The sequence below is a fragment of the Microbacterium sp. W1-4-2 genome (assembly GCF_058349885.2).
Window position 1 is genome coordinate 771853 of sequence record NZ_JBYRJC020000002.1, and the last position, 115343, is coordinate 887195.

Annotated in this window: 83 protein-coding genes, 3 tRNA genes and 1 pseudogene (2 of these 87 only partly in view); 58 read left to right on the forward strand and 29 right to left on the reverse strand. The window is 71.1% G+C overall.

Annotated features, from left to right (window positions below; translation table 11 throughout):
• Positions 1-875 carry the 3' portion of an efflux RND transporter permease subunit gene (locus tag AC3RX0_RS11425; RefSeq protein WP_491506103.1) on the forward strand. It extends 2449 nt beyond the left edge of the window, so the window shows 875 of its 3324 coding nt (coding positions 2450-3324); its start codon lies off the left edge, out of view; it ends in the stop codon at positions 873-875.
• A gap of 92 nt (positions 876-967) precedes the next feature.
• Here the strand turns inward: AC3RX0_RS11425 and AC3RX0_RS11430 are convergent.
• Positions 968-1567, reverse strand: a pseudogene (locus AC3RX0_RS11430) (DUF998 domain-containing protein); the annotation flags it as partial.
• Positions 1568-1929: 362 nt separating this feature from the next.
• Between AC3RX0_RS11430 and AC3RX0_RS11435 the strand changes: the two are divergent.
• On the forward strand, positions 1930-3843 hold the full coding sequence (locus tag AC3RX0_RS11435; RefSeq protein ID WP_491506104.1) for a DEAD/DEAH box helicase: 1914 nt from the start codon (positions 1930-1932) through the stop codon (positions 3841-3843).
• Positions 3844-4107: 264 nt separating this feature from the next.
• The gene (locus AC3RX0_RS11440; protein WP_491506105.1) at positions 4108-5916 is read left to right on the forward strand and encodes a glycosyl hydrolase family 18 protein; all 1809 of its coding nucleotides are present in this window, start codon (positions 4108-4110) and stop codon (positions 5914-5916) included.
• Positions 5917-5944: 28 nt separating this feature from the next.
• On the opposite strand, the gene AC3RX0_RS11445 is transcribed toward AC3RX0_RS11440, so the two are convergent.
• Positions 5945-7519 carry an Rv2578c family radical SAM protein gene (locus AC3RX0_RS11445; RefSeq protein ID WP_491506106.1) on the reverse strand — a complete coding sequence of 525 codons (1575 nt, stop codon included), beginning with the start codon at positions 7517-7519 and terminating at the stop codon, positions 5945-5947.
• 131 nt (positions 7520-7650) lie between these two features.
• On the opposite strand from AC3RX0_RS11445, the gene AC3RX0_RS11450 reads away from it, so the two are divergent.
• Together AC3RX0_RS11450 and AC3RX0_RS11455 are read left to right on the forward strand one after the other, a co-directional pair.
• Positions 7651-8925, forward strand: a complete 1275-nt coding sequence (locus AC3RX0_RS11450) for a M15 family metallopeptidase (RefSeq protein ID WP_491506107.1) — start codon at positions 7651-7653, stop codon at positions 8923-8925.
• A gap of 217 nt (positions 8926-9142) precedes the next feature.
• Positions 9143-10306: an acyl-CoA dehydrogenase family protein gene (locus AC3RX0_RS11455; RefSeq protein ID WP_491506108.1), complete on the forward strand. Its 1164-nt coding sequence runs from the start codon at positions 9143-9145 to the stop codon at positions 10304-10306.
• A 402-nt stretch (positions 10307-10708) separates the two neighbouring features.
• Here the strand turns inward: AC3RX0_RS11455 and AC3RX0_RS11460 are convergent, their stop codons facing one another.
• A complete protein-coding gene (locus AC3RX0_RS11460; protein WP_491506109.1) occupies positions 10709-10963 on the reverse strand; it encodes a hypothetical protein in 255 nt (84 codons plus the stop codon).
• Between AC3RX0_RS11460 and AC3RX0_RS11465 the strand changes: the two genes are divergently transcribed.
• From AC3RX0_RS11465 to AC3RX0_RS11480, 4 genes are all read left to right on the forward strand, one after another.
• A complete protein-coding gene (locus AC3RX0_RS11465) occupies positions 10950-12557 on the forward strand; it encodes an ABC transporter substrate-binding protein (RefSeq protein WP_491506110.1) in 1608 nt (535 codons plus the stop codon). The genes AC3RX0_RS11460 and AC3RX0_RS11465 overlap by 14 nt on opposite strands.
• Positions 12558-12626: 69 nt before the next feature.
• Positions 12627-13571, forward strand: a complete 945-nt coding sequence (locus tag AC3RX0_RS11470) for an ABC transporter permease (protein WP_491506111.1) — start codon at positions 12627-12629, stop codon at positions 13569-13571.
• A gap of 10 nt (positions 13572-13581) precedes the next feature.
• Positions 13582-14550 carry an ABC transporter permease gene (locus AC3RX0_RS11475; protein WP_491506112.1) on the forward strand — a complete coding sequence of 323 codons (969 nt, stop codon included), beginning with the start codon at positions 13582-13584 and terminating at the stop codon, positions 14548-14550.
• A gap of 10 nt (positions 14551-14560) precedes the next feature.
• A complete protein-coding gene (locus AC3RX0_RS11480) occupies positions 14561-16903 on the forward strand; it encodes an ABC transporter ATP-binding protein (RefSeq protein ID WP_491506113.1) in 2343 nt (780 codons plus the stop codon).
• 163 nt (positions 16904-17066) lie between these two features.
• Here the strand turns inward: AC3RX0_RS11480 and AC3RX0_RS11485 are convergent, their stop codons facing one another.
• The 4 genes from AC3RX0_RS11485 to AC3RX0_RS11500 form a co-directional block, all read right to left on the reverse strand.
• Entirely contained in the window at positions 17067-17867 is an 801-nt protein-coding gene (locus AC3RX0_RS11485; protein WP_491506114.1) for an energy-coupling factor transporter transmembrane component T family protein, read from the reverse strand.
• Positions 17864-19921 carry an ABC transporter ATP-binding protein gene (locus tag AC3RX0_RS11490; protein WP_491506115.1) on the reverse strand — a complete coding sequence of 686 codons (2058 nt, stop codon included), beginning with the start codon at positions 19919-19921 and terminating at the stop codon, positions 17864-17866. Before AC3RX0_RS11490 ends, AC3RX0_RS11485 begins: the two co-directional genes overlap by 4 nt.
• A complete protein-coding gene (locus tag AC3RX0_RS11495; RefSeq protein ID WP_491506116.1) occupies positions 19918-20463 on the reverse strand; it encodes an ECF transporter S component in 546 nt (181 codons plus the stop codon). Before AC3RX0_RS11495 ends, AC3RX0_RS11490 begins: the two co-directional genes overlap by 4 nt.
• 116 nt (positions 20464-20579) lie before the next feature.
• Positions 20580-21137, reverse strand: a complete 558-nt coding sequence (locus tag AC3RX0_RS11500) for a GNAT family N-acetyltransferase (RefSeq protein ID WP_491506117.1) — start codon at positions 21135-21137, stop codon at positions 20580-20582.
• Here AC3RX0_RS11500 and AC3RX0_RS11505 point away from each other — a divergent pair.
• Positions 21037-23634, forward strand: a complete 2598-nt coding sequence (locus tag AC3RX0_RS11505) for a DEAD/DEAH box helicase (protein WP_491506118.1) — start codon at positions 21037-21039, stop codon at positions 23632-23634. The two genes, AC3RX0_RS11500 and AC3RX0_RS11505, sit on opposite strands and share 101 nt — an antisense overlap.
• A 165-nt stretch (positions 23635-23799) precedes the next feature.
• Here the strand turns inward: AC3RX0_RS11505 and AC3RX0_RS11510 are convergent, their stop codons facing one another.
• Positions 23800-24591, reverse strand: a complete 792-nt coding sequence (locus tag AC3RX0_RS11510) for a class I SAM-dependent methyltransferase (RefSeq protein ID WP_491506119.1) — start codon at positions 24589-24591, stop codon at positions 23800-23802.
• 342 nt (positions 24592-24933) lie between these two features.
• On the opposite strand from AC3RX0_RS11510, the gene recQ reads away from it, so the two are divergent.
• The 3 genes from recQ (at position 24934) to AC3RX0_RS11525 (ending at position 29828) form a co-directional block, all read left to right on the forward strand.
• Complete coding sequence (gene recQ / locus AC3RX0_RS11515) at positions 24934-26898, forward strand: DNA helicase RecQ (protein ID WP_491506343.1); 1965 nt, start codon at positions 24934-24936, stop codon at positions 26896-26898.
• A 133-nt stretch (positions 26899-27031) separates the two neighbouring features.
• Entirely contained in the window at positions 27032-28714 is a 1683-nt protein-coding gene (locus AC3RX0_RS11520) for a formate--tetrahydrofolate ligase (RefSeq protein WP_491506120.1), read from the forward strand.
• A gap of 268 nt (positions 28715-28982) precedes the next feature.
• Positions 28983-29828 carry a serine protein kinase RIO gene (locus AC3RX0_RS11525; RefSeq protein WP_491506121.1) on the forward strand — a complete coding sequence of 282 codons (846 nt, stop codon included), beginning with the start codon at positions 28983-28985 and terminating at the stop codon, positions 29826-29828.
• A gap of 12 nt (positions 29829-29840) precedes the next feature.
• Here the strand turns inward: AC3RX0_RS11525 and AC3RX0_RS11530 are convergent, their stop codons facing one another.
• Positions 29841-30335 (reverse strand): GNAT family N-acetyltransferase, encoded by a 495-nt coding sequence (locus AC3RX0_RS11530; protein ID WP_491506122.1) that lies wholly within the window; start codon positions 30333-30335, stop codon positions 29841-29843.
• Between the two features lie 153 nt (positions 30336-30488).
• Here AC3RX0_RS11530 and AC3RX0_RS11535 point away from each other — a divergent pair, with 153 nt between their 5' ends.
• From AC3RX0_RS11535 to AC3RX0_RS11640, 22 genes are all read left to right on the forward strand, one after another.
• Entirely contained in the window at positions 30489-32606 is a 2118-nt protein-coding gene (locus AC3RX0_RS11535) for an acyl-CoA dehydrogenase family protein (RefSeq protein ID WP_491506123.1), read from the forward strand.
• 390 nt (positions 32607-32996) lie between these two features.
• Positions 32997-34196, forward strand: coding sequence for a Gfo/Idh/MocA family protein (locus AC3RX0_RS11540; RefSeq protein ID WP_491506124.1), 1200 nt, complete (start codon positions 32997-32999; stop codon positions 34194-34196).
• 23 nt (positions 34197-34219) lie between these two features.
• The gene (locus AC3RX0_RS11545; protein WP_491506125.1) at positions 34220-35530 is read left to right on the forward strand and encodes an ABC transporter substrate-binding protein; all 1311 of its coding nucleotides are present in this window, start codon (positions 34220-34222) and stop codon (positions 35528-35530) included.
• Between the two features lie 4 nt (positions 35531-35534).
• Complete coding sequence (locus tag AC3RX0_RS11550; protein WP_491506126.1) at positions 35535-36485, forward strand: carbohydrate ABC transporter permease; 951 nt, start codon at positions 35535-35537, stop codon at positions 36483-36485.
• The gene (locus tag AC3RX0_RS11555) at positions 36482-37390 is read left to right on the forward strand and encodes a carbohydrate ABC transporter permease (protein WP_491506127.1); all 909 of its coding nucleotides are present in this window, start codon (positions 36482-36484) and stop codon (positions 37388-37390) included. Before AC3RX0_RS11550 ends, AC3RX0_RS11555 begins: the two co-directional genes overlap by 4 nt.
• Positions 37391-37493: 103 nt before the next feature.
• The gene (locus AC3RX0_RS11560) at positions 37494-38291 is read left to right on the forward strand and encodes a DeoR/GlpR family DNA-binding transcription regulator (RefSeq protein WP_491506128.1); all 798 of its coding nucleotides are present in this window, start codon (positions 37494-37496) and stop codon (positions 38289-38291) included.
• A 67-nt stretch (positions 38292-38358) separates the two neighbouring features.
• Positions 38359-38898: a DNA-3-methyladenine glycosylase I gene (locus AC3RX0_RS11565; protein ID WP_491506344.1), complete on the forward strand. Its 540-nt coding sequence runs from the start codon at positions 38359-38361 to the stop codon at positions 38896-38898.
• A gap of 29 nt (positions 38899-38927) precedes the next feature.
• Positions 38928-41753: an ABC transporter permease family protein gene (locus tag AC3RX0_RS11570; RefSeq protein WP_491506129.1), complete on the forward strand. Its 2826-nt coding sequence runs from the start codon at positions 38928-38930 to the stop codon at positions 41751-41753.
• Entirely contained in the window at positions 41750-44452 is a 2703-nt protein-coding gene (locus AC3RX0_RS11575) for an FtsX-like permease family protein (protein WP_491506130.1), read from the forward strand. The genes AC3RX0_RS11570 and AC3RX0_RS11575 overlap by 4 nt, the downstream gene beginning before the upstream one ends.
• A gap of 16 nt (positions 44453-44468) precedes the next feature.
• Complete coding sequence (locus AC3RX0_RS11580; RefSeq protein ID WP_491506131.1) at positions 44469-45428, forward strand: ABC transporter ATP-binding protein; 960 nt, start codon at positions 44469-44471, stop codon at positions 45426-45428.
• Positions 45425-46117, forward strand: a complete 693-nt coding sequence (locus tag AC3RX0_RS11585; RefSeq protein WP_491506132.1) for an ABC transporter ATP-binding protein — start codon at positions 45425-45427, stop codon at positions 46115-46117. The genes AC3RX0_RS11580 and AC3RX0_RS11585 overlap by 4 nt, the downstream gene beginning before the upstream one ends.
• Positions 46118-46187: 70 nt before the next feature.
• Positions 46188-47096 carry an alpha/beta fold hydrolase gene (locus AC3RX0_RS11590; protein ID WP_491506133.1) on the forward strand — a complete coding sequence of 303 codons (909 nt, stop codon included), beginning with the start codon at positions 46188-46190 and terminating at the stop codon, positions 47094-47096.
• Positions 47097-47290: 194 nt separating this feature from the next.
• The gene (locus tag AC3RX0_RS11595) at positions 47291-53377 is read left to right on the forward strand and encodes an Ig-like domain-containing protein (protein ID WP_491506134.1); all 6087 of its coding nucleotides are present in this window, start codon (positions 47291-47293) and stop codon (positions 53375-53377) included.
• Between the two features lie 118 nt (positions 53378-53495).
• Entirely contained in the window at positions 53496-59573 is a 6078-nt protein-coding gene (locus tag AC3RX0_RS11600; RefSeq protein ID WP_491506135.1) for an Ig-like domain-containing protein, read from the forward strand.
• A 38-nt stretch (positions 59574-59611) separates the two neighbouring features.
• Positions 59612-60583 carry an AAA family ATPase gene (locus AC3RX0_RS11605; protein WP_491506345.1) on the forward strand — a complete coding sequence of 324 codons (972 nt, stop codon included), beginning with the start codon at positions 59612-59614 and terminating at the stop codon, positions 60581-60583.
• The gene (locus AC3RX0_RS11610) at positions 60583-61836 is read left to right on the forward strand and encodes a DUF58 domain-containing protein (protein WP_491506136.1); all 1254 of its coding nucleotides are present in this window, start codon (positions 60583-60585) and stop codon (positions 61834-61836) included. The genes AC3RX0_RS11605 and AC3RX0_RS11610 overlap by 1 nt, the downstream gene beginning before the upstream one ends.
• A complete protein-coding gene (locus AC3RX0_RS11615) occupies positions 61833-64250 on the forward strand; it encodes a transglutaminase-like domain-containing protein (protein ID WP_491506137.1) in 2418 nt (805 codons plus the stop codon). The genes AC3RX0_RS11610 and AC3RX0_RS11615 overlap by 4 nt, the downstream gene beginning before the upstream one ends.
• Complete coding sequence (locus tag AC3RX0_RS11620; protein WP_491506138.1) at positions 64247-65668, forward strand: RDD family protein; 1422 nt, start codon at positions 64247-64249, stop codon at positions 65666-65668. The genes AC3RX0_RS11615 and AC3RX0_RS11620 overlap by 4 nt, the downstream gene beginning before the upstream one ends.
• Complete coding sequence (locus tag AC3RX0_RS11625) at positions 65665-66531, forward strand: PP2C family protein-serine/threonine phosphatase (protein ID WP_491506139.1); 867 nt, start codon at positions 65665-65667, stop codon at positions 66529-66531. The genes AC3RX0_RS11620 and AC3RX0_RS11625 overlap by 4 nt, the downstream gene beginning before the upstream one ends.
• Complete coding sequence (locus AC3RX0_RS11630) at positions 66531-67838, forward strand: FHA domain-containing protein (RefSeq protein ID WP_491506140.1); 1308 nt, start codon at positions 66531-66533, stop codon at positions 67836-67838. Before AC3RX0_RS11625 ends, AC3RX0_RS11630 begins: the two co-directional genes overlap by 1 nt.
• The gene (locus tag AC3RX0_RS11635) at positions 67835-69517 is read left to right on the forward strand and encodes a serine/threonine-protein kinase (protein WP_491506141.1); all 1683 of its coding nucleotides are present in this window, start codon (positions 67835-67837) and stop codon (positions 69515-69517) included. The genes AC3RX0_RS11630 and AC3RX0_RS11635 overlap by 4 nt, the downstream gene beginning before the upstream one ends.
• Positions 69514-70266, forward strand: coding sequence for a hypothetical protein (locus AC3RX0_RS11640; RefSeq protein WP_491506142.1), 753 nt, complete (start codon positions 69514-69516; stop codon positions 70264-70266). The genes AC3RX0_RS11635 and AC3RX0_RS11640 overlap by 4 nt, the downstream gene beginning before the upstream one ends.
• Positions 70267-70299: 33 nt before the next feature.
• On the opposite strand, the gene AC3RX0_RS11645 is transcribed toward AC3RX0_RS11640, so the two are convergent.
• Together AC3RX0_RS11645 and AC3RX0_RS11650 are read right to left on the reverse strand one after the other, a co-directional pair.
• Positions 70300-70728 carry a recombinase family protein gene (locus AC3RX0_RS11645; protein ID WP_491506143.1) on the reverse strand — a complete coding sequence of 143 codons (429 nt, stop codon included), beginning with the start codon at positions 70726-70728 and terminating at the stop codon, positions 70300-70302.
• A gap of 33 nt (positions 70729-70761) precedes the next feature.
• Complete coding sequence (locus AC3RX0_RS11650) at positions 70762-72594, reverse strand: cation:proton antiporter (protein ID WP_498165966.1); 1833 nt, start codon at positions 72592-72594, stop codon at positions 70762-70764.
• A gap of 87 nt (positions 72595-72681) precedes the next feature.
• Here AC3RX0_RS11650 and AC3RX0_RS11655 point away from each other — a divergent pair, with 87 nt between their 5' ends.
• Both AC3RX0_RS11655 and pip read left to right on the forward strand, forming a co-directional pair.
• Positions 72682-72966 (forward strand): hypothetical protein, encoded by a 285-nt coding sequence (locus AC3RX0_RS11655; protein ID WP_491506145.1) that lies wholly within the window; start codon positions 72682-72684, stop codon positions 72964-72966.
• Entirely contained in the window at positions 72963-73946 is a 984-nt protein-coding gene (gene pip / locus AC3RX0_RS11660; protein ID WP_491506146.1) for a prolyl aminopeptidase, read from the forward strand. The genes AC3RX0_RS11655 and pip overlap by 4 nt, the downstream gene beginning before the upstream one ends.
• A gap of 116 nt (positions 73947-74062) precedes the next feature.
• Here pip and AC3RX0_RS11665 read toward each other — a convergent pair whose 3' ends face one another.
• From AC3RX0_RS11665 to AC3RX0_RS11690, 6 genes are all read right to left on the reverse strand, one after another.
• A complete protein-coding gene (locus AC3RX0_RS11665; RefSeq protein WP_491506147.1) occupies positions 74063-75724 on the reverse strand; it encodes a GMC family oxidoreductase in 1662 nt (553 codons plus the stop codon).
• Positions 75721-77880 (reverse strand): aldehyde dehydrogenase family protein, encoded by a 2160-nt coding sequence (locus AC3RX0_RS11670; RefSeq protein ID WP_491506148.1) that lies wholly within the window; start codon positions 77878-77880, stop codon positions 75721-75723. The genes AC3RX0_RS11665 and AC3RX0_RS11670 overlap by 4 nt, the downstream gene beginning before the upstream one ends.
• A 337-nt stretch (positions 77881-78217) precedes the next feature.
• On the reverse strand, positions 78218-79480 hold the full coding sequence (locus AC3RX0_RS11675) for a kynureninase (RefSeq protein WP_491506149.1): 1263 nt from the start codon (positions 79478-79480) through the stop codon (positions 78218-78220).
• On the reverse strand, positions 79470-80447 hold the full coding sequence (locus AC3RX0_RS11680; protein ID WP_491506150.1) for an amidohydrolase family protein: 978 nt from the start codon (positions 80445-80447) through the stop codon (positions 79470-79472). The genes AC3RX0_RS11675 and AC3RX0_RS11680 overlap by 11 nt, the downstream gene beginning before the upstream one ends.
• Positions 80444-81304: a tryptophan 2,3-dioxygenase gene (gene kynA / locus AC3RX0_RS11685; protein ID WP_491506151.1), complete on the reverse strand. Its 861-nt coding sequence runs from the start codon at positions 81302-81304 to the stop codon at positions 80444-80446. The genes AC3RX0_RS11680 and kynA overlap by 4 nt, the downstream gene beginning before the upstream one ends.
• 69 nt (positions 81305-81373) lie before the next feature.
• Complete coding sequence (locus tag AC3RX0_RS11690; RefSeq protein WP_491506152.1) at positions 81374-81634, reverse strand: glutaredoxin family protein; 261 nt, start codon at positions 81632-81634, stop codon at positions 81374-81376.
• A 168-nt stretch (positions 81635-81802) separates the two neighbouring features.
• On the opposite strand from AC3RX0_RS11690, the gene AC3RX0_RS11695 reads away from it, so the two are divergent.
• From AC3RX0_RS11695 to AC3RX0_RS11705, 3 genes are read left to right on the forward strand one after another with little or no spacing between them, the layout of a single operon-like run.
• Positions 81803-82936 carry a glycosyltransferase gene (locus tag AC3RX0_RS11695; protein ID WP_491506153.1) on the forward strand — a complete coding sequence of 378 codons (1134 nt, stop codon included), beginning with the start codon at positions 81803-81805 and terminating at the stop codon, positions 82934-82936.
• Positions 82933-83343 (forward strand): (deoxy)nucleoside triphosphate pyrophosphohydrolase, encoded by a 411-nt coding sequence (locus AC3RX0_RS11700; protein WP_491506154.1) that lies wholly within the window; start codon positions 82933-82935, stop codon positions 83341-83343. Before AC3RX0_RS11695 ends, AC3RX0_RS11700 begins: the two co-directional genes overlap by 4 nt.
• A gap of 20 nt (positions 83344-83363) precedes the next feature.
• A complete protein-coding gene (locus AC3RX0_RS11705) occupies positions 83364-83636 on the forward strand; it encodes a putative quinol monooxygenase (protein WP_491506155.1) in 273 nt (90 codons plus the stop codon).
• A 148-nt stretch (positions 83637-83784) separates the two neighbouring features.
• Here the strand turns inward: AC3RX0_RS11705 and AC3RX0_RS11710 are convergent, their stop codons facing one another.
• The 8 genes from AC3RX0_RS11710 to AC3RX0_RS11745 form a co-directional block, all read right to left on the reverse strand.
• Positions 83785-84993 carry a Wadjet anti-phage system protein JetD domain-containing protein gene (locus AC3RX0_RS11710; protein WP_491506156.1) on the reverse strand — a complete coding sequence of 403 codons (1209 nt, stop codon included), beginning with the start codon at positions 84991-84993 and terminating at the stop codon, positions 83785-83787.
• 35 nt (positions 84994-85028) lie between these two features.
• A complete protein-coding gene (locus AC3RX0_RS11715; protein WP_491506157.1) occupies positions 85029-88391 on the reverse strand; it encodes an ATP-binding protein in 3363 nt (1120 codons plus the stop codon).
• Positions 88388-89062 carry a DUF4194 domain-containing protein gene (locus AC3RX0_RS11720; RefSeq protein ID WP_491506158.1) on the reverse strand — a complete coding sequence of 225 codons (675 nt, stop codon included), beginning with the start codon at positions 89060-89062 and terminating at the stop codon, positions 88388-88390. Before AC3RX0_RS11720 ends, AC3RX0_RS11715 begins: the two co-directional genes overlap by 4 nt.
• Complete coding sequence (locus AC3RX0_RS11725; RefSeq protein WP_491506159.1) at positions 89059-90510, reverse strand: DUF3375 domain-containing protein; 1452 nt, start codon at positions 90508-90510, stop codon at positions 89059-89061. Before AC3RX0_RS11725 ends, AC3RX0_RS11720 begins: the two co-directional genes overlap by 4 nt.
• Positions 90511-90807: 297 nt before the next feature.
• Positions 90808-91485, reverse strand: a complete 678-nt coding sequence (locus tag AC3RX0_RS11730; protein WP_491506160.1) for a hypothetical protein — start codon at positions 91483-91485, stop codon at positions 90808-90810.
• A 503-nt stretch (positions 91486-91988) separates the two neighbouring features.
• Positions 91989-92061 (reverse strand) — tRNA-Phe (locus tag AC3RX0_RS11735).
• A 72-nt stretch (positions 92062-92133) separates the two neighbouring features.
• Positions 92134-92207, reverse strand: a tRNA-Asp gene (locus tag AC3RX0_RS11740).
• Positions 92208-92233: 26 nt separating this feature from the next.
• Positions 92234-92306, reverse strand: a tRNA-Glu gene (locus tag AC3RX0_RS11745).
• Between the two features lie 287 nt (positions 92307-92593).
• Between AC3RX0_RS11745 and AC3RX0_RS11750 the strand changes: the two genes are divergently transcribed.
• Positions 92594-93979, forward strand: coding sequence for a M23 family metallopeptidase (locus tag AC3RX0_RS11750; protein WP_491506161.1), 1386 nt, complete (start codon positions 92594-92596; stop codon positions 93977-93979).
• 72 nt (positions 93980-94051) lie between these two features.
• Here AC3RX0_RS11750 and AC3RX0_RS11755 read toward each other — a convergent pair whose 3' ends face one another.
• Positions 94052-94537: an inorganic diphosphatase gene (locus AC3RX0_RS11755; protein ID WP_491506162.1), complete on the reverse strand. Its 486-nt coding sequence runs from the start codon at positions 94535-94537 to the stop codon at positions 94052-94054.
• 64 nt (positions 94538-94601) lie between these two features.
• Between AC3RX0_RS11755 and tilS the strand changes: the two genes are divergently transcribed.
• The 11 genes from tilS to AC3RX0_RS11810 all read left to right on the forward strand — a co-directional run bounded on the left by tilS (position 94602) and on the right by AC3RX0_RS11810 (position 103977).
• Positions 94602-95606 carry a tRNA lysidine(34) synthetase TilS gene (tilS, locus tag AC3RX0_RS11760; protein ID WP_491506163.1) on the forward strand — a complete coding sequence of 335 codons (1005 nt, stop codon included), beginning with the start codon at positions 94602-94604 and terminating at the stop codon, positions 95604-95606.
• A 10-nt stretch (positions 95607-95616) separates the two neighbouring features.
• Positions 95617-96168 (forward strand): hypoxanthine phosphoribosyltransferase, encoded by a 552-nt coding sequence (gene hpt, locus AC3RX0_RS11765; RefSeq protein ID WP_491506164.1) that lies wholly within the window; start codon positions 95617-95619, stop codon positions 96166-96168.
• Positions 96169-96292: 124 nt separating this feature from the next.
• Positions 96293-98290 (forward strand): ATP-dependent zinc metalloprotease FtsH, encoded by a 1998-nt coding sequence (ftsH, locus tag AC3RX0_RS11770; protein WP_491506165.1) that lies wholly within the window; start codon positions 96293-96295, stop codon positions 98288-98290.
• A gap of 10 nt (positions 98291-98300) precedes the next feature.
• Positions 98301-98894: a GTP cyclohydrolase I gene (gene folE, locus AC3RX0_RS11775; protein ID WP_491506166.1), complete on the forward strand. Its 594-nt coding sequence runs from the start codon at positions 98301-98303 to the stop codon at positions 98892-98894.
• A complete protein-coding gene (gene folP, locus AC3RX0_RS11780) occupies positions 98891-99694 on the forward strand; it encodes a dihydropteroate synthase (protein WP_491506167.1) in 804 nt (267 codons plus the stop codon). Before folE ends, folP begins: the two co-directional genes overlap by 4 nt.
• Positions 99691-100065 carry a dihydroneopterin aldolase gene (folB, locus tag AC3RX0_RS11785; protein WP_491506168.1) on the forward strand — a complete coding sequence of 125 codons (375 nt, stop codon included), beginning with the start codon at positions 99691-99693 and terminating at the stop codon, positions 100063-100065. The genes folP and folB overlap by 4 nt, the downstream gene beginning before the upstream one ends.
• A complete protein-coding gene (gene folK / locus AC3RX0_RS11790; RefSeq protein WP_491506169.1) occupies positions 100062-100583 on the forward strand; it encodes a 2-amino-4-hydroxy-6-hydroxymethyldihydropteridine diphosphokinase in 522 nt (173 codons plus the stop codon). The genes folB and folK overlap by 4 nt, the downstream gene beginning before the upstream one ends.
• The gene (locus AC3RX0_RS11795) at positions 100580-101095 is read left to right on the forward strand and encodes a DUF3180 domain-containing protein (protein ID WP_491506170.1); all 516 of its coding nucleotides are present in this window, start codon (positions 100580-100582) and stop codon (positions 101093-101095) included. Before folK ends, AC3RX0_RS11795 begins: the two co-directional genes overlap by 4 nt.
• Positions 101096-101189: 94 nt before the next feature.
• Complete coding sequence (locus tag AC3RX0_RS11800; RefSeq protein ID WP_491506346.1) at positions 101190-101690, forward strand: PH domain-containing protein; 501 nt, start codon at positions 101190-101192, stop codon at positions 101688-101690.
• A complete protein-coding gene (locus AC3RX0_RS11805; RefSeq protein ID WP_491506171.1) occupies positions 101687-103276 on the forward strand; it encodes a PH domain-containing protein in 1590 nt (529 codons plus the stop codon). Before AC3RX0_RS11800 ends, AC3RX0_RS11805 begins: the two co-directional genes overlap by 4 nt.
• Entirely contained in the window at positions 103273-103977 is a 705-nt protein-coding gene (locus AC3RX0_RS11810; RefSeq protein ID WP_491506172.1) for a DUF2520 domain-containing protein, read from the forward strand. Before AC3RX0_RS11805 ends, AC3RX0_RS11810 begins: the two co-directional genes overlap by 4 nt.
• Before the next feature lie 20 nt (positions 103978-103997).
• Here AC3RX0_RS11810 and AC3RX0_RS11815 read toward each other — a convergent pair whose 3' ends face one another.
• On the reverse strand, positions 103998-105593 hold the full coding sequence (locus AC3RX0_RS11815) for a phospholipase C (protein WP_491506173.1): 1596 nt from the start codon (positions 105591-105593) through the stop codon (positions 103998-104000).
• 285 nt (positions 105594-105878) lie between these two features.
• Here AC3RX0_RS11815 and lysS point away from each other — a divergent pair, with 285 nt between their 5' ends.
• Positions 105879-107408 carry a lysine--tRNA ligase gene (gene lysS, locus AC3RX0_RS11820; RefSeq protein WP_491506174.1) on the forward strand — a complete coding sequence of 510 codons (1530 nt, stop codon included), beginning with the start codon at positions 105879-105881 and terminating at the stop codon, positions 107406-107408.
• Between the two features lie 51 nt (positions 107409-107459).
• Here the strand turns inward: lysS and AC3RX0_RS11825 are convergent, their stop codons facing one another.
• Complete coding sequence (locus tag AC3RX0_RS11825; protein ID WP_491506175.1) at positions 107460-108533, reverse strand: DUF4192 family protein; 1074 nt, start codon at positions 108531-108533, stop codon at positions 107460-107462.
• Positions 108534-108674: 141 nt separating this feature from the next.
• Here AC3RX0_RS11825 and AC3RX0_RS11830 point away from each other — a divergent pair, with 141 nt between their 5' ends.
• A complete protein-coding gene (locus AC3RX0_RS11830) occupies positions 108675-108872 on the forward strand; it encodes a hypothetical protein (RefSeq protein ID WP_491506176.1) in 198 nt (65 codons plus the stop codon).
• A 153-nt stretch (positions 108873-109025) separates the two neighbouring features.
• Entirely contained in the window at positions 109026-110486 is a 1461-nt protein-coding gene (gene cls, locus AC3RX0_RS11835) for a cardiolipin synthase (protein WP_491506177.1), read from the forward strand.
• On the opposite strand, the gene AC3RX0_RS11840 is transcribed toward cls, so the two are convergent.
• Entirely contained in the window at positions 110487-110990 is a 504-nt protein-coding gene (locus AC3RX0_RS11840; RefSeq protein WP_491506178.1) for a hypothetical protein, read from the reverse strand.
• Between the two features lie 500 nt (positions 110991-111490).
• Here AC3RX0_RS11840 and AC3RX0_RS11845 point away from each other — a divergent pair, with 500 nt between their 5' ends.
• From AC3RX0_RS11845 to AC3RX0_RS11855, 3 genes are all read left to right on the forward strand, one after another.
• The gene (locus AC3RX0_RS11845) at positions 111491-114013 is read left to right on the forward strand and encodes an ATP-dependent Clp protease ATP-binding subunit (RefSeq protein WP_491506180.1); all 2523 of its coding nucleotides are present in this window, start codon (positions 111491-111493) and stop codon (positions 114011-114013) included.
• An 81-nt stretch (positions 114014-114094) separates the two neighbouring features.
• Positions 114095-114595, forward strand: coding sequence for an amino-acid N-acetyltransferase (locus AC3RX0_RS11850; protein WP_491506181.1), 501 nt, complete (start codon positions 114095-114097; stop codon positions 114593-114595).
• A 55-nt stretch (positions 114596-114650) separates the two neighbouring features.
• A protein-coding gene (locus AC3RX0_RS11855; protein ID WP_491506182.1) for a hypothetical protein crosses the window boundary here: on the forward strand, positions 114651-115343 show its 5' portion. 21 nt of this gene lie beyond the right edge of the window; only the first 693 of its 714 coding nucleotides appear in the window; the start codon lies at positions 114651-114653; its stop codon lies off the right edge, out of view.

Consider the following 115343-nt stretch of genomic DNA (forward strand, 5'->3'; position numbering starts at 1 on the left):
CCGACAATCTCACCGCGGCGTCGTCCACGATCACCGAGGCGCTGAAGACCGCGGATCTGCCCGAGTCGGCCAACGCGTCGATCGGCGGCGTTCTCTCGCAACAGGGCACCGCGTTCTCGCAGCTGGGGCTGGCGATGCTCGCGGCGATCCTGATCGTCTACATCGTGATGGTCGCGACCTTCAAGTCGCTGCGCCAGCCGCTGCTGCTGCTGATCTCGGTGCCGTTCGCCGCGACCGGCGCGATCCTGCTGCAGCTGGCGACCGGGGTACCGCTGGGCGTCGCCTCGCTGATCGGCGTGCTCATGCTGATCGGCATCGTCGTGACCAACGCCATCGTGCTCGTCGACCTGGTCAACCAGTACCGCGTGAAGGGGCTGTCGGCCCACGACGCCGTCATGGCCGGCGGCTCGAGGCGGTTGCGCCCGATCCTCATGACGGCGCTGGCGACCATCTTCGCGCTGACGCCGATGGCGCTGGGCATCACCGGGCACGGCGGCTTCATCTCGCAGCCGCTGGCGATCGTGGTCATCGGCGGGCTCGTCTCGTCCACCGTGCTGACGCTGCTCGTGCTGCCCACGCTGTACAACCTGGTCGAGGGGGCGCGGGAGCGCAGGCTCGCGCGCCGGTCGGCCCACGCCGGTGCGACCACGGCGCCGAGCGTGCACGAGAGCGCGGACGAGGCCGCAGCCACCGCCGTGCGCGAGACGGCGGTCGTGCGCGAGACGGCGGTCGTGCGAGAGACGGCGGCTCCGGTCGAGAAGGCCGCGAACAGGTCCGCCTCGGCGGGCGGTGCGTCGTCGTTCCTCGGCGGTGCCGCGTCGGCGGCTCCGGTGCAGCAGGAGAGGCGGCCGCGGCATCCGCACGACGAGGCGTGAGCCTCCAGTCGCTCCACGGCACCGCGCAGTCGGGCCGCGTACACGCTGATCCAGCCGAAGATCAGGATGAAGCCGATCATCTCGAGCGCGGCCAGCGTGATCAGGCCGCACAGGAACGTGACGATGGCCGACACCAGCACGACTGCGACGCCGAGCGTGAGCCCCAGCATCCCGCGCGAATACTGACGCCGGCGCAGCCCGACCGTGAGCAGCATGCCGAGGAACGAGAGCATGATGCCCGATGCGGCGCGGTCGTGCAGGAACCCGTTGACGTTGACCGGGATGATGCCCACCAGGGTCAGGTGCAGACCGGCCGAGGCCACAAGCGTCCAGAACGCACGGGTGCGCTTGAGTCCGCGCAGGTCCTGCATCGAGTGGATGTCGCGCCGAAGGCTTCGCGCGAGCGCCACGATGACGAGCCCGGCGACGATGACGGTCAGGTTGAACGTATCGCCCGAGAAGCCGCGATTCGTGCCGAGCTCGCTGAAGTGCATGCGCCACCAGCCGGTGTCGGGTGTCGTCGCGATCGACAGGCCGGTCCCCGCGGCCAGCATGATGATCGTCAGCGTGGCGAGCACGGGAGCGTTCGGCAGTATGCGCAACCCCGGAAGCGCGCGGATCCCCGGTAGCGCGGGCACCGAAAAGGCGCCGCCCACTCTCCACGTGAGCGGTATCGGTGCGGTCGTTGTCATCGAGATCCCCAGCGTCGTCGAGGCGCCCGACGGCGCTCGGATCCCAGCATCCGGCGCGACGGGACGCCGGATGCGGATTTCCCAGTCCCCAGCGTGACGACATGCGTCGGGATGATCGTATCCGCCTTCGGCCGCTTTTGGGGCTCTGGTGGGGCTAGTTCTCAGCCCGAGCCGATAACCTGGGGCGTCGGCTCTGGACGCCGCCGTTGTTCGGCGGGTGGATTCTGTGACGTCCTGGGGGCCGATGGTGAGCGCCGATCGGCGCGCATGACCATCACATGAATGGCCCCGGCCGACGGTGCTCCGGGATGCTCGAGCCTGCGCTCGAGCGCTGTTCTCGTGCGAGAACCAGAAGGACAATCATGCCCAAGAGCAAGAAGCCGGCCGGCGGCCGGCCGTCGCGCAACTTCGATCCCCGATACGGCAGCAAGCCGAAGCGGCGTCCCGGCGAGTCATCGTCCGGCAAGCCCGGCAGCAAGAGCCCGACGCACCGGGGCTTCCGGACGAGCGAGGCGGATGCCGCGCAGCCCAAGCGCCGCTGGACCGCTCAGGAGAAGGCGGGACGCGACGAGGCGCGCGCGATCCGCGGCGAGCGTCGCGGCCAGGACGACCGCCCGACGTACCGCGGCGACCGACCGGTGCGCCGGGACGACCGCCCGTCGCACCGGGGGGAGCGTCCGTCGTACCGGGACGAGAGTCCGGCTCGCCGGGAGGATCGCCCGTCGTATCGCGATGACCGTCGTCCGTCGTACCGGGACGAGCGTCCGGCTCGCCGGGACGACCGTCCGTCGTATCGCGATGACCGTCCCGCCCGCCGGGACGAGCGTCCGGCTCGCCGGGACGACCGCCGTCCGGCGTATGACGACCGCCGTCCGGCGTACGACGACCGCCGCACACCGCGCTTCCGCGACACGCCGTCGCACACGCACCGCGACCGTGCCTTCGCGCCCGAGCGCGACCGCCGCGGCCCGCGCGACGAGCACCGCACGCATGACCAGCACCGCACGCGCGAGCAGCACCGCACCCACGACGAGCACATCGACGTCGTGCACGAGCGGCTGCAGGCCGAAGCGGTGCAGGCGGATGCCGGGGCCACGGCATCCTTCTCGGACCTCGGTCTCGGGCAGAACATCGTGAAGGCCCTCGCCGACATGGGCGCCGAGCACCCGTTCCCGATCCAGGCGGCGACGATCGCCCCGATCCTGGGCGGCAAGGACGTGCTGGGCCGCGGCCGCACCGGCTCGGGCAAGACCATCGCCTTCGGCGCGCCGCTCGTGGAGTCGCTGCTGCGCGGCAAGGCCGGCACGAAGCGCGAGTTCGGGCGGGCGCCGCAGGCGATCATCCTCGCCCCGACGCGCGAGCTCGCACTGCAGATCGACCGCACTGTGCAGCCGATCGCCCGCAGCGTCGGTCTGTTCACGACCCAGGTCTACGGCGGCGTGCCGCAGGCGCGCCAGGTCGGCGCGCTCAAGAAGGGCGTCGACATCGTGATCGGCACGCCCGGCCGCATCGAGGACCTCATCGACCAGGGCAAGCTCGACCTGTCGGACGTGCGCATCGCCGTGCTCGACGAGGCCGACCACATGTCCGAGCTCGGCTTCCTCGAGCCGATGCAGCGGATCCTGCGCCGCGTGCCCGCGGGCGCCCAGAAGCTGCTGTTCTCGGCCACGCTCGACCGCGAGGTCGCAGCCCTCGTCGACGAGTTCCTCGTCGAGCCGGCCGTGTACGAGGTCGCCGGCGAAGACCAGGACTCCAGCACGATCGATCACCGGGTGCTCGTGATCGACCACCGCGACAAGGCCGAGATCCTCGCGTCGCTCGTCGACCGCGCGGGCAAGACGCTCGTGTTCTCGCGCACCCGGGCCTACGCCGAGATGCTCGCCGAGCAGTTCGACGAGGCCGGCATCCGCGCGGTCGCGCTGCACGGCGACCTCAACCAGGCCAAGCGCAGCCGCAACCTGCAGCGCATGACCGACGGCAAGGTGAACGTGCTCGTCGCGACGGATGTCGCGGCCCGCGGCATCCATGTCGACGACATCGACCTCGTGATCCAGGCCGACGCGCCCGACGAATACAAGACGTACCTGCACCGCGCGGGCCGCACCGGCCGCGCCGGTCGCGAGGGCACGGTCGTGACGCTGATCCCGCGCCAGCGCCGCCGCCGCATGACCGAGCTGCTCGACCGCGCCGAGATCGAGGCGCCGTTCGAGGACGCGCGCCCCGGCGACGACATCCTCGAGGAGCTCGCCGGCCGCCAGGTCGACCCCGTCGCCTGACCCGGCCCGCTCGCTCCCTGAACCGCGAGGGTACAGCTGAGCGGCGAGGGTGCGGCTCGTTCCCGTACCCTCGCCCGCCCGCTGTACCCTTGCCGGTCGCCGCGCTCTCGGGCCGCCATCGTGGCGGCGCACGCCTTCCGTTCGAGGTGCCGATCTGCCAGGATGAGCCGCGTGTGTTCGTGAGGACGCCTTGCACCACAGGCTCAGCGTCCCGTCAGGCCGCGCCGCACCGGGGCACGGCTCACGATCGAAGGAGCTTGTGACATGACCTCCCGCAGGTCCGCGCTGGTCACCGCACTCGTCGGAGCAGCCCTCGTCGGTGTCGTCGTGGCCGCGTCCGTCTCGGCCGCACCCTCACCCGTGCGGGCTGCGGCATCCACCGATGTCGCCGCCCCGACCACGACGCTGAACGGATACCGCAACGTCGGCTACTACGGCGCCTGGCAGGCCTCGGGCGACGCGCACGCGACGCTCAAGCGCCTGTTCGTCGACAAGGGCGCGGCCCGCAACATCACGCAGCTGAACTACGCGTTCGGCAACATCGCGGGCTCGCAGGCCTCGCTCGACGCCGCGCGCAAGAAGGGCGTGCAGGGCCTGGACGGCGTGAAGCCGTACACGTGCTTCATCTCGGATGCCACGGCCTCCGCCGCCGGTCGGACCGACGTCGCCGGGGATGCGGCCGACGACTTCGTGCGCGCCTACAGTGCGGCGGACTCGGTGCTGGGCATCGCCGACCGGAAGGATGCGAGAAGGCAGCCCCTGGCCGGGAACTTCAACCAGCTGCGCGAGCTCAAGCGGCTGTATCCCGACCTGACGATGTCGATCTCGCTCGGCGGATGGTCGTGGTCGAAGTCCTTCTCGACGGCGGTCTCGACCGCCGAGGGCCGTGCGGCGCTGGCCTCCAGCTGCATCGACCTCTACATCAAGGGCAACCTGCCGGTGATCGACGGCCGCGGCGGCAAGGGCGCCGCGGCGGGCATCTTCGACGGCATCGACCTGGACTGGGAGTGGCCCGGGGCTGCGGGCTGGGCGCAAGAGACCGGCAACACCGTCGACCCCGAGAACGACGGCGCGAACTTCCTGGCATTCGTCAGGGAGCTGCGCACGCAGCTCGACGGCCTGACCGCGCGGACCGGCCACGTGTATCGGATCTCGGCGTTCCTGCCCGCGAGCCCGACCGTGATCGATGCGGGCGGCTGGAATGCGCCCGAGCTGTTCCGGTACATCGATTACGGCAACCTGCAGGGCTACGACCTGTGGGGCCCATGGGCATCCGAGACCGGGCACCAGTCGAACATCTACGGCGATCCTTCGCACAACGACGGTCTCGGACTGGACACGATCGTCGCTGCATACCGCGATGCGGGTGTCGACCCGGCGCAGCTGAACATCGGCGTGCCCGCGTACGGGCAGGGGTGGAAGGATGCCGCGGACCGGCCGTGGGCGACGGGCACGGGCCTCGGGCAGCGGACGTGGGATCAGCTGAAGGGCCGCGACCTGAAGATCAGCCACGAGTACACCCCCGCCGGATCCTTCACCGCGACCTGGGGATACGACGAGGCTTCGCGCGAGTTCTGGTCGTTCGACGATCCGTTCGCCGTCGCCGAGAAGACGAAATGGGCGATCGGGCAGGGCGTGGGCGGCGTGGACTATTGGGAGCTCGGCAGCGATGTCGCCGGCAATCTCTCGGCGGCCGGCGCGACCGTGATGCGGGGCGCCGACCGGGGTCCCCTCGCAGGCAACCCGGCGCTGCTGTGCCAGAACACGCCGTCGGTCGCGCCCCGGGCGTGGAACGCGCAGACGACATACCGCAGGGGCGACCTGGTCTACCTCGACGGCACCGTGTTCCGGGCGATCTGGTACGCCCGCGGCGTGCAGCCCGGAACGAACGACAAGGGACCGTGGAGCACCCTGACCGCGTGCGGAGTCGACCCGTCGACCGCGCAGCCGTGGACGGCCGACCGCGTCTACCACACCGGCGACAGGGCGATTCTTCAGGGCCGCACCTACACCGCGAAGTGGTGGACGCGCGGCGACCTGCCCGGAGCCGAGCGCGACAGCCCCTGGCGCTGAGCCGGCCGCCCGGCACGCGCTGCGGCGTTCAGAACAGGCGGTCGGTGGCACCGGATACCGCGGCCGCCCGGGGCACCCGGCCGCGCGAGGTCGTGACCACGCGGCCCGCGAGACCGGGGACGGGGGAGCGGCGCGGGCCGTCGTCCTCGTCACGACCGTCGAGCCGGTGCGCGCGCAGCAGCGGCCGCATCCGCGCGGCCAGCCACGACCGGTACGCCTTCGGCGCATAGACCGACGCCCCCGGATACAGGCCGCGGTAGGCGGGCAGCAGTTCGGGATGCTCGCGCTCGAGCCAGTGCAGGAACCACGGTTTCACGCCCGGTCGCAGATGCAGTGCGCCGAACACCACGCGCCCCGCGCCCGCCGCGCGGATGCGGTCCAGCGCCTCGTGCAGCGCCGGAGCCGAGTCGGTCAGGTGCGGCAGGATCGGCATCAGGAACACCGTCACCCGGAAACCGGCATCGGTCGCCGCGCGCACGGTCGCCAGCCGCGCCGCGGTCGTGGGCGTGCCGGGCTCGATCGACTGCTGCAGCGCGTCGTCGTACACGGCGATCGACATCGCCAGCGACACGCGCACGCGGGACGCGGCATCCACCAGCTGCGGCAGGTCACGTCGCAGCAGCGTGCCCTTCGTGAGGATCGAGAACGACGTGCCCGAGTCGGCGAGGGCGTCGATGATGCCGGGCATGAGCCGGTACCTGCCCTCGGCGCGCTGGTAAGGGTCGGTGTTCGTGCCGAGCATGACCGGCTCGTGCTGCCACGCCGGACGCGCGAGCTCGCGGCGCAGCACGTCGGCGACGTTGACCTTGACGACGATCTGCGAGTCGAAGTCGTGCCCCGCGTCGAGGTCGAGGTATTCGTGGGTGCCCCGGGCGAAGCAGTTGTGGCTGATGACACCGTTGGCGATGAAGTCACCCGTTCCCGTCGTGATATCGATCATGTCGATTTCGGTGCCGAGATCTTCGATGCGCACGACGCGCAGGTCTGCGACGGACTTCACTGCCGTCCCTACGATGTCGAGCTTGCGTGATATCGACGGCTGGGCGAGGGCTCCGGCGGTCATGCCGAAGCCCTGCAGGCGATTCGACAGCGTGAGATACGGCCTCTGGCTCTTGCCGGTCATTGCACCCGTGACGTGCTTCCATCCGCGATCCGTGAGAAACCGGTGATCCCCGCTCGCTACGAGCTCCGTCCCATCTGCGAGAGTCACACGATAGGCGCGCTTGCGTGTCGCCCAGGTGGCTTCGACTCGCGTGCGCACGAATCGTCGGTAAGTGCCGCGCACCCGGGTGCCGATGATCTCATCGCCGACGCGCAGATCCCCGATGGGACGCTGGCGCCCGTCCGCTGTCATCACCGAGGTCTCGGGCGATAGGCAGTAGGCACATGCGTGCGAGCAGCCGCGATAGGGGTTGACGGTCCAGTCGAACGGCATCGCCGAGGCGCCGGGAACATGGTTCAGCGCGCTCTTGCTCATCACCTCGTGGAACGTGATGCCGGCGAACTCGGGCGTCGTCACCGAGCGGACGAGGCCGTCGATGCGTTCGAGACCCGGCAGGGCTGAGGCATCCTCAGTTCCGAGTTCCTGTCCCTGCCATCGCATCCCCTCATGGGAACACAGATTCGATCATTCGTCAAGTGGGGAATCGAAAGTAATTCAGTCGGCGCTCAGGCGTCGGCCGCGCTGCCGATCCGCTCTCGCGCTCGGGGCGGCGGCAGGGCAGAATGGGGCGGGTGACGGTTCCCGACCCGCCCGGTCGCTCTGCCGCGCGCGCACCCCAGAGTCGGCGTGCCCTGCGCGAAGCGCGCGAGCGTGCGCGGAAGGATCCCGAGGCCACAGCGGTCTCTGCGGCCGTGCGCCGCGATCCGGCGCCGACACTGCCGCTTCCGGTGATCCCAGCCGTCGGCGCTCGTCCGGCCGCCGAGGCGCCGCATCCCCCGATCTTCAAGGCTCCGCCCCCGCCCCTGCCGACTCCCGCGCCCCCGCCGCTGGTCCCGCTGCTCACCGACGAGGCGGTGCCGCGACACGTCCGCAGGGCCCACCCGCTCGCGCGCATCGCACTGGCGGCGGCGTCGCTGCTGGTCGTGGTCGGAACGAGCGCGGGCGCCGTGGCGGCGCTGAACCCCGCGTCCGGCGTGCACACCGATCGTCACGCCACCGACTCCGTCGACATCACGGCATCGAAGCTCACCGCGCAGACCTCGGATGCCGCGTCCTCCGCATCGGCGTCCGGCCCGGCCGCCGATGCGCAGGCGCGTTCGGCCGCGCCGGCTCCGGCGTCGCTCGCGCTGTGCGACGAGGTCGCGTTCATCACCGCGCTGAACGCGCACGACGACCCGGCGGCGATCCGCGCCGCGGGCGGCGGCGCCGCGTTCCGTCAGGCCGTCGTCAGCGGTGCCGCGCCCTGCGTTCCGATGGACGACCCGAGCCGCCTGTGGATCGTCGTCGACAAGCAGCGGCCGCTGAACCCGGTCGACTACGCGCCGACCCCCCGCGCCGTGCCCGTCGGCGTGCGCAGCCTCGACGGCGCGGGACTGCGCGCCGATGCCGCCGCAGCCCTGAGCCGCATGGTCGCGGCGGCCGCGAAGGCCGGGGCCGGCGAGATCGCGATGAACAGCGGCTACCGGTCCTACCGCACCCAGCACATCAACTACGGCGACCAGGTGGTGACCCGCGGCGTGAGCGGCGCGGACCTGGTCAGCGCCCGGCCCGGCTTCAGCGAGCACCAGACGGGCCTGGCAACGGACGTCGTCGCGTGCAACCTGGGGTGCGGCACGCTCGACGACCTGGCCGCCACCGCGCAGGACCGCTGGATCGTCGCCCACGCGTGGCAGTACGGGTGGATCGTCCGGTACGAGAAGGGCCACACCCCGGTCACCGGCTACCTGCCCGAGCCGTGGCACCTGCGCTACATCGGCGTCGATCTGGCCAAGGCGTATCACGGCGGCGGCTTCCACACGCTCGAGGAGTTCTTCGGCCTTCCCGCCGCCCCCGGCTACGACCGCTGACGGTCGTTCGCGGGCCGAGCGCGACGAGGGTGGCGATCCGTCGGCGCGCACTCGATTGTGCAGTCCGGCAATACCGGGCCGCGGCATCCATCGTTCCTTGTCGGTGGTACTGAATACCAGAGGCGCTGACACTGGATGCCGCTTAGAATGCCAGATGCCGCGGCGCTGCACCGTGCTGCGGCTCGAAGACTCGCTGAAGAGAGAGGTTCTGCCGGCCATGGAACGGGAGATCTACGACGAGGACCACGAGGCGTTCCGCGACGTCGTCAAGGAGTTCATCAAGCGCTACGGCACGAACGAGAAGCGCGAGCAGTGGGACGCCGACGGCGAGGTCGATCGTGCGACCATGCTGGCGGCGGGCGAAGCCGGCATCATCGGCCTGTCGGTCCCCGAGGAGTTCGGCGGCGCCGGCATGCTGCAGGACTACCGCTTTCGCGCGGTCGTGCTCGAAGAGACGATCAAGGCCGGGCTCGGCTCACTGGCCGGGGCCCTGGGCATCCAGGACGACCTGGCCATCCCCTACATCGTGCACATGGGCACGCCCGAGCAGAAGCAGAAGTGGCTGCCGAAGATGGCCACCGGCGAAGTGCTCGGCGCGCTCGCGATGACCGAGCCGGGCGCCGGCAGCGACCTGCGCGGCATCAAGACCACGGCCAAGAAGGTCGAGGGCGGGTACCTCGTCAACGGCGCGAAGACGTTCATCTCCAGCGGAAAGACCGCCGACATCGTCGTCACGTTCGTCAAGACCGGCGAGGGCAACCGTCCCGACGCGTTCAGCCTTGTGATCCTCGAGAACGGCATGGAGGGCTTCGACCACGGCAAGAAGCTGAACAAGGTCGGGTTCCACGGCTGGGACACCGCCGAGCTCAGCTTCACCGACGTGTTCGTGCCCGAAGAGAACCTCATCGGAGGGGTCGAGGGCAAGGGGTTCATCCAGCTCATGATGAACCTGCCGCTGGAACGGCTGTCGATCGGCGTGGCCGCCGCGGCCGCGGGAGAGGCGGCGCTGAAGTGGACTCTCGACTACACACTCAGCCGTGACGCGTTCGGCAAGCCGGTCGCCGACTTCCAGCACACGCGCTTCGCGCTGGCCGACATGGCCACCACGGTCGACGTGATGTGGGCGTACGTCGACCGGGCGATGATGCTCTACCGGGACAAGAAGCTCACGCCCGAAGAGGCCGCGAAGGTCAAGTTCTGGGCGACCGAGCGGGAGTGGGAGCTGCTCGATCAGGGCGTGCAGCTGCACGGCGGCTACGGCTACATGCTCGAGTACCCGATCGCCCGCGCCTGGACCGACGCCCGCGTGCACCGCATCTACGGCGGCACGAACGAGGTCATGCGCGAGATCGTGGCCCGTGAGGTGACCGGCCGCAAGTAGGGCCCGGCATCCCTCATCCTCGAGGCGGCGGGCCTCGACCATGGCGCCTCACCACCTGATGGCGTATACGCATCAGGTGGTGAGCGCGCGGTTGTGCATCGGGTGGCGATCTTGATCGCCCCGGCCGGAAGAATCCTGGTCGAGATTGCGCAGAATGCACGCCGAGCCTGTGGCGCCTGCACCGTTTGCGCAATCTCGCCGTCACGGTGTGCCCAGGTCGCTGGAAGACGGGCGGCTGCGGCATCCGTCTTGTTCTTGCCTCAGACATAAGAAACACGCAGTTCCGCCACAGTGCTCTCTCCAGGATCGGAGCGCTAACTGAGGGGAAGAAGTCCCGTGCGACGGCGCCCATACCCTGGGCGTGCCCGCGCGAGCTCAAGCCGGGAGGCTCAGCATGAAACTTCACCCCAAGGGCGCGCTGCGCCGGCTGATGATACCGGGGGCGATGATCGCCGCCGCATCGATGCTGCTGATCGGATGCTCCGCATCCAGCCCGGGCGGAAAACCCGCGGCGAACGCGAACGCGCCGGGCAAGGCGTCCGATTCCATCTCGTGGGCGCTGCCGCCCGCCACGGTGCCGAACTGGATCTGGCCGTTCTCGCCGATCTCGGACTTCAGCGTCACGAACTCCGAGATGCAGTTGATGATGTACCGCACGCTGTACTGGTATGGCGACAACGGCAAGACCGGCGTCGACTACTCCCTGAGCCTGGCGAAGCAGCCGGTGTACTCCAACGGCGGCAAGACCATCACGATCACGATGAACCCCTACAAGTGGTCCAACGGTGAGACGGTGACGTCGCAGGACGTGATGTTCTGGATCAACATGTACAGGGCCGAGAAGCCGAACTACGCGGGCTACGTGCCCGGCCAGTTCCCCGACAACATCGTGAAGGCCACCGCGCCCAACGCGACGACGCTCGTGCTCACCACCGACAAGGTGTACAGCCAGCAGTGGTTCCTGTTGAACGAGCTCAGCCAGATCACGCCGATGCCGATGGCCTGGGACATGACCAGCGCGACGGCGAAGGGCGACTGCGCGACCAACGTCAGCGGCTGCAAGGCGGTGTTCACCTACCTGCAGGCGCAGTCGAAGGACCTGCCGAGCTACGCCAGCAGCAAGATCTGGTCGGTGGTCGACGGGCCGTGGAAGCTGTCGAGCTTCAACTCCGACGGCCACGTCACCTTCGTGCCGAACGCCGACTACTCGGGCCCCCAGAAGGCCCAGGTCAAGCAGTTCAAGATGGTGCCGTTCACGACCGACTCCGCGGAGTTCAACGTGGTGCGCGGCGGATCGACCCTGGACGTCGGCTACATCCCGACACAGGACATCGCCAAGCCGAAGCCGGCCTCGACGCCACCGAACGCCGCGGGTCCCAACCCGCTGAGCGCGAACTACCAGTTGCTGCCGTGGTTCCTGTACGGGTTCAACTACTTCCCGATCAACTACAACAACCCCACCGTGGGTCCGATCTTCAAGCAGCTGTATTTCCGTCAGGCCCTGCAGTCGGTCGTCGACCAGAAGGGCATCATCGGCTCGACCGCGAAGAACTACGGCGTCGAGACCACCGGTCCGATTCCGCTGTTCCCCGACAGTCCGCTGGTGTCGCAGACCGAGAAGAACAACCCGTATCCGTTCAGCATCGCGAACGCCACCAAGTACCTGTCCGACAACGGCTGGAAGGTCGTGCCGAAGGGCACCACCACCTGCGTCAAGCCGGGCACGGCCGCCGGTGACTGCGGCGCCGGCATCAAGGCCGGTCAGGCGCTGACGTTCTCGCTGCCGTACGCGAGCGGGTCGGCCACGATCGACACCGCGATGGCGTCGTTCAAGTCGAACGCGGCTCAGGTCGGCATCACGCTGAACCTGAAGTCGGAGCCGTTCAACTCGGTGACCTCCACGGCAGTGCCGTGCAAGGGTTCCACGTGCACGTGGGAGATGGGCAACTGGGGCGGCGGCTGGGTGTACGCACCTGACTACTACCCGACCGGCGAGCTGCTGTTCGCGACGGGCGCCGGATCGAACTCCGGCAGCTACTCGAACGCGACGCTCGACAAGCTCATCGCAGACACCAACACGCAGAGCGGCACCGCGGTGATGCAGGCGTACGAGGACTTCATGGCCAAGAACGTCCCGGTCATCTACCAGCCCAACTACACCTACTCGCTGGTCGAGGTCGCGAACGGCCTGAAGGGCTACACCTACAACAACCCCTACGGCGCGATCAAGCCGGAGGATTGGCACTACTGATCCACGACGACGAAGGGATCTGACGACACAGGAACAACGACGAGCACGGGCCGGTAGGAGGCGAGACCGATGGTCGGATACATCATCCGTCGTCTGCTGCAGTCCGTGCTCGTCGTCATCGTCGTGACGATCATCGTGTTCCTGCTGCTGCACTCGCTGCCCGGGGGGCCCGCACGGGCGATCCTCGGGCCGCGGGCCACGCCGTTGCAGATCACGCAGTTCAACAGCGACAACGGCCTCGACCGGCCGCTGATCGTGCAGTACTTCACCAGCGTCTTCGGCTGGTTCACCGGCAACTTCGGCTTCTCGTACGTGCTCAACCAGTCCGTCGGGTCGCTGCTGGCCGAGCGCCTGCCGAAGACGATCATCCTCGCCGCGCTCTCACTCGTGCTGACCGTGATCGTGGCGATCCCCATCGGCGTCTACCAGGCCGTGCGGCGCAACCGCATGTTCGACTACGTCGCGACCGGGCTGTCGTTCATCTTCTACGCGGCGCCGACGTTCTTCCTCGGCCTGATCCTGATCGAGATCTTCTCGTCGTGGCTCGGCTGGTTCCCGCCCGAGGCGCCGCAGTCCGACGGCGTCGTCCCGATCTTCCAGCAGTTCCCGGGCATGATCCTGCCCATCGTGACTCTGGCGCTGCTGTCGATCGCGGGCTTCTCCCGCTACATGCGCTCGTCAGTGCTCGACAACGTCAGCCAGGACTACGTGCGCACCGCCCAGGCCAAGGGCGCCTCGCCCACCCGGGTGCTCTGGCACCACGTGCTGCGCAACGCGCTGATCCCGATCATCACCCTGCTCGGCCTGTCGCTGCCGGCGCTGTTCGCCGGCGCCCTGATCACCGAGTCGATCTTCAACTTCCCGGGCATGGGGCTGCTGTTCTGGCAGGCGGCGCAGCAGTCGGACTATCCGGTCGAGCTGGGCGTGGTGATCGTCACCGCGTTCGCGACGGTCATCGGCAATCTGCTGGCCGACGTGGGCCTGGCCGCCATCGACCCGCGGGTGACGCTGTGAGGAGCCGGCCATGACCACTCAGCTGGGCGGGCCGCCGCCCGCGGACCCCACCGGGGGGATGGATGCCGCGACCGCGCCGATCGCCGACCTGGGCACCGTCCTGCCCACCGGTGGACAGGTCGCCGGAAAGCCCAAGAGCCTGTTCCGCCTCGGCTTCGAGGTGTTCATCCAGAACCGGCTGGCGATCGTCGGTCTGATCGTGGTGGCCCTGGCGATCCTGTTCTGCTTCGTCGGCCCGTTCATCTACCAGACCGATCAGGTCACCGTCGACCTGACCAGCGCGAACCTGGCGCCCGGGCCGGGGCATCCCCTCGGCACCGACGGATCGGGCTACGACGTGCTGGGCCGGCTCATGGTGGGCGGTCAGACGTCCCTCATCGTCGGGCTCGCGGCGGCGGCCATCGCCACGATCGTGGGCACCGTATGGGGTGCAGTCGCCGGGTTCTTCGGCGGCGCGATCGACGGCATCATGATGCGCATCGTCGACGCGATCCTGGCGATCCCGATCCTGTTCCTACTGCTGTTCCTCGTGACGATCGTGCGACCGTCGCTGCCGGTGATGATCTTCGTGATCGGGCTGACCGCATGGCTCGTGCCCGCCCGGCTCGTGCGCGGCGAGTCGCTGACGCTGCGCGTGCGCGAGTATGTGCAGGCGGTGCGGGTCATGGGCGGCTCGTCGTGGCGGTCGGTGACCCGCCACATCATGCCGAACGTGGTCGGCACGGTGATCGTCAACGCGACGTTCCAGGTGGCCGATGCGATCCTGCTGGTCGCCTATCTCGGCTACCTGGGACTGGGCATCTCGCCCCCCGCCACCGACTGGGGTGCCATGCTGAGCAACGGCACCCAGTACGTGTTCTTGAACTATTGGTGGCTGATCTATCCGGCCGGGTTCGCGATCATCATCGTGGTCGTCGCGGTGAACCTGGTCGGCGACGGCCTGCGCGACTCGGTCGAAGTCCGGCTGCAGCGCCGGTGAGGGGTGGGCGATGGCTCTCTTGGAGGTTGCGGGGCTGACGACCGAGATCCGGCTGAGCAAGTCGGTGGTGCACGCCCTCTCGGACGTGAACTTCACGGTGGATGCCGGTGAGACGGTGGGCCTTGTCGGCGAGTCCGGCTGCGGCAAGACGATGACGGCGATGTCGATCGAGCGCCTGCTGCCACCGGGCGGCCACATCACCGGCGGCCGGGTGCTCTTCGACGGGCGCGACCTCGTGACGCTGCCCGATCGGGGGATGCGCGCGATCCGCGGCGGCGACATCGGCATGATCTTCCAGGATCCGATGACGAGCCTGAACCCGGTGCAGACGATCGGCGAGCAGGTGGCCGAACCGCTGCTGCTGCACCGCGGCATGTCGCGGGCGCAGGCGCGCGAGCCCGTGCTCGAGATGCTGCGGCTGGTCGGCATCCCGCACCCCGAACAGAGGCTGAACAGCTACCCGCACCAGCTGTCGGGCGGCCAGCGCCAGCGCATCATGATCGCGATGGCTCTGATCTGCCACCCGAAGCTGCTGATCGCCGACGAGCCGACCACCGCGCTGGACGTGACGGTGCAGAAGCAGATCCTCGAGCTCATCGACCGGCTGCGTGCCGAGATGGGGATGGCCGTCATCCTCATCACCCACGACCTGGGCGTCATCGCCGGGCGCGCCGACCGCGTGGTCGTCATGTACGCGGGCAAGGTCGCCGAGACGGCCGAGACGCAGATGCTGTTCGCCGAGCCCCGCCATCGCTACACCGAGGCGCTGTTCGAGGCGCTGCCCGAGCGCGCCGCCGGCACCGGCGAGAAGCTGTACTCGATTCCCGGCCTGCCGCCGGACCTGATCGATCCGCCGCGCGCGTGCCCGTTCGCGCCGCGCTGCCGGTTCGCGGTCGATCGGTGCCGCAATGAGATGCCCGAGCTGGAGCTCGCCGGCGACGGGGACGTCACACACCGTTTCGCGTGCTTCGTGCCGCGCACCGAGCCGTTGCCCTCGCCTGAAGAGATCGTGGCCGAACGCGTGCCGGCCGAGGTCGAGGCATCCAGCGACCAGCGCGAATGGGTCGCGCCGACCCGGTACATCCCGGCTGACGGCACCCCGCTGCTCGAACTGGACGGTCTGGTCAAGGACTTTCCGGTCACCCGCGGCGGGCTGCTGCGGCGCCGGGTCGGCGCCGTCAGCGCGGTCGCGGGGGCATCCCTGCGCATCGCGCGCGGGCAGACGGTCGGGCTCGTCGGCGAGTCGGGATGCGGCAAGACGACGCTCGGCCGGCTGGTGGTCGGCCTGGACCTGCCGACCGACGGGCGCATCCTGTTCCGCGGGCGCCCGCTCGCGCATCGGCACCGCCGCGACCTGCGCGAGGACCGGCGCAACGTGCAGTTCATGTTCCAGGACGCGTACGCGTCGCTGGACCCGCGCATGCGGGTGCGGGCGATCCTGCGCGAGCCGCTCGAGATCCAGCATGTGGGCACGTCGCGCGACCGCGACCGCCGGGTCGACGAGCTGCTCGAGGACGTCGGGCTGCCCCGGCGCGCCGCCGAGCGCTACCCGCACGAGTTCTCGGGCGGGCAGCGGCAGCGGATCGGTCTGGCTCGCGCGCTCGCGCTGCAGCCGGCGCTGATCGTGGCCGACGAGCCGGTGTCGGCGCTGGACGTGTCGATCCAGGCGCAGGTGCTGAACCTGATGAAGCAGCTGCAGCGCGAGCGCGAGCTGACGTACCTGTTCATCAGCCACGACCTGTCGGTGGTGCGGTACCTGTCGGACGTGATCGCTGTGATGTACCTCGGCAAGGTCGTCGAGATCGGCCCCGCCGACGAGGTGTACGCGGCGCCGCAGCACCACTACACGCGGGGCCTCATCGATGCGATTCCGGTGGCCGATCCGGCCGCCGAGCGGGCCAAGGCCAAGCTCGGGGTCAGTGGCGAGCTGCCGAGCGCGATGAACCCGCCCAGCGGCTGCCGGTTCCGCACCCGGTGCCCCATGGCGCAGGAGATCTGCGCGCGGCTCGAGCCGATGCTGCGCGTCGGCGGCGGCCCCGAGCAGGACGAGGGCGACCTGCCCACCGACGCAAGCGTGCCGCACCTGGTGGCGTGCCACTTCCCGCTGCTGGAGGGGACCTATGCGGCCGCCGCCCGCGGCGAGGTGTCGGGAAGCGCCGGCGCGGCCGTGCCGGACGGAGGTGGCATCGGCGCGGGAGCGTCGGGGTCTTCGGGCTCGCCGGGCGGCGCGTCCGGGATCCGGGGTGTCGGGGCGGGCGTGGCGTCCGACGTTGCGGCGGCGAGAGGGACGCGGCCATCCGGCATGGGTGCGGTGCACACGACCCGGCTGGGCCGACATCACGGGGCGGCCTGACCGAGGCCGAGCCTCGGTCGGGCGCCGTTCAGTACTCAGCCGATCCGGACGCTGAGTGGAGCGAGCACGGCGTGTCGCGCCCGATTCGTGCGGAACCGGATGAGTTCTGAACACGGTGTCGGCGCCGCCGGGTGACGCGCTCGCGCGGATGCGCGCGTCGGCGTCACAGCCCCCAGGGGAAGAGGATCCAGAACAGGGTGGCCGACGCGGCGAGCATGAGCGCGCTGAACACGACATCGCGGGTGCGGAACGGCACGGCGTGGCGCTCGGTTCGGTCGGGATGGGCGCCGAAGGCGCGGGCGTCCATCGCCAGGGCGACCCGCTCGGCGTGCCGGATCGCACCGGCGAGCAACGGCACGACGTAGCCGAGGCCGAGGAGCGAGCGGTGCCCGCCGCGCACCCGGTGCGCCTGACGGATGATCTCGAGCTCGCGGCGGAATCTCGGCACGAACCGGAACGCTGCGATCGCCGTGTACCCCACGCGGTACGGCACGCGCAGCTGCTGCACGAGCGACCGGGCGAGGTCGGGCCCGGTGGTGGTCAAGCCCGCGATCAGCGCGAGGGCGATGATCGCGGCCAGCCGCAGACCGGTCGCGAACCCGACCTCGAGCGCTCCGGCGTAGAGGGTCCAGTCGCCGAGGTGCGCGATCGGCGCCGTTCGACCGACCTGGGCAGGATCGGTCCACAGCGCGAGCCCCGCGGCGAGCACGACCGCCATCGCCGGGATCACCGCGAACAGCATGACCGCTGTGCGGGCGGTCATGCGCGCGCCCACGAGCACGATCGCATACGCGAGGGCTGCGAACGCGAGCGGGGTCGCGGCATCCCGCACGAACACCAGCAGCACCATCGCCGGAGCCGGCGCGAGCAGCTTGGCGAGCGGGTTCAGGGCGTACAGGAACCGCACCGGCGAGGCGGGCGCGGCGTCGGCGTAGGGGTCGAGGGGGAGGGATGCCGTGGTCACAAGCCTTCCCTCTCTTCGGCCGTCGAGCGGTCGGCGCGGGTTCGGGTCGTCGAGCGAGCGTCGTGGGTTCCGGCCGTTGAGCGAGCGGAGCGAGTCGAAACGCCTAAGGTGCTCGTTTCGTCTGGGTCGCGCTGCTCGCGGCCCCGCTCAGCGAACCGGGGCCCGGTGGGCAGGTCGACGAGGCGCGTGATGTCTGCGAGCTCGGGGTGCGCGCGCAGGCCATTGAACGCCTCGCGCAGCGGGGGCAGGCGCAGTCCGGCGCGCTCGAGCAGGGCGGGGGCGGCGAACACCTCGGCGGTTGCGTCGTCGGCGAGCACCCGCCCGTTGCCGAGCACGACCGTGCGTGTCGCGTACTCGGTGACGACCTGCATGTCGTGCGTGACGACGATCACGGTCGTGCCGCCGGCGTTGAGGTCGGCCAGCAGGGCGAGCAGCTCGTCGGCGCGGGCGCGGTCCTGTCCGAAGGTGGGCTCGTCGAGGGCGAGGATCGGGGCGCCGCCGCCCAGTGCGGCGCCGACCGACAGTCGCCGCTTCTGCCCGCCCGACAGCAGGAACGGGTGCACCTCGGCGCGCGCGGTCAGGCCGAACCGCTCGAGGATCTCGTCGACCCGTGCGTCGGCCTCGGCGGGCGGCAGGTGCCGCAGACCGTGCGCGAGCTCGCCGCGCACCGTGTGCGCGATGAACTGGTGTTCGGGGTTCTGGAACACGAAGCCGATGCGCCGCGACAGCTCGCGCGGCTTCAGGCGGGCGACGTCGTCGCCCTGGATGTGCACGGTGCCCCGGGGCGGGCGTGCCACCCCGGCGAGGGCGTGCAGCAGACTCGTCTTGCCGGCGCCGTTGGCCCCGATCACCGCGACGAACTCGCCGGGGCGGATCGCCAGTTCGACGCCGTGCAGCACCTCGGCGCGCCCACGGCGCACGGTGAGGCCGCGGGCGGTGAGGATCGGGTGCCCGGCGGGCTCGGTCGTTGAGCGAGCGGAGCGAGTCGAAACGGGGTCGGGGGCCGGGAGCGTTTCGTCTCGGGCGCGCTGCGCGCGGCCTCGCTCAACGATCGGGACGTGTGCGGGGGCCGGGAGCGTTTCGTCTCGGGCGCGCTGCGCGCGGCCTCGCTCAACGACCGGGGCGTGTGCGGGGTCGGTCGTTGAGCGAGCGGAGCGAGTCGAAACGTGGTCGGCGGCATCGGCTGTGGTGGGCGTCGGCTGCGCGGCGCCCTCCAGCGCGGCGCGCAGCTCGGCCGGGGTCAGTGGGAGTGGGTCGAGGGGGTACCCGGCCCGGCGCAGGCGCAACGCAGCGAGGGTGGAGGTCGGCAGCCACACGCCCAGCTCGTGCAGCTCGGCGGCGCGTCCCCGCAGGATGTCGTGGGTCGGTCCGTCCGCGACGGTGCGGCCGGTGGCATCCAGCACCACCACGCGGTCGACGAACCCGACCGCATGATCGAGGTTGTGCTCGATCAGCACGATCGCGCGGTCGCCGCCCGCGACGACGTCGGCGAGGGCGCGGTAGACCTCGTCGATGCCCTGCGGGTCGAGGTTCGCGGTCGGCTCGTCGAGCACGAGCAGTTCCGAACCGAGCGCGAGCGCGGCGGCGATCGCCAGCCGCTGGCGCCCGCCGCCCGACAGGGCGTCGGGGTTCTCGCGCCGACGCTCCCACAGGCCCACGCGACGCAGCGCGGCCTCGGACCGGCCGAGCACCTCGGCCACCGGCAGCCGCAGGTTCTCGGGGCCGAACGCGACCTCGTCGAGCACCGTGCCGGTCACGAGTTGTGCGTCGGGATCCTGGAACACCATGCCGACACGTGTCGAGAGCACCGCCACCGACGTGGTCGCGGCATCCATTCCGTCGACCGTCACGGTGCCGGCGACCGTCGCCGGCACGTCGTGCGGGATCAGCCCGTTCAGTGCCAGGGCGAGCGTCGACTTGCCCGACCCGCTCGGACCGAGCAGCAGCACCACCTCACCGCGGCGCACCTCGAACGACGCGCCGCCGGGGGCTGCGGCATCCTCACCCTCGTGCCGGATCGCAAGATCGGCCACGCGCAGCAGCGGCGAGGTCATCGGCGGCCGACGCCGGCGTGGCGCAGCTGCGCGCCGATCGCGAGGGCGATCGCGGTCCACGCGACCGGGCCGAGCACGGCCAGCACGAGGTATGCGAACTGCGCCCACGGCGGCATGCTCGTCAGGTTCACCACGAGCGCCACGACGACGGCGACGAGGACGCCGATGACCACCGCCGAGATGAAGAACCGCCAGGCGCGCCACACCCGGTAGCGGGTGAGGGCGGCGACGGCCTCTTGGATTCCGCCGAACAGCAGCGCCGTGCCGAGGAACCGGCCCGCCCACTGCGGCGCCATGGCGCTGGCGACCAGCGCCGCCAGCACGTGCGCGAGCAGGGCGACCCAGGGCAGGCGCAGGGTCTCTTGCGCGATGATCCCCGGGATCACGTGCGCGCCCAGCACGAAGCCGTACACGATCGGAGCGCCGGCGATCACGACGGGTGTGATCCATCCGGCGATGCCGCCGACCACGCCCGCGGCGACGCCGATGGCCGCGCACACGAGCAGGACGCGCGTGGGCAGTGCGGAGGTGCGTGCGGGCATCGGCTCAGTCTATCGGGCGGGTGAGGGTACCCTAAGCGCCGGGCTCGGGGTACGGGGCGCGCCGCTCGGGCGCGGGGTGCGCGGTCCGGCGCGCGGTGCGTCGGTCCGGTGCGACGCTACTCGGCCGCGCGTGCGGGCCAGTCGACCGTGAGCCCGTCGACCTCGTGCTCACGCAGGTACTTCACCACGACCGGGCACAGCGGTACGACGGTCTCGCCGCGCGAAGCGATGTCTTCGAGGGCCCCGGCGACGAGCTTCGATGCGATCCCCTGTCCGCGGTACGACGGGATGACCACGGTGTGCGGCATGACCAGCCGCCCCTCCCCGTCGGGGTGGATCTCGGTGAAGCCGGCGATCTCGCCGTCCACGTATACGGCGTACCGGCGGTTCTCGTCCTCGCGGGTGATGGTCAGGTCGGCCATGGGGGGCTCCTCTCGTCGCCTGTCTCTAACGTAGGGCCGTGCGGGGATGTTCCGCAGGGGACGACGTGCGGGACGGCACGGCCGCGTGCGGCAGACTCGAGGGGTGGACCCGACGCTTCTCGACCGACTCGCCGGCGCCGACGCCGACGGCATGTACGACGGGTTCGTCTCGTGGGCGGCCGAGCGCGGGCTGACGCTGTACCCCGCGCAGGACGAGGCGGTCATCGAGCTGGTCTCGGGTGCGCACGTCATCCTGTCGACGCCCACCGGCACCGGCAAGTCGCTCGTGGCCGTCGCGGCGCACGCGGTGGCTGCGGCATCCGGCAAGCGCACCTATTACACGGCGCCGATCAAGGCGCTCGTGAGCGAGAAGTTCTTCGCGCTCGCCGAGATCTTCGGCGCGGCGAACGTCGGCATGGTCACCGGCGACTCGTCGGTCAATCCGGATGCGCCGATCGTGTGCTGCACGGCCGAGATCCTGGCGAACATCGCGCTGCGGCAGGGAGCCGACGCCCACGTCGATCAGGTCGTGATGGACGAGTTCCACTTCTACGGCGACCCCGACCGCGGCTGGGCGTGGCAGGTGCCACTGCTGCTTCTGCCGCGCGCGCAGTTCCTGCTGATGTCGGCGACGCTCGGAGACGTCACGGCGATCGCCGACGACCTCGAGCGGCGCACCGGCCGGCCGGTCGCACAGGTGACGGGGGTGGAGCGCCCCGTGCCGCTGCACTTCTCGTACGAGGTGCGGCCCGTGCACGAGGTGCTCGAGCTGTTGATGAAGGATGCCGAGATCCCGGCCTACATCGTGCACTTCTCGCAGGCCGCGGCCGTCGAGCGGGCCCAGGCGCTGTCGAGCATGAAGATCGCCTCGCGCGAGCAGCGCGACCGCATCGCCGAGGCGCTCGGCGACTTCCGCTTCTCGACCGGGTTCGGCAAGACGCTGTCGCGACTCGTGCGCGCGGGGATCGGCATCCATCACGCCGGCATGCTGCCGCGATATCGGCGACTCGTCGAGACGCTGGCCCAGCGGGGGCTGCTGCGCGTGATCTGTGGCACCGACACGCTCGGCGTGGGCATCAACGTGCCGATCCGCACCGTCGTGGTGACTGAGCTCGCGAAGTTCGACGGCACCAAGATGCGGCAGCTGACCGCGCGCGAGTTCCACCAGGTCGCCGGGCGTGCGGGCCGCGCGGGTTTCGACCCGTACGGCAACGTCGTCGTGATGGCGCCGGAGTGGGAGATCGAGAATGCTGCAGCATTGGCGAAGGCCGCCGACAATCCCGCCAAGCGCAAGAAGATCGTGCGCAAGAAGGCCCCGACCGGGGCGGTGAACTGGGGGCGCGGGTCGTTCGAGCGGCTGGTGGATGCCACGCCCGAAGCGCTGACTCCGCAGCTGCAGCTGACCGCGGCCATGCTGATCAACGTGATCGCGCGCGGCGGCGACGTGTTCGCCAACGTGCGCTCGCTCGTGTTCGACAACCACCAGAGCCGGGCGCAGCAGTTCGCCCTGGCGCGGCGGGCGCTGGCGATCTTCCGCACCCTGCGCGACGCCGGGATCGTCGAGGTCGGGCCCCCGGTCGTTGAGCGAGCACAGCCCCCGGTCGTTGAGCGAGCGCAGCCCCCGGTCGTTGAGCGAGCGCAGCGAGTCGAAACGACGTCTCCGGAGCGTTTCGACTCGGTCGCTGCGCGTCCTCGCTCAACGAGCGCGGCGGGTGGAAGCGACATCCATCTCACCGTCGACCTGCAGCCGAACTTCGCACTGAACCAGCCGCTGTCGCCGTTCGCGCTCGCCGCGATCGAGCTGCTCGACCCCGACGATGCGCCGGGCGCGGTCGGCACCGGGCACTACGCACTCGACGTCGTGAGCGTGATCGAGGCGACGCTGGACGACCCCCGGGCGATCCTGTCGCAGCAGGAGTTCCGGGCGCGCGGCGAGGCCGTGTCGGTGATGAAGGCCGAGGGACTCGATTACGACCAGCGCATGGAGGCGCTCGAAGAGATCACGTATCCGAAGCCCCTCGACGAACTGCTGCACCAGTCGTACGAGGTGTTCGCGTCGAGCCAGCCCTGGGTGCGCGACTTCGAGCTGTCGCCCAAGTCGGTGGTGCGCGACATGTTCGAGCGCGCGATGTCGTTCTCGGAGTTCGTGTCGTCGTATCAGCTCGCCCGCAGCGAGGGACTCGTGCTGCGGTACCTGTCGGACGCGTACCGGGCGATCCGCCAGACCGTGCCGCTCGAAGCGCGCACGTCCGACCTGCTCGACGTCATCGAGTGGCTCGGCGAGCTCGTGCGGCAGGTCGACTCGAGCCTGGTCGACGAGTGGGAGCAACTCGTGCATCCGCTGGCCACGCCCGACGAGCCGGTGGTGCCGCCGGCGCCGCCGTCGGTCGTCGCCAATCACCGGGCGTTCACGGTGCTGGTGCGCAACGAGCTGTTCCGGCGCGTGCAGCTGGCGGCGCTGCAACGCGACGACGAGCTCGTCGAGCTGGATCCGGATGCCTCGTGGCCCGACGCTCTGGACGCGTACTTCGCCGAGCACGATTCGATCGGCGTCGACGGGCGGGCGCGCTCGCCGCGGCTGTGCGCGATCGACGAGTCGGCTGCCGCGTCGGGTCAGTGGCACGTCGAGCAGACGATCGACGATCCCGCCGGTGACCACGATTGGCGAATCCGCGCCGTCGTCGACCTCGCCGCATCAGAGGATGCCGGAGCCGCCGTCGTGCGCGTCACCGAGGTCGTGCGCCTGTAGGCCGTGGCCTCGGGGCGAGTTGCCCTCTGATCCGCTGCCTGTTATCGAGCGGCGACGCATCGTCTGATCTGCCGCGCGCGGCGAATTCAGTCGGCGCGATGTGCGGTCGGATCCGGGTTGTGGCTGCAAAACGCACCGACTGAATCTCGCCCGGCTGAGCGCGCGTCAGACGCGGACGAGCAGCTCGCCGTGCAGCACGGAGTACCAGCCGTCGTCTGCGGCGGCCCAGCGGCGCCAGCCGTCGCTGATGTGCTGCAGGTCGTCGCGCGTCGCGTGTTCGCCGTCGACGAGCTGCGGAGCGATCGCCGACTCGAGAATGCGATCGGCCCACATCCCGCCCCACCACGCCCGGTCGTCGGGCGTCGCGTAGCACCACGTGCTCGACGTGGTCGTGATGTCGGTCAGTCCCGCGGCGTGCGCCCACGCGAGCAGCCGCCTGCCGGCGTCGGGCTCGCCGCCGTTCTCGCGCGCGGCGATGCGGTACAGGTCGAGCCATTCATCGAGCTCGGGCAGCTGCGGCCACCACGCGAAGGCGCTGTAGTCGCTGTCGCGCACGGCGACGATCCCGCCCGGCCGCGTCACCCGCGCCATCTCGCGCAGCGCCTGCACCGGATCGGTGACATGCTGCAGCACTTGGTGGGCATGCGTCACGTCGAAGCTGTCGTCAGCGAAGGGCAGCGCGTGCACGTCGGCGACGGCGAACTCGATGTTGTCGACGGCGCGGTCGCGCGCGAACCCACGGGCGAGGCCGAGCGCCGCTTCGTCGACCTCGGTCGCCGTCACGCGGTCGACGATGCCGGCGAAGTCGACCGTGATGGTCCCCGCTCCGGCGCCGACGTCGAGCAGATGGTCGCCGGGGCGCAGGTGCGGCAGCAGGTACGCGGCCGAGTTGTCGACCGTGCGATTGCGGTGCGAACGCAGCACCGATTCGTGATAGCCGTGGGTGTAGGTCGCCATGGTCGCCTTTCGATGGGATGCCTGGTCCTGCCATCTTCCTCTGTCAGCCGTTGCGCCCTCGGCGGCAGTCGGCGATGTTCAGAACTCCGTCGATTCGGCCGGATTCGGCCCGATCTGCGGCCCAGGACGCGTCTTCGACGCCGGAATGGATGAGTTCTGAACACGGATGGGCGGGAACGAGCACGCAGAGTCGAGTCGGCTGGGGATAACCGGCGGCCGGTGTCGGCGACCGCGGCTAACGTGGAGGGGGTGAGCATTCCCGCCGGCGACCCGTACGCAGACATCGTCTGGGACGATGCCGACGCGCCGCCGGACGAGTGGGCTCCGCCCGAAGACGGGTGGATGCCGCCGCCCGACGAATCTCGGATTCCTGACCGAGCGCGGCGAGACGACGAGCGGGCAGGTGATCGGGGCGTTTCGACTCGCTTCGCTCGCGGGGCGACCGGGAGAGGCGGCGTGCCCGATGAGCCGAACCGCCGCGACTTCACGGCGACCGACCCGCTCGCGGTGCTGCACGAGGTGTACGGGTACGACGCGTTCCGCGGCGACCAGGCCGCGATCGTCGAGCAGGTCGTGGCCGGGGGCGACGCCGTCGTGCTCATGCCGACCGGCGGCGGCAAGTCCGTCACCTACCAGGTGCCGGCGCTCGTGCGAGAGGGCACGGGCCTGGTCGTCAGCCCCCTGATCGCGCTCATGCACGACCAGGTCGACGCCCTGCGCGCCAACGGCGTGAACGCCGCATATCTCAACTCGACGCAGACCCCGCCCGAGCGCGCCGAGGTCGAGCGCGCGTACGTGAACGGCGACCTCGATCTGCTGTACGTGGCGCCCGAGCGGCTCAACCTCGCCCAGACCACGGCGCTGCTGCAGCGGGGCCGGCTCAGCGTCATCGCGATCGACGAGGCGCACTGCGTGTCGCAGTGGGGCCACGACTTCCGTCCCGACTACCTCGCGCTGGGCGACCTGGACGAGCGGTTCCCCGGAGTGCCGCGCATGGCGTTGACGGCCACCGCGACCCGGGCGACGCACCGCGAGTTGACCGAGCGGCTGCGCCTTTCCGACGCGAAGCACTTCGTCGCGAGCTTCGACCGCCCGAACATCCAGTACCGCATCGAGCCGAAGGTCGAGCCGCGCAAGCAGCTCGTGCAGTTCATCCGGTCGCAGCACGAGGGCTCGGCCGGCATCGTCTATGCCCTGAGCCGCAAGAGCGTCGAGCAGACCGCGGAGTACCTGCGCGGTCAGGGCATCGACGCGCTGGCGTACCACGCGGGCCTCGACGCGTCCGTGCGCGCGCGGCACCAGTCCCGGTTCCTGCGTGAGGACGGCGTCGTGATGGTCGCCACGATCGCGTTCGGCATGGGCATCGACAAGCCCGATGTTCGCTTCGTCGCCCATGTCGATCTGCCGAAGTCCGTCGAGGGCTACTACCAGGAGACCGGGCGCGCCGGCCGTGACGGCGAGCCCTCCGTGGCGTGGATGGCCTATGGCCTGGGCGATGTCGTGCAGCAGCGGCGCCTGATCGACGCGTCGCCCGGCGACCGCACGTTCAAGATGCGGCTGGGTCAGCACCTCGATGCGATGCTCGCCCTGTGCGAGACGGTGGGATGCCGGCGCCAGAACCTGCTCGGCTACTTCGGCGAGACCTCCGAGCCGTGCGGCAACTGCGACACCTGCCTGCAGGCCCCCGAGACGTGGGACGGGCTCGTTCCGGCGCAGAAGCTGCTGTCGACGATCGTGCGGCTGCAGCGCGAGCGCGGCCAGGCGTATGGCGCCGGACACCTCGTCGACATCCTGCGCGGGGCGAACACCGAGCGCATCGTGCGGTTCGGCCACGAACGGCTGGCCACCTACGGCATCGGCGCAGACCTCTCCGACCAGGACTGGCGCAGCGTCGTACGGCAGCTGCTGGCGCGGGGCATCCTGGTCGCGAAGGGCGAGTACGGCACGCTGGCGCTGGGGGATGCCGCGGCCGGCGTGCTGCGCGGCGAGACCGACGTGCCGCTGCGGCGCGACGCGCTCGGGCGGGGCGGATCCCGGTCGAGTGAGCGCGCACGCAAGGCTGCGGCATCCGAGTCCCTGGACCCGGCCGATCGCGACCTGTTCGAAGCGCTGCGCACCTGGCGCGGCGGCGTCGCCCGCGAACAGGGTGTGCCCGCTTACATCGTGTTCGGTGACGCGACGCTGCGGGCGCTGGCCGAGCACCGGCCGGACACGCTCGACGACTTGGACGGCATCAGCGGCATCGGCGCCAAGAAGCGCGAAGCGTACGGCGAGGCCCTGCTCGCGGTCATCGCCGAGGCCGGCTGACCGGCGAACCGCCGGGCGGCGCATCCGGACCGTTCGATCCACCGCGCCCTCATCGACTCTGCCCCTAGGCTGGCCGAAGCCGTGCATGACGCGGTCGCCACATGACGCCCACGAGGCCTCGGGAGGTTCGAGGATGAGCCTGAGCAACATCGAGATCGCGCAAGCCGCGCACCTGCTGCCGATCGGCGAGATCGCCGACCGGCTCGGCATCCCCTCCGAGGCGGTGATCCCGTACGGCACGACGAAAGCGAAGATCTCGCTGCCGTACGTCACCGGCATCCGATCCCGCCCGCAGGGCCGGCTGATCCTGATGACCGCGATGTCGCCGACCCCGGCCGGCGAGGGCAAGAGCACGACCTCGGTCGGCCTCGGCGATGCCCTGACCCGCATCGGAGAGAAGGCGATGATCTGCCTGCGCGAGCCTGCGCAGGGCCCGGTGTTCGGCATGAAGGGCGGCGCGTGCGGCGGCGGTTACGCCCAGGTCGTGCCGATGGAGGACATCAACCTGCACTTCACCGGCGACTTCGCCGCGATCGCGGCAGCGACCAACCTGCTCGCGGCGCTCATCGACAACCACATCCACCACGGCAACGAGCTCGGCATCGACGTGCGGCGCATCAGCTGGCGGCGCGTGCTCGACATGAACGACCGTGCGCTGCGCGACACGGTCATCGCCCTCGGCGGCCCGGGCAACGGCTATCCGCGCGAGACCGGCTTCGACATCGTCGTGGCCAGCGAGGTGATGGCGATCTTCTGCCTGGCCACGAGCCTGGCTGACCTCAAGCAGCGCCTCGGCGAGATCATCGTCGCCTACACCCGCGACCGGCGCCCGGTGCGCGCTCGCGACCTGAACGCGCACGGCGCGATGACGGCGCTGCTGCGCGACGCGCTCGCCCCGAACCTCGTGCAGACCATGGAGCACACGCCCGCGTTCGTGCACGGCGGGCCGTTCGCGAACATCGCGCACGGCTGCAACTCGTACCTGGCCACGAGCACCGCCCTGCGCCTGGCCGACTACGTCATCACCGAGGCGGGGTTCGGCTCGGATCTGGGCGGCGAGAAGTTCGTCGACATCCTCTGCCGCCGCACCGACCTGCGACCGTCGGTGGCGGTCGTGGTGGCCACGGTCCGTTCGATGAAGTACCAGGGCGGAGTGGATGTCGCAGACCTGGCTCGCGAGGACGTCGCGGCCCTCGAGCGGGGCGTCGTGAACCTGCAGCGGCACCTGTCGAACGTGCGGGACGTGTACGGACTGCCCGCGATCGTCGCGATCAACCACCGCGCCGAGGACTCGGCGGCCGAGACCGACGCGCTGATCGCGGCGTGCGCGCAGGTCGGTGTGACGGCGATCGTCGCGACGCACTTCGCCGACGGCAGCGCGGGCGCCGAGGCGCTCGCGCGCGAGGTCGTGCGGGTGTGCGACGAGAACCCCGAACCGGCCGAGCCGACCTACACGTATCCGCTGGAGGCCCCGCTGTGGGACAAGATGCAGACGATCGCCCAGCGCATCTACGGGGCGGCCGGCATCAGCGCCGACGCCGGTGTGCGCGCGCAGATCCAGCGACTGCAGGACGATGGCTACGGCGACCTGCCGGTGTGCGTCGCCAAGACGCAGTACTCGTTCTCGACCGACCCGTCCGCCCTCGGCGCCCCGACCGGCCACACCGTCAACGTGCGCGAAGTGCGGTTGTCGGCCGGAGCCGGGTTCGTGGTGATGATCTGCGGGGCGGTGATGACGATGCCGGGCCTTCCGGTGCGGCCGGCCGCGGCATCCATCGACGTCGACGACGAGGGCCGCATCACCGGCCTGTTCTGACGCGCGGTCGCTGAGCGAGGATGCGCGACCCGCGATCCGAGCCGAGACGTGGCTGTGTGCGTCGTTTCGACTCGCTGCGCTCGCTCAACGACCGGGGGACTCGCGGAGCGACCGGGGGCGGGGCTAGGCTCGTGCGCACCGGGATGCGCCCGGGATGTGAGGAAGGGAGGCAACGATGCACACCGTCTTCGTCGCGCCCTCCGCCGACATCCATCCCTGAGAGGCCATCGCCGCACGAGTGGCCTCCGTCCTCTGGAGCATCCCACCCGTGACCACTTCTTCCGCGTCGTTCGACGCTTTCGACGGCCTTGAGCTCGCCTTCGCCGACGTCACCCTGCGTGACGGCCAGCGCTGGACCACCTGGCTCGACGCCCTGCCCACCGAGCGCGGCCCCGAGCCGCGACCCGACTGGGTCGTGACCTCCGCCGGCGCCGTCGACACCGAGCTCGGCATCCTCAAGACCGGCAAGGAGGGCGACGTCTTCCTCATCGAGCGCGGTGTGCCCGACGATCCCGCCACGAACGTCGTCCTGGCCGCCAAGCGCTACCGCGGCGAGGAGCACCGCAGCTTCCACCGCTCCGCCGTGTACACCGACGGGCGCGGCACCGACAACTCCCGCGACACCCGGGCGCTCGCCAAGAAGACGGCCTACGGCCGTTCGGTCGCGGCCGCGCAGTGGTCCTACGCCGAGTTCGAGGCGCTGTGCCGACTGTGGACGCTCGGCGTCGCCGTGCCCTACCCCGTCCAGGTGACCGGATCCGAGGTGCTCATGGAGTTCATCGGCACCGGCACCGTCGCCGCCCCGCGCCTGGCCCAATCGAAGGAGCGCGGCGACGCATTGCGGGGCCTGCACGAGCAGACGGTCGAGATCATGCGTGCCCTCGCCCGCGCCGGCTACGCCCACGGCGATCTGTCGCCATACAACCTGCTCCTGCACGAGGGCCGCGTGGTGGTCATCGACCTGCCGCAGATCGTCGACCTCGCCGCCAACCCGCAGGGTTTCGACCTGCTGCACCGGGACTGCGTCAACGTCTGCGACTGGTTCGCCCGCCGCGGTGCGGACTGCGACGTCGAGGAGCTGTTCGCCGAGCTCGTCGCCGAGGCGTTCGGGTGAGGGGCGTGCCGGTCAGGGATGCCGGAGCCCGAGCACCCACACATTGCTGGTGAGCTCGCCCCCGCGCCACGGCTCGGTGCGCGTTCCGGCGTGCGTGAAGCCCGCACCGCGGCACAGTGCGTTCGAGGCGGGGTTGTCGACGCCGGGGTAGGCGACGAGCAGATCGCGGTCGCCGCGTGCGGCGACGCGGGGGATCAGCATCCCGAGCGCTTCGCGAGCGACGCCCCGCCCTTGGAACTCCGGCAGCGTGTTCCACCCGGTCTCGTATGCCGGCGTCCCCTCGTGGTCGATGTTCCAGAACCCGATGCCGCCGGCCGGCTCGCCGTCGACCTCGATCCGGTACATCTCGGCCTCGCCCGAAGCAGACAGCCGCAGGTACCGCCGGTTGCGCTCGACGAGCTGCTCGGCCGTCTCGGGACCCCCGATGAACCGGGTCATCGCCGGCGTATTGGCGCGCTCCAGCAGCGGCAGATCGGCCTCCGACCAGGGTTCGAGTGCGACGTGCATACGTCGATCATGACCCGGCCCTCCGACACGGTGTGCGGATGCCACAATCCGGGCCCGCGACGAGCACCGGCCGGGTTGTGGCATCCCACCACGGAGTTGGGGCGCAGTTGTGTGAGACCTACCGTCAAGGGGTACCCCTGCGAAAGGTTCCCCATGGCCGACGTCGTCCGTTCGAAGAAGCCGTCCACGCACAAGCACACGCCCGAGGGCGGCGCCCCCACCGCCGCGCACTCCGCCGCCGAGGCGAGAGAGGCGCGCATCGACGTTGCACGCGTGACCGAGCTGCTGCTCGGCACGTGGGCGCAGGCGCGGCTCGAGTCGCGCGAGATGATCAAGGATCCCGCGTTCTGGCAGATCCACGGGCAGCCGGTGGCCGAGCACCGCGAGCGCGTGTTCGGGCAGCTGCAGCTGTTCGTGCAGGCCGACGCGAGCGGGCGGGCGTTCCCCCGCGCGCACGGCGGGCAGGAGGACAACGGCGGCAACCTCGCCTCGTTCGAAGAGCTCGTGCTGGCCGATCCCAGCATGCAGATCAAGGCCGGCGTGCAGTGGGGACTGTTCGGCTCGGCCATCCAGCAGCTGGGCACGAAGCCCCACCACGACAAGTGGCTCGCCGACGTGCGCACCCTGGCGCTGCCGGGCGCGTTCGCGATGACCGAGATGGGGCACGGGTCGGATGTCGCGGCCATCGGCACGACGGCGACCTACGACGTCGAGACCGAGGAGTTCGTCATCCACACCCCGTTCCGCGCGGCCACGAAGGAGTTCCTCGGCAATGCCGCCATCCACGGCCGGGCGGCTGCCGTGTTCGCGCAGCTGATCACCGGCGGCGTGAACTATGGGGTGCACTGCTTCTTCGTGCCGATCCGAGACGCGAACGGCGCCACCCTGCCCGGGGTCTCGAGCGAGGACGACGGCGTCAAGGGGGGCCTGAACGGCATCGACAACGGCCGGCTCGCGTTCGACCACGTGCGCATCCCGCGCGAGAACCTGCTCAACCGCTACGGCGACGTGGCCGCCGACGGCACCTACTCCAGCGACATCCCGAGCCCGGGCCGCCGCTTCTTCACGATGCTCGGAGCGCTCGTGCAGGGCCGCGTCTCGCTCGACGGCGCGGCGACGACGGGCGCCGCGCTCGCCGAGCACATCGCGATCACGTACGCCGGGCAGCGCCGCCAGTTCGACTCGGGCGCCGGCACCGACGAGGTCGTGCTGCTGGACTACGGCAAGCACCAGCGCCGGCTGCTGCCGCGCCTCGCGCAGACGTACGCGCAGTTCTTCGCGCACGACCAGCTGCTGCGCACGTTCGACGGCGTGTTCAGCGGCGCGCACGACACGCCGAGCGAGCGCGAGAACCTCGAGACGCTCGCCGCGGCGCTCAAGCCCCTGTCGACCTGGAACGCACTGGATACGATCCAGGAGTGCCGCGAGGCCTGCGGCGGCGCCGGTTTCATGGCCGAGAACCGGCTGGTCGACCTGCACCACGACCTCGACGTGTACGCAACGTTCGAGGGCGACAACAACATTCTGCTGCAGCTGGTCGGCAAGCGCCTGTTGAGCGATTTCGCGAAGCAGTTCAAGGAGAAGGATGCCGCCGCCCTGGCCCGCTTCGCGGTCGGCCAGACCGCGGGCCGGATCTTCCACGGGGCGGGGCTGCGTCAGCTCGGCCAGTCGGTCGCCGACTTCGGGTCGACCGCGCGCTCGGTCGAGCTGGGGCTGCGCGCCGAGCAGCAGCACGAACTGCTGGCCGGACGCGTCGAGCAGATGGTGACGGACGTGGCCACCGCGCTGCGCCCGGCCGCGAAGCTGTCGCAGGCCGAGGCCGCCGCCCTGTTCAACGAGCACCAGTCCGAGCTCATCGAGGCCGCCCGCGCGCACGGCGAGCTGCTGCAGTGGGAAGCGTTCGCCGAAGGCGTCGCCGGGATCGAAGACGACGACACCCGTCAGGTGCTCACCTGGCTGCGCGACCTGTTCGGTCTCTGGCTGATCGAGCGGCACCTGGCCTGGCACCTGGTCAACGGGCGCCTGTCGGCCCAGCGCGCGGCATCCGTCACCCGCTACATCGACCGGCTCTGCGCCCGGCTGCGCCCGCACGCGCAGGACCTCGTCGACGCCTTCGGCTTCGCGCCCGAGCACGTGCGCGCACCCATCGCCCTCGGCGGCGAGCAGGAGCGGCAGGACGAGGCACGCGCGTACTACGCGGCGCTGCGCGCGGCGGGTGAGGCGCCGATCAGCGAGAAGACGCTGCGCAAGCAGGCATCTGCCGGCAAGTGACGCCGCCGGCGACGAATGCCCGAATCATCACGGAACGATAACGATCAGGGATCGACTGTATCGTTTCGGGCTCCTCGGGGCATCTACATAGTGAGGGCAGGCTTCGGCGCCCCATCCATCGGGCCCATCGGGCTGGGGTGAGGCGCATGCCTTCGCGGGGACCGCGGTCGGGAACGCGGTCCCCTTTCTCGTGCCCGGTGGGGGCGGCCTCGCGGGATGGACGGACGCCTCGGCGAGCGGGCAAGGGCAGGGGGAGTGCGCGAATGCGCAGTTTGAGTGATTGTTTGGGCGGAAAGGCGCGCAAACATTGCGGAAGAGTGATCGCTTTGCCACCATGAGGGCCCAGGGCGGCGCGCAGAGGCGCCACGCCGCGCAGAGAGGCGAGGCACGGTGGACGACACGATCACGGGACGACCGCTGCGGGTGGGCGTCGTGGGAGCGGGGCAGCGTGCGGCGATCGCGCAGCACCTGAGCAGCACGGGCGTCCCGGCCGCCGTGACCGCCGTGGCCGAGCCGTCCGATCGCGGCCGGGTCACGGCATCCCGCATGTTCCCCGACGCGACCCTGTTCGACGACCACCGGGCGATGCTCGCGGCGGGGGGCATCGACGCGGCGATCGTGACGACACCCGACTGGACGCACGCCGAGATCGCGATCGACCTGCTGCACGCGGGCATCCCCGTCTATCTCGAGAAGCCGATGGCGCTCACCGTCGACGACTGTGACGCGATCCTCGCCGCCGCGGCCCGGAGCGGGACGTTCCTGTACGTCGGGCACAACTTCCGGCACGCGGGGGTCGTGCGCCTCATGCGCGAGATCGTCGACCGCGGCGAGATCGGCGAGGTCAAGGCGATCTGGTGCCGGCACTTCGTGGGCAACGGCGGCGATTACTACTTCAAGGACTGGCACGCCGACCGGCGCAAAGTGAACTCGCTGCTGCTGCAGAAGGCGTGCCACGACATCGACGTCATCCACGCTCTGGCCGGCGGCTACACGCAGCGCGTCGTCGGCATGGGGACGCTGGCCGTCTACGGCGACATCACCGATCGTCGCGACCGCTCCGGCGAGCGCGTGCAGGAGTGGTTCTCGTTCGAGAACTGGCCCCCGGCCACCCAGACCGGGCTGAACCCGGTGGTCGACGTCGAGGACGTCTCGATGGTGCTCATGAGCATCGCCGGCGGCGTGCAGGCCAGCTACGAGCAGTGCCACTTCACGCCCGACTACTGGCGCAACTACACCGTGATCGGCACCGAAGGGCGCCTCGAGAACCAGGGCGACACCGCCGGTGGGTCCGTCACGGTGTGGAACCGGCGCCGCAACTGGGACCTCGGCGGCGACCGGTCGTACCCGATCGCCGGCGTCGCCGAGGGCCATCAGGACGCGGACGCGATCACGATGACCGAGTTCGTGCGCCACGTCGCGCTCGGCGAGCCGGTGACCCTGTCGCCGATCGCCGCTCGGCAGGCCGTGGCCGTCGGGGCCCTGGCCACCGAATCCCTGCGCGACGGATCGACGCCGCGCGACATCCCCGCCGTGCCGGCAGAGTGGCCGGTCCGATCCACCGATGCCGTCGGCGACCGACATCGCTGACGGCGCCCCGAAAGGAACACAGCATGCCCCCCAACACCTCGCGCCGCGCCCGCCGCGGCACAGTCCTCGCCGTCGTCGTCGGTGCCGCGATGCTGCTGGCCGGCTGCGCCGGATCCAGCGGCGCTCCGCAGGGCGATGCGTCCTACACCCCCGCGCCCAAGGACCTCAAGGCGAAGATCAGCTACGCGCTGTGGGACCAGAACCAGGTCGCCGCCATCAAGGCCAACATCGAGGGGTTCAACAAGGAGTATCCGAACATCGACGTCACCGTCGACGTCACGCCCTGGGCGAGCTACTGGACCAAGCTGCAGACCCAGGCCTCGAGCAACACGCTGCCGGACCTGTTCTGGATGAACGGGCCGAACTTCCAGCTGTACGCGTCCAACGGCAAGCTCGCACCCATCACCGGCCAGGTCGAGGCCGGCGAGATCGATCCGGCGAACTACTCGAAGGCCCTGGACGAGATGTACACGTACGACGGCACGGCCTACGGCGTGCCGAAGGACTTCGACACCATCGCGGTGTGGGCCAACAAGGCTCTGTTCGAGAAGGCGGGCGTGCCGCTGCCGGCCGCCGACTGGACCTGGGACGACTTCCAGAAGACGGCCGCCGAGATCTCGAAGAAGCTCAAGGCCTCCGGCATCTACGGCGCCGCCGCCGGGATGGACGGGCAGACCACCTACTACGACACGATCTTCCAGGCCGGCGGCAGCGTCGTCTCGCCCGACGGCAAGACGTCGGGCTACGACACCCCCGAGGCGGCCGCGGGCATCCAGTTCTGGACCGACCTGATCGCGTCGGGCGCCTCGCCGTCGATCCCGCAGCTGACCGACACGAGCGCCGACCAGTGGTTCACCTCCGGCAAGCTCGCGATGTACCAGGGCGGCAGCTGGTTCCGTCCCGCGCTGATCGGCACGCCGATGGAGAAGGATGTCGTCGTGATCCCGCTGCCCCGCGGCAAGGAGCAGGCCACCGTCATCCACGGCGTATCGAACGTCGTCGCGGCCGCCTCGAAGAACAAGCAGGCGGCCCAGGCGCTGCAGTCCTACCTCGCCGGCAAAGAGGCCCAGCAGCAGCAGGGCGACATGGGCGCCGTGATCCCGGCGTTCATGGGGACGCAGGACGCGTTCACGGCGTCGATGCCGAACGCCGACCTGCAGGTGTTCCTCGACGCGGTGGCCTACGCCAAGCCGCTGCCGATCTCGAAGAACACGGCCGCGTGGAACGCGTTCGAGACGAACCTGCTGCCGTCGGCGTTCGACGGATCCAAGCCCGTGCCCGAGGTGCTCAAGGACCTCGCCGGTCAGATGAATGCGGCCCTCGCGAAGGAGTGACGCCGTGGCCTTCGACACGCAGGCGCCCGCGCGCACCGCGTCGGGCCGTGCGCCCGCCCCCGCCCGCACCCGCGGGCGGGGGCGGGCGCGCACGGACGGGGCGTGGCCGTGGCTGTTCGCCGGCCCCCTCCTGCTCGGGGTCGCGGTGTTCTACCTGTGGCCGATCGTCCAGACGTTCTTCTTCTCGTTCACCGAGTGGGGCGTCTTCGGCGGGGTGAGCTTCGCGGGCCTGGCGAACTACGCCACCATGTTCGCCGACCCGCAGCTGTACCAGTCGCTGGCGAACACACTCGTGTACACGGCGATCGTGCTGCTCGGCATCCCGATCGCCGTGTGGCTTGCGAGCCTGCTGAACACACCGGGACTGCGGTTCGCGCAGTTCTACCGTGTGCTGTTCTTCCTGCCCTACGTCGCGATGCCCGCGGCGATCGCGCTGGTCTGGCGCATCATCTTCAACGGCGACTTCGGCGTGCTGAATCAGACGCTGTCGCTGGTCGGGATCAAGGGCCCGTACTGGATCTCCACACCCGGGTTCGCCCTGGTGGCCGTCTCGATCGTCGGGCTGTGGTCGTCGGTCGGCTTCTCGATGATCATCCTCGGCGCCGGGCTGAAGGACATCCCCGCCGAGCTGTACGAGGCCGCGCGCATGGACGGCGCGAGCCGGTGGCGGCAGTTCCGCTCGGTCACCGTGCCGCTGCTGACCCCGAGTATCTTCTTCGTCCTGATCATCACGACGATCGGCAGCTTCCAGCTGTTCGACCTGCTCTACGCGATCCTCGGCAGCACCAACCCGGTGATGCCCAAGACGATGTCGCTGGTCTTCTACTTCTATTCGACGGGCTTCATCCAGAACGACAAGGGCATGGCCGCGGCGATCGCGATCGTGATCTTCGCGATCATCGGCCTGGTCACGCTCCTGCAGTTCCGCGTGCAGCGACGGTGGGTGAACTCATGACCGACATCCCGGTTGACGAGCTGACCGGCACCCGCGCGATCGTGACCCACGGCGCCACGCCCAAGCGGCGCGGCCGGCCCCCGGTGCAGCGCGAGGGCCGCGTGTGGTGGATCCACGTGGTGCTGGGCGTCGGCGGGTTCATCATGGCGTTCCCGTTCCTGTGGCAGATCGTCATGTCGCTGTCGACCCAGGCCGAGGTGCAGTCGGTGCCGCCGACGTTCTGGCCGCACGAGCTGCAGTGGTCGAACTTCGCCGAGGTGTTCCAGCGCCTGCCGTTCCTGCAGCAGCTGCAGACATCGGTGGCGATGACCGTCATCCAGACCCTCGCGCAGATCGTGCTGTGCACGTTCGCCGGCTATGCGTTCGCCCGCATGCGCTTCCGCGGGCGCGCGCTGCTGCTGGCGCTCGTGCTGTCGATCCTGCTCGTGCCCTCGCAGGTGTACCTGCTCTCGCAGTACCAGATCGTGCAGTCGCTGGGCTGGCTGAACACGCTCCTGGGCATCGTCGCACCGGGCCTGTTCAGCGCGTTCGGCACGTTCCTCATGCGCACCGCATTTCTGAGCCTGCCCGTCGAGCTCGAAGAGGCGGCCCGCATCGACGGCGCCAACCCGTTCCAGGTCTTCACCCGGGTCATGCTGCCGCTCGTGCACCCGAGCATCAGCGTGCTGGCGATCACCACGATCCTGTTCTCGTGGAACCTGCTGCTGTGGCCCCTCGTGGTCGCGACGCAGGCCGAGAGCATGCCGCTGTCGGCGGGACTGGCCACCCTCGCGGGCGACCGGCAGATCGACTACCCGGTGCTGATGGCGGCCAGCCTCATGGCGATGGCGCCCGTGCTCATCATGTTCATCGTGCTGCAGCGCCGCGTCATCGACGGGCTCGCGACGTCGGGGCTGAAAGGATGACGCATGCCGGTCGGGACGGAAGGTGACGCATGGCGGCAGCCCGCGTAACAATGGATGTGGAACTGCACGTCGGGGGGACGGACGTGCGCGATTGGCGGTCATCGTGACAACTCGCACCCTTCCCGAATTCACCGGGTCGGCGAAGCGATCCCGACGGATGGCCGACATCCTCGACGCGATCGCCGAGCGCGGCGACGCCTCGATCGCCGAGCTCACCGACATGTTCGAGGCGTCGGCGGCGACGATGCGACGCGACCTGTCGGCGCTGGCTGAACAAGGGCTGATCGTGCGCACGCACGGCGGCGCCCGGGCCACCGGCACGGTCGCGGAGCTGCCCGTCGCTCTGCGCGACACCCGCTTCCAGGACGCGAAGCGGCGCATCGCGCGGGCCGCCGCCGCCCGCATCCCGCGGGAGCGGCACGCCGTCGCGCTCAGCGGCGGCACCACCACCGCGGGCGTGGCCCGTGAGCTCGCGCACCGCCCCGATCTGACGATCGTCACGAACTCGCTGACGATCGCGATCCAGGTGGCCTCGAACCCGCGGCTGAAGGTCGTGATGACGGGCGGGATGCTGCGGCCGCAGTCGCTGGAGCTGGTCGGCGTGCTCGCCGAGGGCACGTTCACGGCCGTGAACGTGGGCACCGCGATCCTGGGCGCCGACGGGGTCTCGGCCGAGGCCGGGATCACGACGCACGACGAGATCGAGGCCCGCACGAACCACGCGATGGTCGCCAAGGCGCGGCGGACGATGGTGGTCGCCGACGGCTCGAAGATCGGCCGGGCGGCGCTGGCGCGCATGACCGACAGCGACCAGATCGACGTGCTCATCACCGACACGTCGGCCGACGAGCACGAGTTGGACCGGCTGCGCGCGCTGGGGGTCGAGGTGGTCGTCGTCTGACGGGGTCGGGGGTGGCGGATAGTCTGACCCGGTGAGCGACAGCCTGGTGACCGGCCCGGACGGGCGTATGCGCTGCGCGTGGGTGGGCGACGACGCCGAGTACCGCCGCTACCACGACGAGGAGTGGGGCACGCCGCTGCACGGTGACCGGCCGCTCTACGAGAAGATGACGCTCGAGGGCTTCCAAGCGGGGCTGAGCTGGATCACGATCCTGCGCAAGCGGCCGCGGTTCCGTGAGGCGTTCGCCGCGTTCGATCCGGCCGTGGTGGCGCGCTTCGGCGACGCCGACATCGAGCGGCTGATGGCCGATGCCGGCATCGTGCGCAACCGCGCGAAGATCGAGGCCGCGATCGGCAACGCCCGGCTGGTCGACGACATGGCCGACGGCGACCTCGACGCGCTCATGTGGTCGTTCGCGCCCGCGGCGCGCGGCGCGCGGGCGACCGCCTTCGGCGTGCTGCCGGCATCCACCCCCGAATCCACCGCGATGAGCCGAGAGCTGCGGCGCCGCGGGTTCCGGTTCGTCGGACCCACCACGATGTACGCGCTCATGCAGTCGGCGGGAATGGTGGACGACCACCTGGCGGGGTGCTGGCGGGCCAGCTAGCCTATAGGTCGCACCAACGGAGGAGCTGCATGCTGTTCGCCGTACGCCGTGCCGCGCAGCATGCCGGGCACCTGGCGGTGCTCGGCGTGGTCGCCGCCGCGTTGGGCGGGACCCTCGCCGGCGCCGGCGCGGTCATCGACCACGCCGTCGACGGCGGTGTCGCGCAGGTGGTGGCCGACGCCGACCCGATGGACCGCTCGGTCGTGATCGACGCGCCGCGGGACGGCACGGACCCCAAGGCGGTGGATGCCGCGATCCGGGCGGCGTTCGGAACGGCGGCGCACGCCGACCGCACCGCGTGGGCCGAGGCGCCGCTGGACGACACCGGTGCCGACGGCGCCCGGCCGGTCACGTCCGTCGTGCTCGTCGCCGACGCCGGCATCTCACGCCAGGCGACCCTGACGCAGGGGTCGTGGCCGTCCGGCGGCGAGGGGGCGATCGCCGAGGCGGCCGCGCAGCGGCTGGGCGTGGGCCCCGGCGACACGATCGTCAGCGGCGGCGCGCGAATCCGGCTGGTCGGGCAGTGGCGGCCCGCCGATGCGGCAGCGTCGGTCTGGGCCGGTCAGCCCTCGGTCGCCTCGGGCCTGGACGGGGCGGCGGCGGGGCCGGTGCTGGTCGACGAGGACGTGATCGACGCCGTCGGCCAGGGCGTGCGCGAGAGGTGGACCGTGTCGGCAGCGCACCCGGTGACCGACGCCGCGATCGCCCCGCTGCGCGCCGGGATCGCGCGGATGTCGACGGCGGTCGACGAGATGAACCAGAACGGGGTGGGAGTGCGCATCTCGGGCGGCTGGGACGCGACGCTGGCCCGTGCGGCCGGCGCCTCGGCGGCGAGCCGCAGCATCCTGGCCATCCCGGTCGTGCTGCTGGTCGTCGTGGGCGCCCTCGTGCTCGGCGTGCTCGCCCGCGGGATCGGCCGGCGCCTGGCCGACGAGATCGACCTGCTGCGGCGACGGGGCGCCTCGCGCGCCGCCGTGCTGGCCGAGGTCGCGGGTGCGGCGGGGCTCATCGGCGTCGTCGCGCTCGCCGTCGGCACGGCCGCGGGCGTGCTGGCCGGATCGTCGCCCGCGGCGGCTCTGGGGCCGGCCGCAGTCAGCGCGGCCGGCGCGTTCGTGCTGATCACCGCCGTGTTCACCGGGGCGGCCCTCACGGGGCTCGGCGCGCGCGGCGACGTCACCCGGCAGACGGTCGCCGGCATCGCCGGGGCCGCCGTGTTCGCAGCCGTCCTGGCCGGGCTCGCCGCCGCGCAGCTGCTGACCGCCGGGCTCGCCCCCGACGGGTCGGCCGACATCGCGGCCGCCGCCGCTCCCGCCCTGGCCATCATCGCCGCCGGGCTCGTCGGGGCGCTGGTCGCGGGGCCCGTGGCATCGGGGGCCGCGCGGGCTGCACGCGGCACGCGCGGCCTGGGCGGTGTGCTCGCCCTGCGTCGCCTGGCCCGCCGTGCGCCGATCGTGCTGGCGGGCGTGCTGAGCCTGTCACTGGCGGCCGGGGCGATCCTGTTCGCGGCGGTCGCCGTCGCGGGCGCCGGCGACGCCGCGCGCAATGGCACCGACGCCGTCGTCGGCGCGGACGTGCGGGCGGTGTACGACACGTCGCCGATCGTGGACGGCACGTCCCCGACGCTCGACGCGCGCAGCATCGACGCCCCGCACGCGCGCGTGCACACCGCGTTCGTCTCACCCATCACGTCGGGCCAGGTCGGCGGGCAGCTCGTGGCGCTGCCCGCGGCCGTGCTGGCGCGCGAAGCGCAGGTCCCGGCATCCACCCTCGATCCGGGGGTCGCAGCGGCCCTCAGCGACACGCTCGCCGTGGACGTGACCGCCTCGCCCCCCGAGGGCCTGACGCCGACGCCCGGCCTGAAGGTCACGATCCGCGCCTGGCTGACCGACCCGTCGGGCGCGGCGCGCGTGATCACGCTCGGCACCGTCGCGCCGGACCGGACGAGGCATCGGCTCACCGCGGCCGTGCTCTCGGGCGACCGGCTCGCCGCCGTCGAGGCATCCGCCCCCGGTCCGCAGCAGAACGGAGAGGCGACCGCATCGTACGAGGTCCCGCTGGGCAGCGATGGTTCGGGGATCTTCGAGAGCGGCGGCAAGGCCGCCCCCGACACGTCGAGCGACGTCGGGGTGCAGGCCACCGCGCACGGCGCCGACCGCGAGGCCTCGTTCGCCATCACGCTCGACAGCCACAGCCGACACGGCCGGGGGCTGGCGATCGGCGACACGGACGCGCGCGCTGCCATCGTGGTCACCCGGTCGTTCGCCGACGCCCTCGCCCTGCACGACGGCGACACCGTGGCCATCGGCCTCGGGACCCTTGCCCGGCCGATCGACGCCGTCGTGGTCGCCGTGCGGGATCGGCTGCCGGGGATCGGTGGCGCACCCGGCGTCGCGATGGACCTGACCGCGCTCACCGGCCGGGCTCTGCAGCTGGGCGGCTCGGTGCCGGCGGCCAACGAGCTGTGGGCCCAGGCCGCCGACATCGCAGGCACGTCGACGGCCCTGCGCGCGGCGTCGCGCACACCGGTGCGGATCGTGACCGCCGCCTCGATCGGCAGCGCCCCGCTGGTCGATCCGATGTTGGCGATGGTCGCCACCGGCGTCGCGATCGTCGCCCTGCTGGCCGTCGTCGGGTTCGCCGCAGTGGCGATCGCCGGCATCCGCGACCGGCGCGACGAGGCCGTGCCGCTGCGCGCGTTCGGATTCACGTCGGCGCATCAGAAGCGTTCGACCGCGATCGAGCTGACGGTCTCGGCCGGGATCGCGGTGATCGTGGGCGCGGGAGCCGGGGTCGCGATCGCGGTCTGGCTGGGACCTGCCCTGGTCGGCGCCCTGACGATCGGGGGCGCGGCATGACCGCCCGCCGCCGCATTCCCGGCATCCTGCTCGCGCTGCGGGCGGTGACCACCGCCCCGATCGCGTCGCTGGTCGTCGTGCTCGTGGTCGCGGTGATCGCCCTGGCAGGCGCCGTCGTGCCCGCCGTGATCGAGAAGGCCCAGACCGACACGGTGCGCGCGCAGCTCGCGACGCTGCGCAGCGAGACCATCGACCCGGTGGCCAACCTGCGCGGACCGGCCGTGCCCGGCCAGGCGGCCTCGACCCGCACGCACCTGGGCGCCGATGCGCAGTGGTGGGGGCAGCCGTTCGCGGGCGCCGAGCGCATCCTGCCGCAACTGCCGCACCCGCTGCGCGACGTGTTCGGCCTGCCCCGCGTGTTCGTCACGGTCGACAGCCGGCCGGCGATCCCCGCGAAGGGCGCGGCGCCCGCGAACAAGGTGCAGATCGTGCTCGACCCGCTGTTCGCCCGTCGGGTGCGCTTCGTGGCCGGCACGATGCCCGACGTCAGCGCCGACGGCGACCCGGTCGTGCAGATCGCGCTGTCGCGCGAAGCCGCCACCACCCTGCAGTGGCACGTGGGCGACAAGCGCGGCATGAGGGGCTCCGCCGCGCCGGCGACCGTCGAGCTCACCGGCGTGTACGAGGTGAAGGACCCCGCCGACCCCGACTGGACGCATCAGCGCACCGGGCTGAAGACCGGGCTGGAGGTCTCGCCGATGGGCGACAAGATCCTGCTCGCGACCGCGTACGCCGCGCCCGGGATGCTCCGCGAACTCGGGCCGCTGGGCGGGACGACCTCGACCACGGTGTGGTTCCCGCTGCTGGTCGACCGCATCGACGGCCCCTCGGCCGCCACGATCGCGACGGAGCTGCGCGGCTTCGTCGGCGAGAACTTCGACTACAACGTCAACAGCGAGCTGTGGTTCCAGACCGGCCTCGCGTTCAGCACCGCGGCGCCCAATGCCCTCGACGCGGGCGCCGCCAGCGGCGACGCGATGGTCGCCGTCGTCACGCTCACAGCCATCGGACCGCTGCTGGTCGCGATCGTCGCCGCGGCGATGACGGGACGGATGCTGGGGATCCGGCGCTCGACGTCGGTGCGGCTTGCTCGCGCCCGAGGCGGATCCGTCGCCCTGCTTTCGACACTGCTGGCCGCCGAGGGTCTTGTGCTCGGCGCGATCGGGGCGATCGCCGGCGGTGTGATCGCAGCCCTCACGGCCGGCTGGGTCAGCGCGATCGCCGCGTTCGTCCCCGTCGTCGTGGCGCTGACGCCCGCCGTCACGGTCCCGGTGACCGCGTTCGCCGCCGCGCACCGGTCCGCGCGATCCGACCTGGGCGTCGCCTCCAAGCCCCTGCGCCGTCGGCGGCTGCTGGTCGAAGCCGCCGTGGTGGTCGCGGCCGCCGCCGTCGTCGCCGCGGCGATGGCGGGCGGGGGAGCGGGCGCCGTCGACCCGATCCGCGCCGCCGTGCCGGCAGCCTTGGCGGCGATCGGCTGCGTGGCCGTGCTGCGACTGGTGCCCTGGGTGCTCACCGCCGTCGAGGCGGCGCTGCGCGCAGGACGCGGCGTCATGTCCGTGCTCGGTCCCGCGCGCGCCCGCCGGGGGCGCACGCTGCCCGTCGCACCGGCGCTCGCGGCCATCGTGTGCGTGGCCGGTGCGATGTTCGCGGTGATCTTCGGCGCGACCGTCTCTGCCGGGCTCGCGGCATCCGCCCGCGCGACCGTCGGCGCAGACGTGCAGGTCACCGCCACCGCGCTGGACGCGCAGGCGCTGCGCGCCGTGCCGGGAGTAGAGGCCGTCGCCGGCGTGTACGCGGACGCACAGCTGCCCGCCAATGGCGCGAAGCAGTGGGTCACGCTCACGGTGTATGCGATCGACGCGGCCGAGTTCGCCCGCGTGCAGGCCGGGGTCCCCGATGCGCTGCCGCTGCCGGCCGGGATGGCCGATGCAGGAGCCGGCGCCGTGACCGCCGTGGCGTCGCAGGCGGCGGTGGATGCGCTCGGCGGAGCGGACCTCATGATCCACGGCGTCGACCTGCACATCGCGGCCACCGCCGACGGCGCGGCGTTCGCGCCCGTCGCGCGGTGGATCGTGATCGACCGCGCGAACGCCGAGCGCATCCTCGGCGGCGGAGCGGTCATGCAGACCGCGCTGCTGTCGCTGAGCCCGGGCGCCGATCCGGCGCAGGTCGCGGCATCCCTGCGCACGGCCGCGGGCGATGCCGGCCGTACTGTCACGCCCGCGCAGGTGGTGGAGGACCGCAGCACCGACCCCGCCCTGGCGACCGTGCAGCGGGTGCTCGCGGCATCCCCCGCCATCGCCACCGTGCTGCTGGTGTTCGCCGTGATGATGACGCTGCTGCGCGGAGCGCCGTCGCGCGGTCGCATGATGGGACTGCTGCAGGCGCAGGGCTACCCGCGCGGTCGCGAGCTGCCGCTGGTGGCGTGGGAGGTCGGCCCGCCGCTGCTGATCGCGCTGCCGGTCGGGCTCGCGGTCGGGTACCTGCTGCCGATGCTTCTGCTGCCGGGCGTCGACCTGACCCGCTTCGTCGGCGGGCGCGCCCAGCCCGACCTGGCTGTGCACAGCTGGATACCCCTGGCCGTGTCGGCCGCGTTCGTGCTGATCGCGGCGATCGGGATCGCCCTGGCGGCGGTGGTCGCGTCCCGGGTCAGCGCCGCCAGCGCCCTGCGGCGCGTCGACGAAGAGGCGGACACGTGAGGAAGGGAACGACATCATGAGCGACATCGTCAGCACGATGCCCGACATCGTCAGCACGATGCCCGACATCGTCTGCGAAGGGCTCGTGCGCATCTTCACGGCGCAGGGCGTCGAGGTGCAGGCGCTGCAGGGGCTCGACCTGACCGTGCAGCCGGGCGAGATGGTCGCGCTCGTGGGGGCTTCGGGGTCGGGCAAGTCAACGCTGCTGGGCATCCTGTCGGGGTCCGACACCCCCAGTGCCGGCCGCGCCCGCGTCTCAGGACACGACCTGGTGGCGATGCGCGGGCGCGAGCGGCTGGACTACCGCCGGCGCACCGTCGGGTTCGTGTGGCAGCAATCCGGCCGCAACCTGCTGCCGTACCTGACCGCGCGCGAGAACATCGCGATGGTGCACGCCGTGGCCGGCGTCGTCGACAAGCGCCGGCGGGCCGCGCAGGCCGAGGAGCTGCTCGAGCAACTGGGCGTCGCCGAGGTCGCCGACCAGCGCCCGGCCCAGCTGTCGGGCGGACAGAAGCAGCGGGTCGCGATCGCTGTGGCCCTCGCGAACGAGCCGCGCGTGCTGCTGGCCGACGAGCCGACCGGCGAGCTCGACGAGCTGACCAGCGCCGAGGTGCTCGCCGCGATGGAGGCGGCGAACCGCGACCGCGGCGTGACGACGCTGATCGTGACGCACGACGTCGCCGTGGCCGAGCACGTCGACCGGACCGTGCGCATCCGCGATGGCCGCACCGCGACCGAGACCCTGCGCACGACCCACACCGACGCCGAGGGCCGCAGCGTCCGCACCGCCGCCGAGTACGCCGTGCTCGACCGGGCCGGGCGCATGCAGCTGCCCGCCGAGTACGTCGAGGCGCTCAGCCTGCGCGAGCGCGTGCGCCTGTCGCTCGAGACCGACCGCATCGAGGTGCGGCCGGGCACGGCATCCACCCCCTCCGGCCCGGCCGAAGAGCTGCAAGACGAAGGAGAACAGGCATGACCGTGCTGCATGCGACCGGACTCACCCGCGTCTATCGCACGCCCGCGGGCGAGGTGACCGCCGTGCGCGGCGTCGACCTCGACGTCGACGCGGGCGAGCTGGTCGCGATCCGCGGCCGGTCCGGCGCCGGGAAGACGACGCTGCTGACGATGCTCGGGGGGCTGGATGCGCCGTCCTCGGGCACCGTCGAGGTCGACGGCCAGGACCTCTACGCGCGCGGCGGCCGCGCCCTGCTCGGCACGCGGGTCGCGTCGGTGTTCCAGGGGTTCGGGCTGCTGCCCGTGCTGTCGGCCGCCGAGAACGTCGAGGTGCCGCTGCGGATCCGCCGCACCGACCCGGCCGAGCGCCGCCGCCGCGTGGCCGAGGCGCTCGAGGCCGTGGGGCTGGCCGAGCACACCGCGCAGCGGCCGGCCGAGCTGTCGGGCGGGCAGCAGCAGCGGGTCGCGATCGCCCGGGCGCTCGTGGCGCAGCCGGCCGTGCTGCTGGCCGACGAGCCCACCGGGCAGCTCGACTCCGAGACCGGGGCGCAGATCATGGCGCTGATCGCCCAGCTCGTGCACGAGCGTGGCACGGCCGCGATCGTCGCGACGCACGATCCTGCGATGCTCGCCCGGGCCGACCGGGTGCTCGAGCTGCACGACGGGCGCCTGACGGCGGCGTCGCCGGCGGTCGAGCCGGCGGCCGTGTAGGTCGCGCTCGGCGCGCCGGGCGAGGGCGCGATGAGGGATGCCGCATCCCGGCCGGTGGGAGGATCGGGGCGTGACGATCGACCGTGACGCAGACCTGGATGCGCGTCTGCGCCGCGCCGCGGCGCTGGACGCCCTCGTCCGGCCGATCGACTGGAGCGTGCTGCCGCCGGGAGCCGTGCGCGACACGGTCGCGGTGCCCAGCGGTGTGCTCGCCCGGAGCACGACGGGTCCGGCGGACGGAGCGCGGGTCGTGCTGATCCCCGGCATGACCGGGTCGAAAGAGGACTTCACCCTCATGGTGCCGCTGTTGGCGGCCGCGGGGTTCCGGGTCGAGGCGTTCGACATGTCGGGGCAGTACGAGTCCGCGGCGGCCGGTCCCGAGCACCTGGTCCCGCCGGGCGACCGGTACACGTTCGAGCTGTTCTGCAACGACCTGCGCACGGTGCTCGAGTCGGGCGCCGCGCCCGCCCACGTGCTGGGGTATTCGTTCGCCGGCACGGTGGCCACCGCAGTGCTGGCCGAGCGCCCCGACCTGTTCGCGTCGCTGACGCTGCTGTCGGCGACGCCGGCCGCCGGCCAAGCGCTGCGCGCGTTCAAGGTGCTCGGACCGGTCAGTGCTCTGCCGACGCCGCGGGCGATGGGCGCCCTGTTCAGCTGGGCGCTGCGGCACAACGTGCACAGGGCCCCGCGCGAGCGGGCCGCGTTCGTGACGGCGCGTCTGGAGCTGACCCGCCGCTCCAGCGTTGGCGACGTGCTCGAGCTCATGCGGCACACGCCCGATCTCGCCGACGCGGTGCGCGCGACGGGCATTCCGACCGTCGTGGTCGCGGGGGCGCGCGACGTGTGGCCGCTCGAGGCGCACCAGGCGTATGCGGCGGCGCTCGGCGCCCGGCTGGCGGTGCTCGACGCCGGCCACAGCCCGTGCGAGACCGCGCCGCATCAGGTCGTCGAGGCGATGCTGACCGTGCTGCGACCGTGATCCGGCGGTCAGAGGTGACCACCGAACGGGGTGCTGTGGCTGCGGCCGCGGCACCTGCGCCCCCGGGCCGTGCATGGGGAATCATCCCCATCGCCGTCGTCCGCCGACTCCCATAGGGTGCAAGGGGCGGTCGCCCGCGTGTCGTTCTGCGCGCGCCCGCCCCGAGTTCCGTCCTGAAGGGGTCTTCTGCTCGCATGAGTCTGTCTGCGCGGTCGCGCGCGCGCCGTCGGGCCATCGCCGCGGCCGGTGTCGTTACGGTCGGCGCCGTGATCGTCACGACGCTCGCGGTCGTCTACCAGGGCAACCCGACCACCGAGGTGAACCTGAACGACGGCAGCGTGTGGGTCACGAAGCAGTCCGCGCTCATGGTCGGTCATTTCAACGACCAGTCCCGCGTGCTCGACGGGGGCCTGCGCACCGGGTCGGACCGGTACGACATCCTGCAGTCCGGCGACACCGTCGTCATGCACGACGACGCCGGGCACGCGGTCTCGGCGGTGGACCCCGCCACCATCGCGCTCACCGGCACAGCCGACATCCCCGCCGGCGCCCGGGTCGCGCTCGGCGGCAAGACCGTCACGATCCTCGACACCGCGAAGGGATCGCTGTGGGCGATGCCCGCGTCGGCCGTGGCCTCGTTCAATGCCGCGAGCGCGAAGCCGCAGGCGAGGCTCGGCGCGGGTGCCGCGGCCACCGTCGGCACCGACGGCACCGTGTACGCGGTGTCGCCGTCGAAGCAGACGCTCGTGACGATCGAGACCGACGCGCAAGGTGCCCCGCTGCCCGCGCAGCAGCGACAGCTGCCGGGGCTCGGCAGGGCCGCGCAGGTCACGATCACGGTGGTGGGTGAGATGCCGGTGGTGTTGGATGCCTCGTCCGGGATGCTGCTGGCGGCGTCGGGGTTGCGTGCCAAGGTCGAGGGTGCAGGTGCGGCTGTGCTGCAGCAGCCGTCGGCGGCCGACGGTGCGGTGACGGTGGCGACCGCGTCGGCGCTGGTGCGTGTGCCGTTGGACGGCTCGGCGCCCTCGTCGCAGGACGCGGGCGGGGCGGGGACGCCCGCGGCGCCGGTGCAGTTGGACGGGTGCTCCTACGGCGCGTGGGGCGGGTCGGGCCGGTTCGTGCGTGACTGCGCGGGCGGCAGCGACGACCTGGCGCGTGAGATCCCCGGCCTGCCGGCCGATGCGCAGCTCGTGTTCCGGCAGAACCGTGACGTGGTGGTGCTCAACGATGTCATCGGCGGCAGTGCCTGGATGGCGAGCGACGCCCTGGAGCAGGTGGACAACTGGGACGATCTGACCCCGCCCAAGGGCGAGAGCGCAGATAACCGGGAGCAGGTCACCGAAGAGACGGTGCAGTCCACGCTGCCCAAGCGCTCGGCGAAGAACACGCCGCCGATCGCGAACCCCGACGAGTACGGGGTGCGCCCCGGCCGCACCACGATCCTGCCGGTGCTTGAGAACGACACCGACGCGGACGGTGACGTGCTCACCGTCACGGTGCCCGGCGGTGACCCGGGTCTGGGCGCGCTGCAGTCGATCGACAACGGGTCGGGTCTGCAGCTGGCGGTGCCCGGCGGGGCCAACGGCACCGACCGCTTCACCTACAGGGTGGACGACGGGCGTGGCGGGACCGCCACCGCGCGGGTGGGCCTGTCGGTGCACCCGTGGTCGCAGAACGAGGCCCCGAAGCAGACGCGCACGACGTCGCTGACCGTCGAAGCCGGTGGGGTGCTCACGTACAACGTGCTGCCGGACTGGCGTGACCCCGACGGCGACAACCTCTTCTTGAAGGATGCGCAGGCCGCGCCCGGCGACGAGGTGCAGGTCAGCAGCGACGGCCGCATCACCTACCGCGCCCTGTCGGGCACCCTCGGCGCCAAAGAGGTCACGATCCAGGTGTCCGATGGCACCGAGGTGGCCGACGGCACGGTGCGATTGGACGTGCGGCCGCGGGGCACGACCAAGCCGGTCGCGACGGCGGATCACGTGATCGCGCAGGTGGGGCATCCCGTCACCGTCTCGCCGCTGGTCAACGACTACAGCGCCGGCTCGCAGGAGCTGCGTCTGACCCGGGTCGAGAACGTCGCCGGGGCCAAGATCGTCCCCGACTTCCAGAACAAGACGTTCGCGTTCCGCGCCGACGCCGCCGGCACCTACTACGTGCAGTACCTGATCGCCGCCGGCACCGCCACGGCCGACGGCGTGGTCCGCGTCGACGTCGTGCCGGATCGAGGCGGCGACGAGCCGCCGGTGGCCGTCCAGGACACCGCGCTGCTGCCCACCGGCGGCGACGCCCTCGTGAACGTGCTGGCCAACGACTCCGATCCCGCCGGCGGCATCCTCGTCGTCCAGTCGGTCTCGGTGCCCGAAGACGCCGGCGTCTCGGTGGCGGTGCTCGGCCATGAGACGCTGCGGGTGGTCGACCGCGGGACCCTGTCGGAACAGGTCACGATCCGGTACACGATCTCGAACGGCACTCGCAGTGCGACCGGCCAGGTCGTCGTCATCCCGGTGCCCGCGCCCTCGACGCTGCGACCGCCGTCCGCGCAGGACGACACCGCGATCGTGCGCGCCGGTGACGTCGTCACGATCCCGGTGCTCGAGAACGACACCGACCCGAACGGCGGCCGGCTGCACGTGGCGCCCGACCTGGTGCCGCCGCTGGTGGCGGCGGCCGACGGCACCGCGTTCGTGTCGCAGAACACCGTGCGCGTCAAGGCGTCGAACCGGCCGGGCACCGTGTATCTCACGTATGAGGCGGTCGACGTGACCGGGCAGAAGGATGCCGGGTACGTCACGATCCAGGTGCTGCCGGTCAGCGAGAAAACCGACCAGGCGCCGCGGCCGAAGGACCTCACCGCGCGGGTGCTGTCGGGCTCGAAGGTGCGCGTGCACGTGCCGCTGGACGGCATCGACCCCGACGGCGACTCGGTCGAGCTCGTGGGGCTGGCCTCGGCCCCGGCGAAGGGACGCGTGATCGCGACCGGCGCCGACTACTTCGACTATCAGGCCGACGCCGAGTTCGCCGGGGCCGACGCGTTCGCGTACCGGGTGCGTGATCGACTCGGCGCCGAGGCCACCGCGACCGTGCTCATCGGCATCGCGCCCTCGGCCGCCAGCAACCAGGCGCCGTACGCGATCAAAGACACCGTGGCGATGCGGCCCGGGCGCACAGTCGCCGTCCCCGTGCTGACCAACGACTCCGACCCCGACGGCGACCCGGTCGGACTGGTCGCCGGGCGTGTGACGCTGCCCGACGTGTCGGGCCTTTCGGCGAAGGTCATCGGCGACCGGGTCGAAGTCACCGCGCCCGACCAGCCGGTGGAGACGTCGCTGCAGTACACGATCCAGGACGCCCGCGGCGCCCAGGCCGTCGGAGTGCTGCAGATCTCGGTGAAGGACGACGTGCCGCTGCTGCGCCCGATCGCCCGCGACGACCGTGTGCAGCCCGCCGACGTCCAGAACGGGCGGGTCGACGTGCCGGTGCTCGTCAACGACGAAGACCCCGACGGCACCGTCTCGGCGCTGACGCTCGCCGTCGCCGGCTCCGCGGCCACGGTCGTCGGCGACCGCGTGCGCGTCGCGATCGCCGACGAGCCGCAGCTGATCGCGTACACGATCACCGACGAGGACGGGCAGACGGCGACCGCGTTCGTCTGGGTGCCCGCGAGCACCTCGCTGCCGCCCACGCTGACATCGACCACGGGCGTGACGGTCAAGAGCGGCGAGAAGATCGAGCTGCCGCTGGACACGTACGTGCGGGTGCCGCACGGCGGCGGCGCGGTGATCACCGAGGCCGGCCGCGTGTCGGCGCTGCACGGCAACGGCGACGCGCTCGTGAAAGACCAGCGCACCCTCGTCTACACCTCGGCGAAGGACTATTCCGGCCCCGACGCGATCACGTTCGAGGTGACCGACGGCACCGGTCCCGACGACCCGCACGGCAACAAGGCGACCCTCGTCCTGCCGATCACGGTGACCCCGCCCGAAAACCAGCCGCCCACGTTCACGAACGGGCAGGTGCGGGTCGCGCCGGGCGAGCCGGCATCCACTCTCGACCTGCGGGCGCTGACCGCCGACCCCGACACCGGCGACCTCGCCCGCGTCACCTATCGCCTGGTCGGCGACGCGCCGCGCGGCATCTCCGCGCGCGTGGACGGGCGGCGGCTCGAGGTGTCGGCCGACGCGTCGACGCCCAAAGGCACCGCCGCGGCGCTCACGATCGAGGCGACCGACGGCACGACCGCGCCGGTCACCGGCGCAGTCACGGTCACGGTCACGGCATCCACCCGCCCGCCGGCCACCGCGAACGACGACATCGTCCCCACCGCGCACCAGGGCGAGACCGTGCGCGTCGACGTGCTCGACAACGACTTCAACCCGTTCGCGAAAGAGGGCGAGGCGCTGAAGATCACCGGCGCAGTCACCGAGACCGGCCAGGGCTCGGTGCAGGTCGCCGGCGACCACGTGCAGGTCACGCCGGACGCCGCGTTCGTCGGTCGCATGGTGGTGCGCTACAGCGTGCAGGATGCCACGGCCGACCAGGATCGGCAGGTCGACGGACGCATCATCCTGACGGTGCAGGGCGTGCCCGGCGCCCCGGGCAGGCCCACCGTCTCGAGCGTGCAGGACCGCACGGTCGTGCTGAGCTGGACGCCGCCGGTCGACAACGGCGCCCCGATCACGGCGTACACCGTGAGCGCCGTCGGCGGCGGCTACAGCAGGACCTGCACGGCCACCACGTGCACGCTGGACGGGCTGACCAACAACGTCGAGTACAGCTTCACCGTCGTCGCCGCCAACGCGGTCGGCGACTCGCCCGCCTCGCAGCCGTCCGAGGCGGCGCGCCCCGACGCCCGGCCCGACACCCCGCAGCCGCCGACCCTGGCCTTCGGCGACCGCAGCCTGCAGGTCGAGTGGGCGACACCGGCGACCCTGGGCTCGCCGGTGCAGTCCTTCAACCTCGAGATCTCGCCGGCGCCGCCCTCGGGCATCGCGGCCAAGTCGGCGGTGACCGGCAATTCTCTGGTCTGGGACGGCCTTGAGAACGGCGTGGCGTACCAGGTGCGAGTGCAGGCCGTGAACCTCGCCCCCGAGCCGTCGAGCTGGAGCGCCTGGTCGACGACCGAGATCCCCGCCCGCGCCCCCGCCGCCCCCGGCCGGCCGACGACGTCCATGCTCGACCCCGTGGGCTCGCAGGCGCAGATGCAGGTGTCGTGGACCGCACCGGCCGACAACGGCGACGCCGTCTCGGGCTACGAGCTCGCCGTCATGCGCGGCGCTTCGACGCTGAAGACCCTGACCCCGGCGGCCGGCGCGACCTCGCAGGCCGTGGTCGTCGACACCTCGACGACCGACTACACGTACAAGATCCGGGCGTCGAACAAGGCGGGCTGGGGCGCGTGGAGTCCCGTGTCGGCCGCCCGGCGCGGGGTCGTCGCCCCCGGCGCGCCCGGCACGCCGTCGGTGAAGGAAGGCGACCGGTCGTTGGCCGTGTCATTCTCGGCGGCCGAGGGCAACGGGGCGACCAGCGGCGAGATCCGATACCAGTACTCGGTGAACAGCCGGCCGTGGGCCGGCGGCTGGACGACGACGAGCGGCACCATCACGGGCCTGACCAACGGCACCGAGTACACCGTCCGGGTGCGCGCGGTCTCGACCGTCGACGGCACCGAGTATCCCGGCGCGCCGTCGGCGTCCTCGGCGAAGAAGATCCCCTATGGCACGCCCGGCACCGCCGGCGCCACCGCATCGGCCAGCGGCACGAGCATCACCTACTCGTGGAGCCCGCCGGCGCCCAATGGACGGGCCGTCACCGGCGTCAAGGTCAAGATCGACGGCGGCAGCTGGGTGCTGCGCGCCCCGTCCGGCAGCCTGGCCGGCTCGTACGGCTACAGCCAGACGCACACGATCTATGTCAGGGCCGTCGACAGCCTGGGCAACGAAGGACCGCAGAACCAGGCGTCGGCCACCACGATGGCCAAGCCCCTGCCGCACGTGTGGGCGACGAAGGGCACGCAGCGCGACGTCGCCGGATGCTCGGCCGACAACTGCTACACCGGCATCCTGCACTGGGAGAACTGGGACGGCCCGTCGAGCCCGACCGTCTGGTGCAACGCCGACGGGCTGCAGGGTAAGAAGTGGAGTCCGAGAACGGTGAACATGTCGAGCTCGAAGGGCTCGTGGGAGTCGTCGTGCGTGTACGGCGGCGGCGCGGGCGGCCACCAGCGGTTCTGGTTCGAGATCGACGGCTACGGCAGTTCGGACCCCGTGACGTGGTAGCCGACGGCCACCGGGTGGGGAATCATCCCCATCGCCCCTCTCAGGAAATTCGCATAGTGTGCTGAAGATCGCCCCCTGATCGCATCGTTCTCCGCTCATAGACCGACACCGGGATCACATGAAGTTCTCCGCATGGCTGCGTGCCCGCCCCCGCACTCTGGCGGGAGCAGGCATCGTCACGGCGGCCGCGGTGGCGGTGGCGACCCTCGCCGTCGTGTATCAGGGCAACCCGACCACCGAGGTGAACCTGAACGACGGCAGCGTGTGGATCACGAAGCAGTCCGCGCTCATGGTCGGTCATTTCAACGACCAGTCCCGCGTGCTCGGCGGGGGTCTGCGCACCGGGTCGGACCGGTACGACATCCTGCAGTCCGGCGACACCGTGCTCATGGACGACGAATCCGGCAACGCCGTCTCGACCATCGATCCGGCCACGGTGGCACTCACCGGCTCGACGAAGGTCGCCGCGGGGTCGCACGTCGTGCTCGGCGGCAGCACCGTCGCGATCCTCGACAACCGCAGGGGCGCGCTGTGGGTGGTGCCCGCGGCCGGACTCGCGGCGTTCGCGCAGGCGCGCGCCAAGCCCTTGGCGACCCTCGGCGCGCACGCCGCCGTCACGGTCGGCACCGACGGCACCGTGTACGCGATCTCGCCGCAGAAGGGCACGCTGACCACGGTCGCCGTCGACCCGCAGGGCGAGCCCACGGCGCCGCGCACCGACCGGTTCGACGGGCTCGGCAAGGGCGCCGACGTGTCGATCACGGTGGTGGGTGAGATGCCGGTGGTGTTGGATGCCTCGTCCGGGATGCTGCTGGCGGCGTCGGGGTTGCGTGCCAAGGTCGAGGGTGCAGGTGCGGCTGTGCTGCAGCAGCCGTCGGCGGCCGACGGTGCGGTGACGGTGGCGACCGCGTCGGCGCTGGTGCGTGTGCCGTTGGACGGCTCGGCGCCCTCGTCGCAGGACGCGGGCGGGGCGGGGACGCCCGCGGCGCCGGTGCAGTTGGACGGGTGCTCCTACGGCGCGTGGGGCGGGTCGGGCCGGTTCGTGCGTGACTGCGCGGGCGGCAGCGACGACCTGGCGCGTGAGATCCCCGGCCTGCCGGCCGATGCGCAGCTCGTGTTCCGGCAGAACCGTGACGTGGTGGTGCTCAACGATGTCATCGGCGGCAGTGCCTGGATGGCGAGCGACGCCCTGGAGCAGGTGGACAACTGGGACGATCTGACCCCGCCCAAGGGCGAGAGCGCAGATAACCGGGAGCAGGTCACCGAAGAGACGGTGCAGTCCACGCTGCCCAAGCGCTCGGCGAAGAACACGCCGCCGATCGCGAACCCCGACGAGTACGGGGTGCGCCCCGGCCGCACCACGATCCTGCCGGTGCTTGAGAACGACACCGACGCGGACGGTGACGTGCTCACCGTCACGGTGCCCGGCGGTGACCCGGGTCTGGGCGCGCTGCAGTCGATCGACAACGGGTCGGGTCTGCAGCTGGCGGTGCCCGGCGGGGCCAACGGCACCGACCGCTTCACCTACAGGGTGGACGACGGGCGTGGCGGGACCGCCACCGCGCGGGTGGGCCTGTCGGTGCACCCGTGGTCGCAGAACGAGGCCCCGAAGCAGACGCGCACGACGTCGCTGACCGTCGAAGCCGGTGGGGTGCTCACGTACAACGTGCTGCCGGACTGGCGTGACCCCGACGGCGACAACCTCTTCTTGAAGGATGCGCAGGCCGCGCCCGGCGACGAGGTGCAGGTCAGCAGCGACGGCCGCATCACCTACCGCGCCCTGTCGGGCACCCTCGGCCGCAAGGACATCAAGATCACCGTCTCGGACGGGCAGAAGGCCACCCAGGGCGTCGTGCGCCTCGACGTGCGTCCCCGCGGCTCGACGGACCCGGTCGCCACCGCCGACCACGTCGTCGCGCGCGCCGGCCGATCGGTGACGATCTCGCCGCTGGTCAACGACTACAGCGCCGGCTCGCAGGAGCTGCGTCTGACCCGCGTCGAGAACGTCGCCGGGGCCAAGATCGTCCCCGACTTCCAGAACAAGACGTTCGCGTTCCGCGCCGACACCGCCGGCACCTACTACGTGCAGTACCTCATCGCCGCCGGCACCGCAACGGCCGAGGGCATCGTGCGCGTCGACGTCGAACCCGACGTGCCGACCGATCAGCCGCCGGTGGCGGTGCAGGATGTCACGACGCTGCCGGTGGGCGGCGACACCCTCGTGAACGTGCTGGCCAACGACTCCGATCCCGCCGGTGGCATCCTCGTGGTGCAATCCGTGGACGTGCCGGCCGAGTCGGGCGTGTCGGTCGCCGTGCTCGACCACGAGACGCTGCGCGTGGCCGACCAGGGCGCCCTGACCGACCAGGTCACGATCCGGTACACGATCTCCAACGGGTTCCGCAGCGCCACCGGCCAGGTCGTCGTGATCCCCGTCCCCGCGGCATCCACCATCCGGCCGCCCATGGCCGACGACGACACCGCGATCGTGCGCGCCGGCGACGTCGTCACGATCCCCGTGCTCGAGAACGACACCGACCCCAACGGCGGCAGACTGCACGTCGCCCCGGCGCTCGTGCCGCCGCTCGTGGACGCGAAGGACGGCGAGGCGTTCGTCTCGCAGGACACCGTCCGGTTCAAGGCGTCCGACAAGCCGGGCACCGCCTACGTCACCTACGAGGCGGTCGACGCCAGCGGGCAGAAGGACGCCGGGTACGTCACGATCCAGGTCACGCCCCGCGACGCGAAGACGAACCAGGCGCCGATCCCGCACGACCTGACCGGACGGGTGCTCAGCGGGTCGAAGGTGCGCGTGCACGTGCCGCTGGACGGCATCGACCCCGACGGCGACTCGGTCGAGCTCGTGGGCCTGGCCTCGGCGCCGCAGAAAGGCCGCGTCGATGTCGGCACGGACTATCTCGACTACCAGGCCATCGGCGACGACACCGGCGTCGACTCGTTCACGTACCGCGTGCGCGACCGCTTCGGCAAAGAGGCCACGGCCACCGTGCGCATCGGCATCGCGCCCGCCTCGAACACGAACCAGGCGCCGTACGCCGTCAAAGACACCGTCGTCATGCGGCCCGGCCGGCAGGTCGCCGTCCCCGTGCTCACAAACGACTCCGACCCCGACGGCGACCGGTTCGGGCTGGTGCCGGGCGGACTCACCCTCCCCGAGGAGCCGGGCTTGTCGGCGAAGGTGCAGGGCGACCGGGTGGTCGTCACCGCCCCGGGCACGCCCACCGAGACCTCGCTGCAGTACACGATCCGCGATCAGCGCGGTGCCACCGCGATCGGAGTGCTGCAGATCTCGGTGAAGAACGACGTGCCGCTGATGCGCCCCGTCGCCCGCGACGACACCGCACGCGCCGAAGACATCAAGGACGGCTTGGCCACCCTCGATCTGCTCGCGAACGACGAGGACCCCGACGGCACGACCGACGCGCTCACCGTCGCCGTCGACGACCCCGCCGCGCACGTGCAGCAAGACGGCAAGGTGCGCATCCCGGTCACCGACGCCGACCAGCTGATCACGTACACGATCACCGACCAGGACTCCCTGACCGCCTCCGCGTTCATCCGCGTGCCGTCGCTGACCTCGCTGCCGCCGACGCTCAGCTCGACCAAGGGCGTCACGGTCAAGAGCGGGCAGACAATCGAGCTGCCGCTCGGCGACTACGTGCGGGTGGCCCACGGACAGGGCGCCGTGATCACCGAGAACGACAAGGTCTCGGCCGTGCACGGCAACGGCGACGAGCTCGTCAAGGACCAGCGCACTCTGGTCTACACGTCGGCCGAGCGCTATTACGGGCCCGACGCGATCACGTTCGAGGTGACCGACGGCACCGGTCCCGACGACCCGCACGGCAACAAGGCGACCCTCGTGCTGCCGATCACCGTCACTCCGCCCGACAACGTGCCGCCCACGTTCACGAACGGGCAGATGGCCGTGGCGCCGGGTGAGGATGCCACGACCCTCGATCTGCGCGCGCTGACGAAGGACCCCGACCAGGGCGACGTCGCCGGGGCCTCGTATCGCATCGTCGGGCCGGTGCCGAACGGCTTCTCGGCGGGCATCGACGGCCAGAGCCTGAAGGTCGCAGCGGACGCCTCGACGCCCAAGGGCACCCGCGCGACGATCGGATTGCAGATCGGCGACGGCCACACCGCTGCGATCTCAGGCGAGGTGGACGTCGCGGTCACGGCATCCACTCGGCCCCTGCCCACCGCGAACGACGACGTGATCCCGCAGGCAGACCAGGGCAAGACCGTCCGCGTCGACGTGCTCGACAACGATTTCGACCCGTTCCCCGGCAAGCCGCTGAGGATCGTCTCGGCCGTCCCTGAAGCCGGGCGCGGCACCGTCGAGGTCGCCGGCGACCACCTGCAGATCACCCCCGACGCGGGCTTCGTGGGCCGGCTGACCGTGCGCTACCGCATTCAGGACGCGACCGGCGACCGCGACCGCGAGGTCGAGGGACACGTGCTGATGACCGTGCAGGGCGCGCCCGCGGCTCCCGGCACCCCGACGGTCTCGAGCGTGCAGGACCGCACCGTCGTGCTCAGCTGGTCGCCCCCGGTCGACAACGGCGCCCCGATCACGCACTACACGGTCTCGGCCGTCGGCGGCGGCTACAGCAAGACGTGCGAGGCCACGACCTGCACGCTGGACCGGCTGACCAACAACGTCAAGTACCACTTCACGGTGGTCGCGACCAACCGGGTGGGCGACTCGCCGGCGTCGCCACCGTCGGCCGAAGCACGTCCGGACGCGCGCCCCGACACGCCGCAGGCGCCCACGCTGAAATTCGGCGATCGCAGCCTGCAGGTGGCGTGGACGACACCGCCCACCCCGGGCTCGCCGGTGCAGTCCTACAACCTGCAGATCTCGCCGGCGCCGCCGTCGGGCATCGCCGAGCGCACCGGGGTCAAGGGCACCTCGATGACCTGGGACGGGCTCGAGAACGGCGTCGCCTACCGGGTGCGGGTGCAGGCCGTGAACCTCGCGCCCGAACCGTCGAGCTGGAGCACGTGGTCGACGACCGAGATCCCGGCCCGTGCGCCCGACGCACCCGGCCAGCCGACCACGTCGATGCTGCAGCCGGTCGGCTCGCAGGCGCAGATGAGGGTGTCGTGGACCGCGCCGGCCGACAACGGCGACGCCGTCTCGACGTACGAGCTGAGCGTCATCCGCGGGTCGTCCACGCTGCGTACGATCGCGGTCGCCGGCGACACGACGTCGCAGGCGGTGGTGGTGGATGCCTCGACCACCGACTACACGTTCAAGGTGCGCGCACGCAACAAGGCCGGGTGGGGCGGCTACAGCCCGGTGTCGGCGCCGCGCCGCGGCGTCGTCGAACCCGGGGCCCCCGGCACGCCGTCGGCCACGCCGGGGGACCGGAGGATCGCTGTCACGTACGCCGCCGCCGAGGGCAACGGCGCGCAGAGCTCCGAGGTCCGGTACCAGTACAGCCTCAACGGCGGCTCCTGGCAGGGCAACTGGTCGGGCACGTCGAACACCGTCACCGGGGTCAACAACGGCACGACCTACAAGGTGCGCGTGCGCGCTGTCTCGACCGTCGACGGGGCGACCTACACCGGTGCAGCCTCGGCGTCGTCGGCCGGCGTGGTGCCGTACGGCGTGCCGGGCACCCCGGGCGTCAAGGCCGGCGCGAACGGCCGGACCATCACCTTCACGTGGTCGGCCCCGTCGAACAACGGCCGGGCGATCGACCAGACCCGGTACCGCATCGACGGCGGCAGCTGGCACAGCGCGGCGAACAGCGGCTCGGTGCAGAAGTCGTACGGCTACTCCGAGACGCACCGGATCGAGGTGCAGGCGCACAACCTGGCCGGCTGGGGCGGCATCGGCTCCGACAGCGCCAAGACCGCCGCCGCGCCCAAGCCCGCCGCCACCGCCACCGCCTCGCAGGGCACGTCCGCGCAGGGCCAGCCGGGCTGCGCGACCTCGTACTGCCACTACGGCAAGCTCACCGTGAGCAACTTCCCCGCCGGCACCTACTACCTCACCTGCAATGGCACCGGCAGCTACGGCGGCACGTGGGGCGGAAAGAACTACGACGTCCCGGCCAACGGCTCGATCCAGCTCGGCTGCTACTACGGCGGCACCTCGAGCGACCGGTTCTGGATCTCGATCCAGGGCTGGGGCGACACCCCGCGCGTGCCGTGGGGCTGACCGGTGACGACATCCACAATGCAAGGAGCATGACCGACATGACAATGACACCGGAACAGGCCGCCTGGTTCCAGGGCACGTTCACGCGCCTGGTCGACAACGTCGACAAGGCGCTGATGGGCAAGCGCGACGTCGTCGCGCTCGTGCTCTCGTCGATGCTGGCCGAGGGACACGTGCTGCTCGAAGACGCCCCGGGCACCGGCAAGACGAGCCTGGCGAAGGCGCTCGCCGCGACCGTGCAGGGCACCTCGAGCCGCATCCAGTTCACGCCCGACCTGCTGCCCTCCGACGTCACCGGCGTCACGATCTACGACCAGAACACCCGCACGTTCGAGTTCCACCGCGGCCCGGTGTTCGCCTCGATCGTGCTGGCCGACGAGATCAACCGCGCTTCGCCCAAGACGCAGTCGGCGCTGCTGGAGGTCATGGAGGAGTCGCGCATCACGATCGACGGGCAGCCGCACGAGGTGGGCCGCCCGTTCCTGGTGATCGCGACGCAGAACCCCATCGAGCAGGCCGGCACCTACAAGTTGCCCGAGGCGCAGCTGGACCGCTTCCTCATCAAGACCTCGATCGGCTACCCCGAGCTCGACGTGGCCGAACGGATCCTGGCCGGCGCCGCCGACCGCAACCCGTCGGCGCACCTGGCCGCGATCATCACGACCAGCGCCGTGGCCGACATGGCCGACCTCGCCGCCACCGTGCACGTGGAGTCGGCCGTCCTGCGCTACGCCGCCGAGCTCGCGCAGGCGACCCGCGCCGACAGCGCGGCACGCCTGGGCGTCTCGGTCCGAGGGTCGCTGGCGATGATCCGCATCGCCAAGGTCTGGGCGGCCGCGCAGGGTCGCCACTACGTCATCCCCGACGACATCAAGGCGCTCGCCGCCCCGGTGTGGACGCACCGCCTCGTGCTCGACCCCGAGGCCGAGTTCTCGGGCACGACCGCCGAGACCGTGGTCGCCCGGGCGCTCGATGCCGTCGCCGCACCGCAGTCGAGGTCCGCGGCCTGATGGCGTCGCAGACCCTGAGCGCACCCGCCGCGGACGAACGGTCGCCGTGGCGGGTCGCCGCCGTGCGCGCCGTGACCGCGGCGCGCTCGGGCCTGCGCGAGACCGCCCGCGTGATCCGGCCGATCGCGTGGGCGCTCATCGTCGTGACGGCGGCGCTGTGGGTCCTCGGCGGCGTGCTGGGCTGGTGGGAGCTGACGATCGCCGCCGTGGTGCTGACCGTGATCCTCGCCGCCGGGGCGCTGCTGCTGATCGGGCGCACCACGTACGACGTGCAGCTGGACCTGACCCGCGACCGCGTCGTGGTGGGCGAGCGCGCCGTCGGAGCGGTCGTGCTCACCAACTCGGGCAGTCGCAGCATCCTCCCCTCCCGCGTGATCCTGCCGGTCGGCGCCGGCCGCGGCGTGTTCGCCGTCGAGCGGCTCGCCCCCGGCAAGAGCGTCGAGGAGCTGTTCGCGATCCCCACGAGCCGCCGTGGCGTGCTGCCGGTGGGACCGGTCAGTGTCGTGCGCGGCGACCCGCTCGGACTGTTCGAGCGCGTGCACCACCGCGACGAGCCGGTCGACCTGTTCGTCCACCCCCGCACGATCCCGTTCGAGGGGCAGACCCTGGGATTCATGCGCGACCTCGAGGGGCTGCCCGCCACCGACCTCTCGCCCGACGACGTCTCGTTCCACGCGCTGCGCGAGTACCAGCCGGGCGACGACCTGCGGCACGTGCACTGGCGCTCGACCGCCCGCACCGGCGACCTCATGGTGCGCCAGTACGAAGAGACCCGGCGCTCGCACTTCGTGATCGGCCTGTCGACGCTCGCCGGCGAGTACCGCACGCCCGACGAGTTCGAGCTCGCGGTCTCGATCGCCGGCTCCGTCGGGCTGCGGGCGCTGCGCGACTCGCGTCAGGTCGACGTCCACGTGCAGGGGCGGTCCCTGCCGGCGAGCACCGGCAAGCGGTTCCTCGACTCGCTCGCCGCCCTCGACACCACCCGCCCGCGCAAGGGGCGGCTCGAAGAGCTCGCCGGGGCGGTCGCGTCCACTGTTCCGCAGGCGGCCGTGGTGGTGCTGGTGTGCGGATCGACGGTGGATGCCGCGCGCCTGCGCGTCGCGTGCTTGCGCCTGCCGTACGGCGCCCGGGTCATGGCCGTGCGCGCCGAGCTCGGCGCCGCACCGTCGCTGCGCCGCATCGCCGAGGCGTCGGTGGTCACCGTCGGCGAGCTCGCGCAGCTGCCTCTCGCCCTGAGGAAGGTGCTGTCATGAGCGCGCAGCGGCAGAAGGGCACCGCCCGCCGCCGGATCGAACGGCGGCGGTGGATGCTGGACCTCGCGGCCGTCGCCGCCCTGCTCGTCGTGCCGATCATCGGCTTCTGGCCGACCTTCGGCGCGCCCGGCTACCTGCTGCCCGCCCTGGGCGGCCTGCTGCTGGGCCTGGCGATCGCGGCTCTCGGGGCATGGCTGCGCTGGGGCGTCCTGATCGTCGCCGCCGTCACGATCGTCGCCTATTTCGTGTTCGGCACGGCGCTGGCCGTGTGGCACAGCGGCCTGCTGGCCGTCATCCCGACCGCAGCGTCCTTGCAGGAGCTGGCCGCCGGCGTGATCACGTCGTGGAAGGCGCTGCTGACCACCGTCGCGCCCGTGTCGGTCGCCGACGGCTTCGGCCTCGTGCCGTTCCTGCTGCTGCTGGCCGGCGCCGTGCTCACCGGGAGCCTCGCCCTGCGTCTGCGCCACCCGGCCTGGGCGCTGCTGCCGGCCGGTGCCGTGCTCGTCGCCCAGATCGCGCTGGGCACTTCGACGCCAGCCGCCCCGCTGATCGAAGGCGTCGTGTTCGCGGTCGCCTCGGTGGTGTGGCTCGCCCTGCGCCAGGCCTGGGCGCCGGCGCAGGCGGCCATCTCGCTCGGTGAGACCGGGCAGGGCACGCGCGCCGCGGCGCAGCGGCGCCTGCTGACCGGCGCGGGCATCGTCGCGGTGGCCGTGCTCGCGGGCGTCGCCACGAGCGCGTTCGCCGCCCCGCCGTCGCCGCGCTACGTGCTGCGCGACGTGGTCATCCCGCCGTTCGACATCCAGCAGTACCCGAGCCCCATGCAGTCGTTCCGCAAGCTCGTGCGCGACGATCGCACCACGACGCTGTTCACGGTGCAGGCGTTGCCGAAGGACGCCCGGGTGCGCCTGGCCGTCATGGACGCCTACAGCGGCACCGTCTACAACGTATCCGACACCGGCTTCGGCTCGTCGAGCGCGTTCTCGCCGGTGCGCGCGAACATGTCCGAAGATGCGAAGGGCACGCCCGCCACGGTGCGCGTGCAGATTGATGCCTGGGACGGTGTGTGGATGCCGGAGGTCGGCGCTGTGCGGTCGGTGACCTTCGACGGGGCCCGGGCCGACGACCTGCGCCGGTCGGCGCAGTACAACGAGGCGACATCGTCGGGCATCGTCGGCGCCGACCTGCGCAAAGGCGACGGGTACGAGCTCGACACGGTGGTGCCCGCGCAGCCGACCGACAGGGCGCTGGCCAAGGCATCCATCCTCCCGGTGTCGATCCCCAAGCAGACCGGCGTGCCGCAGTCGTTCGCCGCGATCGCCGCGAAGATCACCGCCGAGGCGAAGACCCCGGTCGAGCAGGTGCGCAAGCTGCAGAAGTACTTCGCCGACGGCGGGTTCTTCAGCCACGGGCTCGAGGGCGAGGGGCACCGGTCGCTGCCCGGTCACGGGGCCGCGCGCATCACGTCGCTGCTCGAGTCCAGGCAGATGGTCGGCGACGACGAGCAGTACGCGACCGCGATGGCGCTGCTGGCCGGCCAGCTCGGCATCCCCGCCCGCGTCGTGATGGGCTTCTACCCGGCGGCCGACAAGGCGGGCTCGTCGGCGTTCGCCGCGACCGGCGACGACCTGCACGCGTGGGTCGAGGTGCCGTTCGCGGGCTTCGGCTGGGTGGCGTTCGACCCCACGCCGCCCAAGGACCACGTGCCCACCGACCAGGCGACGAAGCCCCGCTCGGTGCCCAAACCCCAGGTGCTGCAGCCGCCGCCGCCCGAGCAGCAGGCGGCCGACGAGCCGCCGACGGTGCCGGCCGACCACGGCCCGAAGGACGACAAGGACAACGGCGCCGGCATCCTGCTGACGATCCTGGCCGCGACCGGCATCGGCGCGGGCATCGTCGGCGTGCTCGCCTCGCCGTTCCTGGTGATCGGCGCGCTGAAGTCCACGCGGCGCCGGCGGCGCATGCAGGCCGAGCGCCCCGCCGACCGGATCAGCGGCGGCTGGGACGAACTGGTCGACAACGCCGTGGACTACGGCACGCCGCTGCGCGCCGGCGGTACGCGACTCGAGGACGCCACCGCCCTGGGCGCGGCCTTCGCCCAGCCGTCGGTGTCGGTGCTGGCCCGCAGTGCCGACGCATGCGTGTGGGGCCCGACCGATCCCTCGGACGACGAGATCGCCGCGTTCTGGCGCGAGGTCGACGAGACCGTCGAGGGCATGGGACGCCAGCGCGGGTTCTGGCGGCGCGTGGGCGCGCGGCTGAGCCTGCGGTCACTGCTGGCGGGCACCGCGGTCGAGAAGTGGATGCCGCGTCGCCGCGCGCCTCGCGCGGACGAGCCGACGCCGGTGCCCGGAGATGAGATGCCGGGGCAGGGCGCGATCTCGGGTGGCGGTTCTGCGGCAGGGGAGTCGGCATGACCGCCCCGGGAACGGCCGCCGCCCCGGCCACGATCGGGGCCCGCGCGCTCGCGTACCTGCTCGACGCTGCCGTCGCCGTCGGCGTGCTGGCGCTCGTCGTCGGCTTCGCCGCGATCGCCGTGTTCGGGGTCCTGCGACCGTCGGACGCGCTGGGCATGGCCGGCGCCCTCGCGCTGGTGCAGCTGGTGCTGCTGCTGGTCGGGGCCGGCTGGGGTCTCGTCTGCACCGCGATGCAGGGCGGCTCCGGCTCGATCGGCCAGCGGGCGCTCGGCCTCGCCCTGGTCGATCGCGACGACCCGTCGCGCCCGCTCGGCTTCTGGCGCGCGCTCGTGCGCAACGTCGTGTGGGCGCTCGCCGGCGTGATCGTCGTCGGGTACGCCAGCCCGCTGTTCGACGGCTCGCCGCGCCGCCAGGGCTGGCACGACCTGGCTGCCCGGGCGATCGTGATCGACCGCCGCGGCGCACCGCACCCGCCGCGTACGTCTGCGCGATCGCGCCCGCGGCGCGCCCCGGCTGCGGCGAGCCCTCTGCTGTGGGGTGCTGCGCCCGCCGCCCCGGCCGCACCGCCGGCCCCGGCCGACGGAGTGCCGGCGGTGGCGCCGCCGCCCGCCACTCCGGTCGCCGTTCCGACGGTCACGCCGATCGGCGGCGCCGGTGCGTCCGCGGGGTCCTCGGCCGCGGGCACCCGCCCCGTCCTCGCCGGCGCGTCGCCGGCCACGCACGTGATGATGGCCGTCGGCATGATCTCCGAGGTGCCCGGCATCGTGCACTCCGGCGCCGAGCCCGTCCGCACCTCGATCCCCACCGTCGACGTCGCACCGTCGGCCCCCGTCGCACCGCCCGCTCCGGCTGCCTCACCTCCGGCTGCCTCACCTCCGGCTGCATCGATCATGCCGCCGGTCGCACCGCCGGCCGGCAGCATCGCCGAGACGATGACGATGACGTCGGCCGCGGCCGCCGCGACCGGCCCGTCCGCCGCGGCTGCGGCATCCACGCCGTCACCCGGTGACGAAGACGTCGAGGTGGACTCCACGCGGCTGTCGGCCCATCCCGTCGACGCGCCCGCGGCCCCCGTGTCGGCCGCCGACGTCGTGGGCGCGACGGCTCTGCTGGTCTGGGACGACGGCACGCGCGTCGCCGTGTACGGGCGCACGCTGTTCGGCCGCAACCCCATCCGTGAAGCCGGCGCCACGTCCGTCGCGGTGCGCGACGAGACGCTGTCGCTGTCGAAGACCCATTTCGAGGTCGGCGGCGACGCGCGCGGCACGTGGGTCGTCGACCGTCACTCCACGAACGGGGTGGTGCTCGTGCGCAACGGCCGCCGCGCGACCCTCGCTCCCGACGCGCGCACCCCTGTGCGACCGGGCGACCGGCTCGAGTTCGGCGACCGCAGCCTGACGGTGGAGGCACCCGCATGACGACCGACATCGCACACGCAGCTCCCATCGCCGTCGCGTGCGGCGCAGTGACCGACACGGGCCTGCGCCGGCGGCTGAACGAGGACTCGTACATCGCGAGCGCCCCGGTCTTCCTCGTCGCCGACGGCATGGGGGGACACCAGGCCGGAGAAGTCGCCAGCGCCACCGTGATCGACGAGTTCGCCCGGCTGTCGGGCCGTGCCTCGGTCTCGGTCGACGACCTGCGGGCGACGTTCGCGCGCGCCCGCAGCCGGGTCGACGGCCTGCCGGCCGGTGGCGGGGCCAGCGCCGGCACGACGCTGACCGGCGTCGCGATCTCGGACGTGGACGGCGACGGTTACTGGCTCACGATCAACGTGGGCGATTCGCGCACGTACCGGCTGAGCCAGGGCGTGTTCGAGCAGATCAGCGTCGACCATTCCGTCGTGCAGGAGCTGATCGATCGCGGCGAGCTCGACGAGGCCCAGGCCACGCGGGACGCGCGGCGCAACGTCATCACGCGCGCGATCGGGGCGGGCAGCGACGCCGAGCCCGACTACTGGCTCATCCCCGCCGAGGTCGGCGACCGGATCCTCGTCTGCTCGGACGGACTGAGCAACGAGCTGTCGTGGGACCGCATCGACCGCATCCTGCGCGAAGAGTCGCAGCCGCAGGCGGCGGCGACCCGCCTGGTGCACGAGGCCGTGCTGCACGGCGGCCGCGACAACATCACCGTGCTCGTCGTCGACGCGCTGAGCGTGGTGGCCACCCGGGGCGTGCGCGAGGTGCCCGGCGACACGCAGCCGGCGTTCCCGGACGAGGACGACGACATGGATGCCGACACCCGCCCGCGTGCGGGAAGCCCCGCAGGAGGAGGATTCTGATGGTTGCCGTGCGCTACATCCCCGGCGACGCCTACCTCATCGCGACGCGGAACACGGTCGCGCTGATCGCCGCCGACACGCCGCCCGACCTGCTCAACGGCATCTGGAACGAGGTGCGCTCCGGCCGCGGGCTCGCCGCCGTGCTCGAGGCCCTGACCGGCGCGTTCGGCACGTCGCTGACCGCGATCCCGCCGTTCCTCGTCGCGATCGACGAGCCCGACGGCCTGCGGCTGATCGTGCGCGGCGACCTCCAGGCCGTCGTGACCGGTGCGTCCACGCCCGTCACAGTCACCGGCCGCGGGGTCACCACGTGGTCCGAGCGGGTCATCGCCGGCGCCGCCCGCACCGAGATCGGCCCGGGCGCCGATGCCGCCGGCGCGCACCCCGAGCTGCTCCTGCGCGACGGCATCGTGCGCGCCGGCGCAGCTGTGGTGCTGTGGGACGAGGATGCCGCGGCCGCGCCGGCTCCGGCTGCGAGGACGGCCGCGCCCGCCGAAGAGCGCACCGCCGTGGAGCCCGCGGCGGCGGTGGTGGTGGACGACGCCGAGGTCGACGACGACGCCGTCGACGACGAGCCGGTGGGCGTCGAGCCGGTCGACGACGAGCCGGTCGACGACGAGCCGGTCGACGACGAGCCGGTCGCCGCCGAGCAGGACGAAGCGTCGCCCGCAGACCCGGCGATGATCGACTCATCGGCGGTGATGACCGTCAGCGGGACCGACACCTGGCTGCCCGACGACGCGACCCTCGCCCCGCTGCCCGACCGGTCCGTCGGGGCCGACGACGGCGCCGCGGACGCGGCATCCACCCCCGACGCGGGCGAAGTGGCCGATACAGTGGCATCCGTGCGCGTGCGGGGAGACCACGACGGCGAGACGATCTCGCTCGCCCAGGCGCGCGCGATGCGGGGCGAGGCCCCTGTCGCCGCCCCGCTGCTCGAGCCGCTGGCCCCGCCGCGCATGCCGGCGCCCGGACGGCTGCGGCTGTCGACCGGTCAGGTGGTCGGACTGGACCGCACCGTCGTGATCGGCCGCCGGCCCCGCTCGACCCGGGTCACCGGCACCGACCTGCCGCACCTGATCGCGGTGGACAGCCCCCAGCAGGACATCTCGCGCAGCCACCTCGAGCTGCGTGTCGAGGGCGACAGCATCCTGGCCACCGATCTGCACACCACGAACGGGACCACGCTGCGCCGTCCCGGCGCCGACCCGGTGCGGTTGCACCCGGGCGAGCGCAACGTCGTGGTGCGCGGCGACATCCTCGACCTGGGCGACGGCATCCTGGTCACCGTGGAGGACATCGCGTGAGCCCTCGTCGGACGCCTGCCGCTCCTCCCGAGCTGCCCGGGTTCACGTATGTGGACCTGCTCGGGTCGGGCGGCTTCGCCGACGTGTACCTCTACGAGCAGCAGCTGCCGCGCCGCCGCGTCGCCGTCAAGGTGCTGCTGACCGATCGCATGTCGAGCGGGTCGGTGAGCGAGTTCACCGACGAGGCGAACGTCATGGCGATGCTCTCGACGCACCCGGCGATCGTCACGATCTACCAGGCGGGGGTGGCCGGCGACGGCCGGCCGTACCTGGTGATGGAGTACTGCCCGAAGCCGAACCTGCAGGTGCGCTACCGGCGCGAGCCGTTCTCGGTCGCCGAATCGCTGCGGGTCGGCGTGCAGGTGGCCGCCGCGGTCGAGACCGCGCACCGCGCCGGCGTCCTGCACCGCGACATCAAGCCGGCCAACATCCTCGTCACCGAGTACAACCGTCCCGCCCTGACCGACTTCGGCATCGCGTCGACGACCGCCGCCGCGGGCGAGTCCGCCGGGCTGTCGATCCCGTGGTCGCCCCCCGAGTCGTTCGCCGACGCGCCGCGCAGCGACTTCCGTTCGGATGTGTACGCGCTCGGAGCCACCGTCTACACGCTGCTCGCGGGCCGTTCGCCGTTCGAGCTGCGGGGCCAGCGCAACACCGCCGCCGACCTCATCGGACGCATCGAGGCCGGGCAGCTGCCGCCCCTCGGTCGCGCCGACGCCCCGCTGTCGCTGCAGCTCGCGCTCGAACGCGCCATGGCGCGCAACCCCGCCGACCGCTACCAGCGGGCTGTGGACTTCGCCCGTGCCCTGCAGAAGGTGCAGATCGAGCTGTCGCTGGCCGTCACCCCGATCGACATCCTCGACGACGGTCTGCCCGACGACATCGAAGAGGACGAGGACGACGGGCTGACCCGCGTGCGCGGCGTGGTCAGCATCGACCCGCAGACGGCGCCGGCCGCGGGGCTGACCCGGCCTTCCGACGTCACGCGCGCGGCCACGGCTCCGACCTGGCCCGAGTCGACCCGACCGCTGGCGCCGCCGGCGTTCGCGCCCGACCTGGATGCGACCGCGGTGCGTGCGGATCCCGCCGCGGCTGCGGCATCCACCTCGATCCCGCCGAGAACCGCGCCGACCGGCGCCGACCCGGCGTACGGCACAGGACACGCCGCGGCGGGGGCCGCCGACGCGTCGACGCTCGCGCACATCCGCGACGTGCCGGTCGCCGATTCCGACACGCTGACCGACACCGGGTCGCGCTCGCGCGTGGGCCTGTGGGCCGCCGTCGGGGGCGGGATCGTCGTGGTCGCGCTGGCCGTGATCGCGATCGTCGCACTTCCTGCGTTGCTGGGGGGCGACGCACCCGGGCCGAAGGCGTCGGCACCGCCGGCGTCGTCGAAGCCGAAAGACGCGCTGCCGACGACGGTGGCGCCACCCTCCGACCTGACCGGCGTCATCAAGGGGGGCAACGTCGTGTGGACCTGGAAGAACACCGACACCGCGGACGGGGACTTCTTCGTCTGGCAGGATGCGTCGCGACCCGACCGGCCCGGCAGGCTGCAGAAGGCCACCGAGCCCGCGGCCACACAGAAGGCCGACTCGTCCGGCCGGACGTGCATCAACGTGCGCACCCAGCGCACCGACGGCGGTGCGTCGGACTTCACGACGGGGTGCGTGCAATGACCACCGCGGGGGGCAAGGCGCGCACCGACCGGGTGACCGTCGAGTTCGCGGGGGAGATCTACTCCGTCGCCGCGGGCGAGGTGTTCACGGTCGGGCGCGAGGGCGATCTGGCCATCGAGGACAACCTGTTCCTGCACCGACACTTCCTGACCATCCAGTGCGCCGACGGGCTGTGGATCCTCTCCAACGTGGGCTCGCGACTGGCGGCCACGGTCACCGACTCGGGCAGTCGAGTGCAGGCGTGGCTGGCGCCGGGCGCGCGGCTGCCGCTCGTGTTCGAGACCACGACGGTGATCTTCTCGGCCGGCCCCACCACATATGAGCTCGTCGTGCACGCGGCAGAGCCCCCGTTCCGCGAGATGATGCGCTTCGACGAGAACGACGGGCAGAGCACGATCGGCGAGGTTCCGCTCACGCCCAGCCAGAAGGTGATGATCCTCGCCCTCGCCGAGCCGGTGCTGCGCCGTGAGGGAGCCGGCATGAGCGAGCTGCCAACCTCGGCCCAGGCCGCCGAACGGCTCGGCTGGACCCTCACGCGCTTCAACCGCAAGCTCGACAACGTGTGCGACAAGCTCGACCGCATCGGCGTTCCCGGCATGCGCGGCGGGGTGCGCGCGTATGCGACCAACCGGCGGGTGCGCCTGGTCGAGCACGCGATCTCGGCGCGCCTGGTCACCCGGCTCGATCTGCCGCTGCTGGACGCCGAGGCCGCCGCGGCGGCCGACGCCGTCGGCGCGGACGACGACTGACGCGCGGCGCGCCCTGCTCGGCTTGCCCGGCGCTCAGCGCCCGGTGTCGAACAGGTGCCGGCCCTCGTGGCTGAGCACCTTGACCACGACGCCGCGCCGGCGCAGGGCGGCGACGGTACGGGTCTCTTCGTCGATGTCGCGTCCGAGCGCGTGGATGCTCGCGACGACCAGCACATCGCCGCTGCCGAGCGTGCCGAACAGGCGCACCAGCCGTTCCTCCCACGTCTCGAGGGTCTCGGGCGCGGGGTGGCGGAATCCCTCGATCGGCACGCCGAAGCGCGTCAGATCGTCGCGCTGCTGCTTGATGCTCGGCATGTCGTCGCGGGCGACGACCAGTCCGACCAGGCGCGAGCCCGCGGGGCGCGCCTGCCACCAGTCCCGATCGTGCTGCAGCTCGACGAAGCACTTCGGGCACTCTGCCGCGGTGTGCGGCAGGGGAAGCGGGCTGGTTTCGTCGTGCATCCTTCCATTCTCCCCGATCCGGCAGGACGCGCGTCATTCCTCGTTGAGGCGCATCTGCAGGCTCAGCTCGTCGGCGTCCAGCTGGGCGAGCGCGTGGCGCAGCGCCTCGGTGCTGTAGGCGCCGCCGTGGCTGAGCTCGTCCAGCCGTCGCCGCATCGCGCCGATCGAGGCCATCCGCAGCTCGATGATCTCGCGCGGCTCGGCCTCGCGCAGGGCCTCGGGCGGGGCATCCATCTGCGCGGCCACCGCCTCGAACAGCTCGGGCGCGAACGCGGTGCCGTCGCGGCGGACGAGGGTGCCTTCACGGATGGAGGATGCCGCGGCCTTGCGCAGCTGTCCGTCCAGTGATTCGCGCTCCTGCGTCGGCTCGTGCTGTTCGCCGGGTTCGGACAGGCCCAGTGCGCGCACGACGGCGGGCAGCGTGAACCCCTGCAGCATCAGGCTCACCAGCGCGACCAGGAACGCGATCAACACGAGCAGGGCCCGGTGCTCGATCCCCTCGCGGGGCAGCGTCTGGGCCGCCGCGAGCGTGACGACGCCGCGCATGCCCGCCCACACGATGACGGTGCCGTGGCGCCAGTCCAGGGGCGACTTGCGGTAGTAGTCGATGTCGCCGAGCAGTTGGTCCACCCGGGCGCGCATCGTGCCGACGCGGCGCTGAACCTGCTCGTCGCTCATCGGCCGCCGGCGCCGCGGCATCAGCCACCGGCGTCGTGGCATGCGCCCGGGGCGCGGCGGCACCGGCGCCTGGCGTCGCGGCAGGGGAGCATCGCCGGCGGCGATCGCGTCGAGCCGGCCGCCGAACGCCTCCAGACGCTCGGGATCCAGCCGTGCGGCGCGGCGGTCGCGCGTCCAGACCAGGAACGTGACGTAGACGGCGCGCACGGCCAGCACGATCGCCAGAGCCACCAGCGCCGGCCAGATGCCCTGCCAGAGCCCGCCCGATTCGGCGACGTTGGCGCTGACGATCTCGCGCAGCTCGAGGCCCATGATGAGGAACACCGCGCCTTCGAGCACGAGCTCGACGGTGCGCCAGTTCATCCGGTCGCTGAGGCGCTGCTCGGGGGTGAGCAGGCGACGGGCGCCCTGACCGGCCACGATCCCGGCCACCACGGCGGCGACCAGGCCCGACCCCCCCAGCTCCTCGGTCGGCAAGTAGGCCAGGAACGGCACCGTGAAGCTGATCGCGGTGTTGGCCGCCGATCCGCCGACCCACGCGCGCAGACGCAGCGCGATCCAGCCCACGATCGCCCCGATGACCAGCGCGCACACCACCGCCCAGACGAAGGCGCCCACCGCGCCCCAGATCGAGAAGCTGCCGGCGATGGCGATGATCGCGGTGCGCAGCAGCACGAGGGCCGTCGCGTCGTTGAGCAGGCTCTCGCCCTCGAGCATCGTGACGACCCGCGGCGCGATGCCCAGGCGCTTCGCGATCGATGTGGCCACCGCGTCGGTCGGGCTGAGGATCGCGCCGAGGGCGATGCCCACCGGCAGCGGAATGCCGACGAGCCAGAAGAACCCGCCGAGGACCAGTGCGCTGACGATCACCAGCAGCACGGCCAGGCCCGAGATGGCGCGGAAGTCCCGCCGGAACTCGATCGCCGGAAGGTTGACCGCCGCCGAGTACAGCAGGGGCGGCAGCACGCCTGCGAGGATCCATTCCGGCGGGATCTCGGGGATGCGCACTGCGGGGATGAGCGCGATGCCGAGCCCGGCGGCGACCAGCAGCAGGGGGCCGGCGACGCCCAGACGCTCGGCGAGGGCGGAGATGACGGCGATCACCAGCACGGCTCCGACGGCGACCAGCAGTATCAGCAGACCCTGATCCATCCGCTCACCCCGATCCGCGCATGCCGCTCGGGGCATGCTCGCCCTGAGCCTAATCCGGCGAGGTCCCGCTCCGCCGGGCGGCGCTCCCGCATCAGGGACGGTCGTCGCGCTACCTTAGAGCACATGACGTTCAATGACAATGCGAACGTCGGGGGGAGCAAAGCTCGTCGCCGTGGTGCCGGAATCGCGATGGCCGGAGGAGGGGTGGCCGGCCTCGGCGTGGACGAGGGCGACGTCGAGAACTGCACGACGGGAGCCGATGCGAACCGCGACGACAGCGAGTCGCCCACGCGGGCGCAGATCGACGATGCGCTGAACGCCGCTGCGGCGTTCGGCGACGACCACATCCAGGAGGCGACGGGCGCCGACGCGTGCGACACGTTCTCCGTCGCGGAAGGCAAGCTGTGAACGCACCCCACCATCTCGACGACATCCTCTACCCGCCGATCGAGCCGTACGAGAGCGGCATGCTGCTGGTCGGCGACGGCAACCGCATGTACTGGGAGCAGAGCGGCAACCCCGCCGGCAAGCCCGTCGTCTTCCTGCACGGCGGGCCCGGTGGCGGCACGTCGCCGTGGCACCGGCGCTTCTTCGACCCGGAGAAGTACCGCATCGTGCTGTTCGATCAGCGCGGGTGCGGCCGGTCGACGCCGCACGCATCCGACGCGGCGGCCGACATGCGGTACAACACGACCTGGCATCTGGTGGCCGACCTCGAGCTGCTGCGGCGCAACCTCGCCATCGAGCGATGGCAGGTGTTCGGCGGGTCGTGGGGCAGCGCCCTCGCCCTCGCCTACGCGCAGGCGCACCCGGCCGCCGTGACCGAGCTCGTGCTGCGCGGCATCTTCACGCTGCGCCGGCACGAGCTGGAGTGGTTCTACGAGGGCGGTGCCGCGGTGGTCTACCCCGACCTGTGGGAGGAGTTCATCCGGCCGATCCCGCTGCTGGAGCGGTCGCGGATGATCGAGGCCTATCACCGCCGGCTCACCGACCCCGACCCTGCCGTGCACGGACCGGCCGCGGTCGCGTGGACGCGGTGGGAGGCCGAGACGGTCACCCTGCGGCCCGACCCGGATCACGTCGCCGAGGCGGTCGAGCCCGAGCATGCCACCGCGTTCGCGCGCATCGAGAACCACTACTTCATGCACGGCGGCTGGTTCCGCGAGGGGCAGCTGATCGACGGAGCCGGCGCGCTGCGCGACATCCCCGGAGTGATCGTGCAGGGCCGCTACGACATGTGCACGCCGATCATGACCGCGTGGGACCTGCACCGTGCCTGGCCGCAGTCCGAGCTGGTGGTGGTGCCCGATGCGGGGCACTCGGCAGCCGAGCCGGGCATCGCCCGCGCGCTGCGCGACGCGACCGACCTGTTCGCCCTCGACGCCTGATCCCCCTCGCTCGTTGAGCGAGCGCAGCGAGTCGAAACGAGGCGCCGCTCCCGCCGCGTCGTTTCGTCTCGTCGCTGCGCTCCTCGCTCAACGACCGGTGCCGCGGCGCTCGTCCCTCACCGGGCGAGGTCGCGGCGCACGAGGTCGGCAGCCACCTCGCCGATCACGATCGCGGGCGCGTTCGTATGCCCGCGGATGATCGTCGGCATGACCGAGGCATCCGCCACCCGCAGGCCGTCGACCCCGCGCACGCGCAGCCGGGGATCGACGACGGATGCCTCGTCCCGGCCCATCCGGGCCGTTCCGACCGGGTGGTACAGCGTGTGCGAATAGCCGTGCAGCGACAGCTCGGCGCGCTCGGTCGCCGACATCGCCTCGCCGCCCTCCGGCTGCACCCATCGACCGGTGGTGACGGCCTTCAGCGCACGCGTGTCGATCAGCCGCTCGCACACGGCGAGCCCGGCCAGCATGGTGCGCTCGTCGACGCCGTCCGCGTCGGACAGGTACGCCGGGTCGATGAGCGGCTTCGCCGTCGGGTCGGCCGAGGCGAGCCGCACCGTTCCGCGACTGCGCGGCTGCAGCAGGATCGCTCCGACCGTGAGTCCCTCGCCCGGCAGCGGCACGAGCCCCTCGCCGACGTACGGCGCGGTCGCGAAGATGATCTCGATGTCGGGGAGGTCGGCCGGGGCGCCGACGGCATCCGCCACGTCGGTGCGCACGAATCCGTACGCCTCGGCGACGTTGGAGGTCAGCATCCCACGCCGGTGCGTGAGGTACGCGGCCAGCTGTGCAGGCTTCTCGGCCCCGTACAACGTGCCACCGCGTGCGGCCGGCGCCAGGCCCGAGACCAGGTGGTCCTGCAGGTTCGCGCCCACCTCGGGCGAATCGACCAGGACGTCGATGCCGTGCTCGCGCAGGTGCGCGGCAAGGCCGATCCCCGACAGCTGCAGCAGCTGCGGAGTGTTCACGGCGCCGCCGCACAGGATCACCTCGCGCCGTGCGAGCGCGTGCCGGGTGATCCCGTCGATGTCGACGTACACGCCGGTGGCCCGCCGGCCCGCGAACGTCACCCGTCGCACGAACGCGCCGGTCACGATCCGTAGGTTGCGACGGCCGTGCGCGGGCCGCAGGTAGGCGTCGGCAGTGGATGCCCGTGCCCCGCGATGGTGCGTCACCATGGTCTGTGAGAAGCCCTGCCCCTGGGGGAGATTCGCGGGGGTGACCGGGTACCCCGCCTCGCGCGCCGCCTCGAGGAACGCGGCCGTGTGCGGGCGCGGATCGCGCTGGTGCTCGACGGGCTGCGCGCCGGAAGTGCCCTGCGTGGGGTCCGCGGCATCCTGCGTCTTCTCCACGCGCCGGAAGTACGGCACGAGCGCGTCCCACGACCAGTCGGCACCGGCCACCGCCGCCCAGGCGTCGTAATCGGCGGCGAAGCCGCGCACCCACATCATCGCGTTCAGCGACGACGAGCCGCCGAGGGTCTTGCCGCGCGGCCAGAAGATCGTGCGACCGTCCAGCCCGGGCTGCGGGACGGTGTCGTAGTTCCAGTCGTACGCGCCGCGGAACAGTTTCGAGAACGCGGCCGGAACATGCAGCTGCATCGCCTTGTCGGGCCCGCCCGCCTCGAGCAGCAGCACCGAGACCGAGGGGTCCTCGGTCAGGCGCGCGGCCAGCGCCGCACCGGCCGAACCCGCCCCGACGATGACGTAGTCCGCCTCGAGCGGCGAGGTCCCCGGGCGAGGCCGGGTGAAGCGGGCACGAGACGACGGGCCGCTCACGAGCGCATCGCCTTCGCGAGCGTGGCCGCCAGGGCCGTCACGCTGTGGTCCATGTGCCAGCGGGTGAGGCCCTCGGCCACCGCCGTGCCGGTGCGCGAGTCCACGAACCACGGTGGCTTGGGCAGCACCGAGAACCGGCCCCGCCCGCCGAGCGAGCGCGGGAACGGACGGAACGGCCCGCGCATGATCGAGCGCTCGACCCGGTCGAGCAGCAGGGTGTTGTGCACCACTCCGATGCCGCTCGCCACGTCCGCGAGCGTCGCGCCCGGGTATGCGCCCCACGACAGGATCGGGGTCGCGAACACCACGCCGGTCCATGCGTTGATCGCGATCCCGCCGTAGCGCAGATCGGCGATCGCACGCTCGAACCCGTCGCCCAGGGCCCGCTCGGTCGCCGGGTCGATGAGCACGTTCGCGCCCAGGGTGCCGGCGAGCTTCTCGTTCGCGTGCGCCACCGCGGCATCCACGAACTCCTGCCCGTTGCCGTCGAGCTCGACCACGCCCAGCACGGGAGCGAAGTACTCGGTGGTCTCGAGCGCCACCGCGTCCCCGTCGGCGTCGACGTCGACGAGCACCCGCGTGCGGTCGGCCGACCACGTGGCATCCGGGTAATCCGCCGCTGCGGCATCCATCTTCCGCCGGCTGTTCGGGTACCAGACCGGGCGGCGCGGGGCACCCTCGTACGCCGTGCGCAGCGCGCGCAGGAACGCCTCGCGCTGCGGCCAGTCACGGCTGATGATGACAACCTGGCCGGCGATGCAGTTGTGCCCGCTGTTGTGCAGCCGCATGGTCGCGATGTGGGATGCCTGGTACGCCAGGTCGGCGTCGGTCCAGGCCCCGGGCACGACGATGATCGGCGAGACGCCGCCGAGCTCGGCCGTGATGGGCGTCGTCAGCTTCGGGTCGGCGGCCTTCCTGCATCGCGTCGCCTCGGCGCCGGTGCCCCACACGATCGCGTCGAACGTCGTCGCCGATCCCGTGATGTGGACGTGCGCGAACGCCGGATGCTGCGTGAGATACCCGCCGACATCGCCCCCGCCGCGCACGATCCGCAGCAGGCCGGGTTCGATCAGCGGCGCGAGCGCGCGTTCGAACACCGGCACCAGCACGTCCTGCGTGGGGTTGACCTTCAGCACGCTCACCCGGTTCGCCGCGAGCAGCTCGTAGAACACGTCCAGCACCGGGATCGACGTGATGTTGCCGGCGCCGAGCACGAGTCCCACCGTCGTGGAGTCGGGATGCCGCTGATCCGGCCGCTGCGCGAGACCCGCGGCATCCTTCGCCTGCGCGAGGGTCGTGCCCGGCTCGAGCCACACCTCGCCGGTGAAGCCCGACAGCAGCACGTTGTCCATGCCCGTCGCGGGGAACACGTGCGCGCGCAACCGCCCGCCCGGGGCGATGTCGGTCTTCACGCCGTCGAGCGGGCTCGCGCCCCTGGCCAGCGTGCGCAGCGTCGTCAGGTATCCGTCGATCGCGCCGAGCACGGCGTACGGGCCCGAGAGCCACTCCTCGCCGACCAGGGCGTGGTCGGCGTCGAGCCCCTTGCTGCGCGCCGCCGTCGCCGCCCACTCTTCGGCGCACGCGACCACCGTCGCGCGGACCCGCTCGAACAGCCGAGCCCGCTGCTCCAGGGTCAGGTGCGCCCACGACCGGGCGCCGGTCTGCACGGCGTCGATCGCCGCGTCGAGCGTCTGCCGCACATCCGGGGCGAGGGATGCCGCGGCCCCCGCGCCGCCGGTCGCGCCGGTCTTCTTCGCCGCGGTCTTCTTGGTCGCTGCGGTCTTCTTGGTCGCCGCGGTCTTCTTCGCCGCCGCGGCTTGCGCGGGGGTCGTCTTGGCGGGGGGCGTGTTGGCGGGGGGCGTCTTCGCGGGGGCCGTCTTGGCGGGGGTCGTCTTCGCGGGGGGCGTCTTGGCGGGGGTCGTCTTCGCGGGAGCGGCCTTCGACGCGGCTGCGCTGGCGGCCCTCTTCGCCGCGCCGCCCACAGACGCCGAGCTCTTCGCACGCGTCTTGGCCGCGGCATCCTTCACCTGCGAGCCCTTGCCTCCTGCCGGCGTGCGCGTCGCCCGAGGAGCCGCGTTCTGCTCGGCGCTCGTCGCGTCGGACCCGTTGTTCTCGCTCACGGGCGGCTGGGGGCTGCTGTTCGCGGGTGTGGACACGTCGCTCTCCTTCGGGCGGGCTCTCAAGTCTACGCGTGGCACTGCGTCCCAGCTCGAGTGCGACTCGGTCCCGCGGGCCGGCCGCGTCGATCGCCGATGCTGCACTTATCCGCTGATGCGCCAGCCTTTTCCTGGCGCATCAGCGGCAACCTGCAGCCCGCCGTCAAGACCTGCCGCATCAGCAGAATGCTGTAGCTCTTGGCGGCCGCGGCGGGGTCCGAAGTTCCACACTCTCGCACCGCCAGCCGCACCCGCCGGCCAGGCGTATGTGAACGGGAAGTTGAATGCCCAGAACGGAAGCAATGCGACACGCCGGACACCCCCGGCGCACCCCGCCTCAGCCGACCGCGCGCAGCGCCTCGGCGATCTTCACGAACCCGGCGGCGACCTCGGCGAACGACGTCGACAGCGGCGAGAGGCCGATCCGCAGCCCGCCCGGGTCGCGATAGTCGGGGATCACGTCCTGCTCCCACAGTCGCGCCGTCACCTCGCGCATCGCGGGGTGCGACAGCGTCACGTGCCCGCCGCGCCACGCGGCATCCCGCGGCGACGCCACGGTCACGCCGAGCGGCGCAAGCCACGCGTCCGCGAGCCGGATCGCGAACTCGGTCAACGCCACCGACTTCGTGCGCACGGCATCCATCCCCGCAGCCGAGATCAGGGCGAGCATGTCGCGCATGCCCACCATCGCGGTGATCGGCGGCGTGCCCGACAGAAAGCGGCGCATGCCGTCGGCGGCGACATACTCCGGGCCCATCGCGAACACGTCCGCGGCGCCCATCCAGCCCTGGATCGGCTGGGCCAGCGCCGCCTGATGCCGCGCGGCGACATACGCGAACGCCGGCGAGCCCGGACCGCCGTTGAGGTACTTGTACGTGCAGCCCACCGCGAGATCGAACCCCCATGCGTCAGCCTCGATCGGCACGGCGCCGATCGAGTGGCACAGGTCCCACAGGATGAGTGCGCCGGCCTCGTGCGCGATCGCGGTCAGGGCCGCGGCGTCCGCCATATAACCCGATCGATATGCGATGTGACTGAGCAGCACGACAGCGGTCTGCGCGCCGACCGCTGCGGCCAGCGCGTCCGCCGTGACGCCGGCCGAGAGGTCGACGTCGATCCATCGCACGACCCTTCCGCGCTCGGCGGCGATGCCCTCCACGAGAAACCGGTCGGTCGGAAAATTGTCGCGGTCCACGACGATCTCGACCCTCGCCGGGTCAGCCGCGTGCGCGACGTCGAACGCCGCCCGCAGCAGCTTGTACAGCAGCACGGTCGTCGAGTCGCCGACGATCGTCTGCCCGGCCGCCGCGCCCAGCGCGACGCGCCCGATCTCGTCGCCGACGGTGAAAGGCGCCGCCATCCACTGCTCGTCCCAGCCGCGGATCAGCCGCCCGCCCCAGTCGTCGCGCACGAACGCCGCGGTGTGCTCGGCGGTGGTCCGCAACGGGCGGCCCAGCGAATTGCCGTCGAAGTAGACGAGCGACGTTTCGGAACCGACGAACGCGTCGCGGTGCGCGCGCAGCGGGTCGGCCGCGTCGAGGGTGGATGCCTCGGCCCGCGACTCGTCCACGGTCAGGCTCGTCGCACTCTCAGTACTCATCCGTGATCAGCTCCTCGGTCGGCACGACCCGCGCGCCGCTCAGCCAGTGCGGGATCTCCTTCGCCGACTCGGGCGGCGGCCCCGGCACGAACGTCGCCACACCGCCGTCCCAGGCCGCGCGCGGCCAGGGGTCGGTGAGCGTGCCGATCAGGGCGGGTCCGCGCACGCCGGCGCGGTGCAGGCAGCGCAGCTCGGCGAGGTCGAGTCCACTCGGCCGGTCGCCGTTACCCAGATCCGTGCCGTACAGCACGCGACCGCCGGCGGCAGCGAACGCCGCGACGTTGTCGATCGCCGTCGACGGCTCGTCGTGGATCGCCAGCGTCGAGATCCAGATCTGCCCGGCCTGCACCGCGCGCGCGATCAGCTCGGCATCCAGCGTCTCGGTGAACGGGGCGTGCGCGAGCACGTCGACCCCGGTGTCCAGGGCGAACCGGGTCATCCCGTCGCCCTCGACATGGGCCACGGCCGGCAGTCCGCGTTGGTGCGCGGCATCCACCACCGCACGCAGGGTCGCCTCGTCGAACACATGCCCCTCGACCGCGTTGAGCGCGATCTTGATGACGGACGCGCCGGCGTCGGCCATCTCGTCGACGCTCGTGCGCGCCCCGCCGGGCACCCCGGGCGCGGGCGACGGATCCGTGACGAGCTCGACGATCTGCGCCGGCGCCCACGAGCGGAACGACGGGTAGCCGCCCGGCACGGTCAAGAACGCCCCGGCATATTCCAGGTGCGGCATGCTCTGCTTCGGACGCCGCGCGAAGTGCGCGGGATCGCCGCCGAGATCGACCGCCGCTGCGATGCCGTGCGCGGGCAGCGCATGCTCGTCGACCAGGTGCAGGTGCAGATGGTGGTCGGTCAGGGGGGCCAGCGCGATCCCCTCGTCGCCGGTGATCCCCCGCCGGCACCGGCGTGCCGTCGGGCCGAGCAGGGCCGCGAGCGCCTCGGCGTCCGCGAGCATCATGGTCATGCCCCGATCTCGGTGCGCACGGCATACAGCTCGGGGAAGAACGTGAGCTCCAGCGCCCGCTGCAGGAACGTGACCCCGCTGGATCCGCCCGTGCCGCGCTTGTGCCCGATGATGCGCTCGACCGTCTTCAGGTGGCGGAACCGCCACAGCTGGAAGTTGTCCTCGAGGTCGACGAGCTCTTCGCAGGTCTCATACGCGTCCCAGTGCGCGTCGGGGTCGGCGTAGATCCCGACGAAGGTCGGCACGAGCTCGGGCAGGTACTGCCACGCGGTCGTCACATCGCGCTCGAGGACGGATGCCGGAACCTCGAATCCGCGACGGGCCAGGTGTCGCAGGAACTCGTCGTACAGGCTCGGCGCCTCGAGAGCCGCCTCGACGAGCGCGTGGTTCGCAGGATCGGACTCGAACACGCGCAGCATGCCGCGGTGCTTGTTGCCGAGCGTGAACTCCACCGCCCGGTACTGGGCCGACTGGAATCCGCTGGCGTTGCCCAGCACGCCGCGGAACTGCGCGTACTCGGCCGGGGTCAGCGTGGCCAGCACCGACCACTGGTCGGTGATCTGCTTCTGGATGTGCTTCACGCGCGCTATGCACTTCAGCGCCTGCGGCAGCTCGTCGGCACGCAGGTGCACGCACGCGGCGCCCAGCTCGTGCAGGATCAGCTTCAGCCACAGCTCGGTCGTCTGGTGCTGCACGATGAACAGAAGCTCGTCGTGATGCTCCGGCGAACTGAGCGGATGCTGCGCCGACAGCAGCGTGCTCAGCTCGAGATATCCGCTGTAGGTCATGCGGTCGGCGAAGTCGGTCACCACCGACTCTTCGATCACCCGGGTGTTGCGCTCGACTCCTTCGTCCACGCCTCTCAGCTTATCGACGCGCGGAGGTCCCGGAGCGCGGCCGCGACCCGACCGAGAGGATGTACCGGGTCAGATCAGCGACAGCTCGCGCAGCTTGGCCTCGACGTCCGCGTTCGACGGCTCGACGTGGTGCGACGCGTCGGGGTAGACGACGACGGGGATGTTCGTGCGGCCCGAGATCTCCTTGGCCACGTCGGCGGCCGTCGGGTCGGCGACGAGGTCGATGTACTCGTACGCGACGCCGAGCTCGTCGAGCTGCTTCTTGGTGCGGCGGCAGTCGCGGCACCAGTCGGCGCCGAACATCTTGATCGTGCTGTCAGAAGTCGTCATGGCTCCCATTCTCCCCGGTGGCGGCTGGGTCGGCGCTGTGCGCGCGCCCCCTTGGCCGTGAGCGGCCTGGCGATCCGGCCTGTGTGGCGTGTGGATGTGCTCTTCTGAGTGGGCATGGCCAGACGCGCATGGGACGATGGAGCGAACGTCTGCGATCCGGAAGAACCCATGCAACTGTCGATCATCGTCCCCACCTACAACGAGGCACCCAACGTGGCCGAGCTCGTGCGCCGGGCGGCGATCGCAGTACAGGGTATCGAGGCCGAGATCCTCTTCGTGGATGACAGCACGGATGCCACGCCCGACACGATCCGCGAGGTCGCGGCATCCGCGCCCCTTCCGGTGGGCCTCATCCATCGCGAGACCCCCACCGGCGGGCTGGGCGGTGCCGTGGTCGAGGGCGTGCGCGCCGCGGCTGCGGACGTCTGCCTCGTGATGGACGGCGACCTGCAGCACCCGCCCGAGGACATCCCTGCGCTGTTCGCGCGGTTCGGGCGCGGCGACGTCGACGTGGTCGTGGCATCCCGGTATGTCAGCGAGGGCTCCGCGCAGGGCCTGGCCGACCGCTCGCGCGTGCTTGTCTCACGCCTGTCGACCATGCTCACGCGGGCGATGTTCCCGATCCGGCTGCGCGACGTCACCGACCCGATGACCGGGTTCTTCCTGATCGACCGCACGGCGGTCGACCTCGACGGACTGCGGCCCCGCGGCTTCAAGATCCTGCTCGAGATCCTCGCGCGGCGCAGTCTGCGCGCGGCCGAGGTGCCGTTCCGCTTCGCCGACCGCCTGGCCGGCGAGTCGAAGGCCTCGGTGCGGCAGGGCCTGCGTTTTCTCGCGCAGCTGACCGCGCTGCGGTTCGGCAAGATGTCGCTGTTCGCGATCATCGGCGGGCTCGGGGCGCTCGCGAACCTCGCGATCATGTGGGTGCTGATCACGTTCGGGATGCACTACATTCCGGCGGCGATCATCGGTGCCGAGGTCACGATCATCGGCAACTTCGTGCTGCAGGAGCGCTTCGTCTTCCAGGACATGCGGGCGGATGCCACGGGCGTGTGGTCACGGTTCGCAAAGTCGTTCGCGTTCAACAACGTCGAGGCGCTCGTGCGCATCCCGGTGATCGCGCTGCTCGTGAACTCGTGGCACATCTCCAGCGTGATCGCCGCCGCCATCACGCTCGCGGTCGCGTTCGTGGTGCGCTTCATGTTCCACTCGCTGGTCGTGTACGCGCCGCAGCGCGCGGGCAAGAGGTCCGCGCTCGTCGAGGAGCTCGACTCGCAGGCCGTCTCACCGGGAGAGCTGTGACGGCGCTCGACGTCGTGGCCGCCGTGATCGCCGACGCCGGCCGCGTGCTGGCGTGCCGGCGGCTGCCGGACCGGTCGGCGGGCGGTCGGTGGGAGTTCCCAGGCGGCAAGGTCGAGGCGGGGGAGTCGGCCGAGGCGGCCCTGGCCCGCGAGATCCGCGAGGAGCTGTCGGTCGAGGTGGCGGTGGGCAGGATGCTGCGCACCGACGAGACCGTGGTCGCCGGCCGTGGCATCCGTCTCACGTGCTTCGCCGCGAGCCTGGCCGGCCCGCGACCTTCGGCCAGCACCGATCACGACCGGCTGGAGTGGGTGCGCATCACCGAGCTGGATGCGCTGGACTGGGCCGAACCCGACCTGCCCATGGTCCGCGAGCTCGTCGGCACCACCGCGCGGCCCTTTGGTCGTTGAGCGGCCCCTAGGCTGACGTCGTGCCCGAAGTGCGCCTCCACGGCGAATTGGTCTGCCGCGACATGGACGAAGTCGATCGCGTTGCCGAACACCTGCCGCTGCACATCGCTCTCAGCCGTGCAGAGCCGGGATGCCTCGTCTTCGCCGTCGAGCGGACGGCCGACCCGAAGGTGTGGTCGGTCGAGGAGCGCTTCGTCGACACCACCGCTTTCGATGCGCACCAGCAGCGCGTGGCGGCAAGCGAGTGGGGACGGATGACCGCGGGCATAGAGCGCCGGTACACGGTCGAGTAGCCGGCGGCACCGACTGCTGCCGGACGCGATTCGCCTCGCGGCTGAACGGGTCGGCGCGCAGAACCGGCTACCGACCTCGTCGCAGTCACGAGAATGATGTTCGACATGAACGAGTCTGGCTGGATGTGTCGCTTGTCTTGACGGATGGTCACCGGCACGCCGTCCTGAGGCGGGCGAGCGCGTACTCCCACGGGACGCGTTCCTGCTCAAGACGGACGTTTCCCTCAGCCGCGAGGAGTTGCAGCGTAGCCTGCTCGGCGTTCGTGAGGTGGATGTGAACCCCGCGGTCTGGAGTTGCCTCCTGGACCCAGAGATCACGATGCGTGAGTAGCGTCTCGGTGTCCATCAGAGCCGATGCGGCCTCGACGCCGTGCGATCGGAACCGATCCAGTATGCCGAACCCGTGCGAGTCGAGGTCTCCCCAGTATGTGATGGCAGGGGCATCTGCGACCCACGGCAGCCGGGCGACGAGGTCGACCCGGTATCCGCCGCCATGGATCACGACCCCGCCCGGCGCTTCTGGCATCGACAGCACGGTCGTGAGGTTCTCGAAAACGAACACCTGCGCCGGGTGCAGATCCAGTGCGGCCAGATCACCGATCGGTGCGCTTAGGTCACGCGGCAGGCCGGTCGCCAGCGCCGGATCGAGCAGACGCAGGCGTATGAGCGGCTCGGGGTCGAGTAGTCCGAGCCCGGCTTCACCCGTTCCCGCGCGGTGCAGCGCCTCGATCAGCCCACGTCGCTGCTCGATCCACTTCGTGTGGATGCCGCGGATGGGGAGCTCCCGCACTCGCTGTCCGGATGCTGGATGCTGCTGCAACCAGCCGATCACACCGGCCAACAAGCCGAAGTCGCTGTCCGCGAGGGCGGTGATGGCGCGCGCGTGCACGCGCATCGTTGCGGCTGCAGCGTCGCTGGAACCGAGGACGGCGCGCAGTTCGTGGAGCCGCTCCGACATCAGCACCCACTCTGCCACTTTCTGCGCGACATACGCGATCGCTGCAGCCCCGCGTATGCAAATCCGTTCGGGAACGTCCTGCGATCCGATTCGCGGCCAGTCGCGACGCACCCACGTCACCAGCACAGCCGCTGGTGCGGTGCCCGCTGTATCGATGGCACCACCGCCGAACCCTCCGGCATCCTTCAGTTCGTTCTCGAACGTGCGCCATGACCGCACCCACGCCCGGGTCCGCTCGAGGTCTGCGAGCGCCGCACGTTCGGTCGGTGGGTGCAACGGCAGGTCGAGCACCGCGCTGATTGCGCCGCCGACACCGGCCGAGGCCCAGGCACGTGCGTCACGTTCGAACAGCCGCTCAGCGCGCTGCCGCAGACCCTCGACCGTGACCGGCGCACTCATCCGAATCCGACGAGGCACTGATCCTGTACTGATGTTCATGGCGTGGCCTCGGCGGATTCGGCTACGAGAGCATTCACGGCGGACTCCGCATCGGTCTGGAACACGACGTTCGCGAGTTGTGATGCCCGTCGCTCCGGGTTCGACACCGAGGTGACCGCCCCGACATAGCGTTCAAGCGTCTGCAGCAGCTTCTGTGGAGTGGCGAGGATCATGTGGAACCCGAACGCCTCGAAAACGTCCATCGCGTTGCGTGTGTAGGTGGTGTCGGCCTTGTCGAAGGCTTCGTCGAGCACGATCGACCCGTACGTCGGCACATCGGTCTCTTCTTCGGTGAGCTGATACCGCAGTGCGGCCGCGAGGCAGAAGATGACGAGCTTCTGGCGCTGCCCGCCCGAGAGCCCTTCAGCCGAGTCGTAGACGCGGACGACGCGCCCCGCCGCGTCTTTCTCGCGCGCGAGAAAGCTCACATGCAGCCGCGTGTCGAGCACGCGAGTGCGCCAGTCGACGTCGGAGCGGTCTTTCGACCCGAGTCTGCCGATGACCTGCTGCAGCACGCTGAAGCGCTGCTCGGCGCCTGCGTCGGATTCGTCGGCCCAGTTGCCTTCGACGATGCGACGCAGATCGGCGAGGAACGACTCGACCTCGGGTGTACGCGTCGTCTTGACGTCGATCTCGAGATACCGATCGCGCCCCTCAAACGGTGAACGCCCGAGCGACGCGTTCACCGGCAGGATGCGTTCGCGGATCAAGCCCGGTGCGTCGCGCAGGTCGCTCAGCAGGTGCGCGACGACATCGCGTGAGCGGTCGCGCAGGAGTTTGCGGAACTCGCCCTCTTTGTCGGGCAGCCCTCTCGCGACGATCCCCTCGCGCAGGGCGCGATATCCATAGCGGTCGCCGATTTCTGCGGTCAGCTCGGCGGCCGCCGCGGGCCACTCCGCGCGGAAGCGCGCGGCACGAGCCGCGAACGATGCCTCGGCCTCGCGCAGTCGCGTCGCCGCGGCATCCTTTTCCTTCGAGAGCGCCGCCTGCACCGCCCGTGCACGACCGTCGACATTCTCACGCGTGAGCGAGCGACCCTCGGTGCGGAAGCGGGCATCGAGAGCTTCGGCGATGTCGTCGGGAACCGGGTCGGGAGCAGCCCGCTCGAGCTCGGCGATCTGGGCCGCGACCCGGTCGACGAGGTCGCGCGCGATACCCTCGGCACGCACCGTGCGGTCGTGCTCTTGCTCGGTGGCCTCGACCTGCTCGGCGGCGCGATCACGCGCGGTCTGCGCCTCGCGCAGGCTCGATGACGCCGAGGTCAGCGCGACGAGCTCAGCCCGCCGCGCGTCGACGACGGCCGCGGCTGCGGCGACATCGATCTGCTGCCACGTGCACGACGCGATCCGCTCGAAGACGCCACGGCGGGCGAGCGCGGCTTCACGGGCTTCGTCGGCCTGCGTGTCGGCCGCCATGACCCGGTCGCGGTGCGCCTTGGCCTCCCGCAGTTCGGCCAGCAGCGCCTCGAGCCGCTCCTCGGTGTCGCCGCCGAGTACCCACCGCGACGCGTCGTGCACATCGGCCCGGTCGTCTTTCTCGTACCGGCGCGCGCTGCGTTTGACGAGACCGGCGATTGTGACTCCGCGGTCGACATCGTCGAGCTCGTCAGGGTGGTCGACGCAGGTGTAGTCGAACTCGGCCACGAGCCGTCGCTGCAAGAACGCGGCGAAGCCGCCGTCAGTGACCGCCACGCGATGCACGAGCGACCGCGGATCGCGGGGGCGGCGCGGCGGGTCGACCTCGACCGGCACGGCTTCGATCACGAGCCGGATGCCCAGGTGTCTGGCATCCGCCGCCCGTCGCGCCTGTGCCAGATGCTCGTCGCGCACGAGCATCGTCGTCGCCAGCGGCCGCAGCACGCGCTCGATCGCGCCGCGCCAGTCGGCGTGCTCGGGCGCGAGCGAGATCAGCTCGGCCGCGAACGGCAGCGCCTGCTCGGGAACGCGAAGAGCGTGCGCGAGCTCGCGCCGTGCCGCCAGCAGGCGGGGATTGAGGTTGCTGCGGTGCTCGCGCAGGGCGCGGATCTTCTCGTCGAGCTCCGCGACGCCCTTGCGCGCGATCGCCGCGGCGTCGCGCACCTCGTGCGAGACCGCCGGCACTTCACGCAGCGCCTCGGTCACGGCGGCATCGAGCAGCTCTGCGAATTGCCCGGCATCCTGCGGCAGCGGACTGCCGATGCGCTCCAGTTCTGCCGTCAGCCGGCCGCGCGCATCAGACACCGCTTGCACGTCGCGCACGGCGCCGTCCACCTGCAGCTGCAACACCTCGACGCGCGCACCGCCCTCGTCGCGCACGCGGGCCTTCGCCGTCTCGAGCGCATCGGCAGCAAGGCGCCGCGCCCGGTCTGCGTCGACGCGGGCGCCCTCGGCCCGTGCACGTGCGGCCCGCGCCGGCCCGATCGCCTCGCGCGCGAGCCGTAGTGTGAGCGCGGCCGTGTACGGCTCGACGGCGTCGTGCAGGCCGCCGGCGAGCGCGAGGTCGGCCGAGGCCGTGTCGAACGCGATGATGGACTCGTCGACGGTTGCCAAGGCCTGTGCCTGTCGCCGCAGGTCGACGACGTGGGCGTGCGCCCGGTCGAGCTCGGTGAACTGCTCGACGGCATTGTCGGCACGCGGGAAGGTCGACGGCTGATCGAGCATGAACCCGCGGAACAGCGCGTCGAGCGTGCCGAGGTTCTTCGCCGACTGCGTCTTGTGCAGCAGTTGCAGCGTCGTCTCGCTGCGGAACCCGAACTGGCGCACGATCCGCTCATGGAAGCGCCCGTGGCGCCCGCCCGTCGTGATGAGCGCATCGGGCAGCGCGGCGGTCATCCGCCGCGCATCGATGCCGCTCGCGATGTGCGGCTGCAGGTCGAGCAGACGCAGATCGCCGCGGACGAACAGTCGCGCGTCCTTCAGCGCCGTCGTCTCAGTGCGCGTGCCGGGGGCGTGGAACACCCGCACCAGCGTGACCGGTTCGTCACGCAGGTTCTCGTAGCGCAGCAGGATGCCGCTCCAGGTCGTGCGCGGTCGCAGGTACGTCGTCGTGGCACGATCGCTCGTGTCGTCGGCTTCTTTCGTCCATGCGCCGCGCACATAGCTCATGAGTGAACGATCGCTCTGCCGGCTGGCGCCGTCCTGCGCCGCGGCATTGAGCCGCAGCCATTTGTCGGGCGTCAGGACGGCAGCGATCGCGTCGAGCAACGACGACTTGCCTGACCCCGACGCACCGGTGAAGAGGTGCCCGTGGCGCGCGATCGGGATCTCGACGTGTCCCGCGAACGTGCCCCAGTTGACGAGCTCGACGGCCGCCAGGCGCCATTGACCCGGACGATCGCGGTCGAGCCCGTCGAAGTCGTCGGGAAAGGTCAGCATGCTCATTCGCCCACCCCCGTCGCGTCCGGTGCGGTCTCGTTGTCATCGAGGGATGCCACTGACTCTTCGGCGATGCGCTGATACTCGGCCGTGATCGTGCGTACCTGGTCGGCATCCACGATCAGCCTCAGCACGGGCGAGATCTCGGCGCTATCGTCGCCGACAGAGTGCAGCACGCGCAGCCTGTTGTGCATCTTGTTCCACGAGGAGTTCAGGCGGCTTGCGAAGTCCTTCTCATCGCGGTCGGCGGTGCGGAACACGGCGAGCTGTTCGAACACCTCCGCCTGCCCGACGAGCACGCGCCCCTGGCCTTCCTCGCTCAGCAGCGTCTGGCGCAGCACGAGCAGCATCGCCGTGTCGAGGAATGTGAGCGACTCCGATCGGACGGCCCGGGGCGCGTCGTCGGAGGGCACGTTGCGCACGAACGCGAACTCGTTGTCGCGATCGATCACGAGTTCCAGGAACAGGTCGGCCAGTCGTGACCGGATGACGGCTTCGTCAGTCAGCAGGGTCGCCCACGACTGCGCTTCGCGCTCGCCTGAGAGATACGGGCCGCGCAGGATCCGCAACAGCACGCGGCGAGTGCGGTCGGGCAGCGCCCCGGTATCGCCCTCCCACAGCTCGGCTGAGGTCGGAACACCGGCCTCACCGGCATCCGTCGGCGACTCGTCACTCATATGACTGCTCCTGTGAATCGGTGCGCGGCGACAAGCGCCGCACGCGGCACGTCGTCGGTGCCGCGCCAAGTGAGGATCTCGGGCTCGTCATCGACGGTGCCCTGCTCGGCGGCGAGGGCGAGCAGGCCTACGATGCTGCCGATGCCCTGCGTCGCGGGGAACCGTGCGAGCACCTCGCCGACCGTGCAGGTCGGCACCTCGCCGAGGATCACGTTGACGTTGCCCGTCAACTCGTCGAAGTCGATCTCGGTCTCACGCGCGAGGGCGCGCAGCTGTTCGATGCTGGCTGTGGCGGGCGCGTGGGTGACGACCGCGTCGGTGGCGATCAGCTGGGCGGGGTCGTGCAGGTCGATGCTGCCGACGGTCGACAACGACGCCGTCGACAGGTCGAGACTGAGCCGGGTGGGATGCCAGGGCCTGGTGTGTTCGGCCGCCGCCACACCCGCGTGCTGGGCCTCGCGCAAAAGGGTGCGCAGCACCCGGTCGCGCTGGTAATCCTGCGACTGTACGTAGCGGCGCAACGCCCGCGCGAACAGCGTGATGACGTCGTGGATCTCGGCGCTGCGGCCCTTAAGTGTGCCGAGGAACGAGCGCAGCGCACGCCGCTCGTCGCCGGTCAGCTCGCGTGCGAACCCACGGTCGAGCACGCGACGGATGTCGGCCTCGAACGCCGCACCGAGCGCCGGGTCGAGCACGAGCTGCGAGAAGGCGGCGAAGCTGCGGCCCGCGTCGGAGTCGGCGATGTGATCGATGCCCTGGAACACCTCATCGACCACCGCTGCCTGCGAGGCATCGGATTCGACGATCTTCTGCCGCAACGAGGCGTTGAGATACTCGAACTCAGCGCGCACGCGCGCGAAGTCGTCGGGAATGTCGGCGGCCTGCGCGAGAAGGTCGCGTGCCCGCTCGAGAGCCCGATCGCCGTCGAGCGCGGTCTCGTCGCCCGAACGGAGCGATTCGATGCGTCGCTGCAGCCGGTCGATCTCTTCTTCGAGCAGCGCGATGCGGCCCGACACATCGGGATCTGTGTCGATCGCCAGTTGACGCACCTGCGCCGCGAGGCTCGCCAGGCGCGACTCCGTCACGCTCGAGCGGGGAGCCGCCCGCCCCTGCAAGAACCGGATCGCGGCGATCGCATCGGGGGCGAGCTCGAAGGTCTCGCCCCGGGATTCGAGCGACGCACGACGTACGACGAATCCCGCCGCCCGCCACTGCGCGAGGTACCCCTTGGCGTTCAACGACAGTGCGTACCCCTGCGCCCGCAGGCGCTCAAGATCGGCGTCCACCCGCTCGTAGAGTTCGTCGGCCTCCATGCGATGCTCGTCGCCGCCGAGATGGATGCCGAGGACCCCCGCGATCACCGGGACGCTGTCGGCCCGCAGCAGACGCCACGCCGCATCGCTCTCCACGAGGTGTGCGAGAGCGAGGACCTGGGCGACGGCGGGCATGGGTCCATTGTGGATCAGACTCCCGACATGGAATCGGCCCGGACCGTTGCTGCTGTGCGAACGGGTCTACTCCGCGGATCCAGGATCAGCGTCGTCAGGGATTCATCGCGTCGGCATGCAACCAGCGCCGGACCGCCGCCGCCGAGATGGCCTGCTTGAACTGCCGTTTGGCCTCCTCTGTAACCAGATCACCGCGCAACCACCGGGACAGAGACATCCCAATCTCCGCCTGACTCTAGACACGCGAATGCTCTGACTTCTGCGGTCGCGGTCAGCGCGCTTGCGGCTTTGGCGGACTCATTTCGGGCGTTCAGTGAGTACCTGAGGCAACGAAGTTGTGCGCTCAACCCAGTGCCCCGCAGCTGGCGAGATCCACTGCGCAAGTTCGATAGCCAGTCGCAGGTCGCGCCGGAGATCGCGCTGGTGGATGGGTTCATGGTGAGCTGCGCGGTTCCGGACGAAGTTGAGCTGTTGCATCCGGAAGGCTACGTCACGTTGCCTGGTGCGGAGATCTGGATGCGCATGCGGGAACGCCGTGTGCGTCGAAGGCACCCACAGTGACGTCAGGTATCGCGACCCTACGAGATATCGCCAGAACCCGAGCGGCAGCTCAGCGATGACGCGGCCATGAACTTCTGGTCGGCTCCCTCGGTGTGTCGCTCGATCCCGTGCCTTTTGAATGTCGCTGCGTCCCTGTCGATCGAGTGGTGCGATATCCAGCCAAGACGCCTGTCCATGCTTGCGAGCTGCCCAGCCGCGGAGCTGGATGTCGAGAGCGTTGCGAGTGACTACTTCAACCATTGAGGTGAGTTCCATCATGCTCGCCGCCGCGCGCATGTTCCACTCGTAGAGAGCGAAGGCTTCTGCGACATTGCCGCGGGTCGCTCTAGAGTATGAGCTGAGTCGTTCAGCCGTTACGAGAGGGAGGATCGATTCGTAGTCTTCGTCGCGCAGCGCAGCTCGTTCGGTTGACATTCAGGATCCTGACCGTATGCTTGTACACGAAGACCCCGGAACGATCACTGGCCTGGCCACATCGCCGGGGTTTCGTCTTTCCAGTGCTCGACTAGGCTCCCGATGACATCGTCACACGAAGCGCCCATCGGGTCGGGAGCCTAGTCGAGCACTGGGTCGATGCTAGGGGGCGCGCGCGGCTCCTGTGCAGTTCGAAGCGGAATCGTGTGGTCGTGGCCGGACATCCAACCGGTATTGTCCTCGTTAGTCGTGGTTGGTCGCCATTGGTCCTGATTGCGCTGGAGACGCCCGGCACGCCGGCGTCGCTGTGCCGAGAGAACTGGACTCTGTGCCGGGAGAGGTCCCCGGCACAACCCCCGGCACAAGCGGCCGATTTGAGGGTCGGAGCCCGCATTCGTTCGTCATGCCCGCGTGCGGCAGCTAGAAGAGTCCGCCCAATAAGAGGCGGCTGACCATGGACAACAAAGAAACCCCCGCGTGTAGAAGCCACGCGAGGGTTCCCGTGGCTCCGACGGGCGTCGATCCCGTGACCTCACGATTTTCAGTCGTGCGCTCTACCAACTGAGCTACAGAGCCATGCGGCATCCGTGAGAACGAACTGCCGCATCCTAGACGAAAGGCCCTCCGAGAAGGGCCCGTCGCTTGGAGCGACCCTGACGGGACTTGAACCCGCGACCTCCGCCGTGACAGGGCGGCACGCTAACCAGCTGCGCTACAGGGCCAGAACTATGAAATTGTACCGGAAGAGTGACCCCAACGGGATTCGAACCCGTGCTACCGCCGTGAAAGGGCGGCGTCCTAGGCCGCTAAACGATGGGGCCGGGTGAAGCTTGACCCTCGCGGGCGCCGCTCACGCTTGCCGACGCTCAAGCATAAGAGATGCCTCGCCGAATCCCCAAATCGAAACGGGGATGGATGCCCCGACCCGCCCAGGAAACTCTCGCCAAGCGGACTCGTCGGGAGCATCATGGGTGGGTATACCCGACCGGCAGACGCGGCATCCCGGTGAAAATCTGTTGCATCTGTGACTGATGTTGCTACTGTTGATTGCGTTGTGCCCGTGAGAACACCCGACGAAACCACCGCAAGGGCTGGGAGAGGAGGCCGGGTGAACGAGGAAGTGACCACGGTGACCGAGGACTGCGACTGCGCGCCGACGGCCCGCGAGAAGCGCGCGCTCTGGCCGTCGCTCGTGTCCCGCCGCGGTGCGATCGCCCTGGGCGTGCTCGGTGTCGCCGGCGCAGGCATCGCCGTGGCACCGCAGATCCCGCCCGCGTTCGCCGCCGACTACCCGTCGTGGCCCGACGTGCAGAGAGCCAAGGCGAACGAGGCGGCGAAGAACGCTGAGATCGGGCGCATCCAGACGCTGATCCAGAACCTCAAGGCTGCCGCGGTCCGCGCGCAGCAGCAGGCCGAAGCCGCCGGCAATGCGTTCTACCAGGCACAGCAGGAGTACTTCGCCGCCGCGAAGCGCGCCGACGACCTGCAGAACCAGGCCGACAAGCAGGCGGCGAAGGCCAAGGATGCATCGGACAAGGCGGGCCGCGTCGCCGCCCAGCTGTATCGCAACGGCGGTGATGACACGGCGCTCCAGCTGTTCCTGTCGGGATCGGCGGCCAACGCCGACGACCTGCTCGCGCGCCTGGGCACGATGGACACGCTGCTCGAGGCGAACAACGCCGTGTACGCCGATGCGGTGTCGGCCCGCGACTCGGCGCAGAACCTGAGCGATCTGGCCAAGAAGCAGCGTCAGGAGCGCGACCGCCTGCAGAAGGTCGCCGAGCAGAAGATGATCGCTGCGCAGCAGGCGTCCGAGGCCGCCGACCAGGCCGTCGCGAATGAGAACGCGCACATGGACGACCTGCAGGCGCAGCTGGCCGCGCTGAAGGACACGACTAAGAAGACCATCACGCAGTACCGGGTCGGCGTCGAAGTGCGCCGCAAGGCCGAAGAAGAGCGCAAGCGCAAGCTCGAGGCCGAGCGCAAGCGTCAGGCCGAGCTGGCCGCCCGGAACAACTCCGGCGGCGGAGGCGGCGGCGGTGGTGGTGGTGGCGGCGGCGGGGGCCGCGTGCACGCCAACGGTTGGTGCCGTCCCAACGACGGCGGCCAGACCTCGGGGTACGGGCCGCGCACCGTGCAGTGCGGGCCGAGCTACTGCTCGAGCGGCTTCCACTACGGGGTGGACCTGGCCGACAGCTGCGGCTCGAACATCTACGCCGCGCACTCGGGCACCGTCGTCTACTCCGGCTACAACGGCGGCTACGGCAACTACATCAAGATCGACCACGGGGGCGGCATCGGCACCGGGTACGGGCACATCCGCTACGGCGGACTCTTCGTCCGTGCCGGCCAGCATGTCCGCGCGGGCCAGGTCATCGCGAGCGAGGGCAACACCGGCAACTCGTTCGGCTGCCACCTGCACTTCGAGACGTACGTGAACGGGTCGCCGGTCAACCCGATCTACTTCATGGCCAACCGCGGCATCAGCGTCTGATCGTACGCCGCGCGCACAGAGGGGCGGATGCCGCAGCATCCGCCCCTCGCCACGTTGCGGCGCAGTCCGGACTCAGTGCGCTTCGAATCGCGCGAACGCCTCGCTCACCAGGCGCTCGGCCTCGGCGGCGTCGGCCCACTCCTCGACCTTGACCCACTTGCCCTCTTCGAGGTCCTTGTAGTGTTCGAAGAAGTGCGCGATCTCGTTCTTGGTGTGCTCGGGGATGTCGGCGACGTCCTGGATGTGCGCCCAGCGCGGGTCCTTGGCGAGCACCGCCACGACCTTGTCGTCGCCGCCGGCCTCGTCGGTCATGTGGAGCACCCCGACCGGGCGCACGGTCGCGTGCACGCCGGGGAAGAGGGTCTGGTCGAGCAGCAGCAGCACGTCGAGCGGGTCGCCGTCCTCGCCGAGCGTCTTGTCGAAGAAGCCGTAGTCGGCGGGGTAGCCGAACACCGTGTAGAGGATGCGGTCGAGGTGGACGGCCCCGGTCTCGTGGTCGACCTCGTACTTCACGCGGCTGCCGCGCGGGATCTCGATGACGGCGTCGTACGCGCCCATAGGTGTGCTCCTTCGATGACGGGAATTCCGCGCAACAGCCTAGCCTCCGGCGTACGGTGGGGTCGTGAAGCATCGCCCCGGCCTCGATCCCGCCGTCGCGCAGACGCGCCTGGCCGTGCGCCGGGCTGTGGCCGACGTGCGTCCCGGCGCGGTGATGGTCGCCCTCTCAGGCGGCGCCGACTCGCTCGCACTGGCGGCGGCGACCGCGTTCGAGGCGCCCAAGCGCGGCATGACCCTGATCAGCGTCACCGTCGACCACGGGCTGCAGCCCGGGTCCGACGACGTCGCCGAGGCGGCCGCCCGCCAGGCCGAGGACCTCGGCTTCGATGCCCGTGTCGAGCGCGTGCACGTCGGCGGCGAAGGCGGCCCCGAAGCCGCCGCGCGCACCGCGCGGTACGACGCGCTGCGGCGCGCGGCCGTCGAGACGGACGCGGCCGCGATCCTCGTCGGCCACACCCTCGACGACCAGGCCGAGACCGTGCTGCTGGGTCTGGCCCGTGGATCGGGCACCGCGAGCCTGCAGGGCATGGCCCCCGTCGCCGACCTCGACGGCATCCCGCTGCTGCGCCCGTTCCTCGCCCTGCCGCGCGCCGTGGCCCGTGCGGCGTGCGACGAGCAGGGTCTGCAGGCGTGGGACGACCCGCAGAACGCCGACCCCGCCTTCACGCGCGTGCGCGTGCGCGAAAGGGTCCTGCCCGTGCTCGAGGCCGAGCTCGGCCCGGGCATCGCCGAGGCGCTGGCCCGCACGGCCGACCAGCTGCGAGAGGATGCCGCGGCCTTCGCCGAGATGATCGACGAGACCATCGAAGACATCGTGGAGCACGCCGAGGCGGGCATCTCGGTGTCGGTCGCGGCGCTCGCCGCGAACCCCGCCGCTCTGCGGCACCGCATCATCCGGCACGTGGTGGCCAGCGAGTTCGGGCAGAGCCTGACCCGCACGCAGACCCTCGAGGTGGCCCGGCTGGTCACGGACTGGTCGGGGCAGGGGCCGGTGGACCTGCCCGGATGTCGCGCCCGTCGTGCCGGCGGCCGCATCGAGTTCTCAGCGAACGACGGCAGCCGCCCGTAGACTCGACCCTATGCGCGCGGCGGACATCTCCGATCAGATCACGAAGATCCTCGTCACCGAGGAGCAGATCCAGCAGAAGCTCGCCGAGATCGCGGCTCAGGTCGCCGAGGACTATGCCGGCAAGGACCTGCTGCTGGTGGGAGTGCTCAAGGGCGCTGTGATGGTGATGGCCGATTTCGCGCGGGCGCTGCCGACGGTGGTGCCGATGGACTGGATGGCGGTCTCGTCGTACGGCAGCGGCACCAAGTCGAGCGGCGTCGTGCAGATCCGCAAAGACCTCGACACCGATATCCACGACAAGCACGTCCTGATCGTCGAGGACATCATCGACTCGGGTCTGACGCTCAGCTGGCTGCTCGAGAACTTCGCATCCCGGGGCGCGGCATCCGTCGAGGTGTTCGCGCTGCTGCGCAAGCCCGAAGCCGCCAAGGTGCGGGTCGACTGCAAGTACATCGGCTTCGACATCCCGAACGAGTTCGTCATCGGGTACGGCCTCGACTATGCCGAGCAGTACCGCAATGTGCGCGACGTCGCGGTGCTCGCGCCGCACGTCTATTCATAAAGGGATTCACCTTACGCCGTGGGCGAATGCACAGACGCCGCACAATACGCCCGCGATACCCTGAATTGACAGTCCGCACGCCCGCGGACCGCGACGAAAGGGCTCCGGGGGCCGACCCCGCACCATGGACTTCAAGAAGATCACCCGCAACCCACTGCTCTACGTGGTGTTGATCGGGCTCCTGCTGATCATCGGATTCTCGCTGATCTCCAGTCTCGGCGGCGCCAAGCAGATCACGACCCAGCAGGGTCTCGACCTGCTCAAGGGCACGACGGTGACGAAGGTGCTGAACACCGACGGCGACCAGCGCGTGGACATGACGCTGTCGACGCCGTACGAGGGTGCGACCGACGTGCAGTTCTACTACGTCTCGGCCCGCGCCGACCAGGTGGTCACGGCGATCAACGACGCGAACCCGAAGAACGGCTACAACGACTCGGTGCCCAAGCCGAGCTGGTTCGACGGCTTCCTGTCGCTGCTGCTGCCGATGCTGCTGCTGGGTGTGCTGTTCTGGATCCTGCTGGCCTCGGCCCAGGGCGGCGGCAGCAAGGTCATGCAGTTCGGCAAGTCGCGCGCAAAACTGGTGACCAAGGAGATGCCCCAGGTCACATTCCAGGATGTCGCGGGCGCCGACGAGGCGATCGAAGAACTCGAAGAGATCAAGGACTTCCTGAAGGACCCGGCAAAGTTCCAGGCTGTGGGTGCGCGCATCCCGAAGGGCGTGCTGCTGTACGGCCCTCCCGGAACAGGTAAGACGCTGCTGGCCCGTGCGGTCGCCGGCGAGGCGGGCGTGCCCTTCTACTCGATCTCGGGCTCGGACTTCGTCGAGATGTTCGTCGGCGTCGGCGCGAGCCGCGTGCGCGACCTGTTCAACCAGGCCAAGGAGAACTCCCCGGCCATCATCTTCATCGACGAGATCGACGCCGTCGGCCGCCACCGCGGCGCGGGCCTGGGCGGCGGCCACGACGAGCGCGAGCAGACCCTGAACCAGATGCTCGTCGAGATGGACGGCTTCGACCCCAAGGCGAACGTCATCGTCATCGCGGCGACGAACCGCCCCGACATCCTCGACCCGGCGTTGCTGCGCCCGGGCCGCTTCGACCGCCAGATCGGCGTGGACGCGCCCGACCTGCACGGGCGCCTGAAGATCCTGCAGGTGCACGGCCGCGGCAAGCCGCTCGCCGAGAGCGTCGACCTCGAGGTCGTCGCGCGCAAGACGCCGGGCTTCACCGGCGCCGACCTTGCGAACGTGCTGAACGAGGCGGCGCTGCTGACCGCCCGCTCGAACGCGCAGCTGATCGACAACCGCGCGCTCGACGAGGCCATCGACCGCGTGATCGCCGGTCCCCAGCGGCGCACGCGCGTCATGAAAGACAAAGAGAAGCTCATCACCGCGTACCACGAGGGCGGTCACGCCCTGACCGCGGCGGCGCTGAACCACTCCGATCCGGTCACGAAGATCACGATCCTGCCGCGCGGCAAGGCCCTCGGCTACACGATGGTGATGCCGCTCGAAGACAAGTACTCGGTCACCCGCAACGAGCTGCAGGACCAGCTCGCGTGGGCGATGGGCGGCCGCGTCGCCGAAGAGATCGTGTTCCACGACCCGACCAGCGGCGCGTCCAACGACATCGAGAAGGCGACGAGCATCGCCCGCAAGATGGTCACCGAGTTCGGCATGACCGCCGCGATCGGGCCGGTCAAGCTGGGCAGCTCGTCGGGCGAGATGTTCCTCGGCCGCGATATGGGCCACGGGCGCGACTTCTCCGAGTCGATGGCCGAGACCGTCGACGAGCAGGTGCGCGCCCTCATGGAGCAGGCGCACAACGAGGCGTACGAGGTGCTCAACGCGAACCGCGAGATCCTCGACAAGCTGGCGCTCGCGCTGCTCGAGAAGGAGACGCTGGACCACCACGAGATCGCCGAGATCTTCACCGACGTCACGAAGCTCCCCGAGCGTCCGCAGTGGCTCTCGAGCGAAGACCGTCCGGTCTCGGCACTGCCGCCGATCGAGATGCCGCGTCCGCCGGCGACCGGGATCGCCGCCTCGACCGAGGCCGAGCCCCAGGGGAAGGCCCCGCGCCGCCGCCCGAGCGGGCAGGCGCGCCCCGCGACCGCGTAGGCTCGGGCCTGTGGCCGTCGACCGTGACCGTGTGAGCGCGCTGGTCCGGGACCTTCTCGTCGCGATCGGGGAGGACCCGGACCGGCCCGGTCTGCGCATGAGCCCGCAGCGGGTCGCCGACCTGTATGCCGACGAATTCTTCGCCGGAGTGGGAGAGGATGCCGCAGCCCCGCTGCGTCGCACGATCTCGGTCTCGCACGGCCCCGCCCCCGACACGACGCCGTCGGGTGCGGTGCTGCTGCGCGACATCCGCTTCCGCTCCGTGTGCGAGCACCATCTGCTGCCGTTCGCCGGACACGCGCACATCGCGTACCTGCCCGGGGAGCAGGTCGTCGGGCTCGGAGCACTGCCGAAGGTCATCGACATCCTCGCCGCCCGCCCGCAGGTGCAGGAGCGGCTGGGCGAGCAGATCGCCGACACCATCGCAGGCGCCCTCGACTGCCGGGGCGTGCTCGTGGTGCTCGATGCGGTGCACCAATGCGTCACGATGCGCGGCGGACGTCAGCCCGACGCCGCGACCGTCACGATCGCGGCGCGCGGCGAGTTCGCCGAGCCGGCGGCGCGGACCGAGCTCATCGCACTGATCGGACAGGGGAGCGCATGACCGTCATCATGGGGGCCGTCAACGTCACGCCCGACTCGTTCAGCGACGGCGGGCGCTACGTCCGCACGGCCGACGCGATCGCGCACGGCCTGCAGCTACGGGCGGACGGCGCCGACATCCTCGACATCGGCGGCGAGTCCACCCGGCCCGGTGCGGAGCGCATCGACCCGAGCGTCGAGCGCGAACGCGTGCTGCCGGTGATCCGGGAACTGGCGGCCGCGGGCGCCGTGATCAGCATCGACACGATGCACGCATCGACCGCAGAGGCCGCGATCGAGGCGGGCGCCGCCATCATCAACGACGTGGCCGGGGGTCTTGCCGATCCCGACATCCTGCGCGTGGTGGCCGAGAGCCGCACCGACGTCGTGATCAGCCACTGGCGCGGTCACTCCGACGACATGTACGCGCACGCGCAGTACGACGACGTCGCGCGCGACGTCGTCACCGAGCTCATGGAGCGGATCGATGTCGCCGCGGCCGCCGGCATCCCGCCCGAGCGCATCATCCTCGACCCGGGCATCGGCTTCGCCAAGCGTGGCGAGCAGAACTGGCAGGCGCTGCGGGGCCTGCCCGCGCTGGTGGCCGTGGGCCCGCGCGTGCTCGTGGGAACGAGCCGCAAGCGGTTCCTCGCCGACCTGCTCGAGGCCGGCGATGCCGGCGAGGCCACCGAGCAGCGCCGCGACCTGGCCACCGCCGTCGCCAGCGTCCTGGCCGCCCAGGCGGGCGCGTGGGGCGTGCGCGTGCACGACGTCGCGGCGACCCGCGACGCACTGCGCGTCGCCGAGGCGTGGGGAGCATGATGGGCGAGTTCGACGAGATCGCGCTGCGCGGGCTGCGGGCGTACGGCTACCACGGCGTCTACGAGCACGAGCGCCGCGAGGGTCAGGAGTTCTCGGCCGATCTCACCCTGCACGTCGACACGCGGCCGGCCGCGGCATCCGACGACGTCACCGACACCGTGCACTACGGCGAGGTCGCCGAAGCGGTCACGGCGATCATCGCCGGCGACCCGGTCGACCTCATCGAGACGCTGTGCCAGCGCATCGCCGACGCGGTGCTCGCGTTCGACCGCGTCGAGCAGGTCACCGTCACGGTGCACAAGCCGAACGCCCCCATCACGGTCCCCTTCGACGACGTGACCGTGACGATCCGTCGCCGGAGGGCCGCATGAGCCGCAGGCTCGCCCAGGGGTTCACGCCGGCCGTGCCGGGTATCCGCGCGGTCGTCGCGCTCGGGGCCAATCTCGGCGACCGCGAGGCGACGCTGGATGCCGCGATCGCCGAGCTGCGTGCGCTGCCGCTGACCGAGGACGTGCACGTGGCCGAGCCGATCACGTCGGTCGCGGTCAAGCTCGACGGCCCGGATGCCGATGCCCCGCAGTACCTCAACACGGTCGCCGTGCTCACCACGCGCCTGGCCCCGTCGGTGCTGCTGAACGCGCTGCACGAGATCGAGCAGCGGCACGGGCGGGTGCGCCTGGAGCGCTGGGGCGACCGCACCCTCGACCTCGACATCATCGCGTACGGCGACGTGCGCAGCGCCGACCCCGACCTCACGCTGCCGCACCCGCGCGCCGCCGAGCGGCTGTTCGTGCTCGAGCCCTGGCTCGCCGTCGACCCCGACGCGGTGCTGCCCGGTGCCGGGCGGGTCGACGCGCTGGCCGCAGCGCTGCGGGAGGAGGACGCATGAACCGCACGCGACCGACCCCGCTCATCGTCGCCGCCGCGCTCGGCGTGGGCGGGGGCTATGTGCTCGACCAGGCGCTGACCGCCGCGGGGCGCTCGTCGTTCACGCCGATGGTGTCGCTGCCGGTGCTGCTGGCGGCGGTGGGGATCATCGTGGTGCTGCTGGCGGTGCCGATCTACCGTGCCTCGCACGGGCACATCGCCGCGCCCATCAATCCCTTCCACGCCGTGCGCATCGCCATGCTCGCGAAGGCCTCGAGCCTGGTCGGCGCAGTGTTCGGGGGACTCGGGCTGGGGCTGCTTCTGTTCGTGCTGAGCCGACCCACCGACCCGTCGGTAGGCTCATTGAGCGCGCTGATCGCGACCGTGGTGTGTGCCGCCGTGCTCATCGCCGCGGGGCTGATCGCCGAGCACCTGTGCACGATCCGGAAGGACGACGATGACGAACACCCCGACGCCGGGGGAGGGGACCACCCCGACTCCTCAGGCCCCGGCGCCCGCCACGCCGCCCGCTGACGCGCAGTCCCCGGCGCCCGCCGCGCCGCCGGCGCCCGCCGCGCCACCGGAGCGAGCGGGTGACCCGGTTCTCGACGCGGGGACGTTCGATCGTGTGCTCGAGCCGCGCAGCGCGCACCGGCTGCCGCTCGGCGACGGCACGTGGTACCAGCTCGCGCGGTCGTACGTGTGGGTGCGGCTCATCTCGGTGACCGCGATGCTCGTGATCGTCCTGGTCGCCGCCGCGGTGCTCACCGCGGTGGCAGGCGACGCGTGGCCGTGGATCCCCGGCGGCATCGCCGCCGTGCTGTTCGCCGGCACCGCCGTGATCACCCCGCGCCAGGCGCGCTCGTTCGGGTACCAGCTGCGCCGCGACGACCTCGTCTTCCGCCGCGGCATCCTGTGGCAGCGCATGGTCGCGGTGCCCTACGGGCGCATGCAGCTCGTCGACATCACGCACGGGCCGCTCGACCGGGCGTTCGGCATCGCCCAGCTCAAGCTCGTCACTGCCGCGGCATCCACCGGCGTCGTCATCCCCGGACTCACCCAGACGGCCGCCGAGACCCTGCGCGACACCCTGATCGAGGTCGCCGAGACTCGCAGGACCGGCCTGTGACCGCACCGTCCGTCCCGGTTCCCGGCGCTCCGCTGCCGGGCGCGCGTTCGCCGCTCAGCGACGGCGAATGGCACCGGATGCACCCGCTCACCCCGCTGTTCCGCGGGGGTCTGGTGCTCGTGATCGTCGCGGGCATCGTGATCTCGAACCTGCGCGAGCGCATCATCGACTTCTTCCTGCGCACGACCGTGCCCGAGGTCCCCGACTTCCAAGAGCCGGGCGATCCGATCGACTTCATCCTGCGGCACAATCTCGTGCTGCTGGCACTGGTCGCGCTGCTGGTCGTCGTGCTCGTGCTGATCGGGCTGTTCTACCTGGCGTGGCGGTTCCACAGCTTCCGCATCACCGGCGACGACGTCGAGGTGCGTCACGGCGTGCTGTTCCGCAGCCACCGCCGTGCGCCGCTGGACCGCGTGCAGGGCGTGAACCTGACCCGCCCGATGATCGCCCGCCTGCTCGGCATGGCCAAGCTCGAGGTCGTGGGCGCGGGCTCGGACTCCAACGTCAAACTCGAATACCTGTCGACGTCGAACGCCGAAGAGGTGCGCGCCGACATCCTGCGTCTCGCGTCCGGCAGACGGCTCGCCGAGGCGCGTGCGCGGGATGCCGCAGCCCACGGCGGCTCGCGCGTCGTGGCTGCGGCATCCGTCGTCGCCGACGCCCTGAACGATCTCGTGCTGGGTGCCGAGGAGCCCGTCGCCGAGCCCGCGTCGGTCGTCCAGATCCCGATCGTGCGGCTGCTGCTGTCGCGTCTGCTCGGCCGCGGCATGATCATCATGGTCGTGCTGATCGCCGCGGCAATCTGGGGATCGGTCGTGGGCACGGTGTGGATCCTGTTCACGATCATCCCGATGATCCTCGCCTTCGGCACGATGATCGTGCGCTCGACCACCAAGTCGCTGCGGTACTCGATCGCGCCCACGCCCGACGGCGTGCGGATCACGTACGGGCTGTTCACGACCGTCACCGAGACGCTGCCGCCGGGGCGCATCCACGCCATCGAGGTCAGTCAGCCGCTGCTGTGGCGGCCGGCCGGGTGGTGGGCGGTGCGGGTGAACCGCATGACCGGCAAGCGCGCGGACTCGAACGAGCCCGACCAGTTCGCCGAGGTGCTGCCGGTCGGCGACCGCGCCGACGTCGAGCGCGTGCTGCGGCTGCTGATGCCGGCGATGCCCGAGGACGGTTGGCCGCTCGTGTTCGAGCACGGCATCCTGGGGCCGGGACCCGACGGCGACCCGTACACGAACACCCCCGGCCGCGCCCGGATCCTGCGGCCGCTGTCGTGGCGGCGCAACGGGTTCCTGCTCGCCGAGGGCGCACTGTTCTTCCGCCGCGGGTTCGTCTGGCGCAACCTCGCCGTGTTCCCACTGGCACGCCTGCAGAGCGTCGGGCTGCACCAGGGGCCCCTGGCCCGGGCGCTGGACGTCGCCAAGGTGCACGCCCACACGATCGCCGGGCGGGTCTCGGGGTCGCTGGGCGCCGTGGACCGCCGCGCCGCGATCGACGTGTTCGCACGCACCGAGGCCGCCGCGGTGGCCGCCGGCGCCGCCGACCGCACGCACCGGTGGGCGGGGGAGGACTCATGAGCCGCGAAGGGCGCCTGGGGGTCGGGATCATCGGCGCGGGCCGGGTGGGGCCCGTGATCGGCGCCGCGCTGGCCGGGGCCGGCCACGCCGTCGTCGGCATCACGTCAGGGTCGGACGACGACCGCGTCGAGTCGGTGCTGCCCGATGTGCCGTTCCTGGACGCGACCGAGATCGTGCGCCGGGCCGAGCTGGTCGTGCTCGCCGTGCCGCATGACGAGCTGGCGGGCCTGGTCGCCGGGCTCGCCGACCTCGGCGCCTGGCAGATCGGCCAGCTCGTGGTGCACACCGACCCGGGGTTCGGGCTCGACGTGCTGATGCCCGCCGCAGCCCGGGGCGCGATCCCGCTGGCCATCCATCCGGCGATCGCGTTCACCGGCACGTCGATGGATCTGCGCCAGCTCACCGACGCGTTCGCCGCCGTCACCGCGCCGGCCGCGGTGCTGCCGATCGCCCAGGCGCTCGCCGTCGAGCTCGGCTGCGAGCCGGTGGTGGTGAAGGATGCCGATCGCCCGGCGTATGCGGAGGCCATTGCGACGGCGACCGAGTTCTCGCGCTCGATCGTGCGACAGGCATCCGATCTGCTGGCGTCTGTGGGTGTCGAGAACCCGCGGGCGTTCCTGTCGACGATCGTGCACTCCAGCGTCGACGAGGCGCTCACCGACCCCGGCGACCCCGGCGATCTGTCGCCCGACCTGGAGTAGCCCGGTTCACCGCCGCGGGGTCAGCCGGAGCGCACCGAACCGTCGGGGTTCAGCAGCAGCGGACGCGGGTCGGGCGCCGCGAAGTCGAACAACGGGGCGAGGGAACCTGCCCGCGCGTCGAAGCTGCCGCCGCCCAGACGCCCCAGGCGCCAGTTGTCCTCGATGAAGCGCAGCACCGAGGTCTGTTCGGTGAGGGAGTGGTCTACGGCGTTGCGGCGCGCGTACGGCGAGATGACCAGCAGCGGCAGACGCTGACTCGGCCCGCAGCGGCCCGGCTTGCCGTCGGTGACGGGGGCGCTCGAGTGATCGCAGATCGCTGCGTCGATGCCCGGCTCGTGCGATGCGTTCAGGATCGTCGGCGCGACGTGGTCATACCAGCCGTCGGAGTCGTCGTAGGCGATGACGACCGCGGTCGAGGCCCACTCGGGCGAGGTCTGCAGCATGTTGAGGATGTCGACGAGAAAACGCTGCTCGTCGAGCGGATCGGAGTATCCGGCGTGACCGTCCTGCGCTGCCGGCGCCTTGAGGAATGACACCGCCGGCAGATCGCGTGACGCCAGGGCGGCGTCGAAGTCGCGCAGATCGTACTGGTGGTGGGCCTGGTCGTCGTGACCGATCATGGCGGTCGATGTCGGCGGCAGGTGATGCGGGTTGGCCGTCGACGGGTAGTACTGGAACGGCTCGTGGTGCGCTGTGTAGTCGGTCACCCGCGCACCGCCGATGTTCGCACGGCTCGCGTCGCACTGCGCCGGAGTGCCGGCTGCTTCGTTCCAGGGCGTCGTGGGGCGGAAGCCGCCCGAGAACCACCCCCAGGTCACGTGCGCGTCGGTGAGGAGGTCCCCGATGTTGGGAGTGGATGCCGTGAACCGCCCGAGCGGTGCCCCCGACGATCTATGGCTGCAGTCGTCGAAGACGGGGTCGACATCGCTGATCAAGGTGCCCCGGCCCGCGGCATCCGGCGCCAACACCTGGGCTGGATCGCGCACCACGCGGCCGGACGCCGGATCGACCAGCGTCATGCCCCATGTCTGACCCGATACGAGGTCGAGGGCTCCGGGAGTGGACGGGCCGAACACCGTGTCCCAGGAGTTGTCGCTCATGGCGAAGCGCTGAGCGTAGTTCCACAGCGCCGTGACCGTGTTGCCGTCGTAGTAGTCCATGACCAGTCCGGGCTCGCCGAAGGCGCCGGAGCACGAGTTGCGTGACGTGTACTGGACGAATCGGTCCATCAGGCCACTGTCGACCGCCTGCTGCTCGGCGGTGTAGTCGTGGTCCTGGTCGCACGTGAGGGCGTGGTCGTGACCGAGCCGGTGCGGCGGGGACGCGTTGGGGTTCGATGCGAGCAGGCCGCCGGTGCGGAGGTTGTCGACCTGTGGCGTTCCGGCCGCCGCGTGGAACGGTGTGCCGTCGGTGTTCGCCGCGTCGGGGTACGTGCCGAAGTAGTGGTCGAACGAGACGTTCTCGCCGAAGATCACGACCAGATGGGCGATCGGCGTGGTCGTCGCCCCGCTCGCCGATGGTGCCGCCGCCGTCGGCGCGGGCGCCGGGGTCGTGTGCGGCGTCGTGGAAGGTCGCGGAGCAGAGGATGCCGAGCAGGCCGTCAGTGCGAGGGCCATGGCGGTGAGCAGTGTCGCGGCGCTACGCCGTGCCGCGGTGCTCCGGTGCGCGCGACGTCGCCTGCGGGGCTGACGAGCATCCATCCGAGTCCCCTCCGGCTCCAGTGTCGCGCGCAGCCGTCGGCCACGCGACCCCCATGTTGTTCGATCGTCGCGCGACCCCGTCGTTCCTGGGCGGATCGGCGCCGCGACGCTTCCGCGGCCGGGCGACCGGCACTGGCCGGGGTCAGTTGCCGCGGACGGCCGCCGATAGACTGGGACGCGACTTTTCGAGGAGCCCGCCGCATGACCGACACCCCCGCCCCCGCCGACACCGCGCCCGGCCAGCCCTCGGAAGAGGACGTCGTCGAACAGAAGGCCGTGCGCATGGCCAAGCGCGAGCGGTTGATCGCGGAGCGGAAGGATGCCGCGGGCGGCGCATATCCGGTCACCGTTCCCGTGACCGACACGATTCCGTCGCTGCGTGAGCGGTTCGGCGACCTCGAGGCGGGTGACGAGACGGGGGTGACCGCTGCGGTCGCCGGGCGCGTCGTGTTCAGCCGGAACACCGGCAAGCTGTGCTTCGCGTCGCTGCAGTCCGGCGACGGCAGCCGCATCCAGGCCATGGTCTCGCTCGCCTCGGTGGGCGCGGAGTCCCTGCAGCGCTGGAAGGAGCTCGTCGACCTCGGCGACCACGTGTACGTGAGCGGAGAGGTCATCTCGAGCCGCCGCGGCGAGCTGTCGATCATGGTCGCCGACTGGGCGATCGCATCGAAGGCGCTGCTGCCGCTGCCGAACATGTATACCGAGCTGAGCGAAGAGAGCCGCGTGCGCAGCCGCTTCCTCGACCTGATCGTGCGCGACCAGGCTCGGGCCACCGTGCGCGCACGCGCCGAGGTCAACGCCAGCCTGCGCCGCACGTTCACCGAGCGCGGCTTCATCGAGGTCGAGACCCCGATGTTGCAGATCCAGCACGGCGGAGCCTCGGCCCGCCCGTTCGTGACCCACTCGAACGCGTTCGACGCCGAGCTGTACCTGCGCATCGCGCCCGAGCTTTACCTCAAGCGCGCCGCGGTCGGCGGCATCGACCGGGTGTACGAGATCAACCGCAACTTCCGCAATGAGGGCGCCGACTCGACGCACAGCCCCGAGTTCGCGATGCTCGAGGCCTACCAGGCGTACTCGGACTACAACGGCATCGCCGACCTCACCCAGGCACTCGTGCAGAACGCCGCGATCGCGGTGAGCGGCTCGACGACCGTGACCTGGGCCGATGGCACGGTGTATGACCTCGGCGGCGAGTGGGACCGCATCTCGATGTACGACTCCCTGTCCGAGGCCGCGGGCGTCCAGATCACGCCGCAGACCTCGGTCGACGACCTGCGCGCGCTGGCCGACCGCGAGGGCGTCGACGCCCCGCCGCACCCCACCCACGGCAAGTGGGTCGAAGAGCTCTGGGAGCACTTCGTGAAGGGATCGCTCACGCGCCCGACGTTCGTCATGGACTTCCCCGTCGACACCAGCCCGCTCGTGCGTGACCACCGGTCGATCGCCGGCGTGGTGGAGAAGTGGGACCTGTACGTGCGCGGCTTCGAGCTGGCGACCGGGTACTCCGAGCTGATCGACCCGGTCGTCCAGCGCGAGCGGTTCATCGCGCAGGCGAAGCTCGCCGCAGCCGGCGACGTCGAGGCCATGCGCATCGATGAGGAGTTCCTGCGCGCGATGGAGCACGGCATGCCCCCGATGGGCGGCATGGGCATGGGCATCGACCGCCTGCTGATGGCGATCACCGGGCTCGGCATCCGCGAGACCATCCTGTTCCCCCTCGTGAAGTAAGCGGCCGACCCGGTCGGCGGTCGTCGACGTTGACGTCGGCCGGGACGTCGGTCACGTTCGGATCGACGGCGCGGTGGCCGCGTTCAGATCGCGCACCCATCCCGGGCGGTGCGCTGTCGCCAGGAACGACAGCACGAGCTCGGCGAGCCCGTGCTCGGGCTCGACGTCGCACGCACACTCTGCGTCGTGCAGCGCCTGCGCCAGATCACCGAGCGCCCACGACAGCCAGGCGCACACCGCGAGCAGGCCTGCGCGCCGGGCCGCCGGAGAGCGGGCGGCGAGCTCCTGCGCCACGCCGCGTGCCGCGGTGAGACGCTGCGGATCCGCATCGACGCCGTCGCCCCACATCCGCTCGCCGAGATCGGGCGGATACTCCGCCCCGTCCTCCCAGCGCACGAGCGCCTCGGCCGCGGCGTCTCCGTCACGGGCGGCCCCGCACCACTGCACGAGCGCGACGTCCCGTGTGCCGGGCCGGTCGAGCGCCCAGATCAGCAGCGCCGCGGTGAACGGGTCGATCGTCTCGGGGTCGAGCCCGAGCGCCTCTTCGAACAGGGCGGGCAGATCGTCGAGCCGGCAGGTCGCGCACAACGCACGGGGATCGACCCGGCCGCCCGGCGGAGCGTCGCCGTCGCACAGGGCGCACACCGCCGTCTCGATCGCGGCCAGCGCATCGGCGGTCTGCGCGCGCACCTCGGCAGCGTCCACCGGCGTGCGCGGGAAGGGGGCGAGCGTGATGCCGCCCGGCGGACACTCCGGGTCGAGGTACGAGCCCCAGTGGCCGCCGCTCACGCACAGCGCGTCGCGCAGGTGCAGGCCGCACGCGTCGGTCCGGCGCGCCAGGGCGCGCACGAGATCGTCGTGGGGCAGTGCGTCGCCCATCGCGGCGTCCGTGTAGACCACGGCGGTCAGGCTGTCGGCATCGGCCAGGCGGCACACCATCCCGATACACGTGGCGGCGGTCTGATCGATGTCGGCGTCGTCGGGAAGTGCCACGCGCAACGCGCCCATCGTGCGGCTGCGCGCGAACGGCACCACCACGAGGCCCCGCTTCGGGACGTGCCCGAGCAGCTGCGGCACGAGGGACAGGAACGAGGCGGACTGCTCGGTGCGGATCACGGTGGACATGCCTCGAGCCTGCCCGGCGGGCCCGGCCCGCATGCGGCTCGGAGCGTGATCTGTGGATGCTTCGCCCGATCCACGTCCGAACCCCGATCTGGGGAGGAGGCGGCGGGGCCGGGATGCCGCGTCCGCCGGTACGATGGAGGCATGGACAACTTCTGGGTCGCCGCGTTCTGGTCGCTCGTGCCGACCGTGGTGGTGCTCGGGATGTTCATCTTCATCCTGCGCTCGGTCGTGCACATGGACCGCAACGAGCGCCGCACCTATGCGAAGGTCGAGGCCGAGGAGCGCGCGAAGCGCGGCCTGCCGCCGATTCCGCCCACGCCGCCTGCCGCCGGCCGCTGAACCTCAGTCACTGATCCGCACCACTGGGCCTCATGCCTGGTCGGGGCCACGATCGACGCCCGCTGAGGCCGGGCCGCGGCATCCCACCCCGCGGTCCCGGGGATGTCGTCGCGAGCCGATACGCTGAGCTTTGACTTCAGCGAGGGGGAGCGCATGAGCTTCATCGCGACGTGGTGGCCCATCGTCATCCTCGTGTTCGACGTGGCCATCCGCATCGCCGCGGTCATCGTCGTGCCCCGCAACCGCCGGCCCACCGCCGCCATGGCGTGGCTGCTCGCGATCTACTTCATCCCGATCGCCGGTGTGCTGCTGTTCCTGCTGATCGGCACGCCGCGGCTGCCCCGCAAGCGGCGGCGCAAGCAGGACGCGATCAACGACTACATCCGCGAGACCAGCGCGCACCTCGACTTCGGCACGCTGCGGCCGCACGCGCCCGACTGGTTCAACACGATGGTCACGATGAACCGCATGCTCGGGGCGATGCCGCTGGCCGGCGATAACGAGGCGCACCTGATCTCGGAGTACCGGCAGAGCCTCGACGAGATGGCCGAGGCCATCCGGGCCGCGACGCAGTATGTGCACGCCGAGTTCTACATCCTGCAGTCCGACGACACGACCGACGACTTCTTCTGCGCGCTCGAAGAGGCCGCGGCGCGCGGGGTCACCGTCCGCGTGCTGCTGGACCACTGGGCCAATCGCGGCAAGCCGCGCTACCGCCGCACCCTCGACCGGCTGACCCGCATGGGCGCTCGGTGGCAGCTCATGCTGCCCGTGCAGCCGCTGCGCGGCAAGTACCAGCGACCCGATCTGCGCAACCACCGCAAGCTCCTGGTCGTCGACGGCGACGTCGCGTTCATGGGGTCGCAGAACATCACCGACTCCACCTACAACCTGCGCAAGAACATCCGTCGGGGCCTGCACTGGGTCGACCTGATGGTGCGCATCAAAGGGCCGGTCGTGGCATCCATCAACGCGGTCTTCCTGTCGGACTGGTACAGCGAGACCGACGAGACGCTCGAAGACGAGATCTCGCTGTTCGACATCGCCGAGGCCAGTCCCGGCGACCTCGACTGCCAGATCGTGCCGAGCGGCCCGGGATTCCGGTTCGAGAACAATCTACGGCTGTTCCTCGGGCTGCTGTACTACGCACAGCGCAAGATCATCATGGTCAGCCCGTACTTCGTGCCCGACGAGGCGCTGCTGCTGGCCGTGACGACCGCGTGCCACCGCGGCCTGCAGGTCGAGCTGTTCGTGTCCGAAGAGGGCGACCAGGCCATGGTCTACCACGCGCAGCGCAGCTACTACGAGGCGCTGCTGAAGGCCGGGGTGAAGATCTGGATGTACCGCAAGCCGTACATCCTGCACTCGAAGTCGATGACGATCGACGACGAGGTCGCCATCATCGGGTCGAGCAACATGGACATGCGCTCGTTCGGTCTGAACCTCGAGATCTCGATGCTCGTGCGCGGTGAGGAGTTCGTGTCGGAGATGCGCGAGATCGAGGAGAAGTACCGGCGCCTGTCGCGCGAGCTCACGCTCGAGGAGTGGAACCAGCAGCCCCTGCGCTCGACCGTGCTCGACAACCTTGCCCGGCTCACGTCGGCCCTGCAGTAGTCAGCGCGTCTCGGGCGACGCGTTCTCGGCGCGCCGGCGGGCGAGCCCCGTGCTGACGATCGGGCCCATCCCACCGTCGGCCGGCGGAGCGGTGGCGACCGGCGGCCGAGTCGCGTCGCCGAACGCCGAGGTGAGGATGCTGCGCACACTGTCGAACCGTCGAGCCCACACCAGCAGGTCGTCGAGCCGCATCGGCTCGTCGCCGTGCTGCAGGCGCGACACCCGGTCGAGCGTCATCTCGGGCGAGGTGACCTGGAGCGTCGGCACGATCGTGGCGAGGTTGCTGCGCTGCATGAGCACCTCTTCGCGAACAGCGTTGGCCACCCAGTGCTGCAGATTCGCCGCGATGAACCGCGCATCCGCCGGATCGACGCCGTCCGCGGCGCGCATCGGCTTGCCCCAGCGGCCGAACATCTCGGGCCGGTCGACCAGGTCGCGCGGCCGTGCGGACGGCTCCGCGGCATCGGGTTCGTCACGTCGGGGGTTGAAGGCGAGGCCGCTCACCCTCTCGATGCTAGGCGCGTTCGGGGTGGCCGGGGCGTGGCATCCGCCTCACGCCGTCAGTCGTCATCCATGACGGTGCCGCGCGAGCCTCGGCGGTCATCGATGACGACTGAAATCCAGCTCAGACTTTGAGTCGTCGTCTCTGACGGTGCTGGTCGACAGAAGACTGTAATAGGTGACGACTGAGCCGAGGGAGAGTGCCGGCCGCCGGCCGCCGCGTGCCATAGCGCCGAGCGCCGAGCACGCGCCGAGCCCGATCGCCAGCCAGACGCGCGCAGAACAGGGCCATGACCAGCAGGATCACGCCGACCATCGAGGCCAGCGGCGGCAGAAGCAGCAGCAGTCGCATCACGCAAGCGCGTTTCGACTCGCTCGCGCCGCGCGCGCTCGCTCGACGACCGGGGTCGAGAACGCTATGCCGACGGCGAACACCGGCTTGCGGCATCCCTGCGCTCGTTACGCTCTTTACAAGCGCCAGAAGTGCGCCGGAGGAGTCAGAGATGTTCGAGAGATTCACCGACCGAGCTCGACGCGTGGTCGTCCTCGCCCAAGAAGAGGCGAAGATGCTCAACCACAACTACATCGGGACGGAGCACATCCTCCTGGGCCTCATCCACGAGGGCGAAGGTGTGGCGGCGAAGGCGCTCGAATCGCTCGGCATCTCGCTGGATGCGGTGCGCGAGCAGGTCCAGGACATCATCGGCCAGGGTCAGCAGCAGCCGACCGGTCACATCCCGTTCACGCCCCGTGCGAAGAAGGTCCTCGAGCTGAGCCTTCGCGAGGCGCTGCAACTGGGGCACAACTACATCGGCACCGAGCACATCCTGCTCGGTCTCATCCGCGAGGGCGAAGGCGTCGCAGCACAGGTGCTCGTCAAGCTCGGCGCGGACCTCAACAAGGTGCGTCAGCAGGTCATCCAGCTTCTGTCCGGCTACCAGGGCAAGGAGCCTGCGGCGGTTTCCGGCGCCGCGCACGAGAGCGCGACGGGAGCCCAAGGAGGCTCGCAGGTGCTCGACCAGTTCGGTCGCAACCTCACGCAGGCGGCACGCGACAACAAGCTCGATCCGGTGATCGGCCGCGAGAAGGAGATCGAGCGGGTCATGCAGATCCTCTCGCGCCGCTCCAAAAACAACCCCGTCCTGATCGGCGAGCCGGGCGTCGGCAAGACCGCGGTCGTCGAGGGCCTGGCCCAGGCGATCGTCAAGGGCGACGTGCCCGAGACGCTGAAGGACAAGCAGCTCTACTCGCTCGACCTCGGCTCGCTCATCGCCGGGTCCCGCTACCGCGGCGACTTCGAAGAGCGCCTGAAGAAGGTCACGAAGGAGATCCGCACCCGCGGCGACATCATCGTGTTCATCGACGAGATCCACACCCTCGTCGGCGCCGGTGCGGCCGAGGGCGCGATCGACGCCGCGAGCATCCTGAAGCCGCTGCTGGCCCGCGGTGAGCTGCAGACCATCGGCGCCACCACGCTCGATGAGTACCGCAAGCACTTCGAGAAGGATGCCGCGCTCGAGCGCCGCTTCCAGCCGATCCAGGTCGCCGAACCCAGCCTGCCGCACGCCATCAACATCCTGAAGGGCCTGCGCGACCGGTACGAGGCGCATCACAAGGTGCAGATCACCGACGGCGCGATCGTCGCGGCCGCGAACCTGTCGGACCGCTACGTGTCCGACCGCTTCCTGCCCGACAAGGCGATCGACCTGATCGACGAGGCCGGCGCCCGCCTGCGCCTGTCGATCCTGTCGAGCCCGCCCGAGCTGCGCGAACTCGACGACAAGATCGCCGACGTGCGCACCCGCAAGGAGGCCGCCAGCGAGGAGCAGGACTTCGAGAAGGCCGCCTCCCTGCGCGACGAGGAGAAGTCGCTGCTCGCCGAGCGGCTGCGCCTGGAGAAGCAGTGGCGCAGCGGGGATGTCGCGACCCCTGCCGTCGTGGACGAGGGCCTCATCGCCGAAGTGCTGGCGCAGGCCACCGGCATCCCGGTCTTCAAGCTCACCGAAGAGGAGTCCTCGCGCCTCGTCTTCATGGAGAAGGCGCTGCACCAGCGCGTCATCGGCCAGGACGAGGCGATCGCCGCGCTCTCGCGCACGATCCGCCGTCAGCGCGCGGGCCTGAAGGACCCCAAGCGCCCGTCGGGCTCGTTCATCTTCGCCGGCCCGACCGGCGTCGGTAAGACCGAGCTGGCCAAGGCGCTCGCCGAGTTCCTGTTCGACGACGAGGGCGCGCTGATCTCGCTCGACATGAGCGAGTTCGGCGAGAAGCACACGGTGTCGCGCCTGTTCGGCGCCCCTCCCGGGTTCGTCGGCTTCGAAGAGGGCGGCCAGCTCACCGAGAAGGTGCGCCGCAAGCCGTTCTCGGTCGTGCTGTTCGATGAGATCGAGAAGGCCCACCCCGACATCTTCAACTCGCTGCTGCAGATCCTCGAAGAGGGCCGGCTGACCGACGGCCAGGGCCGCGTGGTCGACTTCAAGAACACCGTGATCATCATGACGACGAACCTCGGCTCGTCGGCGATCGCGGGTGGCCCGGTCGGCTTCCAGGTCGAGGGCGACACGACCACCAGCTACGAGCGGATGAAGGGCAAGGTCGACGAAGAGCTCAAGCGCCACTTCAAGCCCGAGTTCCTCAACCGCGTCGACGACATCATCGTCTTCCCGCAGCTGAACAAGGACGAACTGCGTCAGATCGTCGGCCTGTTCACGAAGCGTCTGGCCGAGCGCCTGCTCGACCGCGACATGACCGTCGAGCTGACCGACGCCGCCAAAGACAAGCTCATCGAGATCGGGTTCGACCCCACGCTGGGCGCACGTCCCCTGCGCCGTGCCATGCAGCGCGAGATCGAGGACCAGCTCTCGGAGCGCATCCTGCACGGCGAGCTGAACTCCGGTGACCACGTGAAGGTGGATGCCGAGAACGGCCAGTTCGTGTTCGAGCATGCTCCGCGCGGCGAGAAGGTCGCGATCGGCGTGGGCGGGCAGGAGCAGATCCCCGCGACGCCCGACATCATCGCCGGGAGCTGACGGACGACAACGCACCCATTGCACGGGGGCCGACGCGCGGGATGCCGCGGGTCGGCCCCTTCGCGGTCGTAGGCTTGCTGCGTGAGCGACATCGTCATCCGGCCCGCCCGAACCGCTGATGTGCGAGAGATCCAGGGGCTTCTCGAGCCGCTCGTGGATCGTCGCATCCTGCTCGGCAAGGAGCTGGTGTCGCTCTACGAGGCCGTGCAGGAGTTCGTGGTGGCCGAGCTCGAGGGCGAGGTCATCGGCTGCGGCGCGCTGCACGTGATGTGGCGCGACATCGGCGAGGTGCGCACCCTGCTGGTGCGCGAGGACCAGCTGCACCAGGGCATCGGCGGACGCATCGTCGAGGTGCTCGAGGCCCGTGCGATCGAGCTGGGGCTGTCGCGCCTGTTCTGCCTGACGTTCGAGGTGTCGTTCTTCGGCCGGCACGGCTTCTCGCCGATCGGGGAGCAGATCGTCGACCCCGACGTCTACACGCAGCTGCTGCGCAGCCCCGACGCCGGCGTCGCCGAGTTCCTCGACCTCGCGCACGTCAAGCCCAACACGCTCGGCAACACCCGCATGCTCAAGCACCTGTGACAGGCCCGGGCGCGCCCTGCACGGCTGGCGCCGCGAGCCGACCTAGCCTGGCAGGGTGAGTACGTCAGGACGCCGCCATTCGCCCGCCGTCTATCGCCGGCGCAGGCTCGTCCTGCTGCTCGTGCTCATCGCCATCGCGGCGGGGGTCTGGCTGCTGATCGCGCGCCCGTGGCAGGCCGGTGCCTCCGCCGAGGCGAATGAGCCGCCGCGAGTCGCCGATCCGCTGGTGCCGGCCGTCTCGAGCTCTCCGCAGGCGACCACTCCGACTCCCGGCGCGTCCGGGTCGCCGACTCCGGGGGCATCGGGCTCGCCGACGCCGGGCGCGTCCGGGTCGCCGAAGCCCAGCCCGGGCGCGTCGGCGGCGCCGTGCGCCACCGGCGACATCACGGTCACGGGCGTGACCGACAAGACCCGCTACGTGACGGGCCAGGACCCGAAGCTGTCGATTCAGCTGATGAACACCGGCTCGAAGGACTGCACGCTGAACGTCGGGACGAGCGCCCAGGTGTTCACGATCACCAGCGGGGATGACACCTGGTGGCGCTCGACGGACTGCCAGAGCGAGCCGAGCGACATGGTCGTGCTCCTGAAGGCCGGTCAGAAGGTCTCGAGCGCCGAGCCGATCGTCTGGGATCGCACGCGATCGAGCGTCGCGACGTGCCAGGCGAAGAACAGGCCGAAGGCGCCCGGCGGGGGAGCGACATACCATCTGACCGTGTCGATCGGTGGGATCGACGCGGTCGACGAC

What these genes read in the sequence shown, in the direction of transcription:
- AC3RX0_RS11435 (WP_491506104.1), top strand. Translation starts at nt 1,930, where the DNA reads ATGCCCAAGAGCAAGAAGCCGGCCGGCGGCCGGCCGTCGCGCAACTTC.
- AC3RX0_RS11440 (WP_491506105.1), top strand. Translation starts at nt 4,108, where the DNA reads ATGACCTCCCGCAGGTCCGCGCTGGTCACCGCACTCGTCGGAGCAGCC.
- AC3RX0_RS11445 (WP_491506106.1), bottom strand. Translation starts at nt 7,519, where the DNA reads ATGCGATGGCAGGGACAGGAACTCGGAACTGAGGATGCCTCAGCCCTG.
- AC3RX0_RS11455 (WP_491506108.1), top strand. Translation starts at nt 9,143, where the DNA reads ATGGAACGGGAGATCTACGACGAGGACCACGAGGCGTTCCGCGACGTC.
- AC3RX0_RS11465 (WP_491506110.1), top strand. Translation starts at nt 10,950, where the DNA reads ATGATGTACCGCACGCTGTACTGGTATGGCGACAACGGCAAGACCGGC.
- AC3RX0_RS11470 (WP_491506111.1), top strand. Translation starts at nt 12,627, where the DNA reads ATGGTCGGATACATCATCCGTCGTCTGCTGCAGTCCGTGCTCGTCGTC.
- AC3RX0_RS11475 (WP_491506112.1), top strand. Translation starts at nt 13,582, where the DNA reads ATGACCACTCAGCTGGGCGGGCCGCCGCCCGCGGACCCCACCGGGGGG.
- AC3RX0_RS11480 (WP_491506113.1), top strand. Translation starts at nt 14,561, where the DNA reads ATGGCTCTCTTGGAGGTTGCGGGGCTGACGACCGAGATCCGGCTGAGC.
- AC3RX0_RS11490 (WP_491506115.1), bottom strand. Translation starts at nt 19,921, where the DNA reads ATGACCTCGCCGCTGCTGCGCGTGGCCGATCTTGCGATCCGGCACGAG.
- AC3RX0_RS11495 (WP_491506116.1), bottom strand. Translation starts at nt 20,463, where the DNA reads ATGCCCGCACGCACCTCCGCACTGCCCACGCGCGTCCTGCTCGTGTGC.
- AC3RX0_RS11505 (WP_491506118.1), top strand. Translation starts at nt 21,037, where the DNA reads ATGTACGACGGGTTCGTCTCGTGGGCGGCCGAGCGCGGGCTGACGCTG.
- AC3RX0_RS11500 (WP_491506117.1), bottom strand. Translation starts at nt 21,137, where the DNA reads ATGACGTGCGCACCCGAGACCAGCTCGATGACCGCCTCGTCCTGCGCG.
- AC3RX0_RS11510 (WP_491506119.1), bottom strand. Translation starts at nt 24,591, where the DNA reads ATGGCGACCTACACCCACGGCTATCACGAATCGGTGCTGCGTTCGCAC.
- recQ (WP_491506343.1), top strand. Translation starts at nt 24,934, where the DNA reads ATGCCGCCGCCCGACGAATCTCGGATTCCTGACCGAGCGCGGCGAGAC.
- AC3RX0_RS11520 (WP_491506120.1), top strand. Translation starts at nt 27,032, where the DNA reads ATGAGCCTGAGCAACATCGAGATCGCGCAAGCCGCGCACCTGCTGCCG.
- AC3RX0_RS11530 (WP_491506122.1), bottom strand. Translation starts at nt 30,335, where the DNA reads ATGCACGTCGCACTCGAACCCTGGTCGGAGGCCGATCTGCCGCTGCTG.
- AC3RX0_RS11535 (WP_491506123.1), top strand. Translation starts at nt 30,489, where the DNA reads ATGGCCGACGTCGTCCGTTCGAAGAAGCCGTCCACGCACAAGCACACG.
- AC3RX0_RS11545 (WP_491506125.1), top strand. Translation starts at nt 34,220, where the DNA reads ATGCCCCCCAACACCTCGCGCCGCGCCCGCCGCGGCACAGTCCTCGCC.
- AC3RX0_RS11555 (WP_491506127.1), top strand. Translation starts at nt 36,482, where the DNA reads ATGACCGACATCCCGGTTGACGAGCTGACCGGCACCCGCGCGATCGTG.
- AC3RX0_RS11565 (WP_491506344.1), top strand. Translation starts at nt 38,359, where the DNA reads ATGCGCTGCGCGTGGGTGGGCGACGACGCCGAGTACCGCCGCTACCAC.
- AC3RX0_RS11570 (WP_491506129.1), top strand. Translation starts at nt 38,928, where the DNA reads ATGCTGTTCGCCGTACGCCGTGCCGCGCAGCATGCCGGGCACCTGGCG.
- AC3RX0_RS11575 (WP_491506130.1), top strand. Translation starts at nt 41,750, where the DNA reads ATGACCGCCCGCCGCCGCATTCCCGGCATCCTGCTCGCGCTGCGGGCG.
- AC3RX0_RS11580 (WP_491506131.1), top strand. Translation starts at nt 44,469, where the DNA reads ATGAGCGACATCGTCAGCACGATGCCCGACATCGTCAGCACGATGCCC.
- AC3RX0_RS11585 (WP_491506132.1), top strand. Translation starts at nt 45,425, where the DNA reads ATGACCGTGCTGCATGCGACCGGACTCACCCGCGTCTATCGCACGCCC.
- AC3RX0_RS11595 (WP_491506134.1), top strand. Translation starts at nt 47,291, where the DNA reads ATGAGTCTGTCTGCGCGGTCGCGCGCGCGCCGTCGGGCCATCGCCGCG.
- AC3RX0_RS11600 (WP_491506135.1), top strand. Translation starts at nt 53,496, where the DNA reads ATGAAGTTCTCCGCATGGCTGCGTGCCCGCCCCCGCACTCTGGCGGGA.
- AC3RX0_RS11605 (WP_491506345.1), top strand. Translation starts at nt 59,612, where the DNA reads ATGACAATGACACCGGAACAGGCCGCCTGGTTCCAGGGCACGTTCACG.
- AC3RX0_RS11610 (WP_491506136.1), top strand. Translation starts at nt 60,583, where the DNA reads ATGGCGTCGCAGACCCTGAGCGCACCCGCCGCGGACGAACGGTCGCCG.
- AC3RX0_RS11615 (WP_491506137.1), top strand. Translation starts at nt 61,833, where the DNA reads ATGAGCGCGCAGCGGCAGAAGGGCACCGCCCGCCGCCGGATCGAACGG.
- AC3RX0_RS11620 (WP_491506138.1), top strand. Translation starts at nt 64,247, where the DNA reads ATGACCGCCCCGGGAACGGCCGCCGCCCCGGCCACGATCGGGGCCCGC.
- AC3RX0_RS11625 (WP_491506139.1), top strand. Translation starts at nt 65,665, where the DNA reads ATGACGACCGACATCGCACACGCAGCTCCCATCGCCGTCGCGTGCGGC.
- AC3RX0_RS11630 (WP_491506140.1), top strand. Translation starts at nt 66,531, where the DNA reads ATGGTTGCCGTGCGCTACATCCCCGGCGACGCCTACCTCATCGCGACG.
- AC3RX0_RS11640 (WP_491506142.1), top strand. Translation starts at nt 69,514, where the DNA reads ATGACCACCGCGGGGGGCAAGGCGCGCACCGACCGGGTGACCGTCGAG.
- AC3RX0_RS11645 (WP_491506143.1), bottom strand. Translation starts at nt 70,728, where the DNA reads ATGCACGACGAAACCAGCCCGCTTCCCCTGCCGCACACCGCGGCAGAG.
- AC3RX0_RS11650 (WP_498165966.1), bottom strand. Translation starts at nt 72,594, where the DNA reads ATGCCCCGAGCGGCATGCGCGGATCGGGGTGAGCGGATGGATCAGGGT.
- AC3RX0_RS11655 (WP_491506145.1), top strand. Translation starts at nt 72,682, where the DNA reads ATGACGTTCAATGACAATGCGAACGTCGGGGGGAGCAAAGCTCGTCGC.
- AC3RX0_RS11675 (WP_491506149.1), bottom strand. Translation starts at nt 79,480, where the DNA reads ATGAGTACTGAGAGTGCGACGAGCCTGACCGTGGACGAGTCGCGGGCC.
- AC3RX0_RS11680 (WP_491506150.1), bottom strand. Translation starts at nt 80,447, where the DNA reads ATGACCATGATGCTCGCGGACGCCGAGGCGCTCGCGGCCCTGCTCGGC.
- AC3RX0_RS11690 (WP_491506152.1), bottom strand. Translation starts at nt 81,634, where the DNA reads ATGACGACTTCTGACAGCACGATCAAGATGTTCGGCGCCGACTGGTGC.
- AC3RX0_RS11695 (WP_491506153.1), top strand. Translation starts at nt 81,803, where the DNA reads ATGCAACTGTCGATCATCGTCCCCACCTACAACGAGGCACCCAACGTG.
- AC3RX0_RS11710 (WP_491506156.1), bottom strand. Translation starts at nt 84,993, where the DNA reads ATGAGTGCGCCGGTCACGGTCGAGGGTCTGCGGCAGCGCGCTGAGCGG.
- AC3RX0_RS11715 (WP_491506157.1), bottom strand. Translation starts at nt 88,391, where the DNA reads ATGAGCATGCTGACCTTTCCCGACGACTTCGACGGGCTCGACCGCGAT.
- AC3RX0_RS11720 (WP_491506158.1), bottom strand. Translation starts at nt 89,062, where the DNA reads ATGAGTGACGAGTCGCCGACGGATGCCGGTGAGGCCGGTGTTCCGACC.
- AC3RX0_RS11725 (WP_491506159.1), bottom strand. Translation starts at nt 90,510, where the DNA reads ATGCCCGCCGTCGCCCAGGTCCTCGCTCTCGCACACCTCGTGGAGAGC.
- AC3RX0_RS11730 (WP_491506160.1), bottom strand. Translation starts at nt 91,485, where the DNA reads ATGTCAACCGAACGAGCTGCGCTGCGCGACGAAGACTACGAATCGATC.
- AC3RX0_RS11755 (WP_491506162.1), bottom strand. Translation starts at nt 94,537, where the DNA reads ATGGGCGCGTACGACGCCGTCATCGAGATCCCGCGCGGCAGCCGCGTG.
- hpt (WP_491506164.1), top strand. Translation starts at nt 95,617, where the DNA reads ATGCGCGCGGCGGACATCTCCGATCAGATCACGAAGATCCTCGTCACC.
- ftsH (WP_491506165.1), top strand. Translation starts at nt 96,293, where the DNA reads ATGGACTTCAAGAAGATCACCCGCAACCCACTGCTCTACGTGGTGTTG.
- folP (WP_491506167.1), top strand. Translation starts at nt 98,891, where the DNA reads ATGACCGTCATCATGGGGGCCGTCAACGTCACGCCCGACTCGTTCAGC.
- folB (WP_491506168.1), top strand. Translation starts at nt 99,691, where the DNA reads ATGATGGGCGAGTTCGACGAGATCGCGCTGCGCGGGCTGCGGGCGTAC.
- folK (WP_491506169.1), top strand. Translation starts at nt 100,062, where the DNA reads ATGAGCCGCAGGCTCGCCCAGGGGTTCACGCCGGCCGTGCCGGGTATC.
- AC3RX0_RS11795 (WP_491506170.1), top strand. Translation starts at nt 100,580, where the DNA reads ATGAACCGCACGCGACCGACCCCGCTCATCGTCGCCGCCGCGCTCGGC.
- AC3RX0_RS11810 (WP_491506172.1), top strand. Translation starts at nt 103,273, where the DNA reads ATGAGCCGCGAAGGGCGCCTGGGGGTCGGGATCATCGGCGCGGGCCGG.
- AC3RX0_RS11815 (WP_491506173.1), bottom strand. Translation starts at nt 105,593, where the DNA reads ATGGCCCTCGCACTGACGGCCTGCTCGGCATCCTCTGCTCCGCGACCT.
- lysS (WP_491506174.1), top strand. Translation starts at nt 105,879, where the DNA reads ATGACCGACACCCCCGCCCCCGCCGACACCGCGCCCGGCCAGCCCTCG.
- AC3RX0_RS11825 (WP_491506175.1), bottom strand. Translation starts at nt 108,533, where the DNA reads ATGTCCACCGTGATCCGCACCGAGCAGTCCGCCTCGTTCCTGTCCCTC.
- AC3RX0_RS11830 (WP_491506176.1), top strand. Translation starts at nt 108,675, where the DNA reads ATGGACAACTTCTGGGTCGCCGCGTTCTGGTCGCTCGTGCCGACCGTG.
- cls (WP_491506177.1), top strand. Translation starts at nt 109,026, where the DNA reads ATGAGCTTCATCGCGACGTGGTGGCCCATCGTCATCCTCGTGTTCGAC.
- AC3RX0_RS11845 (WP_491506180.1), top strand. Translation starts at nt 111,491, where the DNA reads ATGTTCGAGAGATTCACCGACCGAGCTCGACGCGTGGTCGTCCTCGCC.